The following is a 114,680-nucleotide window of genomic DNA, read 5'->3' on the forward strand; positions in this document are numbered from 1 at the left end:
TTTTGCTTCTTTCATAATAGCTTCTTTCCTTATATCTTATGATGATGAAAAAGCGCGATTCATTAAACTTCTATTTTATATCTTCGAAGGTTTGGTTAAAGTTTTCAAAAAATAAATCTGCTTCTTCTTGAAGAACGTCTTCTTCCGCATTTTCAGGCAGCGGCGGAAGCTCGTCCAGCGTTTTTAAACCGAATTGTTCAAGAAAAGTCGGCGTGGTGCCGTATAATATGGCCCGTCCCGGACCGTCAGCCCGTCCAACTTCACACAATAAAGCCTTCGCGACGAGGCTATGTAAAATCCGCTCTGATTTCACGCCTCTGATTTCTTCAATTTCTGCTCTGGTAATCGGCTGTTTATAAGAAACAATGGCCAGCACTTCTAATGAAGCTTGAGAAAGGCCCTTTGACGGCACTTCTATTAGTTTTTTCAAATACGGCGCAAAGGCTTTTTTGGTAGAGAGCATGTACGTATCTGCATATGTAATAAGTTCAATGCCCCTTGCATCCCCGCGGTATTCGTCAGCCACCTCGGCCATGATAGTATTCAGTTCAGGCTCTTCGATTTCAAGCACTGTTAACAGCTGCTTTTTTGTGAGCCCTTCATCGCCTGCCGCATAAAGAAGGGCTTCCACTATAGCTTTCCAATTCACGATATCAAGCCCCATGAATGGATTCACTCCCCGTAATGTAAATATCTGAAAAATTGTGCTCCTGTTCAATGAGAATCCGCTGATTCTTCATCAGCTCGAGAACAGCTAGAAAAGTTACAACCAAATGGTCTTTTTGCTCATACGGAAACAGCTCCATAAAGTTGATTCTCGTTCCTCTTGATTTCAGGCTGTGCACGATTTCGTTCATTCTGTCTTCGATTGGTATTTCTTGTCTGGTAATTGTTGTTTCCATCGGTTTTGTTATTTTTTTGCGTTTCAGCACTTTTTGAAAAGCCCCGATCATGTCATAGACCGTGACTGAGAGCTTTTGCTCAGACTGTTTGACTTCTTTTGCATATTCACTCAAATCACTCGGCGGTTTCGTGAACGATTTTTGTCTTTCTTCTTCCCGTTCTTTTAAATCCTTCGCCGCATCTTTATATTTTCTATACTCAATCAGCTTTTCAATCAGTTCCTCCCGCGGATCCTCTTCTTCAAGTAATTCATCTTCAAAAAGCTCCTCCTCTTGCTTCGGGAGCAGCATTCTGCTTTTAATGCTGAGCAGCGTGGCAGCCATGACCAAATACTCGCTGGCCATATCGAGCTCAAGCACACGCATCGTATGTACATATAATAAATATTGTTCAGTGATCTTCGCCACAGGGATATCATATATGTCAATTTCAAGACGATTGATTAAATGAAGCAGCAGGTCCAATGGGCCCTCAAACGTATCAATTTTCACTTGATATTCTTCCATCATCTCACCATTTTCAAGTATCACTCTCATTGCCGGATAAACTGGCTATCCTTTAGTATAAGCCACCAAAAAGCTCTCGTCCAATACTATTTCATTTCCTGTTTTGAAGCTATTTGTACTGAATATTCAAAACAATAAAGGAGTTGCGAGAAAGGCCCCTGCGGCGGTTTCCCTTTCAATTGTCGTGATAAACAAAGAATCAATCAGGGCTGAGCGTTTTTTTCTTTTATTCTTCCTATGTTACACTGAAAGCACATTAAAGGAGGAAGCGTCGTGTATCCGAAAGCTTATATTGATTATCTCGTTGAATTTCACGCAACACGGGATTATTTTGAATGCCATGAAATATTAGAAGAATATTGGAAGGAAGATCCTCCAAATCAACGAAAAATGTATTGGGTCGGCTTTATTCAGCTTGCGGTTGCTTTGTATCATCATAGAAGGCAGAATACAGCCGGTGCAAAACGACTGATGGCGAACAGCATCCGGATTCTTCAAGCCGAAAAACAAGCGGTCGAAGACTTGGGACTTGATCATAGCCGTTTACTTGAGCTTATGCAGTCGGTTTACGAACAAATCGAAATGGGATCTTCCTATAAAAGCATCATGCTGCCGATCAAAGATGAGAAGCTGGAGGAAACATGCCGCATTGTATGTCAGAAAACAGAGTACACATGGGGGCAGCCCAGCACAATCACCGACACATTTCTTATTGACAAGCACCGTTTGCGGGATCGGACTGAGGTCATCCTTGAGCGTGAAAAAGAGATAGAACGGAGAAAAAAAAGCAGAGGCTGATGACAGCCTCTGCTTAATTATTGTATGAAATGTCTTGATCCTGCTGACCTTGACAACGTTCGAAAAAGCTCTGCGTTAATTCATTCGGAACCAATATCTGCGTTTTGAATAAATGCTTTAAAGCATCCATCATCTGTTTTCCGATTCCTTGATGGCGATGAGAAGGATTCACACTGATATGCCGGATTTCAACCTCGGAATCCTTTTTTTCGACTCCGATTGCTCCGACGATATCCTCGTCCTCTTTCCAAAGAAAGAGCTGGCGGTCTGTATCCGTTTCGTAGTCCTTAATTGTCTGCTGAAGCTGCTTAAGGTCTTTTTCATTCGGCATGAACGAAAGAAGCCCCATCGCAATCTTTTCAAACGATTTTTTATAACGAATTAACATAAAAACCCCTCTATATCCAAAATGTCCAGTCTGGCTATTAACGGATACGAAAAGGTGATCCGTTTTCTCACATTATATCATTTTCGCCATATTTTTAAACTGTTTTCAACAAATTATTCAAATGAGCGGTTTAAATTTGCCATTTCTATGGCAGAAACAGCGCAATCTACACCTTTGTTGCCTGCTTTCGTGCCGGCACGCTCAATTGCCTGCTCGATGTTTTCAGTGGTGACAATGCCAAAGATGACAGGTACGCCTGTCGTGTTTGCTGCTTGCGCGATGCCTTTTGCAGCTTCATTGCAGACATAATCATAATGTGTCGTCGCACCTCTGATAACAGTGCCCAATGTGATAATCGCGTCATATTTTTTTGTTTCCGCCATTTTTTTGGCGGCAAACGGTATTTCAAATGCGCCTGGAACCCAAGCCACATCAATATCATTTGTGTCTACGCCGTGTCTGAGCAACGCATCTTCTGCACCGCTTAGCAGCTTGCTTGTAATAAAATCATTAAATCTGCCTACTACAATTCCGATTTTAAGACCTGTACCAACTAAGTTTCCTTGTATGATATTCATATGATTCCCATCCTTTTTTGTGATATTTGTGATTAGAAATGAAGCAAATGACCCAGTTTATTCATTTTCGTTTGCAAATATTTTTTATTGTGCTCTTTTGCCTCCATTTGAAGCGGCACTCTTTCTGAAATGCTGAGTCCATAGCCTTCAAGACCGGCGATTTTTCGCGGATTATTCGTCAAAAGCTTCATATTCCGCACACCGAGATCGCGTAACATTTGTGCCCCGATGCCATAGTTGCGAAGGTCCGGCAAGAATCCAAGCGCTTCATTAGCTTCTACGGTATCATAGCCTTGTTCCTGAAGCTTATAAGCTTTTAATTTATTGATTAAACCGATGCCTCGGCCTTCTTGGCGCAAATACAAGAGCACTCCCCGGCCTTCAGCGGCAATTTGCGCCAGCGCGGCGTGCAGCTGCGGGCCGCAGTCACAGCGATGAGATCCAAACACGTCACCTGTGAGACATTCTGAATGCACCCGGACCAATACCGGTTCTTCACCGAACGGCACATCTCCCATCACAAATGCGACATGCTCTTTTCCGTCTACCTCATTTGTGTATCCGTAAACCTTAAATGTGCCAAAATCAGTAGGCAGTGTGATGTCTACTTCGCGCTCAACAAGTGTTGTCAGGTTGTAACGGTATTGAATCAAATCTTTAATGGTAATCATTTTTAATTGATGCTTTTTCGCAATTTCAATGAGCTCGGGCACTCTTGCCATCGTTCCGTCTTCATTCATAATTTCACAAATGACGCCGGCTCCTTGGGATCCGCAGGCTTCAGCAAGGTCAACAGCAGCTTCTGTATGGCCCGCTCTTTTCAGGACACCCCCTTTTTTCGCAATGAGCGGAAAAATGTGCCCCGGACGCTGAAAATCAGACGGCACGGATTTGCTGTCCAGCAATGCTTGAACGGTAAAAGATCTTTCTTGAGCACTGATACCCGTTTTCGTTTTGCGGTGGTCAATGCTTACCGTAAATGCAGTATGATGAGAATCTGTATTGTGCTCAACCATTGGGTGTAGATCAAGCTTGTCCGCGATTTCCTCACTAAGCGGCGTGCAAATCAGTCCTCTTCCGTGGGTCGCCATAAAGTTAATGATTTCTGGGGTTGCATGCTCGGCAAGAGCCACAAAGTCTCCTTCATTTTCTCTGTCTTCGTCATCTACAACGATGATGACTTCACCTTTTTTTAAAGCGTCTAGTGCTTCTTCTATCGGATGAAACATGCGAATCTTCCTCTCTAAAAGCCGTTTTCGCTTAAGAAGGCTTTTGTAATGGTTTGTTGGGTCTTATTTTCATTGGCTTTATGCAAAAAACGATACATATATTTTCCGATCATATCGCACTCGATATTCACTGTAGAGCCGATTGTTTTTTCTGAGAAAATCGTTTCGCTGATGGTATGCGGTATTAAAGAAATCGTCACTGTATCTTCCGACAGGCCGAATATGGTCAAGCTCACGCCGTCCACGGTAATGGATCCCTTTAGGACCAATGTTTTTGTTAAAGACGGGTCCATCTTTAAATCATAGTAAACAGCGTTGCTTTTCTCTTCAATTCGTGCAATTTCAGCAGTTCCGTCGACATGTCCGGAGACAAAATGGCCTCCGAATCGGCCGTTTGCCGCCATCGCTCTTTCCAGATTTACTTTGCTTCCTTTTGATAATTCATTTAGTGAGGTCGCTTTGACTGTTTCAGGCATTACATCTACTGTGAATTGATTTTTTGTAAAATCGGTGACAGTCAGGCAAATGCCGTTCACCGCAATGCTGTCGCCCAGATGAACATCCTCTAGTATTTTTGAGCATTTGATTGTTAAGGCCATTGAATGCCCTGCTTTTTTCATCGATTCGATTGTGCCTGTTTCTTCTATAATTCCTGTAAACATGGTCACCATCCTACTCGTTTATCGGTTTTGCCGTTAGTTTGATATCACGGCCGATTTGGGTTATATCAGTGAATTGCAATAAGGGGACATCTTTCATTGATTGAAAACCTTCACCGGAGATTAAGCTGGGAGCATGCGTTCCTCCGATTAGTTTGGGGGCAAAATAGAAGATGATTTCTTGAAAACAGCCTTCTTGGACAAAGCTTCCGTGAACAGCAGACCCGCCTTCCACATACACAGACATAATGCCTTCTTCTGCAAGGATTTTCAGAACATCAGGAACTTGAATGTGATCTGTTTCAAACGTAAATATGTTCACTCCCAAAGCTGAAAGCCGTTTTTTCTTTTCCTCGTCTGCGCGTGCCGTTGTGAAAATCCATGTCGGCGCTTCCTGATCGCAAATCACTCGGACGTCCTCAGGAATCGAGAGTTCGGTGTCAAGGATCACCCGAACCGGCTGTTTTGCCACATTCGGCAGCCTGCAGGTTAAGCTCGGATCGTCGGCTTTCACGGTGCCAACTCCGACTAAAATGCTTTGGTGTGTTTTCCTGTATTGCTGAGCATCCTGTCTTGCAGCCTCTGACGTGATCCATTTGCTCTCGCCCGTGCTGGTGGCTGTCTTTCCATCAAGACTGGCGGCAGCTTTTAGCGTGACGTAAGGGAGGCCTGTCCTCATGAAGTGCAGGAATTTTTCATTCAGCTTCTCCGCCTGGTCTGCCAAGATGCCTTCCTTTACTTCAATACCGGCTTCTTCAATCATGTTGACTCCTCTTCCAGCCACAAGCGGATTAGGGTCTCTCATCGCCACAAACACTCTTTTGATTCCAGAGTTGATAATCAGCTCTGCACATGGCGGTGTTTTTCCGTAATGGCTGCACGGTTCGAGTGTCACGTAAATATCAGCACCCTTTGCGTGGGAGCCGGCCATATGGATGGCATGAACTTCTGCATGAGGTTCCCCATATTTTAAATGGGCGCCCATTCCGACAATTTGTCCGTCTTTTACCACAACAGCGCCGACGAGCGGATTAGAATCGGTCTGTCCTTCGCCCTGCTTCGCAAGATCTAATGCCAGCTTCATATAATACTCTTCCATTTATTTCCCTCCCCTCTTTTATTGATTTACCGTCAAAAAGCCCCGAATTTATGAAAAATCCGGGGCTTTAGGTATTTTACGCAATAAGAAATAACACTATGCATTTTTGAACCATTTGCATAGCGGCTCATCATCCTTCTCCCATCCAGACTCTCACTGTCGGCTTCAGCTTAAACTGAATCCACCGCGCGCTGATGCACACGGGTCACGGGCTCTAAAGCGCATTCGCTTTACTACCGCCGGTCGGGATTTCCACCCTGCCCCGAAGGATACAATCTTTATTTATTTGTCCTTATTGGCTATTATAGCGATCCTTCTTAAAGTACGCAATGAAATAAACTTACAATTTAAGAAAACAAAACATCACCCTTCAATCCGAAAGGTGATGTTTTGTTAATCATTCACTTTGGCAACTTTAATTAATCCGTCGATCCGCTTTGATTTGCTGAAGTATGCCTTAATCTTGTCGCCTTCTTCTATATCAGACAAATCCTGATTTAATTTTTTTCCATTGAAGATGATTTTCGTGCCGTTTTCGGCTTCTCCATGATATTCAGAGCCGTCAATTTCCGTCACTTTATATTCCTGAATGGTGTATTCCTCTTCTTCCGAGGACAAGGTTTGTCCAATTGCTGTCGGAACATCCTTCAGCTCAACACCATTTATGTACATATAACCGCCTGCAAGTAAAAGCAAAAGCACTAACAGAATGGTAATCTTGGTTTTTATTCTTCCCATTTTTAAACCTCCAGCCGATATGAATCTATTCATTCATATGAGTTATTCCACTTTTTCATGAATAAAAAACCGTCATTTCTCGTAAATTATTAATATAACGATGCATAACGAGAATATGTTTCACCTTTCTGCAATTTCTTTTCTATAGTTATACGAATTTATGTTCTGGTTTTGGGGGATGAATATAAAAAAGAAATAAAAAAAGCAGCCCCTGTTCGGAAGCTGCTCAATCCTAATTTGTTTTACGCATTTCGTTAAATGGGAAGAACACAAACTTTGACGTGCCGGCAATTTGTTTTTTCGTGAAGAGGCCAAGCCCGTTTCGGCTGTCCATTGAGTTCCGCCGATTATCCCCCATCACAAAATACTTGTCATCAGGCACTTTCACCGGGCCGAAATCATCGGTCAAATGGTCATAATTGTCCTGCTTCGCTCTCTTTTTATTAGCTGCCAAATAAGGCTCGGCCACCTTTTTCCCATTGATATAGAGCTGGTCGTTTTTCATTTCAACCGTATCTCCAGGCAGGCCGATAATCCGCTTGACATAGTGGACATCATCCCCGTTTAGCACGATGATATCCCCTCTCTTAAACTCACCTATGTACTTGACTGTCATATTGACAAATACCCTTTCATGGTCATGAAGGGTAGGCTCCATGGACTCACCATCAACGACATACGGCGCAAAAATAAAATGGCGGATGAGCAAAGCGAGAACGACAGCAATCACAATTGCTTTTGCCCATTCTAACATTGTTTTTTTCTTCGAAACATTTTCTGATTTCAACTGATTTCCTCCAATAAACAACGGTCTTCAAATTTATGTTATCACGAATCGAAAAGAAATCCTATCAGGACCATTGACATGATTTTACCCTCTATTAATCTTCATCTTCTACCCGAATCATGCCTATCTTTTTCTTGTCAATCACCAGCCCTGCATCAAATGTCGCTTGGGAAATTGGAGTCCAGCTGCTTAGTTCAACATAACCGGACTGAACAACAACATCAGCATTTGTATAATACGTAGGGACATCCGCAAAGTAATCAAAAAAATAATCGCATAATTCAGAAGCAATGGACTTGGAAGAAAGAGTGAACTCGTATGCTAAATCTTTAGATAGGATATAAGTCATGAGGTGACGGGCAGTCTGTTCATCTGCTGCATTCCATTGATCGCCAAGTTCATGATACCCATAGCGCTTTACAAAATGATTCACGTCATGAAGGGTACTGGAATGTTTACGGCAGCCTATTTCACAGGTGATATTACCGGCATCCCGTTTTGCTTTCATGATGTGTTTAAAATCATTGAAGCTCGAAAACAGGGATCAGCCTCCAAAAAACAAATCCAATATGTTGCCGGCTGTTGAGGATTCTTTATTATAAAACTCTGAATATCCGCAATTCTTGCAGTACACCACTAGAAAACGGTTATGCTGCACGTCAAACAACTTTGATAATCCCGTGCCGGTTGTGGCGATTTCTTTTTGACCAGCTTCAGTGCTTCCGCATTTTATACAGCCTTTGTTGTTCATAACGCCAAACTCCTTTTCATCACATTACGTTTGATTTTGATTTATTTTACTACAAAATACCATTTTTATGAACGATGTAACTTTAAAGTTTTCTTAATTTGACATATGAACTCCATACAAAAAATCCCATTATGCAACTTGAATTGGAAGCGAATACGCATGACTCGCTAAACAAGATGAAATGATTGAAGAATCTATCACCTTTGCACGACTTCATATAAAAGATAATTATTTTCACCAATAAGTTTACGCTTAACGCCTCTAGCACTAATACATATAAAAAATAGAATAATATGAAAGGAGACTCGATAGTGTGATTGTTTATCCTATCAATATAAACAACATTTCCGGAAACAGCGTAGTGAACGTAGGCGGCGCTTTTATGATCAGGCCATTAACTGTGTCCAAATCTGTGTCTGGTTCCGGCGGCTCGCATACGGGAATTGTCATTGAAAACAACTTTGTAAGCCAAACTAATTAACCATCAATTTACTGATCAGAACGTGACCAAAATATTTTAATTAATTTCATCATCAAGCGAAAGGCAGGGAAACACTCGCCGCATCTTCACTTCAACCTAATAATGCCTGTTTGTTTTTACCGCCTCAGCACTCGGACGGTTTTTTGGTATATTTTAGGAAAACAAAAAAAACTCCCTCGATACGAGGAAGCCTTTTGCCTGCCGATTAGCCTTCTACACGAACTTCTTTCATGACGTCGCCGTTAGACATGTTTTTCGCGAATTCAAGTCCGCTTGTTACTTTACCGAATACAGTGTGAACCCCGTTCAAATGAGGCTGTGGCTCATGAACGATGAAAAATTGGCTGCCGCCAGTATCTTTTCCTGCATGTGCCATAGAAAGCGAACCCGCTTCATGAGTGTGCGGGTTTCCTTCTGTTTCACATTTGATTGTGTATCCAGGACCGCCTGTGCCAGTTCCGTGCGGGCAGCCTCCTTGGCTGACGAAGCCCGGAATCACTCGGTGGAATGTAAGCCCGTCATAGAAACCTTCGTTCGCAAGCTTTTCAAAGTTTGCGACAGTGCCCGGTGCAGCTTCAGGGTAAAGTTCAAATTCAATTTTGTTGCCGTCTTCTAATAAAAAGTAACCTGTTTTCAATTGTATGCCTACTTTCTTTATTTTAATTTTCAAAGGAGATTATGTATGATAGGTTATAGCCTGTCTCTCCTTGTCGCGGCTATTATACCACACCTTTCGGGGGAAAACGAATCTTCCGGCTTTAGTAAAAAATAAAAATGAAACCTGAATGTCTTTATCTCCGTCTAACCTAACGGAACTGTCTTTTCATCATGATTCAGGTCCTCGCAAAGCAGCTCTATCCAGCTGCTTGTGAAATTGAAGGAGGTCAAACTGCTTTGAAAAAAATATGGATTGGAATGCTGGCAGCGGCCGTTTTGCTGCTGACGGTTCCGAAAGTCAGTCTCGCGGATGCCGCAGTTGGAGATGTCATTGTCACACTGGGTGCTGATTTGTCAGAATCTGATAAACAAAAAGTGCTTAATGAAATGAATGTCCCTGATAATGCCACAACGGTAACGGTGACCAATAAGGAAGAGCATGAATATTTAGGAAAATATATATCGAACGCTCAAATCGGATCAAGAGCGATTTCTTCATCGTCGATAACCATCGCCAAAAAAGGCTCTGGACTGAATGTTGAGACACATCATATCAGCGGCATTACAGATGAAATGTACCTAAATGCGCTGATGACAGCCGGTGTTAAAGATGCGAAGGTGTATGTGACAGCACCGTTTGAGGTATCCGGAACTGCGGCTTTAACCGGATTAATTAAGGCGTATGAAGTTTCTTCTGATGAAGCGATCTCAGAGGATGTTAAGCAAGTAGCCAACCAAGAGCTTGTCACGACATCAAAGCTTGGAGAAAAAATCGGTAACGAAAATGCGGCTGCACTGATTGCAAAAATCAAAGAAGAATTTGCTAAAAACGGTGTGCCTGACAATAAGGCTGACATTGAAAAACAAGTGGACAACGCGGCTTCTGACTTAAACGTCACACTTACAGATAGCCAAAAAGATCAGCTTGTCTCCTTATTCAATAAAATGAAAAATGTTGACATCGACTGGGGACAGGTCGGTGATCAGCTTGATAAAGCGAAAGATAAGATTACGAAATTCATAGAATCAGATGAGGGAAAAAACTTCATCCAAAAAGTTATTGATTTCTTCGTATCTATCTGGAATGCGATTGTTTCTATATTCAAATAAGAAAAGGCGCCGAGAGATTCGGCGCCTTTCTTATTGCTTTACACTCGTTTTAAAGGGCAGGTCAAGTTTGACAACATCCTCGTATGTTTCTCGCTTCACGACTAAATGGGCCTCTCCATTTTCTACAAATACAACGGCAGGTCTCGGGATTCGATTGTAATTGTTGGCCATGCTGTATCCGTATGCGCCTGTACAAAAAACGGCAAGAAGATCGCCTTCTTTTACTTCTGGCAGATCAATATCCCAAATCAGCATATCACCGCTTTCACAGCACTTTCCGGCAATCGATACGGTATTGTCATGTGCTTCTCCGATACGATTGGCTGTCGCTGCTTCATACTTAGCCTGATAAAGTGCAGGACGAATATTGTCGTTCATGCCTCCGTCTACAGCCACATACTGGCGAACGCCAGGCACTTCTTTTTGAGAGCCAACCGTATAAAGGGTTGTGCCAGCATCTCCCACGAGAGAACGCCCCGGTTCGATCCAAATTTCCGGAATGTTAAAACCGTAACGGGCAGCATTTTCTTTCACAGCATCGATAATTTTTTCAACGTATTCAGTAGCGTGAAGCGGTTGATCTTCTTCGGTATAACGGATGCCGAAACCTCCTCCGAGATTCAACACCTTGGATACAAACGAGTATGATTCTCTCCACTCATCGAGTTTTTTGAAGATTTTTTCCGCTGCTAACACAAAACCGGCCGTATCAAAAATTTGCGAGCCAATATGGCAATGGACACCCAGGAGCTGAATGTGTTCTGAGTGTAATACTTGCTCAATCGCCCGTTCAGTTTGTCCGTTATGAAGATCGAAACCAAACTTCGAATCTTCCTGGCCAGTTGTAATGTAGTCATGCGTATGCGCTTCTACTCCGGGCGTGATTCGAAGAAGAACATCGATGGAGTGTCCCGTTTCTTTACATAGGTCTTCCAAAAGCGAAATTTCATAGAAATTATCCACCACAATGCAGCCGATGCGATGCTCAAGTGCCATCCGCAGTTCTTCCCTGCTCTTGTTATTCCCATGAAAGTGAATGCGTTCTGCAGGGAAGCCCGCTGCAACAGCTGTATAAAGCTCTCCACCGGACACGACATCTAAAGAAAGTCCCTCTTCCTCAGCAAGCTGAATCATTGCAACTGATGAGAATGCTTTGCTCGCATATGCCACCTGTGCTTTCAGCCCTGCAGTAATAAATGCCTGCTTAAAGCTTTTAGCACGCTCACGTATTAAAGCCACATCATATACGTAAAGAGGTGTTCCATGTTTTTCCGCTAAATAAAGAGCGTCCACACCTCCGATTTCTAAATGCCCATGTTGATTTTGTCTGCTTGTGCCATGTAAGAACAATGTCATTCCCTCTTTCTTCGCTTATGGGTGAAAAGGACAGTTTTATGGACTGTCCCTTCATAATTAAGACATACATTATCATACTCTTCAGTCAGTTTCAATGCGATTATGAATTGGTAGGTTGTCTTAAGCGATTTCTTGGGTGAACGATACTTGGTCTTACTTTTGCGCCTGGTTTCGCTGTGCGGACCAGTACCTGCCACAGCGCCTTGCCGTTAAAGGGCATCAGCGGCCATAAGTACGGTGTTTGCAGGGATTTGATGCTGGACATGGCAATAATTAGCACTGTAAAACCGATAACAAGCCCTTTTACATGAAATAAGGCAACGAGTATCATGAGGGCAAGTCGGCTCATTTTATTTGCCAAACTCAATTCATAACTAGGCGTCGTAAAGGTTCCGATCGCTGCAAGTGAGACGTATAGAATCACCTCTGGTGAAAACAGGCCGACTTCAATGGCAATCTGTCCGATCAGCACAGCAGCAATTAATCCCATTGCTGTCGATAAAGCGGTCGGTGTGTGAATGGCGGCCATTCTGAGAAATTCGATTCCTAAGTCAGCTAAGAATATCTGCAGGATGATCGGGATATGCGTATCTTTATTTAAACCGATAAATTTCATATTCTCGGGCAGCAGGTCCGGCTGCAGCACAAAGAGAAACCAGATCGGGAGAAGTATAGTGGATGCCATGATACCGAAAAATCTCACCCATCTTAAAAAAGTACCGACTGCAGGCGCCTGTCTGTATTCTTCAGCATGCTGGACATGGTGGAACAATGTCGTCGGTGTGATAATCACACTCGGCGATGTATCAACCATGATGACGACATGGCCTTCAAGCACATGATTGGCCGCGACATCGGGTCTTTCAGTATAGCGGACGAGCGGATACGGGTTGTAGCCTTGTTTAATAATGAATTCCTCTACTGTTTTGTCAGCCATCGTTAAGCCGTCGACATCAATGGCAGCAAGTTCTTTTTCCACAATATCTACCAGATCCGGATCTGCAATATCTTCAATATAAATAATGCTCAGATCCGTTTTTGATCGCTCGCCAACCTTTGTCATCTTAATGCGAAGTCGTTCGTCTCTGATCCGCCTTCTGAGAAGAGCCGTATTGACGACGATATTTTCAACAAATCCGTCTCTGGCTCCCCTGACCACCTTTTCCGTATCAGGTTCTTCCGGATTTCTGCCCGGATAGCTTCTGACATCAATAATAAATGCGAAGCCCGTGTCTTCAACAATAACTGCGACTAATCCCGACAGCAACTGGTCAGTTGTTTCATCCAGCGTTTTTACTTTTTCGACCTGGGCGTTAAGAAGCCTGTTTTCGACAATATCGACCAGATGATCTGGATCCTCATCCCGATTGTTAATGGCAACGAGTTCTCTCATTAAATGAATGATAAAGGCCGTATCACATAATCCATTCAAATAGTAAAGCTGGATTTCTTTGTCTAAAATGGTGAGCTTGCGAATCCCTACATCGTAGCTCGTTCCCATCCCGACACGGTTTTTAAAGTATGCTTCATTTTTGTCTGGATTCCGATAAACCCGGATTTTCTCTTTCTTTTGGTCCGGCATGATACCCGCTCCTTTCTAAAATAAACTCGACCGCTTTCATGGTGATGGGCGACCCTTTTGAGATATCGTCTTTTCTGCCCATTTTGCCAATATCCCCAATACCGACAATAAGCGGGAGATCAAGTTTATCAAGGCAATAGACTGTATCTCCGTTCATTCTGTGTTCATCAAATTCCCGTTCTCCGACTTTATCTACACCGTATTCAGTTATTTCTCCATTGCGGTCAATGCTTACATCAACCCTAGTCCATTCTGCCTGATGTGTTTTTGATGCGACCGCAATCACACCGAGCACTTCAATTGACGGATGGGTTGCGACATAGGTTAGAGCGGCTTCTCCCGGACCCTCTCCTTGAAGGCCGGAGTCATCAAACATGACAAATACGGGATCATACGGTGCTGAGGTGATCAGCTTGACAAGCTCCGCGCCGCTGCGAATGGAGGGATTGCCCTTTGATTGTGATATACATCGCCCTCCCACTTTGCTTGCGGCGTATTCAATTGTTTTAGCGGCATATACATCCCCGTCTGTTACCAGTATGACCTTTCGTTTTGTCGTCATGTCGGCATTATCCTTTCGGTTTGAAAATAACAGCTACGATAAAGGCGAAGAGAATGGCGGCTGAGATACCAGCAGAGGTCAGCTCAAAAATCCCCATGCCGATTCCGATAAATCCATGTATATGCGCCTGGTGCATGGCACCGTGCAGAAGGCTGTGGCCGAAGCTGACGATCGGAACGGTGGCGCCTCCTCCGGCAAATTCAATAAATTTATCGTAAATGCCGAAACCATCTAAAATCGCGCCACTCACAACAAATGTTGTCATGACGTGGGCTGGCGTCAATTTAAAAATATCCAAGAGCAGCTGGCCAACGATACAAATGGCCCCGCCGCATACAAAAGCCAAAAGGTAGTCCATGTTAAGATGCACCTCCCGCACGCTCAAATACAACCCCGTGGGCAATGGTCGGGATGGTTTCTTTTTGCTGGATCATCGTCGGGCTTAACAGCGCTCCAGTCGCCACGACAAATACACGGTTTAATTTTCCTTCTCTCAGCTGCTTAAAAATGTGAGAGTAGGTGACAAGCGCTGAACAAGCACAGCCGCTCCCTCCGGCAAAGACCTGCTGATCCGGTGTATAAACTAAAAGCCCGCAATCATCATGTTTTGTGCCGACCGGATAGCCATCTTCTTTTAAAAGATCTTTTACGATGGGAGATCCGACGGCGGATAGGTCACCTGTCAGAATCAAATCATAGTCATCAGCTGTCCGGTTGAGATCTTTAAAGTGCTGCTTAATCGTATCTGCTGCCGCCGGAGCCATGGCGGATCCCATATCAAACGGATCTGTAATTCCTAAGTCAGAGACCTTTCCGACAGTCGCGCTTGTGATTTGGATATCACCCTGTGTCTGACTGATAACAACAGCTCCGCTTCCGGTCACAGTAGAGGTGGCGGTGTCCGGTTTTTGACCCCCGTATTCCGTCGGATAGCGAAACTGTCTTTCCGCTGTAGCATTATGACTGCTGGTGGCAGCGAGCGCTCTCTTGGCAAATCCGCCGTCAACTAAGGCTGATGCGACAGCCACTGTTTCCATTGATGTTGAACAGGCGCCAAACATACAAAGAAACGGGATGTTTAAGTGTCTTGCCACATAGTTGGCCGTTACATTTTGATTCAGCAAGTCACCTGCCAGCAATAGATCAATATCATCTTTTGTCAGATTACTTTTTTGAAGCGTTGTATTAACAGCATCTTCCATCAGCTGGCGTTCAGCCATCTCCCAGCTTTTTTGATTACAGTGCATTTCATCATAGGTTTTATCATATAAAGAGCCGAGCGGTCCGTCTTTTTCCTTCGGTCCTGCTGCTGTTCCCGCCGAGTTTACAAATAATGGATTTTCAAATACCCAGGTTTGCTTTCCTGTTAATTTCATTTTTCTTCTCCTCCTATGACATCAGTTTCTCAAAAGCAAACCGAATCATTCCGACGATGTACGCAGCCACAACACCGAAAACGATGACATTCCCCGCCAGTTTAAACATGTTTGTCGCTACTCCGAGCACGAACCCTTCGCTTTTATATTCAAGAGCCGCGCTTGCCATGCTGTTGGCAAAACCTGTGACCGGCACGGCTGAACCGGCGCCTGCAAACTGCCCGATTCTGTCATAGATGCCAAACCCGGTAAGCAAGGCTGAAATTAATATCAGTGTTGCCGCCGTTGGATTTCCCGCTGTTTTTTCATCAAAATCGAAAAAATGAATATAAAAATTTTGCAGACCTTGTCCGATCGCACAGATCAGACCGCCTACAAGAAAGGCTTTGACACAATTCCAGACGTAAGGCGGCTTAGGCTGATATGTTTTCACTTTTGATTTGTAGTTTTCTTTTATGTTTGTCATCTTGAAACCTCCTTATGAATGATCAATAAAATACAGCCAGTGAAATAAAGACCCCGCTATTTTCCCAATCACGATGGCCATTAACAAAATAATGATTTTACTTCTGAGCCCGATTCGTTTTGCTAAAATCGGCAGGACATTTAAAACCTCAGTAAGGGCAGCTGCGAGCATCCCGACAAACACACCTGCCAGCAGCCCGACCGGTACGGCAATCCATTTTGTTAAAAAAAGATGGTTCATATGAAGCGTCTCCCATCCCCCGAAAACAGCGCCAAGTATAACAGCTGCTTCATAGGCCTGAACGAATCTCATCGTTTTGGTGAGCTGCATCAGCCGCGGAATGATTCCCATTACGGTTAAAAAAGCAACGAAGCCAGCCCCCACCGTGATGCCTCCGCCGAGCCCGACAAAAATAATGAGCAATGCACTAACGATCATGCAGGTCCTTTATTGTCTCTTGATTCTCATGCATGGCCACATAGTGATCGAGATCAAGCTGATAGTTAAACATCTCAACCTCCAGCGGACTGGGCTCTTCATTAAGGCGCTTTTTAAAGATATGGTTAAAAAACACGATCATCCCCAGTCCCAAACCGATGCTGTATGGGATTTGAAGCAAGTATGGATAGTCATTCCTCTCTCCGGTTATGATTTCATATAGTGCGATATGAACATCTCCCATGCTTACATCCTCATGAAAGTTCATGATGGCAAGACACGATCCGATAAACAGAAGCAGCCAGACACCGATAAACAGAACCGTTGACATTTTCCGTTTGCGATATTGAATTTCGACAATGGTTTCTGCTCCGCCAACTGTTTGAACATCAAGTGCCGGATCTTGTAAATGAATGGCTTTGAGGACTTGTATGATATCCAGAATTACGATATTTTTATCTTTTTCGCTCACCTGATAAAGCGGCATAGCCGAAAGTTTCTTTTTCAGCTGAATCTGTCCTTCAATTTGCGCGGCATCTCCAACCGTGATGATATCTCCCGGATGGGCCAGCACCCTGTGGCGAAGTCGGATATATATACGTCGTTCCATTATTGATCACCATCTTTCGGTGGTTATATATGTAGTATGTGGTTCGATTTTGTTCTCATTCATCCGCTCGAAAAGACCATAAATTACCACGCTTTTTGCACACAAAAAAGCCAGCCTGCATGGCAGACTAGCTATCCGGATGATCCATTTGAACCTTGATCTGTTTCAATATTTTCTTTTCAAGCCTTGAAACCTGAACTTGAGAGATCCCAAGCCGCTCAGCCACCTCAGACTGCGTTTGGTCTTTATAATATCTGAGATAGACGATTAGTTTTTCCCTTTCTTCCAAATCTCTGATCGCTTCTTTCAGTGCAATTTTGTCAAACCACTTTTCTTCAGAGTTGTCAGCGATTTGATCAAGCAGGGTTATTGGATCTCCGTCATTCTCATATACCGTTTCGTGAATCGAAGACGGCGCCCTTACCGCCTCTTGAGCGAGTACGACATCTTCAGCTTCAATCTCCAAATGGCCGGCGATCTCCTGCACTGTCGGCACTCTGCCCAGTGTTTTTGAAAGCTCATCTTTCGCGCGCCGGATTTTGTTTCCGAGTTCTTTTAATGACCTTGATACCTTTACAGTTCCATCATCGCGGATAAAACGCTGAATTTCACCGATAATCATTGGTACTGCATACGTTGAAAAACGCACGTCATAGGTTAAATCAAATTTGTCAACAGATTTTAACAGCCCAATGCAGCCGATCTGGAAAAGATCATCAGGCTCATATCCTCTGTTTAAAAACCGCTGTACGACAGACCAAACAAGACGCATGTTTTTTTCTATGAGGAGGTCTCTTGCCTGCTGGTCGCCATTTTGGCTTTGTTTGATTAATTCCTTTACTTCATGGTCCTTCAGCTGAGCGTTTTTGCCGTTTTTCTTAACCTCCACATCCATAACAAATCTCCTTAATTACAAAGCGCTTTGCTTTTTGATAAGTGCTTTGTTAAGCGAATCGTTGTCCCCATCTCAGGCGATGAATCGATACTGACATCATCCATGAAATTTTCCATAATGGTAAAGCCCATTCCAGATCGCTCAAGCTCAGGCTTAGTCGTGAATAAAGGCTGGCGGGCTTCGTCAAGATCTGTAATGCCCATGCCTTCATCACGAATGGTCATATATACGACATGATCTTCCAGCGTCACTGAGATGTAAACTTTTCCGTCACAGTTCTCTTCGTATCCATGGATAATGGCATTCGTTACAGCCTCTGACACGACTGTTTTGATTTCGGTCAGTTCGTCCATAGTCGGGTCTAGCTGGGCAATAAATGAAGCAACTGTCACACGGGCGAACGATTCATTCTGGCTGAGGGCAGAAAATTCAAGATGCATTTCATTTTTCATGATGCCACCCCCAGTGTCAGCAGCGCCTTCTGCTCAGATTGTTCAAATCTGATAATTTTAAACAGGCCCGACATATCAAACAGCCGCTTCACCGCAGGGGAGATAGCGCAAACGACCATTTCCCCGCCAGTTTGCTTAATTTGCTTGTATCTTCCTAAAATGACGCCAAGCCCCGAGCTGTCCATAAAGGAAAGGTCCTCCAAGTTCAGTACGATATGGCAAATATCATCCTTCTCCAGTGATTGAGTTACTTTGTGTTTTAGGGTTTCAGCCGTATGGTGATCGAGTTCGCCTGTTAATCGAATACAAAGCACAGATTCTTTGACATGCATGTCAATTCCAAGGCTCATGCTCATTCCTCCTTGATATGATCGGATAATGAGTGTTTCGATTTCGACGGAATAAATTCCTTCACCGTGACAAAACTAGTGGTCATTCGGCATAATTACTTAAATTTTGTCCAGTCTCCCATCGTCCGCTTCAAGAATGTTAAGAAACCGGCTTTCTTCATATCTTCTTTAGCAGCAACAGGACTTTCAGCAAGCACTTCTCCATCCTTTTTCAGAACGAGTGTGCCAAGCTCCTGGCCTTTTTGAATCGGAGCACTTACATTGTCATTCATTTTGATTTCTTTTTTCACATTTTTCATATCCTCGCCTTTTTTCGTCAATATTGAAATCGGCTCAGAAGTAGTGAGTTCGATAAATGTTTGTTTTCCTTTTTTGACCTTTACTTTTGCTACTATTTCATTTCGTTTATATAAAGGATGTGTTTCGTATTGACTAAAAGCGAAATCAAGCATCTTTGTCACTTGCGCGTTTCTTTCTTTAGGTGTACTCGCCCCGAACACAACCGCAATGGCCCGCATGTTTCCTTTTTTAGCCGAAGCTGTCAGACAATATTTCGCCTCTCCTGTATAGCCCGTTTTCACGCCGTCTACACCAGGATAAAATTTAATAAGCCGATTCGTGTTGACGAGCCAAAACTTTTTATCTGTATTTTCCCGCAGGTAATCCTCATACGTGCCTGTAAATTTCGTGATTGATTCGTATTTCAATAATTCCTTAGCCATGATTGCCATGTCATAAGCAGAGCTGTAATGGCCCTCCTCGGTCAATCCGGTCGGGTTTTTAAAGGATGTGTTTTTCAAGCCCAGCTCTTTTGCTTTTTTGTTCATCTTGTTTACAAATTCTTCTTCAGAGCCGGAAATAAATTCAGCCATCGCTACGGAAGCGTCATTTCCCGAAGCGATTGCGATGCCTTTCAGCATTTCTTTGACAGTCATTTCCTCACCTGACTCGAGGAAAATTTGTGATCCGCCCATTGAAGCCGCATGCTCACTTGTACGGACCTTATCATTCATTTTGATTTTGCCTTCATCTAAAGCTTCCATAATTAAAAGCATCGTCATAATTTTCGTCATGCTTGCAGGAGCCAGTCTCTCATTGCTGTTCTTGTTGTAAAGCACTTTTCCCGTGTCACGTTCTATCAGCACCGCAGACTTCGCTTCATGAGCAAGCTCCGATGTGCCTTTTCCGTCTTGTTTTGCAAATGCAGACGGTGCAAATGTAAGCAGCATTATACCAATCAACAAAGTGGATAAAAGACGTTTCATCTCAAAAGCCCTCCATTTCATAATCTTTTTTATTTTTTCCAAGCGGGATGGTTTTATACGCCACTGATGGAAAATGTTTCGTATCTTTTTTGGGCATAAAAAAAGACAGCTGCGTCATGTCAGACACAGCTGTCTTTTGATCTTGTTATTGTTTTTATTCGTACTGAGCGACGACTGCTTTTACGAGCTGCAAGAATCCTGCTTTTACTTTTTCCGTCACTTCCATTACTTCATCATGACTTAAAGGCTGATCCAGAATTCCGGCTGCCGCGTTAGAGATGCAGGAAATGCCAAGGACACGCATTCCGGCATGATTAGCCACAATAACTTCCGGAACAGTGGACATGCCGACTGCGTCAGAGCCCATTGTTCTTAAGAAACGGACTTCTGCCGGTGTTTCGTAAGAAGGTCCTGTCACAGCGGTATACACGCCTTTTTGGATCGGAATGTTAAGGTTTTTCGCAACCTTTTCAGCCAAGCCGGATAGATCTTTGTCATAGGCTGAAGACATATCTGGAAATCTGGCGCCGAAATCGGCTTCGTTTGGCCCGATTAACGGATTTGTTCCCATAAAATTGATATGATCGGTAATGATCATTAAGTCTCCCGCACGGAATTCAGTGTTGACGCCGCCAGCGGCGTTTGTCACGATCAATGCTTCCACGCCGAGCGCTTTCATCACACGTACAGGGAAAGTGACTTTCTCCATTGAATAGCCTTCATAAAAATGAAAACGGCCCTGCATCGCAATGACGGAAGCTCCTTCAAGGGTGCCAAGCACAAGCTGGCCGGCATGTCCTTCAACAGTAGATACCGGGAATTCTGGTATGTCTTCATATTTCAGTTTGACCGGATTTTCGATTTCGTCTGCCAAAATGCCAAGACCAGATCCTAAAATAAGGCCGATCTTTGGAGATTCCGGCAGGTTTTGCTTAATAAAAGCGGCTGCGCGTTCGATTCTGTCTTTCAAGAAACAGTCCCCCTATTGTAATGAAGATAAAAAGCTTTTTCCGTATTTCGGTTTATTCACTTGGAAATTATCAGCGATCGTCGCGCCGATATCAGCAAATGTATCTGCAAGCGGCAGCATTTGCACGTTCTTATGTTTTTTGCTGTAAGCGAGAATCGGCACATACTCGCGTGTATGGTCGGTACCGTGATGAACCGGATCATTGCCGTGGTCGGCTGTAATGATTAACAGATCGTCTTCTTTCATTTTCTCAAATACTTCCGGAAGCCGCGCATCAAATTCTTCAAGCGCGCGTCCGTAGCCTTCCGGATCGCGGCGGTGTCCGAATAAGGCGTCGAAATCAACAAGGTTCGCAAAGCTCAAACCTGTAAAGTCTTCTCCCAGCGTGTCGATCACTTTGTCCATTCCGTCCATATTGGAAACTGTTCTCCGTGAAGAAGTAATGCCTTCTCCGTCATAGATATCAGAGATTTTTCCGATTGAGATCACATCTAAGCCGCTGTCTTTCAATTCGTTCATGACAGTGCGGTCAAACGGCTTAAGCGCATAGTCATGACGGTTTGGTGTCCGTTTGAATTGTCCCGGCTCTCCGACGAACGGCCGTGCGATAATGCGGCCTACCATATACTTCGGATCAAGCGTCAGCTCTCTCGCCATTTCACAAATACGGTACAGCTCCTCAAGCGGCACAACCTCTTCGTGAGCGGCAATTTGCAGAACAGAGTCAGCAGATGTGTATACAATTAAAGCCCCTGTCTCCATGTGCTCTTGGCCAAGTTCATCCAAAATCGCTGTGCCGGAAGCCGGCTTGTTTCCGATAATTTTGCGTCCAGATCTCTTTTCCAGCTCCTGAAGCAGTTCATCAGGAAAACCTTCCGGGAACACTTTAAACGGTTTATCTATATACAAGCCCATGATCTCCCAATGGCCGGTCATGGTATCTTTACCGTTAGACGCTTCTTGCATTTTTCCATAATACGCAAGCGGATGTTCTGTTTTTCCCACACCTTTGATATCTCCGATGAGACCAAGGCCGAGTTTTGCCATATTCGGCATATGTAATCCATTCATATGCTCGGCAATATGCCCGAGCGTATTGGCGCCTTCGTCATTAAAGTCAGCGGCATCGGGCGCTTCGCCGATTCCGACTGAGTCCATCACAATTAAAAACACACGATTATATTTGTATGCAGGCATCTTGAAAGCCTCCTTTTTTTCTATACGTCTATTGTATCGCTAAGAGGTCTGACAACTCAAGTATAAACCGTTTTCATTCCCGTTGACAATGCATTCGGAAATAATGAGAAACTTCAATATTTTCTGTCGTGCTAAACAAAAAAAGCCGCAGCCCCCCTCCCGGCTAGGCGCGCGGATGAAACTGCTTGTACACATCCTTCAGCCTTGTTTTCGTCACATGCGTATAAATTTGCGTCGTGGATATATCCGCATGGCCGAGCATTTCCTGCACCGCTCTAAGATCAGCCCCGTTCTCAAGCAGATGCGTCGCAAAGGAATGCCTGAGAGTATGAGGGGTCAGCTCTTTTTTGATTCCGGCTTGAAGGGCGATTTTCTTTAGGTTTTTCCAAAACCCCTGACGGCTGATTTGCTTGCCGTGATGATTTAAAAAGAGGGCGTCAGACACTTTGTTTTTCAGTAGTTTCCCCCTGGCTTTCGTCATATATTCCTCAATGGCGGAAGCGGCAGCTTCACCGATTGGCACAATCCGTTCTTTTCTTCCTTTCCCGAAGCAGCGGACAAAACCCATGGATAAATGAACGTCTGCCGTTTTCAATTCTATCATTTCACTGACTCGTATGCCTGTCGCATAAAGCAGCTCCAGCATCGCTTTATCCCGATAGCCGAAAGGGCTCGTCAGTTTAGGCGTGTCCAATAATCGCTCGACCTCATTGAGCGCGAGCACCTTCGGAAGCGCCCGTTCAGTCTTTTGTGTTTCGATATGAACGGAAGGATCCTTGTCCGTCACCTTTTCCCTGAGCAGAAATTGGTGAAAAGAGCGAATGGATGCCAAATGCCTCGCTGATGTCTTGCCGGATTTCCCCGAGTCCTTCAAGTGCTTTAAATATTGGATAATATGTATGCGGGTTACGTGATTCCAATCTGTAACATGAAGGGTTTCTGTTAAATAGAGAGAATAGCTTTTCAGGTCCCGTTCATAGGATACCACCGTGTTTTGTGAAAGCCCTCTCTCTACCATGACGTAGTGGATGAAATCCTTTATTTGATCTTTCACTCTAGATCTACTCCCCGTTTTGGTAAAAAAAGATCAACCGGTCGAACCATCCGCCTTTTTCATCCTGATCCATTTCAACAACTTTTACAGCGGAGCCTTCCGGTTTATCGTACCGATGATAGTTTTCATATTCTTGATTCACCCATATCATAGCATAATAGAACAGAGCGGTAAAACCGGTAAACAGGATGAAAACTTTCAATGCATCGAGAGCTGTTTTCAGGAATCTTCCCATGTCCTAATCGATCCTTTCCCTATGGTTCCAGTTATTTAAACCATATGCCAAATCAGAAAGGTTTTATACATAGAAACAGCAAAAAACCCTTTCCCCGTGAGAAAAGGTTCGCGCTCGGCACCGTCTATTCAGTTTCTGTTCCGTTACAGCGGTGGCAAATGCCGTGAAACGTCAATCTATGATCTTTAATCTTAAATTTCCAATCACGTTCAATGATTTCTTCCACGTCTTCCAGCAAATCTTCTTCAATTTCATCAACGGCTCCGCACTCCATGCACACCAAGTGATGATGAAAGTGAGCTGCGCCCTCTTTCCGTAGGTCGTAACGGGACACGCCGTCTCCAAAGTTAATTTTATCAACGACTTTTAATTCAGTTAATAATTCAAGCGTACGGTATACTGTTGCGAGACCGATCTCAGGAGATTTCTCTTTTACGAGGAGGTATACGTCTTCTGCGCTTAAATGGTCTTCTTCGTTTTCAAGCAGCACTCTTACTGTCGCTTCACGCTGAGGCGTAAGTTTGTAGCTGGATGAGTGCAGTTGTTTCTTAATTCGATCAATACGGTTTTCCATGTCTTTCCCTCCTACGCCGCATTCCATGACTCATTATAACAAAATACGCGCAGAGTTCCAACTATAATTATTATAAACTGATAAATAAAATGTTTTTCTTTTAATAATTATTTTAAAAAAGTCTCAATGTAAGCTTTTCCATTAACACAGGAGATAAATATGCCTCAAAGAGAGATGAGATCAGTGCTAAAAACAGAATGACCAGAAGCACGAGGGCATATTGGCCGAACCACTGAATCGGCGCATCATGCAGGCTTCGTTTAACGAACAGCTGCCTGATTAACTTTAATGAAAACGCAATTGCACATGTGCCCATAATGAGATAAGCCGGAATTAGCAGTACATTTTGCGGCAAAACGGAGACAAAGGATAAGAAAAAACCGCTGATTCCCATCTGATTGACGAGAAATCCGACAGTAAAGCCGACAACGATTCCTTTCAGAAAGATCATGATGAAAATAATCGGCATCCCAATGACGGAAATCCCCAATATCCACATCAGTCCTAAATATTTTACATTATGAAAGATACTTTGCCCAAACATATCGGATGAACTGGCCTGTTTTCCCTCCGAAAGCTGTCCGAAAAATTGGCTTAAATAGTAATATAAATCTTCTTTCTGGCTGATGGTCATGCTGTTGACAATAATCGCCCCAAAAATGACGCCCATGAAAAACAGGACTGAGACAAATATATAAAGAGAGAGATGATCTTTGACATGTCTGAGAAAGATGTCCTTATAAGAGATTTTTCGCATTCCGTTTCCTCCCGCCCGCTCTAGTGATTTGATTTAATAGATTGTATGAAAGAAACGAAAAAACATGCCCTTTTTCAAAAAGAGAAGAATGCTAGGCGGCTTTTTTGGGCACAAAAAAACCCTTATCATCAACTGATATATGATCATAAGGATTCTTGGGCTTTCTTGTATTCATCATCTCTTTTTTGCTTTTCGTCATTCTTTCATGTGTACTGAAGGATGGTGTGCTGCCTCTTGATAATAAGACGTCACGTCCGCCGTTTCTCAGCAGATGCTCCCGCTTCTTTTTCGCTCGGCTTTTTGCCATGCTAATCACTCCCTTATTGATTTTCATAACAATTATAGCAAAAAAATGAACTCATGATAAAAAAAAGCAGCACCTTGTATGCCAGGTGCTGCTTTACTTCATTTATTTCACTGCTGTAAGAGCTGCTCGCTCGACCGCAGCTGCTACCTCATGATGGACTTTTGAGTCAAGCGGCTGAGGGACCACATCGCCTTGCTTTGTGCAGGCTGCGATGGCCTCTGCTGCAGCGACAAGCATATCATGATTAATCTCCTTGCTTTTTGCGTTGAGCGCCCCTCTGAAAATACCCGGGAAGCCAAGCACATTATTAACAGAACGCCCGTCAGCTGCATATGCGGCGCCAGCCTGCAGCGCGGCCTCCGGCTCAATTTCCGGCTTCGGATTCGATAAAGCCAAAATCACCTGGCCAGAACGTACAAATGCTGGTTTAATTAACCCGGGAACTCCGGTTGTGGCAATGATAATATCGCATGTTTCCATGAGCTCCTCGATGCTGGCAGCTGCCTGTCCGCCATATTGTTCGAGACGGTTCATCGCTTCCTCAGATTTGTCTGTTCCGTATACAGCTTTTACGCCATAGGCCATAAACATCCGGCAGATAGCGACGCCTGCTGCGCCCAGACCGATTTGCCCCACCTTCGCTTCTTTCAGGTCAACACCCGCGCTCCTGCATGCCGAGATGGCAGCAGCCAGCGTCACAACAGCTGTACCGTGCTGATCATCGTGCATAACAGGGATGTTCAGCTCCTCTTTTAGGCGGTCCTCGATTTCGAAGCAATGCGGCGAGCCAATATCCTCAAGCAAGATGCCGTTAAAACCTGGTGAAATATGTTTTACCGTTTTGATGATTTCTTCAGGATCACTCGTATCAAGCAATATTGGTATGCCGCTGATACCCGCCAGCTGATCAAACAAAGCAGCCTTTCCTTCCATGACAGGCATGCCTGCCACAGAGCCGATATTCCCAAGACCGAGAATTGCCGTTCCATCCGTTACAATCGCGACAGAATTGCTGATCGTTGTATAAATAGAAGCTTTTTCGGGGTCTTTTTCGATCAGCCTGCACACGTCTGCAACACCTGGTGTATAGACACGCCCGAGCTCTGCCAGTGAGCGGATCGGCATTTTGCTTTTCATTTGGATTTTTCCGCCTTCATGTGCGGACAGGACTTCATCAGATACGGTGTGAAGCCTGATCCCTTCTCCCAGACCCTGTACAGCCGCGATCACTTCCTGAAGCTGTTCTTCATTCTCCACTTGAACGGTAATATTCCGCATTGTGTAATTGGGTCCGACTTTTACCGTCTCCACTTCACCAATATCCCCGCCCAGAAGGCCGATTGCCGTCGCTACCCTTCCTAGATTTCCGGGAACCGAAGGCGTTTCAATCATCAGTGTCCGAATCATGTGTTTCGCTATCATTCAGTGATCCTCCCCAATTAGCCTAGTTTTTCGGCTTTAGCTGTATTGTTTTTCGTATACCATATAAATTTTCCTGTATAACCATAGATAATAGCAAGACCTATTGCAACAAAACTGAGCCACATAAACGGCAGATAGGCGAAGGTAGAAACCCCTAAAATACCAGCCATGTAAATACCGTTATCAGACCAAGGGACCATACCTGAAGTTAATGTTCCCCCCACCTCTGAGTTACGGGATAGCACCCTTCTGTCTAGATTCAATCGATCATAACTGTTTTCCATAATCTTCGGTGTCAAAATAAGAGATACATACATCGCACAGCCGAAGATGTTCGCTAAAAATGCTACAATCAGCGTAGATATAGTGACGTTGCCCGGTGATGTTAATTTCTTTTCAAACATAGAGACGATCACTTTTAAGACGCCAAGCTTTTCAAGCAGCCCGCCAAATCCGAGACCAAAGATAATGACGACAAGGGAACCGAGCATTCCGACGATGCCTCCGCGATTTAACAGGCCGTTTAAGAATTCAACATCTGTTTTAATAGAGAATCCGTTGTAGGCAGTTGCAATCGCATCCGCTGGATTCATGCCTTGGAAAACAACAGCCCAGATAGCGCCAAGCAAAGCGCCAATTACGATAACCGGCATTGACGGCTTTTTCATCGCCAATAAGACGATGACGACAACAGCCGGAATCAGCATCCAAATATGAATGTCAAACGTATTTTGCAAAGAAGATTTCAAAAATTCAACTTTATCAAGGTCAATATTTTTCCCGCCGTACATAAAACCGGTAATTGTAAAGAGGATTGCTGTAATCACATACGCCGGCACAGATAAAAAGAGCATGGCTCTGACGTGGTCTAAGACATCCACTTTTGATAGTGAAGATGCCAGAACTGTGCTGTCTGAAAGAGGTGACAGCTTGTCCCCGAAATAAGCGCCTGAAAGAATAGCGCCCGCTACAAGAGGAAGCGGAAGGCCTAATCCTTCTCCAATTGCGATCATGGCAATGCCGGCAGTCCCGACTGTTCCCCATGACGTTCCTGTTGCTACAGACATAATGGAACAAATAATTAACGTTGCAAGTAAAAAGATACTAGGATGAATAAATTCTAAACCATAGTAAATCAGAGTTGGTACGATCCCTCCGGCGATCCATGTTCCAATAAGTGCTCCTACTGAAACAAGAATCAGAACAGCTTCAAGACCGTTTGATATACCATACAGAATAGCATTCTGCATATCTTTATAAGAATAACCGAGTCTGATACCGAGAATCATTGCGATAAACCAGGAAATGAAAAGCGCAAGCTGTATCGGCATGTCTAAAAAGACTGTAAACGACATGACAAGTGCTAAAAATGATCCTAGTACAATAATTATTTCGAATAGTGTTGGCAGTCTTACATCCTTCAAAAGAAGTCCCCCTTCATGTAAAAAGCTAAAACGCTTTCAATAAATAGTGCAATACACGTATACTATACTTCCTCATCCCTATGTTGTAAACAGCTTATTCATCCGATTATCCGGAGATGAATAAGCTGTATTTTGTTCAAATTTTATTTTTCTAATAGTTCTTTCCCTGCAATCCCTGGTTTTGTCATCTCGTACGGGTTTAAAATAGTATCCAATTCTTCCTCTGTCAGCACATCATGCTGCAGACAAAGATCACGGACTGATTGGCCTGTCATAATGGCTTCCCGGGCAATTCGGGCTGCCGCTTCATATCCAAGATGCGGATTGACTGCAGTGATCACACCTGCACTTTTTTCCACGTACTGTTTCAAGCGTTTTTCGTTGGCCTCGATGCCTTTTAAGCAATTGTCAGTGAACGAACGGAAGCCGTTGTTCATGATACTGATGGATTGAAGCAAATTAAAGACAAGCACGGGCTCCATCACGTTCAATTCAAGCTGGCCGGCTTCTGAAGCAAGGCAGATTGTATTATCGTTTCCAATGACCTGAAACGCAATTTGGTTGATCAGCTCCGCCATAACCGGATTGACTTTCCCCGGCATAATGGATGACCCCGGCTGACGTGCAGGCAGAGAAATTTCCGCAAGTCCGGCGCGCGGGCCTGATGCCATTAAGCGAAGATCGTTTGCGATCTTAGACATGTTCATCATGCAGACCTTTAATGCTGCTGACACCTCTGTATAAGCATCCGTATTTTGTGTGGCATCAACGAGATGATCAGCGCCGACAAGGGGAAGACCGCTGATATCCGCAAGGTGCTTCACAACCTGTTTGATATATTCAGGATCTGCGTTCAGGCCCGTACCGACAGCTGTTGCGCCCATGTTGACTTCATACAGGTGCTGGCGTGATTGCTTGATCCGTTTGATATCACGCTCCAGGACGCGGCTGTACGCTTCGAATTCCTGGCCTAGACGAATCGGAACAGCGTCTTGCAGGTGTGTCCGCCCCATTTTAATAACAGAATCAAACTCCTGTGCTTTTTGTTTGAACACACTATGCATATCTTCCATTGTTTTCAGCAGTTTTTCTAAAAGCTTCAACGTGGAAATATGAATAGCAGTTGGAAACACATCGTTGGTTGACTGTGACATATTCACATGTGTGTTTGGGCTTAAATGGATATAATCGCCCTTTTTATGTCCCATAATTTCGAGCGCCCGGTTTCCGATCACCTCATTGGCATTCATATTCATAGAAGTTCCGGCACCGCCCTGAATCGGATCGACGATAAACTGATCGTGCCATCTGCCTTCCAGAATCTCGTCAGCGGCTTGTACGATAGCTTGGCCAATTCCTTCATACAGCCGTTTCACGTCCATATTGGCAAGAGCCGCAGCTTTTTTTACGATCGCCAGCGCGTTAATCATTTCTTCATGGATCTTGTATCCCGTAATCGGAAAGTTTTCAGAAGCACGGAGCGTCTGAATTCCGTAAAAAACATCCGCTTCAATTTGTTTTTCCCCAAGGAAGTCTTTTTCCACACGGTATTCTTTTTGGCCGTTTAACATAATCTTTAACCTACTTTCTCTTTGGTGGTTATCGTTTTTGACCTTTTATAGGACAACATCATCAGCAATCGGCGTTTCCATAATTCTCTTGACGACAGCAAGATCCGAAGACTGGCCGAGTGCCCACATTAATTTTGGCACGATTGCTTCTGTGTTCATATTTCTGGATCGGATAATTAAGTCTTGGTTGACTCTGCGGCCGACTTCGTAAATGCTCATGTCTTCGCCTTCTTCCAGACATTGAGTCGTGATGACGACGACGATTCCGCTTTCGATCAGCTCATTCACTTTCGACAAAATGTCTCTGCCTTCAAACGGCACGCCTCCGCTGCCGTAACTTTCAATGACGATTCCTTTGAAGATGCTTTTTAGGGCATCAAACATTTCAGGTTTTAAGCCCGGATGCAGCTTCAGCAGACATACATCAGTGCATAGTGAAGTATCAACTTTGAAGGTGTCGTTCTCAGGTTCCGTTACTTGTTTGTTGTATTCGATCCCGTCTTCATTGATAAAAGCGATATATGGGTAATTGATGCTTTCAAATGCGTCGTAGCTTTTCGTTCTTAATTTGATCGCACGTGTTCCTTGGATGACTCTGCCGTCAAACACAACATAAACGCCGCCCACACCTTCACAGGCAAAGCGAATGGCGTCTGTGATATTTTTTTTGGCGTCCGTTTTTTGAAACGTGATTGGAATCTGCGAGCCAGTGATCACAATCGGTTTATTGGCATGCTGCAGCATATACGATAATGCGGCAGATGTATAGGCCATTGTATCTGTACCGTGAGTAATAACAAATCCGTCATAGTCATCATAATTCCCCTTAACGGCTTCTGCTATTTCCACCCAGTATTCAGGCTGCATATTGGTGCTGTCTATATTCATAAGCGACTGAGTTTCCATCGTGTAATCGTTATCAAGTTTTGATACGTAACTTAATAATTCATCAGCCTTGACCCCGGGAGCCAGCCCATTTTCCCCTTCAACTGAAGCAATCGTTCCCCCAGTTGTCAACATCAATAATTTTTTCATACCATGCACCTCTTCACTGTATCTAAAGATGGGTTGCGAGAAGATATTCGCTTTTCGCATACTTTTAATGCCATTATAGACACGGAAAATAAAATACGCAAGACATTATTATTCAATTCGCGTACACTTCCTAATACCTATATGATATAATCAGCTCAAGGTGAAAAAGGAGCGGAAGTTCATGAATCTAGATCGTTTAACTGAATTGAGAAAAAAGAAAAATTGGTCGCTTCAATATACAGCTGACCTTCTGGGTATCGCAAAAAGCACATATGCCGGCTACGAATCAGGCTACCGGCGGCCTTCACTTGAGGCGCTTGCCATGCTGGCTGACCTCTTTGACACAACCTGCGATGAACTTTTGGGCCGCGAGAAACAAAAGCAGACTGCTCCTCAGACCATTGAGTTGACCACGTGGAGCAGCCTTAACTTGACTATTTCTGTTGATGACAAGCCGCTGAGTGAAGACGAAATCATCCAGCTGATCACCTTTATCCGGACGAAGAGAAAAGTACAGGAGGAAATGAGTTAATCTTTCACTCACGGTTTAATTTTACCGTAGGTTCCTCCTCCTCCGGCTTTCAATTCCAGCTTTCCGGATCTCGCTTTTACAATTAACGCCGCGGTTTTCGGCGGGACAACGCGAGCCAAATCTTCTTCTGCCGCCTCATGAAGAACAGCCATTTCTGTTCCAAAGGCTTTTTTTAGTTTATCCAGCGTTTTCGGACCGACACCCGGAACAAATTGCAGCGGGATCTGATGAACATATCGCGGACGCGAGATGCGAACTTCAGTCTGATCACTCAATTCACGCAATCTTTCGCTAACTCCCTTTGTAAACTTGGCATTTCCGCAATTCGCGCACACCGTTTCCCCGCTCACAGCAGGTTCTCCGCATGCTTCGCAAGCCGTCTGATAATATTTTCCCAATAACGGATCCAAGCCATAATTTGCGGTAATTTTCCTGTCATCCTGCACCCTTAATGCAAGAGCAAATTCAGTAAAATCAGCTGACTGCACATATAGTTCATTATATTCTCTGCCGATTTTCCCTAACGAATGCGCATCAGAATTTGTTAAAAACGTATACTGATTCAATTCAGATAGGTGTGAAGCCATGTCTGTATCACAGCTCAGCCCAAGTTCCACCGCATCTATCATAGAGGGATCAAAAACCTCGGTTAAGCTTGATGCAACCCCTTTTCCATATAAGCTTTTATGCGGTGTAAAGATATGGGCGGGGATAAACAGTCCGCCCAATTCCTTCACTTTTTTTTGCAGATTCAAGCCCGTTTCATAAATCCGCTGTGAGCTTAAATGAATGTTTTTCAGCCGCCCTGACAGCCAGTTTGAAAACCGCTTCATTTCAGCAAGCGTTGGCATAAACACGAGGACATGGATCGGCCCGCTGCAGGCTTCATCATAAATCTCCAGCTCGCTTCCCAATAAAAGAGTCGTGTTGCGGTACCGAATCCCCCCGCCGTCAAGCTCGTGATATCTTCCGGATGAAATGCCTTCTTCTAGCTCCAAAATGACTTCCGGAGAATGGCAGTCGATAATGCCAAGAAGTTCTATCCCTTTATGCTCACTGGCTTCTATCAAAATTCGGTCCAGTGTCAGTGTCTTGGCACCTGTTATTTTGACAGCCCTTCCTGTAAAGGTCCGGCCGATATGAATGTGTAAATCCGCGTAAACCTTTTTCATTTTTGAGCTTGGAGCGCTTCTTTCAGCTGGAGATACTGAATCGCATAGGCTGTTTTAGCATCATATACGTCACGTGATTCCACCAGCTTCAGCGCCTCTTCAAGCGTCACCTCCATCACTTCAACAAACTCGTCCTCATCAAGCTCCCGTTTTTCTTCGAGAACAGAAAGCTCTTCAGCAAGAAACACGTGAACGATTTCATCAGCAAAGCCGGGCGATGTATAAAACGCAGTGATTTTTGTCAGTTTTTTCGCTGTATAACCCGTTTCCTCTTCAAGTTCCCGAAGTGCCGTATACTCCGGCTCCTCCCCTTTTTCAAGCTTTCCGGCCGGAATTTCAACGATCGTCCGCTCAAGCGGCTTGCGGAATTGTTTGACCATCATGATTTTCCCTTCATCAGTGACAGCTAATATCGCTACAGCCCCAGGGTGTTTCACAATTTCACGTTTACTCGCTTTGCCGTTTGGCAGCTCCACGTCCTCTACATATAGATCAATGACTTTACCTGAAAAGATCTGTTCTTTGGCAATTGTTTTTTCTTCTAATGATTTCATTTCTTCATCTCCCGTTCTGTCTCTATATGATGCCCCATACATTTTATCATACTAAAAAAAAGGGGGCTTCTTCATGAAAGTGCACCGCATGCCAAAAGGTGTTGTCTTAGTCGGAAAAGCATGGGAGATTCGGGCGAAGTTAAAGGAGTACGGGCGCACATTCCAATATGTGAAAGATTGGGTCTCTAAGCCGTAAAAGTTGAAACTTTAGCTCCTTTATATTACGGTCAATACAAAGCTTTAAAAAAGGAGTGTGCACATGAGAAAGCGCAAACTGGGTACATCTGATTTAGAAATAAGCGAAGCCGGACTCGGCTGTATGTCTCTTGGTACTGAAAAAAACAAAGCTTTGTCTATCTTGGATGAAGCCATCGAGCTTGGCATCAACTATTTGGACACAGCGGATTTGTATGACCGCGGACGCAACGAAGAAATCGTCGGTGAGGCGATCCAAAACAGACGACAGGATATTATTTTGGCAACGAAAGCGGGAAACCGCTGGGATGACGACAGCGAAGGCTGGTATTGGGACCCATCAAAAGCTTACATAAAAGAAGCCGTGAAAAAGAGCCTTGCACGGCTGAAAACAGATTATATTGATCTCTATCAGCTTCACGGCGGCACGATAGAGGACAACATTGATGAAACGATCGAAGCGTTTGAAGAATTAAAACAAGAAGGTGTCATCCGTTACTATGGCATTTCTTCCATTCGCCCGAATGTCATAAAAGAATATGTAAAAAAATCAAACATCGTCAGTATTATGATGCAGTTCAGCCTGTTTGACAGACGCCCCGAGGAATGGCTTCCGCTTTTAGAGGAACATCAAATCAGCATAGTCACCAGAGGTCCGGTTGCCAAAGGGCTCTTGACAGAAAAACCGCTTGAACAAGCAGCGGACAGCATCAAACAAAACGGGTACTTGTCTTATTCCTTTGAGGAATTGACAAATGCCCGCAAGGCAATAGAGGATGTTGCTTCCGATCTTTCCATGACAGAAAAGTCGCTGCAGTATCTGTTAGCACAGCCGGCTGTCGCTGCAGTGATTACAGGCGCCAGTAAGATTGAGCAGTTACGGGAAAACATTCACGCTGCAAACGCACGGCGTTTAAGCGAAGAGGAAGTCAAAGCGCTCCAATCTCATACGAAACAAGACGTTTACGAAGCTCACCGCTCATAACAGAAAACAAGCACCTGTACGGGTGCTTGTTCATATGGTTGACAAAATCCTAAAACGGTTTTCGTTTTAGGATTTTGTCATCTTTTCAGCGTGATTGAAAACCCTTGAAGTCTAGGAAGGACGAGCATTGGAGCAGACTTCCGCAGGATGCGGTGGCAGGGGCGTTTGAGCAGGACGCTCTAGCTTTTAGCCGCTGATCTTTTTTCACGTGAGCACCAATGCGCAGGACTGACAACGAATGCGAGGATTTGTCGACACGCTGAAACCAGCACCTGTACGGGTGCTGGTTTTATTTATATTGATGCCAATCCATTTGGCTTTCATCAAGGAGCTCTTCAAAGCTTTTATTTTTTTCGATCTCTTTTTTCTTTCTGAGCTGTTCTGCTTTTTCTCTTTCCTGCCTCTTTTCGTCCTCTTCCTTCAACTGACTCTTCATCTCCATAAGCTTTGCTTTGATGTCGGTTTGAAGGCCGTCTTTTAATTGATGTTTGTCAGCGGATTTTTGTTTTTTCATGTAGACTTCCCCCGTGTTTTGTTTTGAAGCCAGTTTATCACGGAGCATACAGACTGAACAAGCGGGCTCTCTTCTCAAAACTTTTTTGATCCGCGCAGCAGTGTTTAGGTATAATGATTTCAAGTGTAAATTTCCTGTATTTAGTTGAAAGGTGCTGTGACTCTTTTGAAGAAAATCCTTTTGGCCATTGGCGCTCTCTTAACCGCTGTTATCGGAATCGGAGTTGTTTTTTCGAATATCATTCTATTTATCAAGAAAAAGACAGATGAAGACATTATCAAAAGAGAGACAGACGACGGACATGATGTGTTTGAATCCTTTGAACGAATGGAGAAAACTGCTTTTGTGATACCCTCGGCTTACGGATATGATATAAAAGGATACCATGTCGCTCCGCATGACACACCAAACACCATTATCATCTGCCACGGGGTGACGATGAATATACTGAATTCTCTTAAATATATGCATTTATTTCTCAATTTCGGCTGGAATGTAGTGGTTTATGACCATCGCCGTCACGGTCAAAGCGGTGGAAAGACGACTGGCTACGGGTTTTATGAAAAGGATGATCTCAGTGAGGTTGTCAATTGGGTCAAAAACAAAACAGGTCATCGCGGATTGATCGGCATTCACGGTGAATCAATGGGAGCTGCGACCGCCCTGCTTTACGCTGGTGAACACTGTGATGATGGGGCTGATTTTTATATTGCTGATTGTCCGTTCGCACGTTTTGATGAACAGCTTGCCTATCGGCTGAAAGCGGAATACAGGCTCCCGTCTTGGCCGCTGCTCCCCATCGCCGACTTCTTTTTGAAGCTGAGAGGCGGCTATCGGGCACGCGAAGTATCTCCGCTTGCTGTCATTGATCAAATCGAAAAGCCGGTCCTCTTTATTCACAGTAAGGATGATGATTATATTCCGATTTCTTCAACCGAGCAGCTTTATGAAAAGAAACCCGGACCGAAGGCACTGTATATTGCCGAGAACGGTGAACACGCCATGTCGTATACCAAAAACCGGGACACGTATCGAAAAACGGTGCAGACGTTTTTAAACAAAATGAAGGGTTCAACAACATGCTGAAATCTTAGGCCTTGCCTCGTGTTTTTCTTTCCATAATAAAAAGCGAAAGGCCACTTCGGCTCTTTCGCTTTTCCATTTCATAAAACGTCGGTAATGCCATCCATATTTTCTCTGATCCATTCAATCGCAAGATCTATTGTTGTGAATTCTTGTGTTTCGAATGTCATTTCATCCTGCAATAGCCAAACATCTTTCTTGATAGACTCTGCTCCTCCAATTGACCAATGGAGCAAGGTATAGGGATGGTTTTGGTTTAGGAAGGATACCCAAGTTTTATTCTGTGCTGTGTTCTTCATTGACTTCAGCTTTTGTTCCACGTTTCGTGTCTCCCTACTTTACTAATATGCTCATTCTGGGGCTGAGCATTTCAGCCGGGCTTTTCAGCGCCAGTGTTTTAGCTTTTTCATTGTAATCGATCGTCATTTGATCGTCAAAAAACACTTTTTGCGACGATTGGATATAAAGCGGGATGCCGTTCGTTTCCAGCTGCTCGCACTGTCCCGTTAATTCTTCTGCCAGCCAGATTGTCGGTACACCGCTTACCGCGCAGCCGCACCCTTCTGCATCGTAACGAAGCTGGGCTTTTTTCCTTGGATTGGCGTCAAACGCCTGCTGCAGTGCTTGTTTTGCTGCATCTGTCACGTGTATGTTCATAAGGTGAGTCCCCCGTTTCCATCATTTTCGCTATTGTAGCATACAACGTTTCTATCCGCATTGTTTCCGCCTTCTCTCCACCGCTTCGCATTTTCTTCTGCAGCCTTAATCCAATCATCTTTCCCTTGTATGTACTGATTGATACTATCCGGATGCTGGGCCGCCAGTCGTTTTTTTAGATTGGCGTATTCGTTCGCTATTTCTGGATGAGCTTTGAGATAATCTCTCAATAGCAGATGCCTTTCAATAGCAGGGTTTCCCTTTTCGTACATATGGAGATGGTGAGTGCGTTTATGACCGCCCTTTTGGAAGTAACGCCTGCCCGCTACGCCATTTTCTCCTTTCGGTGTGTAGCCGATTGCCTTCATTTGTGTATCATATTGGCTCACAGCTTCAATTCTTCTTACTTCAATCAGAATATCAATGATTGGCTTTGCCGCCATGTTCGAGATCGATGTGCTTCCGATATGATGAACAGCGATGATCTCCGGTCCGAACACAAGCTTCAGCCGTTCTTTTTCTTCACTGAAAAGTTCCGCCCATTTTTCATTGTAGGGAACGACTTCAACTTTTCTTTTCGGATACAAATAAAAGACAGACAGCAAAAGACCCTCCGCCGCTTCGACGGTTTCTGCCTTTTGAAATCCCGCCTGTGTATAGAGCGACATGGCCGGTGTATTTTTCTCGGCTGTGACTACTTCGATTTTCTCAGCGTCTTTGTTTTGATCGATGACAAATTGCAGAAGTGCCCGTCCAATCCCTTTTCTGAAACCGCCGGGATGCACGACAAGCCTGCAAATGGTGAGATGATGCATGTTTTTCTCATATGAAATGACACCGATCAGTTTGCCGTCTTTCCGATATCCCGCAAACTGTTCATGGGATGCTTGAATATCCTTCGTCTTCTCTTGTAAGGCGGGGATACCGTCAAAACCGATAAGCTCCGCTTCTTTTATGTAGGCGGGCTGCTGTACGGCAATAATCTCACGCGCTGTGTTGTCTTTTTTATGCTGAAGAGATTCAATCATTTCTGTTCTCCTGAAAATAGCCGCTGTCTCTCGACCTTTGCAACGCGGACTGCATACGACGCGTACCAAACGCTCTTTCCTTTTTCTTTTGCCGCTTGATGTTCGGTGTGATGCTTCCAGCGATTAATGGCGTCCATACTGTCCCAATAGGACACCGTTATGCCCCTTCCATCCGCTTCACGAACGCTTTCGACGCCTAAAAATCCGGGCTGATCCGCCGCCAGCGATACCATCCGCTCTGCTGTTTCTCCATATCCTGTGTCACTTTCGCTTTTGACAGATGAAAAAATAACTGCATAGTAAGGAGGTTCAGGTGTTTTTGATAAGAAATCCATCATATTTCCCCCTCATATGTTTTTGACAAACAGGACCTTGTCTTGGCCCGGGCCATCGTAGTTTGCAAACACTGAGATGCCATTTAGCGTTTTGGTTCCTTTTTCAATGTCAAAGCCCAATTTTGTGTGATACGCGATTGAAACCTTATTCACCGGTGAAGTGACGCACTTGACCCGCGTGCATCCTCTTTGTTTTACCATTTCAATAAAGACATCATATAATTGTTTTCCAATTTGCATTTTTCTGAAATCAGGGTGCACACCGGAAAAATGGATGTATGCCGTTTCAGGATCCGATTGCGATTGAAACCCGATTAAAAACCCTGTCATGCTGTTATGTTCAGATGCAATAAAGCTTGTGTCCTGAAAATGCTCAAAAAATAGTCTCGGCAATTTTTCTTTCAGCGGTCGGCCGCCCCACCATTCATTCATTACAGACGTTACCATTTCATAATCTGAAGACGTGATTGTTCGAATATCCATTTACGATTTAATCTCCCTCCGTCTGGCAAAACGAATGTCAGCTCTTTTTTTCTACAATACAGAAATTATATTTTGCCTGACTGGAATTGTAAATGCCTTCTTTTCTGTATCATACGTTTCGGAGACTGCGGAGGGAACAATGTTTGATCATTTTACACATATTTCTCCCACAGTGCAGGAGGGAGAAACTTTACAGCACAATATCAAGCACCTGATCAAGTTTCAGCTTATAAAGCTGATCCTCGTCTCCTTTTACCCATACTGTTTTTTCAAACTCTTCATACCGGCAGATTTTCCCGGTACAGCGGACAATTTCACCGTCCTGAAAGCAGCTGACAGTAATATCCTGAGCAAACTCCATCGCGGCGCAAAGCGTTTGATTCATTTCCTCCAGCTTATCGGGATCAAGGATCGGCTTTTGCAGCTTCTGTTTATGGCGCTTTCTCTCAAGCAGGCTTTGTTTATGTTCTGGCAGAAACATCCTGCTCCCTTCCCACAGCAGGTTGCCTCTTTTTAAATGGTCGTTCATTTATAGTGCCCTCCTATTTTAGCCGCACGTTCAAATGCCTGGCCTGCCGCTGTCAGTGACGCCGCCCTGACGATGGCTGTGTCGCCGAACCGGTTTTTAATGCCGTCCATCACATAGCCCAGGCTCATTTTCTTTGCATCATCCTGAAATAAATTGAGCTGCCATATGTCATCAGATGAGAGCTGAGACAGATTGACCCCCAGGCGGCGGACAGGCTTCCCGTCCCAAAACGTAAGAAACAGCCGGCACACAGCCTCATATACATCCTGCGTGGAATTAGTAGGCTCCGCCAGCTTCACTTGCCGGTTGAAGCCTGTCGGCCAATCAAAATCAGTCCCCCGGCAGCTTACTGACACGGTCTGTCCCATTGCCCCGGCGTTTCGGCTTCGCCTGCACACTTCTTCACTCAGCTCCAGCAGCACGACTTTAATTTCTTTGTCAAAGTGTTCGTAGTCTCTCGGGAGCGTCATTCCATGGCCGATGGCCTTTTGCCCGTCCAGAGATGAAGTTGAAACAGGGGAATAGTCGATCCCGTTCGCCGTCATCCACAGCACGTGGCCGTTAATGCCCCATTTCTTTTTTAAAAGATCGAGCGGAAAAGCCGCGAGCCCGCCGATCGTGCTGATGCCCATTCGGTTTAAATGATGCCTCATGCGGCTCCCCACACCAAACATGCTGCCCACCGGGAGCGGCCACATTTCGATTTTCATATTTTCTTTCGTTAAGGTAAAAATACCGTTCTTATTCTTTTTGGCAAAATTGTCGCATGCGATTTTAGCCAGCGCTTTATTAGGGCCGATTCCGACCCGCGCATAAACGCCGATCTCCCGCATGATTCTGCCCTGAATGCTTTTTGCGATCTCATCCGGCGTCCCAAACAGCTTCTGGCTGCCTGTAATGTCCATGAACTGTTCATCGATGGAATACGGCTCTACAAGATCTGTATATTCCTCTAAAATGGCCGTGATTTGCAGTGATAAATCAATATACCGCTGCATACGAGGCCGGAGCACAACTGCTTCAGGGCACTTTTCCTGCGCCTCCCACAGCCGGGAAGCATTCACGACCCCCTTTTGTTTCGCCAGCGGGCAGGCGGCCAATACGACTCCTCCCCTTCTTTCAGGGTCACCCGACACAATGACGGGCCTATTTTTCAAATGTGGATTTTCCGCTTTCTCTACAGATGCATAAAACGATTGCATGTCAACGAGAAAAATCACTTTTTCTTTCATCATACACACCTCTAAAAAGAACTTATGTTCGCTTTTTCTATTATATGCGAAAATATGTTCGATTTATACTGGTAAATGATTCTTGCCTGACAGAAAATATGATCCAAGGGTTTGAGAGAAGAAAAACATTTAGTAGAATAAAAGCGGGGCATAAAGATAGGAGAGTCATAATGGAGAAATTTGTCGAGAAAATGTTGGGACAGGCACTGCGTCAATACGGCCGAAATGTTGCCGTAGATCCGTTAAGCCCGTATGAAAAACAAAGCCTGAAAGCAGCCTTGGAAGAGAGACGGAATGAAGAACCCGATGAAGAGTTGCATGCGCATATAGAAGATATCATTTATGACTATGTCACCAACCAAGGACTGTTCTCTTAAACATTGGCCAAAAGAAACAGAGACGCACAGCGCCTCGAATCGGACTGTGAGTTCTTTCAGCCGCTAATGCGGCTTTCCTTTGTAAAAACCGCCATGATAACAAACAAGAGTCTTTGTCATTATGCAGAAAGGCTTGTAAAAAAGAAAAGCCTGAGTCATACCCAGTGCCGCCTGTTCTGCCGGTCCATGCAGCACTCCGTCAGCTTGAATCAGCGGATTATCGCCTTTCATATTCAAACAGACACCATTTGCTTCCACGGTCTGCCGAATCGCTTTGAAATGCCCGGCATTCCAGCATCAATTACATCAAATAATATGCTTTCACCGCCATAAAAACATCGGATATATTATCATTTTACTCCCGAACGCCTCAACCTCAATTTCAACGATGTAAACTCCGCCAGCGACGTGCATCATCCTCAAGTAAGATATGTTTCACATTCCATATAAACAATAAAATATTTTGAATTTCCCATTGGATAAGGAAATTTTTTCATATATGATAGAAAAAAATCCTACATACAGGAGAGAATACGATTCATGAAGAAATGGAAAGATATCCACCCCATCAGCTGGACAATTATAATCGGAACTATTTTCGGCAGGATGGCAACATCAATGAGCATTCCTTTTTTAGCGATTTATTTAACAGCCGTCCAAGGCACATCAGCTTCCTATGCAGGGCTGGTTATCGCTGCAAGCTCATCAGTCGGCATCCTTGCAAGCTTTTACGGCGGATATATCTCGGACAGATTCGGCAGAAAAAACATGATGCTAGTGTCCATTTTCGGCTGGATGCTGGTATTTGCAGGATTTGCGGCGGCATCTCATCTCTGGGTGTTTTTTGTGGTAAACGCATTAAACGGACTTTGCAAATCACTATTTGAACCCGCTTCAAAGGCTTTGCTGTCTGATATGACAGAAGAAAAAACGAGACTGCTTGTTTTTAATTTACGCTATGCAGCTATAAATATCGGCGTTGTCTTCGGACCGATACTCGGCCTGTATTTCGGCTCATCGCAATCGACCACACCCTTTTTGGCGCCCGCAGTCATTTACGGACTATACGGACTCGTGCTTGTTATCCAATTTAAAAAGCATCCATCCTTATCAGGATCAGGCCAATCCCAAAATATGAGCGTGCGGGAAGCATTTATGGTGACGCAAAAGGATCTTCTTTTTACAATTGCTCTGGTCGGCATTACGCTATGCACCTTCGGCTACTCACAATTCAGTTCCACATTTCCGCAGTATATGGCGCAGAACCCCTTGTTTGGCAATGGAACGAAACTGTACGGGCTGATGCTGACATTAAACGCAATCGTTGTGCTGGCAACGCAATTTCCCATCGTCCATTTTGCAAAACGTTTTTCGCCGCTTTGCTCCTTGATGTTCGGTAATGTGATGGTGAGTATCAGCATGGCCATTTTCACCGTATCACACGGTGTTTCATCCCTTGTGCTGATTGTGGTCACATTTACAATCGGCGAAGTGCTTTTATTCTCTATGATGGATTTGTTTGTAGACCAGATTGCAAAACCCGGGTTAAAAGGCACTTATTTCGGGGCCATCGGTTTTTCACAGCTCGGAAACGTCATCGGCCCTTGGATCGGGGGTATATGTATAGACCTATTTGGCGCTGGCAGGCCGATTTTTATTTTTTCTGTTCTGAGCGGGATCACCCTGCTCGGCCTGCCATTTTTGGCGTTCGCCTATCGGCAGATGAAAATGGGAATGACAAAACACCGGCCAGGGCTGGAAAAGCCGCTTTAAATTAAAAAACGGGAGAGAACCAATCTCTCCCGCAACAATAGGGTGATGAACACGAATATAGGCAAGGGGATGTTTCAGATTTTCGTATTTATTATGTTGCCGCTGTCATCTTTGCAGCTGTTACAGGCTTCAAGTACGCGAAGAACCGAAAAGCGCAGCTGGATCGCATTGAGGAAAAGCTTAACAGCCTGTCCGAAGACCATGATTAACCGCTTGGAGCAACGAGCTCTACCTTCATCCGGTCCGGATCCTCGCAATAAACGGCATAATGCCCGTCTCCTCCGGCAAAAGGATGGCGGTCCCGGTACAACACACGATAGCCTTTTTCCATCAGTTTTTCGGTCATCTGGTCAACTTGAAGCTTGGATTCAGCATGAAAGGCGAGATGGTTCAGCCCGACCCGGCATCTGTGGTATGCCGGCTCGAGAAATGGCTCTTTCGCCTGCACAATCACAAGATAAAAATGATCTTTCTTCCAGCTAATTCCTGAGCCCCATTTTTGATACTCTTTATAGCCAAGTTCTGTTAAGAACCATCCCCAAAACCGCCGAGACGCTTCCAAATCGGAGACATACAGTTCAATATGGTGCACGATATTACACCCGCCTTACCAGCACTTCTTCCACCTTATGCCCGTCCCCCTTACGCAAAATGAGATCGGACCTGAATTTAGTCGGCAAGATATTTTCATATAAATTAGGCCGGTTGACACTCTGCCAAATCGAAGCTGCCATCTCGTCAGCCTCCTGATCAGACAAGTCTTTAAATTTATGAAAATAAGAATCGGGATTTTGAAAAGCAGTTTCCCGAAGCAGACGAAAACGCTCTAAATACCATGTGAAAATCCGGCTTTCGTCCGCGTCCACATAAATCGAAAAATCAAAGAAATCGGAGACAAAAATACGCGGATCTTCCCGGTCATCCTCCAAGGTGGGCGACTGAAGAACATTAATGCCTTCGATAATCACAATATCGGCCTGTTCTACAATCTCGAACACCCCTTCCTCGCGGTCATAGGTGAGATGGGAATACACCGGAGCCTTTACTCTGTCTTTTCCTGATTTTAAGTCATTCAAAAATTCGAGCAACGCCTTTACGTCATAGCTTTCGGGAAACCCTTTTCGTGACAGCATATTTTTCTTTTTCAGCTCGGCTGTAGGAAATAAAAAACCATCTGTCGTGATAAGGCTCACTTTAGGGCGATCCGGCAAACGCGAAAGCAGCTTCTGCAATATCCGCGCCGTCGTGCTTTTTCCGACTGCCACACTGCCGGCGATGCCAATAATAAACGGAATTTTAGCTGAATGAGGGTGCTTCAAAAAAACATTGACATGCTTATTGCGCTCGGCGGCTGACTTCACATGCAAATGAAGCAGGCGAACAAGCGGAATATAAATCGTTTCCACTTCTTCAACAGATAAATAATCATTCAGCCCTTCCACGGCTTTTGCCTCTTCTTCAGATACAGCAATCGACAAATGTCCCCCAAAACCAGACCAAGACTCACGATTGTGCTGTGTATATAAAGTATGTAAGTTAAGCTCTTTATTTTTCACTGTTTACACCTGACTCTCTGTAGGTTAAAACCCTTACAAAGATTGTAACGGAAAACCCTTTCACTGTCTGCTTATTTTTTCAGCAAATCCGCACCGATTCGATTATAAGCGGACATCTCTTCTTTTGGAACCATGCTTCCTCCCGTTCCCCAGACGACATGTACGGCATGTTCCATGTTATGCTTCTGACTATATAGCCCTCCTTCTTCTGTCGAAAAAAGCTGAATGGGCCCGAACATGCCGGCAAGAGCAGAGGGCTCTAAATATTTACTTTCAGATACAGCCAGCATATGAAGCAAGGCATAAAGCGTATTGTCCTCTACGGTATAACAGCCGCTCAGCAGCGGTTCAATCAGCTTGCCCACAAACCCTGACGGCCTTCCCACAGCAAGCCCGTCAGCAGCCGTCCGATTATCCAGACCGATATCATGGACGGAAATCTTCTCGTGGAGGCCGGAATAAAGCCCCAGCAGCATACACGGTGAATGAGTCGGTTCTCCGAAAAACACATGGACATGGTCGCCGTATAAAAGCTTCAGCCCAAATGCCACACCACCCGGCCCTCCACCGACTCCACACGGCAGATACACAAACAGCGGTGTCTCCAGACTTGGCTGTATATTCATACAGTCGAGCTGCGTTTTTAATCGGCTGGCGGCAACAGCATATCCTAAAAACAGCTGACGGGAATGTTCATCATCAATAAAATAACAAAATGGATCTTGCTCCGCCTGCCGTCTCCCTTCTTTCACCGCTTCACTATAATCTGATTCATACTCCATGACAGTGACACCCTTTTGGCGAAGGAGATCCTTTTTCCACTGCTTGGCATCAGCGGACATATGCACTGTCACGCGAAATCCGAGTGTCGCACCGATGATGCCGATACTTAATCCAAGGTTTCCTGTCGAACCGACAGCGATCGAATAGCGGGAGAAAAACGCGGCAAACCGCTCTTCCTGTAAGATGCGGTAATCATCGTTTTCCTGAAGCATTCCTTCTTGAAGCGCCAGCATTTCAGCATGCTTCAACACTTCATAAATCCCGCCCCGCGCTTTAATCGATCCTGAAATCGGAAGTTCATGGTCGCACTTTAAAAGCCATCTTCCCGGAAAGAGCTGCTGATATGCCGCTTCCAGTTTTCCCTTCATATGCTGCATTTCAAAAAGCGGAGATTCGATTATTCCTTTGGCATCTTTTGTCTCAGGAAACACCTCGGCAATGTAAGGAGCAAACCGCCGCAGCCTATTTTCCGCTCCCGCTATCTCGCTTTCCCACTCATCTGCGTGAAATAACGGGCACTCTTTCTTGCCGGAATTTGCCCAGAATACAGGCTCTGCGTCAATCAGTTTCTGAATGAACGGATCTTTGAGCAGAACATGAAGGGCTTCTTGATTGATTGACATCCAATGATTCTCCCTTCCTCTATAAAAAACTGCCTGTGGGTATGCGAACAAGCCATCTCACCACAGGCAGTTCCACCATTATTTTTTCATAAGCACGCGTCCTGCCAGCTTTTCAACGAGAGCTGGAAACAGCTGATACAGCTTGGTGCCGGCATTCATGAAACGCGGAAGATTGATCTCCCGTTTGTTCGTGAAAATAGCAGCTGTAATGTGAGCTGCCACGTCATCAGGATCAAGCATCCAGCGGCTCACATTTTTGGCGTATTCCCCGCCTTTATCAGCAATGGAAAAAAAGTCCGTCTGAATCGGTCCCGGATTGACTGTTGTCACATAAATGCCTGTTTCCGCCAGCTCCATCCGCAAAGCGTTTGAGTAGCCGAGCACGGCATGTTTTGTCGCGGAATAAAGGCTCGACTTCGGTGTTGCAATTTTCCCCGCTTGAGAAGCGATATTGATGATATGGCCCTTTTTTTGCTCAAGCATATGCGGAAGCACCGCTTTTGTACAGGCGATCAGGCCGAAGACATTCACATCAAACATCGCTTTCATATCATCCAGCGTCGAGTCTAAAACTGTTTCAAATATACCGAAGCCCGCATTGTTAATCAGTACATCAACCGAGCCGATCTGACCGCGGACACAGGCTATATCCTCTAGGCTCCCGACATCCAGAGGGAAAATCTCACACTGTCCGCTCCATTCCTCGGTTATCTTCCTTTTAATTTCTATCAAACGCTCCTCACGTCTTGCCGACAGCAGGACATGGGCTCCTTCAGCCGCGCATAAGTATGCGATTCTTTCACCGAGCCCTCCTGAAGCGCCGGTTATCCATATCCGCTTTCCTGCTATATGCTTCATCCATTTCACCTCTTCATTGTTCTAAAATATGCAGTATTTCCTTCCCAATATGACGTGATGGATTCTTCAGCCGCCAACACATCAAGATGCCCTGCCGTTTCTGACATCGTTAAAAATAAGTCCTTTTCATACACAGCAGGAAAAAGCTGCTGGCAAACCTGAAAAGCGGTCATCGGCTTTTCATCCAGCATGCGCCGTACCTCCTCCGTCCTGTTCCTCTGCTTGTCAAAACGCTTCTCTATCAGCGCCTGTACGTTGGTGATCGTCTCGCCGTGGCCGGGAAACACGATTGTTGGATCAAGTTCAGACAGCCTTCGCAATGACCGCTGATAATCAACTAAAGGCTTTGATCTTATGTCTCCCGTTTTCGGCGCTTCCAAAATCGGATTAGACGAGCTGTTGGCCAGTAGAAGATCGCCACCAAGCATTCTACCGCTTTTTTCATGGAAAAGAACAATATGCGATTCAGCATGTCCAGGCATCTCCAAAACAGTCCAGCCCCCAAGCCCATCAACGCTCATCCCTTCTCTGACTGTTTTCGTCAGGGATCTCGTACAGGAAAACGCGTACGCTGACCGAATCAGCTTTTCTGTCTTTCCCGTATCAAACGGAACGCCTAATTCAGGCAGAAGCTTTTGAAAAAAACATTTTTGCCAATCTCTAAAAGCTTGATTTCGGCTGATATAAGGTTCGTTGAACGGATGCCCAATCACTTCGATTTCATCAGAAAAGGCATCAAGCAAGCCTGCATGATCAGCATGATGGTGAGTCAGTACAACCTGCTCGATATCTGACATTTTCACATTTACAGCGGCAAGCTGCTCTTGAAGGGCTCTAACAGCCTCTTTTGTATTCGGCCCGGCATCGATAAGTGTCAGCGCATCACCTTTTACGAGATAAACGATAACATCGCCCACAGCAAAGGGTGTCGGGACGCGGATCGTAATAACATCTGCAGTTGTCATCCTTTCGCTCCTTGTCTTCATTCATTACTCATATTTTAGCTTTTTCTCAGTCTTGTGTCATTATTGCCGAATGAGAAAGTCCCTTTTTGAAAAAGCTATTGACATGAGCTTGTCCGCCATTGCATAATGAACAACAAACTAAAACGAGAACCATTGGAACGCTATGACGAGTATACAAGGCAATGGCCTAAGAGAGCGATGCCCCCGGCTGAAAGGCATTGCGGTCCGCTTGTTTGTAGAACCTGCCCTCAAGTCGCGGTTAGGAAAACCTAAACGTTTCCCTCGTTACGAGATTAGAGCTGAGCACAACTTGTGCTAATGAGGGTGGTACCGCGAACCTTTTCGTCCTTTACGTGATGAAAAGGTTTTTTGCTGTTCTGATTAAAGGAGGATATCAATGAAAAAGATAGGATTTGTCGGCGCCGGGTCCATGGCAGAAGCAATGATTAACGGTATTTTGCAAAGCGGCATCACAAAACCAGAACATATCTATATCACAAACCGCTCAAATGACGAGCGTTTGATTGAATTAAAGAAAACGTACGGCGTGTGTCCCTGCAGAGATAAAAATGAGTTTTTCACTCAAACCGATATCATCATCCTCGCTTTTAAACCGAAGGACGCAGCGGAAAGCATTGACAGCATCCGTTCGTATATCAAGGGCCAGCTTGTGATTTCAGTACTTGCAGGTCTTACCATCGAAACTATTCAGCACTATTTTGGCAGAAAGCTCGCGGTCATTCGCGTCATGCCTAATACATCTGCAGCCATCCGCAAATCAGCAACCGGATTTTCCGTAAGCGCTGAAGCAAGCCAGGAAGATATGACCGCCGCAAAAGCTTTATTGGAAACAATCGGTGATGCCACACTTGTTGAGGAACGGCATCTCGACGCTGTCACGGCAATAGCCGGCAGCGGCCCGGCCTTCGTGTACCGTTATATTGAAGCAATGGAAAAAGCGGCGCAAAAAATAGGATTGGATGAGGAAACGGCAAAGGCTCTGATTTTGCAGACAATGGCAGGGGCAACAGATATGCTCCTTCAAAGCGGCAAACAGCCCGCAAAACTGCGCAAGGAAATCACGAGTCCGAGAGGCACAACAGAGGCAGGTCTTCGCGCTTTACAGGACTCACGCTTTGAAGAAGCGATTATTCACTGTGTTGAAGAAACCGCTAAACGCAGCGCCGAGATTAAAGAGCAGTTTTCCGGTGCCGCTTTAGAGACGTAAGCCTAGACAGAAGGGACAATGCCTTCTGTCTTTTGTTTTTCCTAAATCAGCCGGCTGGCAGTTTCTGATGGTTTTAATAGCGCGGAGATCGTAAATGAAAGCAAATCGGGAAGCACTTCAAAGGAATAAGGCATATACAGCCTTTCCGTCCATTTGTGCGGGTCTTTTCCAGCCGGACCGACATTTAAAACCGGGATATATAAAGCCTGATCTTTGCCGCTTGGCAGTGAATATCCTCTATTAAAGAGCGGCATATTGCTTGTGTATGCGTCGACTTCCTGCTTTTCGAGCTGTAGATAGCTTAAGTCTGAAAGTCCCGGGAAATACTGAACCTCCTGTAACGCAATGCCGTATCTGTCAGCCGCATAATGCATAAGCTGATCAGCTGTATTCCTAATCAAGTGATCGTCCTTTGAAGAAACCGCCGGATAAAACGGCGGGCTGTAAAAAAGAACAATCAGCGGCGCATCCTCCTTACAAAGCGAAGCAAGCTCAGATACCATTTTCGTCGAAAAATCCCTGTCCCCAAGATCTCCCCTGTTGGCAAAGGCATAATTCAGAACCCGCTCTATTTCAGAGTTTCCGGCACGCTTTCTCGCACGCGCGGCCAGCTCATCAAATGTCAAAACAGAGACGTCGCGTTCCATCGGCGTAAACGACTCAAATTGCTGAAAATCCTGTGTTTTCTTCCTAATATTCGCGGTTATTTCTCTCGCCGCCTGTTCTGCGGTTTTAAGCAGCATCTGATGCAGTTCATTGGCTGAGCGTTTCATGGACAGCACATTAAATAACGTGACAGCTGTATGCGGTGTCTGAACAGAATACGCCTCTTTCAAGTCCTTTTGCATTAAGTTTACCGGCGGCGGGGTGACTTCACCTTCAACCTTCTCGCAATAATCAGAATTCAGTTCAAGCAAGCGGTTAATCTCCGATACCATTAAATTTGCGTTTATGCCTGAAAACGGCTCTCCGACATGGGTTTCAATCCCCTTGCAGAAAAATCCCGCAAGCACCTTGCCGATACTTCCTGTATAAATATATTGCTGCTGGTCGCCGGGAAATTTTTCGAACATCGGTTCAGCATTCAGACAAGCGGAAAATGAGAGATCATGCTTTTTCTCCATTTCCTTCAGTACAGGAACCGCTTCAATCATGCCTCTCGAATTCACTTCCTCGTCAGGAACCGTAATCAACAGCAGATTGCCTTCAAATTGGCCGTTCATTGCCCGCTCCAGCATCGACAGCTGAACGGCAAGCCCTGCTTTCATATCCATCGTGCCTCTTCCGAACAGCCAGTCTCCGCTTTCAGCGTCTGTTCTCACACGTTCCGGAAGCAGCTCTTTTTTCTCTAAAAAGGAGCTCAAAAGCTCAGCAGGCTTACAAGCCATATGTTTGAATTCTCCGTAATCCTCTATGTCCACGACATCAAAATGGCTCAGCAAAAGCACTGTCTTTTTGACATTCTTCTTTTTGACAAGAGCCGTAAGAAAGGATCTGCCGTCGTCCATCGGATGAAGTGTTACATCATCAGGATGTTTTTGAAAGTAAGGCTTGTCTTTCAAAATAAAATAAAGATATTCTGCAAGTGCTGCCTCTCCCTTCGAACCGGTGATGCTTTCGTATTGCACAAGAGAAGTTAAAAGGGTCAGCAATTCGTCCTTCGTCTGCCAATTCATCGATCTCCGCCCCCTCCTATGTATAAAAACGCTTCTAACTTGAAAAATAATATGATTATATATCTATTATACAGAAATGTTTGACAAAAACGGATCTTTTGAGCAGTTTATATGACGGGAAAGAAATGACTTGATATAATCAACCTCTAAAAACCTTACGGGAGGCGAAAGAAATGGCCAGAAAATTATTCACACCGATTACCATTAAAGATATGACGTTAAAAAACCGCATTGTCATGTCGCCAATGTGCATGTACTCTTCTCATGAAAAGGACGGAAAATTGACGCCGTTCCACATGGCACATTACATATCGCGCGCAATCGGCCAGGTCGGGCTGATTATTGTCGAGGCATCAGCAGTTAATCCTCAAGGACGAATCACAGACCAAGACTTAGGAATTTGGAGTGACGAGCATATTGAAGGCTTTGCCAAACTGACTGAGCAGGTTAAAGAACAAGGCTCAAAAATCGGCGTTCAGCTTGCCCATGCCGGACGTAAAGCAGAGCTTGAAGGAGATATTTTCGCTCCATCGGCGATTGCGTTTGACGAACAATCAGCAACACCTGTAGAAATGTCAGCAGAAAAAATAAAAGAAACAATCCGCGAGTTCAAACAAGCGGCTGCCCGCGCAAAAGAAGCCGGCTTTGATATGATTGAAATTCATGCGGCGCACGGATACTTAATTCACGAATTTTTATCTCCGCTTTCCAACCATCGCACAGATGAATACGGCGGCTCACCAGAAAACCGTTATCGTTTCTTAAGAGAGATCATTGATGAAGTCAAACAAGTATGGAACGGCCCTTTATTTGTCCGTGTATCTGCTTCTGACTATACAGATAAAGGCTTAGACATCGCCGATCACATCGGTTTTGCAAAATGGATGAAGGAGCAGGGTGTTGACTTAATTGACTGCAGTTCAGGCGCCCTTGTTCACGCAGACATTAACGTATTCCCCGGCTATCAAGTCAGCTTCGCTGAGAAAATCCGTGAACAGGCCGACATGGCAACTGGTGCTGTCGGCATGATTACAGACGGTTCGATGGCTGAAGAAATTCTGCAAAATGGACGTGCCGACCTCATCTTTATCGGCAGAGAGCTTTTGCGGGATCCTTTCTTTGCAAGAACAGCAGCGAAACAGCTCAATACAGAGATTCCGGCCCCTGTTCAATATGAGAGAGGCTGGTAATGCCCACAAGAGATATCCTCAAACGGATATCTCTTTTTTTATTTTTAGAGAAACGATCAGCTCAGGTTCTCCGTCTCCCTAGTAGAACCAATTAGAGGAGATGACTCCAATGAACTCAGCTTGGATGGAAAAGACATATACAATTGACGGATGTGCGTTTCATACACAACACCGGAGAGGATCAAGCGGTGTAACGATTGTCTTTGAGGCCGGCTACGGTACTTCTTCTGAGACGTGGAACCCATTAATAGCGGACATTGATGATGAATTTGGCATTTTTACATATGATCGGGCGGGAATAGGAAAAAGCGGACAAAGCAGCGCTAAACGAACAGCTGAACAAAAAGGGGAAGAATTGGAGAGTTTGCTTAAAGCAGCAGATGTAAAACCTCCTTATCTGGCTGTTTCACATTCATATGGAGCTGTCATCACCGGTTTATGGGCTTGCAAAAACAAGCGAGATATTATCGGCATGGTTCTCCTTGATCCAGCTTTAGGAGATTGTGCAAGCTGCTCCTTTATTCCTGAAGAAATGCACAATGCTGATACAAGAAAGATGATGCTTGAGGGCACACATGCAGAATTTTCAAGAAGCCTGCAGGAGCTCAAACGGAAGCAAGTCCATTTGGGAAACATGCCTCTCCTTGTGTTGTCATCGGGTGAACGGACTGAGAAATTCACCGCTGAACAAGAGTGGCTAAACATGCACAGCAGCATATTGTCTCTATCTCATCAAAGCGGCTGGATTCAAGCTAAAAACAGCTCTCACAACATCCATCATGATGAACCTCATATCGTTCATTTGGCTATTTATGATGTATGGTGTGCAGCGTGCCAGCAGGCTACTCCACTTTATCAGGCAGTCAATTAACATAAAAGAAGACCGGGTATGTACGCCCGGTCTTCTTTTCTATTATTTCGTTTCACGATGAAGGGTATATTTCTTTAAACGCGGTGAATATTTTTTCAGCTCTAAACGATCTGGATTGGTGCGTTTGTTTTTTGTTGTGATGTAATTCCGGTCTCCCGTTTCAGTGCAGGCTAAAGTAACATTGACTCTCATATTAACATCTCCTTATAAAGCGTAATGATTACGTTTTATTATACAACATAATTACAAATTGTCAAATAAGAGCTCTTTGCCTCAGCCCCGGGGGACGTTTACCTCTAAGAAATCATAAGCCGCTACGCTGTTCGGGAAAACGTCATCCGCTTCTTTCTGAAGCTCCAGAGAGGCATCTCCCTGATATCTGGCGCTGATATGGGTTAAAATGAGCTTCTTCGCCCCTGCTTCTTTCGCTGTTACGGCTGCTTGTTCCGTTGTACTGTGAAAATAATCATAAGCAAGCTTCCGATCTTCCTTAGCAAAGGTCGCTTCATGAACAAGCACATCACAATCTCTTGCAAGGTCTTTTAGCTTAGCACTTACTCTCGTATCTCCGGAAAATACCACAGCCCTTCCCTTCTTAGGAGGCTCCAGAAAATCATTCCCATTGATGATGCGCCCGTCTTCAAGCGTTACCGTTTCGCCTTTTTTAATTTTTTGATACACAGGCCCGGGCGGGATGTTCATTTCCTTTAATAAATCCGCCTTTAAGGAACCAGGCACATCTTTTTCCTGCACACGGTATCCGAAAGCTTCCACTCCATGAATAACAGATACGGCCGAGACCATAAACTGCTCGTCTTCAAACACGATTCCTTCTTCGATTTCCTTGATCATAAGCGGGTATGTCAGATGGGTTTTCGTGACGGCGAGGCTTGTTTCAATAAACGCCTTGATCCCTTTAGGTCCGTACACCGTCAGCTCGTCCTCTCCCCCTTGAAAAGAACGGCTCCCCAGAAGCCCTGGAAGTCCGTATACATGATCGCCGTGCATGTGGGTAATGAAGATTTTTTCGATTTTACGTGGTTTAATCGTGGTATGTAAAATTTGATGCTGTGTGGCTTCCCCGCAGTCAAACAGCCATACCGAACGTCTTTCTTCAAGCAATTTTAACGCCACCGACGTTACGTTTCTCGCCTTAGCGGGAATGCCGGCTCCCGTCCCTAAAAAAAGTAATTCCACATTTCCTTCCTCCTACTAGAACTAGTTACCTACAAGAATACAGGATCATGCGTAAAATGTGAATCTTGCCTCTGAAAGGAACAATCCTTTTGTTCTAGAGACATTTTTACGGTATTCTGCAAAAAAAGGGGCTGAAATGTTTGCTTTCGTTCAATTTTAGATTTAAAATGAAGAAAATATACGGGGTGTACTAAAATAAAGCTTCGAATAAAGTGAGGTACTTTTAGTGAAAACAAACCAACAACCAAAAGCAGTAATTGTCATATTCGGCGCAACGGGAGATTTAGCAAAACGAAAACTGTATCCGTCTATCCACCGTTTATATCAAAACGGACAAATCGGAGAAGAGTTTGCAGTAGTAGGAGTTGGAAGAAGACCTTGGTCTAATGAGGATCTTCGCCAAACGGTTAAAACATCCATTTCCTCATCTGCAGATAAACATATAGATGATTTCACGTCTCATTTTTACTATCACCCGTTCGACGTGACAAATCCTGGCTCTTATCAAGAGCTTAACGTATTGCTTAACCAGCTGGAAGATACATATCAAATTCCGAACAACAGAATGTTCTACTTGGCAATGGCTCCTGAATTCTTCGGGACAATTGCAAAAACATTAAAATCAGAAGGTGTGACAGCAACAACAGGCTGGTCCCGCCTTGTCATTGAAAAGCCGTTCGGCCATGATCTGCCAAGCGCACAGGCACTGAACAAAGAAATCCGCGAAGCGTTTACAGAAGATCAAATTTACAGAATCGACCATTACCTAGGCAAACAAATGGTTCAGAACATTGAAGTGATTCGATTTGCCAACGCGATTTTCGAACCGCTTTGGACGAACCGCTACATCTCAAATATTCAAATCACATCTAGCGAATCACTTGGCGTCGAAGACCGTGCGAGATATTACGAAAAATCAGGCGCCCTGCGCGACATGGTGCAAAACCATATCATGCAAATGGTTGCCCTTCTTGCAATGGAGCCGCCGATCAAATTGAACACAGAAGAAATCCGCAGCGAAAAAGTGAAGGTGCTGAGAGCACTGCGCCCTGTTGCAAAAGACGAAGTAGATGAGTATTTTGTACGCGGACAATATCAAGCCGGTGAAATTGACGGTGTGATGGTCCCTGCTTATACGGATGAAGATAATGTCGCTCCTGACTCAAATACAGAAACCTTTGTTTCAGGAAAGCTCTTGATCGACAACTTCAGATGGGCTGGTGTTCCATTCTATATCCGCACCGGAAAACGAATGAAAGAAAAGTCCACGAAAATCGTCGTTCAATTTAAGGACATTCCGATGAACCTGTACTACGGCAATGAAAACAACATGAATCCAAACTTGCTCGTGATCCATATTCAGCCTGACGAAGGCATTACGCTTTACTTAAATGCTAAAAAGCTCGGCGGAGCAGCACACGCGCAGCCAATCAAACTGGATTACTGCAGCAATTGCAATGATGAGATGAACACCCCTGAAGCATACGAAAAGTTAATTCATGACTGTCTTCTTGGAGATGCAACAAACTTTGCACACTGGGATGAAGTTGCCCTGTCTTGGAGCTTTGTCGACTCCATTTCTGAAACATGGGCAGCAAACAAAACCTTATCTCCTAACTATGAGTCAGGCTCTATGGGACCGAAAGAATCAGATGATCTTTTGGCGAAAGACGGCTTGCATTGGTGGAATATATAATAGAGAAAAAGCCGAAAATGCTCAAAAGCATTTTCGGCTTTTTTTGCAGCTGTCAAGACTATTCCTTAAGACGCAAATTCAATAACAAAAAACCCCGAAGCCCTAAGGCGCTTCGGGGTTCACTATTACTTCATCCATTCAGTATGGAAGATACCTTCTTTATCTGTACGCTCATAAGTATGAGCGCCAAAGTAGTCACGCTGCGCTTGAATTAAGTTTGCAGGGAGTACAGCTGTGCGGTAGCTGTCATAGTAAGCTAATGCGCTTGAGAATGATGGCACCGGCACACCTTGGGCAACAGCAAGTGAAATCACTTGGCGAAGCGCTCCTTGGTAGCTTTCTACAATATTTTTGAAGTAGCTGTCAAGAAGCAGGTTGTCGAGCTCAGGTTCGCGATCGTAAGCTTCTTTGATCTTCTGAAGGAATGCCGCGCGGATGATGCAGCCCCCGCGGAAGATCATAGCAATTTCGCCATATTTCAGATCCCAGTTATATTCTTCAGAAGCAGCTTTCATTTGGGCAAATCCTTGCGCGTACGAACAGATTTTACTCATAAACAGCGCTTTTCTGACCGCTTCAATCAGCTCTTCTTTATTTTCTGTAACAGGCTTCACTTCCGGTCCTGAAAGAAGGCCGCTCGCTTTCACACGCTCTTCCTTCATCGCTGAGATAAAGCGCGCGAATACAGATTCAGTAATAATCGGAAGCGGAACGCCTAAGTCAAGCGCGCTTTGGCTTGTCCATTTTCCTGTTCCTTTTTGGCCTGCTTTATCAAGTATGACATCAACAAGAGGTTTGCCTGTCTCTTCGTCTTTTTTCGTGAAGATGTCAGCTGTAATCTCAATCAGGTAGCTGTCAAGCTCACCTTTATTCCATTCAGCGAAAACTTCATGGAGCTCATCAGCTGAGAGGCCAAGCACCTGTCTCAGAATGAAGTAAGATTCAGAGATCAGCTGCATATCTCCGTATTCAATCCCGTTGTGCACCATTTTCACATAATGGCCGGCACCGTCTGGACCGATATATGTCGTACAAGGTTCTCCGTCAACTTTTGCAGAAATCGCTTCAAGAATCGGCTTCACAAGCTCATGTGCTTCTTTTTGTCCGCCTGGCATGATAGAAGGCCCTTTAAGTGCTCCTTCTTCACCGCCGGAAACGCCTGTTCCGATAAAATGAATGCCGCTTTCTGCAAGTTCTTTGTTACGGCGCTGTGTATCTTTATAGTATGTATTACCGCCGTCAATTAAAATATCATCCTTTTCTAAATGAGGAAGAAGAGATTGAATTGTCGCATCTGTTGCAGTTCCCGCTTTCACCATTAATAAGATTTTACGCGGTGTTTCCAAGGATTGAACAAATTCTTCAATGCTGTATGTGCCAACAACATTTTTTTCTTTTGCCTCCTGCAAAAACTCCTCCGTTTTACTGCTTGATCTGTTGTAAACAGAAACAGAAAATCCCCGGCTCTCGATATTTAAAGCCAGATTCTTACCCATGACCGCAAGTCCGATAACTCCGATTTGTTGTTTTGACATATTCTAACGTCCCTTCTGCAAACGTTTAATCATTTTAAAATTTAAATTAAAATAAAATGATATTTATAATAAAGAAATTACCATACTTTCACCCTTTTTTTCAAGCTATTCACCTTTTCTTTTCATCCTGAAAAAAATCTTTATTAAAGCTTGTTCCCTTCGTTTTGCTCTCCTCCTTTTTTATCCTTGCCCCTTTTCTGATCAGCTTGGATCCGTACCTATCATTCAGCTTTTCCATCATCTGCTGAATGGGCTCATCCTTCGCATCTTCATTAAAACTGAACAAATCGAGCTGCTTATAGGCCTGTTCTTTTTCTACTAAATCCGTTCCGGTAATACCAAGCAGCCTGACAGGATTTTTATTCCAGTGTTTAAAAAAGAGGTGCTCCGCTTCTTTCATTATTTCACTTTTTTGATCGATCGGATTTTTCAGCGTGATGCTTCTCGTGATGGTTTTCCAATCTGCATATCTAATCATAATAAAAAGCTTCGAAGCCATGACTTCCTTTCGCTGTAAGCGATCACTCACGGAAGCGGAAAGCTTTCTGAAAACGCCTAACAGCTCTTCTTCATCACTGGAATCGTGTGAAAGTGTCGATGAGTTGCCGACACTTTTAAATTCGTAAATGCGTTCCGGGTCAACCGGCGCATGGTGAATGCCGTTTGCTTTCTGTTTAAGACGCGGGCCGTTGATGCCAAGCAGGCGTTTCAGCGAGTGTTCATCAGCTGCAGCTAACTCTCCAATCGTATGAATGCCGAGTCCCTTCAGCTTTTCCGCTGTCTTTTTGCCGACTCCGTGCATCTCTCCAACAGGAAGCGGCCAAAGGATATCAGGCACTTGTCTCTTTCTTAAAATCGTGATGCCAAGCGGTTTTTTCATATCAGACCCCATCTTAGCGAGAAATTTATTCGGCGCGATCCCTATGCTTGACGGAAGCAGCAGCTCTTTTTGCAGCCTGCTTTGGATTTCTTTTGCCGTCTCCAGAGCGCGGCTGCTGTATGGTGTATCGGTCATATCCATATAGCCTTCGTCAATGGAGACAGGCTCCACCAGGTCAGTATATTCACGGAGGATGTTAAACATCGCTCTTGAAGAGTTTCTATAGCGGTCAAAGTTCGGCGGAAGAACGATTAGCTCAGGACAATTGCGCTTCGCTTCCCAAACCGGCATCGTTGTTTTAACGCCGCGCGCTCTTGCTTCGTAGCTGCATGTCACCACGATGCCCTTTCGCTCCTTTACATTTCCGGCAACTGCGACCGGCTTCCCCCGGAGAGCCGGATCATATGCCATTTCCACCGATGCATAGAAGCTATTCATATCAATATGGAAAATAATTCGGCCCTTTCCCTGCATAAATAAATCTCCTTTTCGTTCATTAGACAACGGCTTGTACATATAGTAAAATGAAGGTATTGAATGGATGTGATGACAATGTTTGTGGAATCGATAAATGACGTTTTATTCTTAGTCGATTTTTTCACAATTATTCTTCCGGCTCTGACTGCAATTGGGATTGCGTTTCTTTTACGAGAATGCCGTGCCGGCGAGCAATGGAAATCAAAACGAACAGACGAACATCAGACGGTCTTTCAAATAAACCGAACAGACTTTCTCATTATTATATATCATCGCATTACAACTTGGATACGTAAAGTCTTCCGCATGAATTCGCCTGTGAACGATGATGAAGACGCCAGTTCCCTTCTTTTATAAACCGCATTTATAAAAAGGAGGAGAACAAATTGTTAAAAACATATCAAAAACTTTTGGCTGTAGGTATCTTTTTGATCGTATTATGCTCGGGCAATGCAGCGTTTGCGGCGACTAATCAGGTGGGAGGCCTCAGCAACGTCGGTTTTTTCCACGACTATTTAATCGAACCGTTTTCCGCTCTGCTTAAAGGTGTTGCCGGACTGTTTCACGGAGAATACGGACTGTCTATTATTCTCGTAACCATTATTGTGCGTGTGGTTGTACTGCCTTTGTTTGTCAATCAGTTTAAAAAACAGCGTTTGTTCCAAGAGAAAATGGCGGTTATTAAACCCCAGGTTGACAGCATTCAGGACAAATTGAAAAAGACGAAGGACCCAGAACAGCAAAAAGAACTGCAAACGAAAATGATGAAGCTGTATCAGGAGCACAATATCAATCCGCTTGCCATGGGATGTCTCCCAATGCTGATTCAGTTCCCTATTTTGATTGGGTTTTATTACGCGATTCGCTCTACACCTGAAATTGCGTCACACTCGTTTTTATGGTTCAGTTTAGGACAATCTGACATTCTCGTGTCTCTTAGTGCGGGAGCTATGTACTTTATTCAGGCCTATGTTGCTCAAAAACTGAGCGCAAAATATTCCGCTGTTCCGCAAAACCCGGCAGCTCAGCAATCAGCCAAACTGATGGTGTTCATCTTCCCTGTGATGATGACGATTTTCTCGCTTAATGTTCCTGCAGCCCTTCCGCTGTACTGGTTCACAAGCGGGCTGTTCCTAACAGTGCAAAACATCGTCCTTCAGATGACACACCATAAAACTAAAAAAGCAGCTGCTCTTACTGAGCCGGTGAAATAAAAAGCAGTTTCATATTTGTTGATATTATCCCCTTTAAGTAAGTGGACCGGAGAAGCAGAGTCCTACTTACTTAAAGGGGTATTTTTATGAAAAAATCTAAAAAACGTATATAAAAAAAGGCAACAAATCAACTGAGCTAAACCTCGTCAATGTCCAATAAATGGAGCAGAATCAACCATGATTGAGGAGTTTTCATATCATTATATATGTAAAAAGCTTTGCAAAATGTAGAATCAGATATACTAAAAGGAAAGATCAGACTCGTGTGACAATTGACAATGTTTATTAGAGAATACATTAATCTAGCGTATCTAATTAAAATCCACAACCAACTAATTCAGTTTCAACCAATTAAGATAATCGTCTAATAAATCAATTTAAGCATAATGAAAATCAATACAATTGAAGAAATATTCAAAAAAAGGATGTAAGTGAATTCCTTTAGACAGTGACCGAGAATTTCTTTCACCTTACATTAATCCAATAAGTTATGGAAATTACACCGCGAAACAAAACACGTCAGAATACATACTTTAGCCTACCACCTGCATTTTTAACTTTTATAACAACGTATTAATTTTTTAAGAAAGGCTTCTTCTGTAAAACTTAACAATCTACTTCCCTTCTCCTTATACATTTTTAGTAATCTACTTTTACGGAATTAAGTCTATAACTATTAAGGTATCTATGGTCTATCCAATGAATATGCTAATGATAAAGAAAGCTTTGATTAGAAAATAGGTACTGATAAGCAAAAAAACGATTGATAAAGAAAGTCTTTTTTTGTTTTTTATTTCTTGAACTAATTTAAATATGAAAAATATAGCCAAAAAGAAAGTTATAATATAGTCAATATTTTGTAAGAGTACTGCCATAATTTATCCCTCACTTAATTGTTGCCCTTAAATATAGAGCAAGAAGCAAATATTAATGTCATTCCAAAGTTGATTTTTTGATTTAAAATCTTATATATTCGTTATTATTTATTAATAATAAATCCAAGGCAATCATTGCAAATGATACAAGCCCCTTAAAGAAACCAATCGCGAGATGAAACCTATAGAACCTATTAAAATCTGTCATTTTAATTAAAAAGGAAATTTGGCATAAGATCGCACTGTAAGGGGACCTATAACAACTAAATATGGATTATAAGTGTCTACTTGTGTTTTCTCTATCAGCTTCGTTAAAAAAGATGGAAACCGGGAATACCTTTACTCATATCTAAATGAAAGGAGCATATACGTGACGGAACGCTTTCAACAAAAAAATATGTCTGTGCCTGAGGGAATGTGGATCATGAGACAAACATGGAATGATGTCTTATTTGCCCACTGGCCTGTTGATGCTTCTAACCTTCGGGCTAGGATTCCGCCGGTTTTAGAGTTAGATACATATAACGGACAAGTTTGGATCAGCATGCTTCTCTTTATGCTCACGAACTTGAGGGCGCGTTTTCTCCCTGCCATTCCCGGTGCGCGTGCGTTTCCTGAGCTTAACCTCCGCACCTATGTCACATATAAAGGCAAACCCGGCATTTATTTTTTCAGCTTAGATGCTGATCATCGGCTGGCGGTCCTGGGCGCTCGCACGTTCTTTCATTTACCTTATTTTTACGCGGATATGAAAGCTGAAAAAATGGTGATGGCATTGACTATCTCTGCAAGCGGAGAGGCGACGGAGAAGCAGCATTCCGCGCCGCATACCGGCCCATTTCAGCTCCTTTTACAGCGGAAGAGGATGCTCTCGATTATTGGCTGACGGAACGATACAGACTCTACACCACTTATCGCAACAAGCTCTATTACGAAGACATTCATCATCATCCTTGGCTGTTACAAAATGCCGAAGCCAAGTTTTCAGTCAATACGATAGCTGAAGCTCACGACATTTCATTGCCAGAGTCAGACCCTTTGCTTCATTTCGCTAAAAAACAGGACGTGTTATTTTGGCCGCTTAGGCAATGGCGCTGAATGCAAGAAAAAACCCGATGCGGGCAAGCGCACTCGGGTTTTCCTTTTTTATTTCGCCGCCTCTTCAATAATGGCAACAACCATTTCCGCGGTTTTAACGAGTTCTTCAATCGGCATTTTTTCATTTTTTGTATGAATTTGCTCATAACCGACAGCAAGGTTGACCGTCGGAATGCCATGACCTGCAATCACGTTCGCGTCGCTTCCGCCGCCGCTTGTTTGCAGCTCGCTCGGGCGCCCGATTTTAGCTGCCGCTTTCTTCGCAATTTCAACAACTTGGTCGCCGTCTTGATATTTGAAGCCCGGATACATCACTTCAATTTCGACTTCCGCGCGTCCGCCCATATCAGCAGCGACCGCTTCAAAAGCAGCTTTCATTTTTTGAACCTGACCTTCCATTTTCTCAGGAACTAAAGAACGTGCTTCCGCAAGAATATGGACTTCATCGCACACAATATTTGTTTGTGTGCCGCCTTCAAACCGGCCGATGTTTGCTGTTGTTTCTTTGTCGATGCGGCCCAATGGCATTTTTGAAATGGCTTTGCTAGCGATTGTGATGGCAGAAACGCCTTTTTCAGGTTCAACCCCGGCATGTGCGGTTTTCCCGTAAATTACCGCTCTTACCTTCGCCTGTGTCGGCGCGGCCACAATGATATTCCCGACTTTTCCGTCTGAGTCAAGGGCATAGCCGTAGGATGCCGTGATCATAGAACGGTCAAGCGCCTTCGCTCCGATCAGGCCTGATTCCTCACCTACTGTGATGATGAATTCAATCGTGCCGTGCTCAATGTTTTCTTCTTTCAGTACTTTAATCGCTTCAAACATTGCAGCCAGCCCCGCTTTATCATCAGCGCCTAAAATTGTAGTGCCGTCTGTTTTGACATAGCCTTCTTCAACAACCGGTTTTACGCCGTTTCCGGGCACAACTGTGTCCATATGAGATGTAAAATAGATCGTATCTGCTTGTTTTGTCCCTTTTAATGTGCAGATCAGGTTTCCGGCTCCATGACCAGTGATATCCATTGTATCGTCTTCTTTTACATCCACACCTAAATCAGAAAATTTTTGTTTCAGCACTTTGCAAATTTCTGCTTCGTGTTTTGTTTCTGAGTCAATTTGGACAAGCTCTAAAAATTCTTCCAGCAGGCGTTTTTCATTCACCATTTGTAAGTCCCTCCATATTAAAGCGGTATGTTACCGTGCTTTTTTTTCGGCCTCTCTTCTGTCTTATGTGCAAGCATGTAAAAGGCTTGAATCAGCCTTTTCCTAGATTCTTCAGGCAAAATGATGTCATCGACCATTCCGCAGGCCGCCGCTTTGTACGGGCCGGCGTTTTGCTTTTTGTATTCAGCCGTTTTTTCACGTTTTGTCTTTTCCGGGTCTGCCGAAGTTTTTATGTCCTTTTCATACAAAATCGATGCCGCGCCTTCTGAACCCATCACTGCGATTTCAGCATTCGGCCACGCAAACACAAGGTCCGCTCCGATTGCTTTGCTGTTCATGGCCACATAGGCGCCGCCGTACGCTTTTCTGATAATGAGCGTGACTTTTGGGACGGTCGCTTCTGCATAGGCATACAATAATTTTGCGCCGTGCCTGATAATTCCGTTATGCTCCTGCTGAATACCAGGAAGAAATCCCGGCACATCCTCGACAGTTAACAGTGGTATATCAAATGCGTCACAAAAACGGATGAACCTTGCCGCTTTATCAGCAGCGTCAATCGTCAGGCTGCCCGCCAGATGCTTCGGCTGGCTCGCAACGATGCCGATTGTTTTTTCACACAGCCTTGCAAACCCGATGACAATGTTTTTCGCAAAAAACGGCTGAATTTCAAAAAAAGACTGCCGATCTGCCAGCTCTTTAATCACCGTCCGCACATCGTACGGCTTTGTCGTGTCAGCGGGCACGAGACGGTTTAATAACGGCCTTGAGACCTCTTTCTCTGGCTGCGGCACTGTTGTCTGGCCCTTCAGCGGCAAATAAGACAGCAGTTTTTTCACCCCTGTCAGAACCTCCTTCTCCGTATGTCCGGAAAAGTGGGCGTTCCCGCTGACGGCATTATGTATCCCCGCTCCGCCTAAGCTCTCCGCATCTACCTGTTCTCCTGTCACTTTTTCAATCACCTTTGGCCCGGTAATAAACATCCGGCCGGTCTGTTCAGCCATAAAGATAAAATCTGTGAGGGCCGGAGAGTATACAGCGCCTCCAGCACACGGCCCTAAAATAACCGATATTTGCGGAATGACTCCTGAATATAAGACGTTTCGGTAAAATATGTGACCGTATCCATCTAATGATACCACACCCTCTTGAATTCTCGCACCACCTGAGTCATTCAGCCCGATAATCGGCGCCTTATTTTTTGCTGCCAGATCCATCAGAGCGCAGATTTTTTTGGCATGGGTTTCGCCGAGCGCCCCGCCGAACACTGTGAAGTCCTGCGCAAATACATATACAGAGCGGCCGTCAATTGTGCCGTATCCTGTTACGACCCCATCGCCTAAAATGCGCTGTTCTCTTGTTAGCGCTTGGCTTTCCATGAAGGGATGCAGCTCGATAAAGCTGCCCTGATCAAGAAGAAATGTGATCCTTTCACGAGCGGTGAGCTTTCCCTTTTGCCGCTGCTGGGCCAGTTTTTCATGTCCTCCGCCTTGTTCTGCCTGCCTGCGCCTCGTGTATAAATGATCAATGTGCTCATTCATGTTCATTGGTTTCTCCTTTCGGCTCGCAAAGCTCTACAAGAACGCCGTTTGTTTCCCGCGGTGAAAGAAAGGCGATCCATTTCCCGTTTGCTCCCTGTCTTGGATACCTGTCGATCAATTGAACTTGCCGGTCAGACAATGCTTGCAGCTGTTCAGATAAGCTGGTGCATAAAAATGCAACATGATGCAGCCCCTGCCCTTTCTTCTCCAAAAAGAAACGGACGGGGCTGTCAGATGTCAGCGGCTCAATCAGCTCCAGTTTGACGCTTCCCGCTTGAAAAAAAGCAACATTCACCTTTTGCTCTTCAACCGTTTCTTGATGAAGAAACGCAAGCCCCAATACGTCTTCATAAAAGCTTCTCGCTTCTTCTATCGAAAAAACGGCTATCCCGATATGGTCAAGCCTGTTCATTTTCATCCCTGCTTTCCGCCAATAGATATTACTTGTCCGCCCCCTCAAAACACGCTAAAATATAGACAGATTGTCTAAGGAGTGAAATCATGTCTCAAAAACTGATGAAAAGCGTTTTGATCGTGATTTTGGGAGTTTTTATTCTTTCAACTGTACTCTCAGGAATCGTCATGTTCTTATAATGATAAAAAAGCAGGCAGCCTTATTGAATGGGAACATCCTGCTTTTTTATCAGAGCTTTATGTTCAATGGCAATCTCTTCAAAAGAGCGGGAGTCGTCCGTAATCAACACTCTCGTACCCACCGGAATCGTTTGAAACAGATGAACGACTTCATCGTTATGCATACGTATACAGCCATTAGACACAAATTTCCCTACCGATTCATCCCGGTTTGTCCCATGAATTCCGTAAATCCGCCCGTCTGTCCCTTTCGCGTCAAATCCGATCCATCTTGCTCCAAGCGGATTGTCAGGAGATCCCCCTTCAATATTTTTCTTTCTGTAGTAAGGATTCGCCGCTTTTACTGTTATCGAAAATTCTCCTTCAGGCGTTAAATCGTCTGTTTTTCCGGTCGCCACGCTGTACACGCCTTCTACTTTGTTGTCGATGATGACAGCGAGTTCGTTTGTTCTCTTGTTGACAATGACATACGGATCACCCGGCAGCGGATTGTCGCCGAGCGGCCAAATCGGTGACATCATCATGATAAAAATCGAACATAAGAAAAAACGCATAAGCTCCTCCTTTTTCATTAGGTTGACCAATGAAGGAAGAGCTCATGCGAATCATGCGAGTGATTTTTGCGCTTTTATTCCTTTAAAATAACTTTTAATCACTAAATATTGTTCCATTTCCCCGAGAAGATGGAAGAGAGCGGCTCTCGCTTCAAATTCCTCTCTTGTCGCCGGAAGCGGCATCTCCTCAAATTCTTTTCTCATATCGGCAAGCCTTTTCAGAAATTTGTACGCCGTATTTCCCGGGTGTATCGCTTCCCGCAAATCGTGAATAAATGCTGCGATCATTTTTCCCTGATCTACCGTAATGGAGATAGAAGTCACTTTAGGGAGAAGGCGTTCGATAATTTCAAATTGCTTTTCTCTCATTTTAAAATAATGATAATGCAAATTTTCGTAGCGCAGAATGTGGTTTTGCACATCTCGGTATGCCAGGTTTTTAGCTTCCGTGATAAGCTGATGCGTTTCCGGAATTTCTTTTCCAGTCCAATCTTGCTCACCAGTTAACAAATACCGCTCTATTTCTGCGAAAATGACGGCAAAGTTATCCTCTATCTTTTTGCGATAGGCAATCAGCTTCCGGTCAAGGCTCGGCATATACAAGTTCATCAAAAGAGCGACGCCGATACCAACCGTAATCAATTGAACTTCATTCCAAATGAAAGCAAGCGTTATGCCGCCCGACATATACAGATGAAGAATAATAACGGAACTTGTGACGATTCCCTCATTAATTTTTAACAGGACCGTTATCGGGATGAATATCAAAAGGAGCGCTCCGATAACAAACGGGTGATAGCCAATCAGCTCGAAAAAGAGATAAGAAAAAAGAATTGCCAAACAGCATGCCGCAAAGCGGGCCCACGATGCCTGAAGCGACCGTTTTTGTGTGATTTGAATGCACAAAATGGTGATGATTCCTGCTGATGCGAAGTTTTGCAAATGCAATAGCTGGCTTAAATAAATAGCCAAAGCTGTTCCAAGCGCTGTCTTTATTGTGCGGTAACCAATTTTAAACATGTCGGACTCCATTTCTATTTGTTTCTTCAATAAAAAAGAAGAAGCGATAAAGCCTTCTTCTTTTTTCTATATTCTATAATATTTTTTCTAAAAAGTCCTGCGCTCTTTTGGATTTTGGCGATAGAAAAAATTCTTTCGGATTGCCGTCCTCGACAATCATTCCCTGATCCATAAACAGCACGCGGTCTGCCACTTCTTTTGCGAAGCCCATTTCATGCGTGACAATCACCATGGTCATACCGGTTTCAACCAGCTCTTTCATCACCTGGAGCACTTCTTTGACCATCTCCGGATCAAGTGCAGAGGTCGGTTCGTCAAACAGCATGATGTCCGGATTCATCGCAAGAGCCCGGGCGATGGCGACACGCTGTTTTTGCCCGCCTGATAACCGGTTTGGATAGTCATTTCGCTTTTCAAACAAACCGACTTTGCGGAGCAGCTCTTCGGCTTTTTCCTGCGCAGCCTGTTTTGATTCTTTTTTGACATTGACAGGCGCGTACATAATATTTTCGAGAACTGTTTTGTGCGGAAAGAGATGAAAATGCTGAAAAACCATCCCGATGTTTTCCCGGACCTTTAATGTGTTGGTTTTCTGCTTCGTGATCTCTTTGTCTTTGATTGTAATGGTACCGCCGTTGGGTTTTTCCAACAGGTTTAAACAGCGAAGGAACGTTGATTTGCCTGAGCCTGAAGGGCCGATCACGGCAACAACCTCACCTTCAGTGATTGTTGTTGAAATGTCTTTTAGTACTTCATGTTTCCCAAATGATTTTGACAGCTGTTCAACCTTAATCATTGGATTTCAGCTTCCTTTCTACAGCCTTGCCGATAAACGTTAAAATCAGGACAAGCACATAATAAATCAATCCGGCGATAATGAGCGGCTCAAGGTAATTGTACGTGGCGGCGCCAGCTTGATATGCGCGTCTCATAACATCACCAAGCCCGATAACAGTGACGATCGCCGATTCTTTTGTTAATGTAATTAATTCATTCAAAATTGCAGGTGATATATTTTTAAAAGCCTGCGGCAACAGGAGATCCTTCATCATTTTGCCGTACGGAACCCCCAGTGCGACAGCCGCTTCTCTTTGGCCTTTATCAATGGCGTTGATTCCGGCTCTGATAATTTCCGATACATAAGCGGCGGAATTCAATGACAATGCGACAACTGCTGCCCAAAACTGGTCAATTTGAAATCCGAGCAGCTGAGGAAGCCCGAAATAGACAATCATAAGCTGCAGCACTAAAGGCGTGCCGCGGAACACTGATGTGTAAAAATCAGCGATCCAGACAAGCGGGCGGAACGTGCTGATCTTGCATAAGCTTAGCACAATACCGAGTATAAGTCCGATAATGGCTGATACAACGACAATTTTCAAAGTAATTGCCAAACCTTCTAATATAAAAGGAATTTGGGGGATCGTTGCTGAAAAATCCAAATTCATAGTCTTTGTCTCCTTTTCTTACAGGAAAAAAGATTTCCTATTCAATAAAAAGGCTCAACGAAAAAGTTGAGCCGCTTTTCTTACTTCTGGCCAGTGAACCATTTTTTCTTCAATTTCTCAAGTTCTCCGTTATCTTCCATTTCCTTGAGCGCTTTATTGAATTTGTCTGTCAGTTCACTGTCCTTTCTGAAAGCAATCGCTGAACCGGCTTCCTCCGCTTTGGCATCAGGAATCACGAAGCCTTGCAGGTCGTCGTTTGACTCGAAATACCCTTCTGCTACCATGTCTTCGATAATCGCGGCATCGAAGCGGTCAGATTTAATTTCTTGCACCAAATCAGAAATTCTGTTGCGGTCTTCTGTTTTAAAACCATATTCCGGAGAAAGCTCTTTCCCCTTCTCTTCTTGAATAGAGCCAAGCTGAACGCCGACTGTTTTTCCTTTCAGGTCTTTCAGAGATGTAATGCCGCTGTCTTTTTTGCTGACAATCATATGGTTCGCTGTGTAGTACACATCGGAAAAATCAACTTGTTTTTTACGATCAGGCGTCGGAGTCATTCCTGACAGAACCAGATCCACCTGTTTTGATTTCAGCGCTGTGATTAAGCTGTTGAAATCCATATCCTGCACTTCAATTTCGTAGCCCGTCTTCTTCGCCAGCGCTTTTGCCAAATCTACATCAAAGCCGACAATTTGATCGCCTTCTTTATATTCAAACGGTTTGTAATCCGCCGAAGTTCCCATAATTAATTTTTTCTTGCCGCCTTCTGCACCTGAATTGCTTGAGCCGCAAGCGGATAGTGCTAAAGTGATGCAGGCAGCTACAAGTAATAAGAGCCATTTTTTCATGATCCATTTCCCCCATATTCATTACTTTTAGTGTATTTGAATATTTATTCGTTAATTTGTATTTTAAACAGTTTCTTATTTTTATGCAATAGTATTTTTAAAAATTATCTTTAAGCTTATTTTTCCAACGATATCTTTTTGTTATTACTTAAGGAAAATAGATTCACTGTACAATCTAATTGAATAATCCCTTAATAATTATTCATATCTTCAGGGCATTTTATGCATAAAAAAACCCGAGCCACTTAGGCACCCGGGTTGTTCGTCTTATACTTCTTCACAATATTCTTCAAAGGCTTCTTGCAGCTTTGCCACAACTGCCATCGGCTCATGGCCTTCAATTTCATGGCGCTCGACCATTTTCATGATTTTTCCGTCTTTCAAAATCGCAAAGGATGGGGAAGATGGCGGATATCCTTCAAAATAGTCACGCGCTCGCGCTGTCGCTTCTTTATCCTGTCCGGCAAAGACGGTAACGAGGTGATCAGGTCTTTTATCATAGTGAACGGAATGGTATGCGGCCGGTCTTGCAATTCCTCCGGCACATCCGCACACAGAGTTTACCATGACTAAAGTCGTTCCTTTTTTCGCAAGTGTCTCATCCACCTCTTCAGCTGTTTTCAGCTCAGTGTATCCGGCAGCTGTAATTTCTTGTCTCGCTTGGCGGACAATATCATTCATAAATAAATTAAAGTCCATGTTCAATGAAGACCTCTCCTTTTTTATCATCTGTTCTTATCATAGCAAGGAAACGTCTATATCGGCAAATGACATTGCTTGGCCGTACACTTTTTTCTATTAGTTTACAGCTTACAGAAAAAGGGGATGATATAACCAGATGTAAAATAAAGGAGCAGTTTTGTATGAGCCATCGGAAAGCATTATTGATTCATAACGGAAATGCCGGCAACAAACATACAGAAAAAGCATTAGGGGCTGTGGTGCCGGTCTTATCACAACATTTAGATGAGGTGATCATTAGACAAACAAAGAATAACGATGATGCGTTTCATTTTTGCCAATCCATTGATGGTTCTGTCGACACCGTCTTTATTCTCGGCGGCGACGGCACAGTCCATCAATGCATTAACGGCATCAGCGCTTTAGAAAGAAAACCCGCTGTCGGAATTTTGCCCGGCGGCACGTGCAATGACTTTTCAAGAGTGCTGGGCATCCCTCAAAATCTCGCAAAAGCGGCGGAAGCACTTCTGTCAGGAACAAAAACGAGCGTAGATGTATGTCAAATGAACGAGCATTATTTTTTAAATTTCTGGGGGATCGGCCTGATTACAGAAACGTCGAATCAAATCAACGAAACGGCTAAAGCATTATTTGGAAAAATCAGCTATTTTACAAGTGCATTAAAAACCGTCTCATCTGCTGAATCGTTCCCGATGACATTAAGAATTGATGGAAAAGAAATGAAAGAAGAAGCCGTTATGCTGCTTGTGATGAACGGACAATACATTGGAACGAACCGAATTCCCCTGCCGAATGCCAGTATAGAAGACGGCTTACTCGATATCCTCATTTGCCGCAGCACCAATCTCTCCGCATTGCGGGAGCTGATGAGCATGGAACAGGGCACAATTGACCGGTTTGCCGGAGAGCTGTCCTATATCCAAGCCTCCCGGATCGAAATTGAAACAGACACCTCCCAAAAGGCGGATACAGATGGAGAAATCTATACTCATACGCCCGCAGTGATTCAAGTCCTACCGCAGCACATTGAAATGCTTGTCCCGTGCAGTGAATAAGGATCGGAACACTGTTAGAAAGATGATGTAAATCCGTTGACTCTCCCCTAAGAGGAGGCCTTACAGTATAGGAGATACACTTTCGAAAAAGGGGAAGTCACATGAAGAAACAAAATATGACCTTAACGATATTATTAACTAATTTATTTATTGCTTTTTTGGGGATCGGGCTGGTGATTCCGGTAACGCCTACCATTATGAATGAATTGCATTTATCGGGAACCGCGGTCGGCTATATGGTTGCGTGCTTCGCTGTTACACAGCTTATTGTTTCACCAATAGGCGGGCGATGGGTTGACCGCTTCGGACGTAAAATCATGATCGTGATCGGTCTGTTTTTCTTTAGCGTTTCGGAGTTTTTATTCGGCATCGGAAAAACAGTTGATATGTTATTTATCTCCCGGATGCTTGGCGGGATCAGCGCCGCCTTCATTATGCCCGGGGTCACGGCTTTTATCGCAGATATCACAACCATTAAAACACGGCCGAAAGCGCTTGGTTATATGTCAGCCGCTATTTCAACAGGCTTTATCATCGGCCCAGGTATCGGGGGATTTTTAGCGGAAATTCATTCCCGTCTGCCTTTTTTCTTTGCGGCAGCCTTTGCATTGTTAGCAGCCATTTTATCAATGCTCACGCTGCGCGAGCCGGAACGAAACCATGAAAATCAGGACATAAAAGGGCAGAAGACGGGCTTCAAACGGATTTTTGCCCCCATGTATTTCATTGCTTTTCTCATCATTTTGATTTCGTCTTTTGGCTTAGCGTCATTTGAATCGTTATTTGCGTTATTCGTTGATCATAAATTTGGATTTACGGCCAGCGACATTGCCATTATGATTACAGGAGGTGCGATTGTAGGCGCCATTACGCAAGTTGTCTTATTCGACCGTTTTACAAGGTGGTTTGGCGAAATCCATTTGATTCGGTATAGCTTAATCATCTCAACGAGTCTGGTTTTCTTGCTGACAATCGTGAATTCTTATTTTTCGATTCTGCTGGTTACTGTCACCGTATTTGTCGGATTTGACCTCATGAGACCGGCGGTAACGACTTATCTGTCAAAGATTGCGGGAAATGAACAGGGATTTGCCGGCGGTATGAACTCAATGTTTACAAGTATCGGCAATGTATTCGGACCTATTATCGGCGGAATGCTGTTCGATATTGATGTAAACTATCCATTCTACTTTGCAACGATAACTTTAGCCATAGGCATTGCGCTGACCATTGCTTGGAAAGCGCCTGCACATATTAAAGCCAGCACGTGATAAAAAGCGTATTCTTTGTATACTGCAAAGAGTGCGCTTTTTCATTATACTGATCATAGAAGGAGTGATGGCATGAAGGAATCGTATTACTCAATTGGAGAAGTATCAAAACTGGCAAACGTGTCGATTAAAGCGCTCCGTTATTACGATAAAATTGATTTATTTAAACCCGCCTATGTCGACCCGGATACAAGCTACCGCTATTATACGGATTCCCAGCTTTATCATCTGGATCTCATCAAATCATTGAAATATATCGGCACACCTTTAGAAGAGATGAAAAAGGCACAAGACTTAGAGATGGAAGAACTGTTTGCTTTTTATACAGAGCAGGAGAAGCAAATCAGGGAGAAATTGGAGTTTTTATCAGCATTGGAAGAAACCATTTCACTGGTGAAAAAGCGGATGAAACGGCAGATAGAATACCCTGCGCTCGGGGAGGTGTTTGTTTTAGATGAAGAAGAAACACGCATCATTCAGACAGAGGCAGAGGGAGTCGGACCTGAAAACGTGCTCAACGCCTCCTACAGCAAATTAAAAACATTTATCGAATCAGCAGATGGATTTGCGAACAATAGCTACGGTGCCACTTTCTCGTTTCTCCCGTACACCAGTATTGATGAAATGACTTACCGCCATATCTTTACGCCTGTATTGACGAATAAACAAATATCCGCCGTTACGCCGGATATGGAAATCACAACGATCCCTAAAGGCAGATATGTTTGCATCGCGTATCATTTTTCACCTGAGCATTATTTTCTCAACTTACAGAAGCTTATCAAGTATATCATAGACCGCCAATTAACAGTTGCCAGTGATGTTTACGAGTTAATCATACCGATTCATTACTCGCCGAAAAAACAAGAGGAATACCGGGTCGAAATGAAAATCAGAATTGCTGAGTCATGATGCATAAAAAAAGAGCATTTTTTGAAGTTATGTATCAAAAAATGCTCTTTCTGCTTATTAGTAAACAGATGTTTTCTCGTCAATCGATTCTAAAATTTGTTTTACTCGTCCGAGGAATCGTCCGCACACAAGGCCGTCAAGCACTCTGTGATCCAAGGACAGGCACAGATTGACCATGTCTCTGACAGCAATCATGCCATGATCCATGACAACCGGGCGATTGACGATGGATTCCACTTGAAGAATCGCAGCTTGAGGGTAATTGATGATACCCATCGACTGAACAGATCCGAACGAACCTGTATTGTTGACGGTAAACGTCCCTCCCTGCATGTCATCTGCTGAGAGTTTCCCCTCTCTCACTTTTTTAGCAAGGCCGTTAATTTCTCTCGCAATGCCTTTAATTGTCTTTTCATCAGCGTTTTTAATCACCGGAACAAATAAAGAATCCTCTGTGGCAACAGCGATTGAAATATTGATATCTTTTTTCTGAATGATTTTGTCTCCCGCCCACATGCTATTCATTTGCGGGAATTCTTTTAACGCCTGGGCGACCGCTTTTACAAAAAAGGCGAAGAACGTTATATTAAAGCCTTCTGTCTGCTTGAATGAATCTTTTATACTGTTGCGATATGCCACCATATTTGTGACGTCGACTTCCATCATCGTCCAAGCATGCGGAATTTCTGTTTTGCTGCGTTTCATATTGGAAGCAATTGCTTTTCTTACAGCTGTGACAGGGATTTCTTTATCTCCCGATGCAGACGCAGGATATGAAATCTCGTCCTTCGGCTCTGTTTTTGGTGCAGACTCTGCTGCAGGAGCTGCTGTTGTCGGCTCCTCAGGCCGCTTTTGCACACCGCCTGTTTCAATAATGCGCTGAATATCTTTTCGCGTAATGCGTCCGCCCGCACCTGATCCTGTCACTTGATCAAGATCAATGCCGTGCTCTCCGGCCAAACGGAGTACAGCTGGCGAGTACCGCTTTTTATTGGGCTGACTGTCTGCTTCGGAGCGGCTTTCTGCGGCAGGCGTCTCAGCTGCTGCTGACGCCTCTGGCTGCTCTTGTTTTTGTTGAGACGGATTCCCGCCTTCTGTTTCGATTTTGCAGATCATTTCTCCGACTTGCAGGGTCTGGCCTTCTTCTCCCACAAGCTCTGTTATCGTACCGGTAAAAGAAGATGGAACCTCTGCATTGACCTTATCTGTCATGACTTCCGCTATCGGATCGTATTTGTTCACTTTATCACCGGGGGCAATTAGCCATTTGCTGATCGTCCCTTCCGTCACGCTTTCTCCAAGCTGCGGCATCGTCATTTGTTCAATTGCCATGATTGTGTCCTCCTTACGTCTTTAAAACTCCGCTAACTCTTTCATCGCCGCTTCCACTTTATCAGGGTTGAGCATAAAGTATTTTTCCATTGTCGGCGCATAAGGCATAGCCGGAATATCAGGACCCGCAAGCCGTTTAATCGGCGCGTCTAAGTCGAAGAGACAATGCTCAGATATAATTGCGGCCACCTCACTCATGATGCTGCCTTCTTTTGTATCTTCTGTAACCAAAAGCACCTTACCGGTTTTGGATGCGGCTTCGATGATTGCTTCTTTATCAAGCGGATAAACCGTTCTTAAATCTACTACATGCACTGAAATTCCATCTTTTTCGAGACGCTCTGCAGCCTGTAACGCGAAGTGGACACACAGGCCATATGTGATCACTGTGATGTCATCGCCTTCCCGTTTGACATCAGCCTTGCCGATTGGCAGGACATAATCGTCTGCCGGAACCTCACCTTTTATCAGGCGGTACGCGCGTTTGTGCTCAAAAAACAGCACCGGATCTTCATCACGAACCGCGGCTTTTAAAAGTCCTTTCGCGTCATATGGCGTTGATGGCATGACAATTTTCAGTCCGGGCTGATTGGCAAAAATCGCTTCGACTGATTGAGAATGATAAAGGGCCCCGTGCACGCCTCCGCCGTATGGCGCTCTGACGACAATCGGACAGCTCCAGTCATTGTTGCTGCGGTAGCGGATTTTAGCCGCTTCAGAAATAATTTGGTTGATCGCCGGCATAATAAAATCAGCAAACTGCATTTCCGCAATTGGTCTCATCCCGTACATAGCCGCTCCGATACCGACTCCGGCAATCGCGGATTCAGCAAGCGGCGTATCCATAACACGCTCTTCGCCAAATTGTTCGTATAGGCCGGCGGTCGCTTTAAATACACCGCCTTTTCTCCCTACATCTTCCCCAAGGACAAAAACGCGAGGATCTCGTTCCATTTCTTCTTTCATCGCCAAATTGATTGCATCAATATATGACATTACTGACATTTGTTCTTCCTCCCTACTTCGCATACACATAATCAAGCGCTGACTCAGGAGCTGCATAAGGGGCGTTCTCCGCTTCATCCGTCGCTTCGTTTATGATGGCCATCATTTCATCCAGCATGGTTTGTTCTGTCTCATCGGACAGCAGGCCTGTTTCCTTTAAGTAAGCTTGATAAGTAAGCAGGGGATCGCTTTTTTTCGCTTCCTCTACTTCTTCACGGCCTCTGTAGCTGCTGTCATCGTCATCACTGGAATGTGGTGTAAGGCGGTAAGAAATTGTTTCAATTAATGTCGGGCCTTCTCCTCTGCGAGCCCGTTCGCGTGCTTCTTTGACCGCTTGATAAACTTCCAGGGGATCATTTCCATTCACGGTTACGCCAGGCATTCCATAGCCTACGGCACGGTCGGAAATGTTCTCACATGCGACTTGCTTATCGTAAGGCACAGAGATTGCGTATTTGTTATTTTCACACATGAAAATAACCGGCAGCTTATGGACAGCGGCAAAGTTTGCCCCTTCATGGAAATCGCCTTGATTTGAAGAGCCTTCACCAAATGTAACAAAGGCCGCAACATCCTTTTTCTCCATACGCCCCGCAAGCGCAATGCCGACCGCGTGCGGCACTTGTGTTGTAACTGGAGACGATCCTGTCACGATCCGGTTTTCCTTTTGGCCGAAATGTCCCGGCATTTGGCGCCCTCCTGAATTCGGATCTGCTGCTTTGGCAAACCCGGACATCATTAAGTCTTTTGCTGTCATGCCAAATGCGAGCACAACACCCATGTCTCTGTAGTACGGCAGTACATAATCCATTTCACGGTCAAGAGCAAAAGCCGCCCCTACCTGCGCTGCTTCCTGTCCTTGGCAAGAGATTACGAATGGAATTTTTCCAGAACGGTTTAACAGCCACATTCTTTCATCGATTTTTCTTGCTAACAGCATGGTTCTATACATATCAACGGCTTCCTGATCAGTCAGCCCTAGTGCTTGATGTCGGTTTGTACTCATTCAAGCCCCTCCTTTATGCTTTTAAAAATGAATGGCTTTGCCGTCTGCGGCAAGCGCTGCTTCTCCAATCGCTTCAGAAAGCGTCGGATGCGGGTGAATTGTTTGCCCGACCTCCCACGGCGTTGCGTCCAGCACTTTGGCAAGACCTGCTTCTGAAATCATGTCGGTGACGTGCGGGCCGATCATATGCACGCCGAGAATATCTTCCGTGTCACGATCCGCTACGATTTTTACAAATCCATCGCTTTCTCCGTATACAAGCGCTTTTCCAATTGCCATAAATGGGAACTTGCCGATCTTGACATTATGCCCGTTCGCCTTCGCTTCTTCTTCCGTTAAACCCACACTGGCAGCTTCAGGGCTTGAGTAGATGCACTTCGGTACAAGCGTTGGATCAAGCGGATGCGGATTGAGTCCAGCAATATGCTCAACAGCAATGATTCCTTCATGCGATGCGACGTGAGCTAATTGAAGACCTCCGATTACGTCCCCGATTGCATAAATATGAGATTCCTTCGTTTGGCAGCTTTCATTGACTGAAATAACACCATTTTCAGTGACAATATCAGTATTTTCAATGCCGATGCCTTCGATATTTGCCTGTCTGCCAATGGAAACAAGCATTTTTTCAGCAGAGTAAGTGACGGTTTCTCCGTCTTTTTCCGCTTGTATGCTGATGTCATCCGCCGTTTTTGTCATTGTGTCAGGCAGCACTTTTGCCCCTGTGACGAACTGAATGCCTTTTTTCTTAAGAAGACTTTCCATTTCTTTTGAAATGTCTGGATCTTCAGTCGGCAATATGCGATCCGCATATTCAATAACCGCTACCTCCACACCAAAATCATGAAGCATAGACGCCCATTCGATACCGATCACGCCGCCGCCGACGATGATGATCGATTTTGGCAGCTCCTCCATTTGGAGCGCCTCATCCGATGTCAATACAGACTTTCCGTCCGCTTCCAAACCCGGAAGCATTCTCGGTTTTGATCCTGTTGCAATGATGACTTGTTTCGGAATCAGCATGTCATTTTCTTCGCCATTTCCCCGCTCAACAGAAATCGTTCCCGGCAGCGGAGAGAAAATTGACGGTCCGAGGATACGGCCATATCCGTTGAACACGTCGATTTTTCCTTTTTTCATTAAATGATTCACACCGGCCGCCAGCTTATCAACAACAGCTTGCTTGCGCCGCTGCACTTTTTCAAAGTTGAGGGACACGCCTGCCGTTTCTACTCCGAATTGATCGGATTCACGAGCTGTCCGGTATACCTCTGCGCTTCTAAGCAGCGCTTTACTCGGGATACAGCCTTTATGCAGACATGTTCCCCCGAGTTTTTCCTTTTCCACAACGGCTGTCTTTAAGCCAAGCTGAGCGGCTCTAATCGCCGCAACATAACCGCCGGTACCGCCGCCCAAAATGACTACGTCATACTCAGTTGCCATGGTGACTCACTCCTGTCTGTCTATTCAATACGATATTGTTTGGATTGCTCTTCGCCCAGCAATACCCTGAGCGCCCCTTGGGCAAGAGACTGCAGTTCATTTTCTCCCGGATAGACTAAAACGTCTGAAATCCAATCTATGTATGAGCTGATACTGGAAACAAAGCTTTTGCCGTATGCCAAGCCGCCCGTCAGCACAATCGCTTCCACTTCACCTTTTAATGCCGCGCTGGCTGCCCCGATTTCCTTCGCTACCTGATACGCCATGGCATCAAAAATGAAGCGGGCTTTTTCATCGCCCCCCTGAATCATCTGTTCCACTTTTACTGCGTCATTCGTACCGAGATAGCCCAAAAGCCCGCCAGTGCCCACCAGTTTTTTCATGATTTCTTCTTTTGTATACTGTCCTGAATAACATAAATCGACGAGATCTCCCGCAGGCACTGTTCCTGCACGTTCAGGGCTGAATGGCCCCTCTCCGTGAAGGCCGTTATTGACATCGACCACCCGCCCGCGGTCATGGACGCCTATTGTAATACCGCCGCCCATATGGGTAACAATCATTTTCATGTTCTCATATCGTTTGCCGAGAGAGGCTGCCGCCTTACGGGCGACAGCTTTTTGATTTAACGCATGAAAAATGCTTTTCCGTTCAATCTCAGGCATGCCTGAGATTTTTGCGAGCACTGACATTTCATCTACGACAACAGGATCGACGATATATGAAGGGATATTCAGCCCGTCAGCGATTTCCCGCGCGATAATGCCGCCTAGATTCGAAGCATGCTGGCCGGCGTAGCCGCTTTTCAAGTCCTCAATCATGTCATCATTCACTTCATACGTTCCGCCTTCAATAGGCCGAAGAAGACCGCCTCTGGCGCAGACTGCATCAAACTTTGAAATATTGATTCCCTGTTCATGAAGCGTTTCAAGAATATGTTTTTTGCGAAATTCATACTGATCAATAATATGGTCAAATCGCTGCAGCTCTTCTATGTTGTGTCTCAATGTTTTTTCGAAAATGCCTCGTTCGCTATGAAAAACACCGATTTTCGTTGAAGTTGAGCCTGGATTAATAGTGAGAATGCGTTTTTCATCATGTAACACTTTCATAACCTCCAGATCAATTTCTTAACGTCTGCTTAATACACTATGGCCGTTTTGCAAAAACTGGCTTCTTGAACGGCGCATGCGTTCAATCCGTTCTTCTGCCAAGCGGTCAGCCGCTAAATACGTCGGAATGTCATCACGCTGAGAAATTTCAAGTACACGCTCAATATTGCCGTAAATGCCTTCAACTTTCTTCAATGCGCGTTCTGCATTATAGCCGTAAAGCTCATCTGCCACGTTGATGACGCCGCCCGCGTTAATGACATAATCCGGCGCGTAAACGATGCCCATTTCGTGAATTTGATCGCCATGGCGTGTTTCTTTTAATTGGTTGTTGGCCGCGCCCGCGATGACTTTCGCCTTCAGCTGTTTAATGGTGTCGTCGTTGATTGTCGCACCGAGTGCACACGGCGCATAAATATCGCAGTCTTGTGAATAAATCTCATCCGGATCAACTGCACGGGCGCCAAAATCTGCAACTGCGCGCTGTACTGATTGTTTATTGATATCGGTCACGATTAAGTTTGCCCCTTCCTCATGAAGGTGGCGGCATAGGTTATAGGCTACGTTCCCTACACCCTGTACAGCGATGGTTTTTCCTTCGAGAGAGTCAGTACCGAAAGCAGCTTTAGCAGCAGCTTTCATACCTCTGTACACGCCGTAAGCCGTAACTGGGGATGGATTTCCTGAAGATCCGAAAGCAGGAGAAATCCCTGTGACATAGTCTGTTTCATCATGAATGATGTCCATATCCTCAACCGTTGTGCCCACATCTTCAGCTGTAATATACCTGCCGTTCAAACCTTGAATATAACGGCCAAACGCGCGGAACATTTCCTCATTTTTATCTTTGCGAGGATCACCGATAATCACTGTTTTTCCGCCGCCAAGGTTTAAGCCTGCCGCCGCGTTTTTATAGGTCATGCCTCTTGCCAGCCTGAGCGCGTCTTCAATCGCCGCTTCTTCATTTTCATACGTCCACATTCTCGTTCCGCCAAGTGCCGGACCGAGCGTTGTATCATGAATCGCGATAATCGCTTTTAAGCCGGATTGTTCATCTTGGCAAAATACCAATTGTTCGTAATCGTATTTCTCCATATATTTAAAAAGTTCCATGTTCGTTCCTCCTAATGTGTGTATTCTTCTGATGCGCATATCGCGAGCGCAATGGAATACAGTTTATTTTCAGCGGAGTCCGCTCTGCTCGTTAAGGCAATCGGCGCTTTTGCCCCCGTAATGACAGCCGCCACGCTGGCCTTCGCAAAATAAATCAGTGATTTATATAAAATATTGCCGGCCTCAATTGTTGGGACGAGAAGGATATCAGCGCTGCCCGCTACGTCTCCCGAAATCTTTTTCTGAGCAGCGGCAATTTGCGAGACTGCGTTATCCAAAGCAAACGGCCCATCAACAATACAGCCTTTAATCTGGCCTCTTTTGCACATTTGAGCAAGAGCAGCTGCATTTACTGTCGCTTCCATTTTCGGGTTTACCGTTTCGACCGCTGCCAGAGCAGCTGCTTTTGGCATATTGTTCCCTACTGCACGGGCCACATGAACGGCATTTTGCAAAATCTGCTGAAGCTCTTCAAGTGAAGGAGCAATATTCATTGCCGAATCTGTCACAAACATCAGCCTGTCAAAGTCCGGTATATCAAACACAGCCACGTGGGAAAGGACATTGGATAGCCGAAGCCCCTCCTGTCTGTTCAATACCGCTTTAAGCAAAACAGAAGTCGGCACATTTCCTTTCATTAACACGTCCGCTGTTTTATGATGCACAGCACGAACCGCTAATTTTGCCGATTCCTCAGGCGTATCGGCATGAACGATTTCCACTTGATCCCCTTGAATAGATGATGTCAGATCGTTCAGTTTTTTGCTGTTGCCCACTAACAAAAAACGGGCAGATAGGTGCTCGGCTGCCAGCTTTACAGCCCGGATCACTTCCTCATCCTCAGCATGAGCAACCGCAATAGTCTTGTTTTTGTACATCGACGCTTTACCGATCAAATCTTTCAGCTTCATCTGTTACCACCCTTCTTGTTTCGACTCCGCCTTTTATTATGCAAGTTCCATGCCAGCTCCTCAGCGTACTGTCATACCAGATGTATTGAAAAAATCGTGCAGATGTTTGCGTTTTTTCTGCAAATTATTGCATGCCTTCATTTGCAAGTCCATATTTATCCATTTTGTAATATAAATTCCGTATGCTGACTCCGAGGGCTTTCGCTGTTTTTGTCCGGTTATAATGATGCTTCTCGAGCGTTTGCTGGATCAAATGCGCTTCAAATTTTTCTACTGCAACAGACAGCTTCTCGCCTTCAATATTCGGAAAATCAAAGCCTGCACCCTGTTCTGGGTCACTTTCTTTTTGTTCAACTTCGAATACAGGCAAGTGATCTTTTTCGATCCATTCCATATGCGGATTCAGAAAAATCATGGCTCGTCCTAGGACATTTTCCAATTCGCGGACATTCCCCGGCCAATGATAAGCGGATAAAACACGCAAAGCTTGCTGCGAGAGACCCTTTACATTCCTGCCGTAATCCCGGTTAATCTTTTGGATAAGCCTGATGCTTAGTGCCTCAATATCTTCCAGCCGCTGCCGCAATGGCGGGATGGAGATGGGGTAGCGGTTGATCCGGTAATACAAGTCTTCACGGAACGCACCATCCGCCATCGCCTTTTCGATATTTACATTTGTCGCCGCGATCACTCTGACGTTGACAGGGATCGCCTTCGTACCGCCCACTCTGACGATTTCCTTTTCTTGAAGGACGCGGAGCAATTTCGCCTGCATATTTTGTGTGAGTTCACCGATTTCATCTAAGAAAATACTGCCGTTATTGGCTTCTTCAAATAAACCCTTTTTACCGCCACGCTTCGCTCCTGAAAACGCACCATCCTCATAACCGAACAATTCTGATTCGAGCAGGTTTTCAGAAAGGGCAGCACAATTCACCCGAATAAATTTATTGTACTTCCGGTCGCTTTCGTTATGGATGGCATGGGCGAACAGTTCTTTTCCTGTTCCTGATTCCCCGCGCAGCAAAATGGTTGCCGGCGTTTTCGCCCCGAGCTTGGCCTGCTCAAGCGCAACCAGCATTTGCTCACTTTTGCCGATAATGTCGTCAAAAGTGTATTTCGCCTCAAGTGTGCGAATGATTTGTCTGGCCCGGTTAAGCTCCGCTGTCAGCATTTTAATTTCGGTCACGTCGTGAATCACACCGACGCTGCCTTTCAAAATCCCGTCTACAATCACCGGCGCTACATTGACGATGACCTCTTTTTCATTCGGGCCGACCTTCATTCTGACACCGCGGACAGGGCGTCTCGTTTCAAGCACCTTTAAATGCATGCTTTCACCTTCAGAAATATCAGTGTTGGCAGGCTTGCCGATGACTTCTTTTTCGGAGAGCCCTGTCATTTTCGTATACGCTTTATTAATCAGGAGTCCGATGCCGTTTTCATCAACGACAGAAATCGCCTCATCGGAGGATTGAATAATCGCCTCCAGCATCGTACGGACCTGCTTTAAGTTTGTCACTTCCTCTGCCAGCTCAACAGCATCGGTGATATCTTTAAACACACAAAGCGCCCCGAGCAAACGTCCGCCATCATCAATAATCGGCAGCCTCGTCGTCACAATTTGCAAATGATCGCCTAAAAGCTGCTTCTGGTTGTATTCAGGCACTCTTGTTTTTAAAATCCGCGGCAACTTCGTGCTCGGAATGACTTCTTTTATCGGGCGTCCGATGACTTCCTCGCGTTTTTTCCCGACCATTTTTTCGGCCATATGGTTAAAGAGAATGATTTCTTCATTGATATCAATAAAAATCATCCCGTCATGGGTAGAATTAAAAATTCGGTCGTGTTTGTATGTTTGCTCTTTCAGCATTTGAATCAGGTGCTGCTTTTCTTCCATCAGCTGAAAAACGATGTACGCCATTTTTCCCGGCATAATAATGGTCTCTTCATGCTTTTCTTGAAGGAGTTCGTCAAACACGGCTTGATCGCCGGTGGTATGAATGACGATATCCGGTTTTAGTTGTATGTAAGGTTTCCAATCAGATGAAACGGCAATCCCATACTGTTCTGCTTCTTTCAATCCCGGCGCCTCGGGGTCTTTGTCAACTACGGCAATGACCTCTATGATGGCTGTTTTGATCAGAATATGTAATAACGCCGTTCCCCTTTTGCCGGCACCTACAATCAGTACCTTTTGCATCCCGCTACCCCTTTGTATGAAAAAATTTGCACACCTATTTATTCCGTTGCAACAATTTGCACAACCCTATGTTACCACGTTTTCTTCTCTTGACAAAATATTTTTCCCGCTGGACAATAAAGAAAATGAAGATAAAGGGGTTTTCTGAGGATGAGCCGACTTCTTGCGCTTTTGATATTAGTCGTCCCCGGCGCCATATCCGCTTTAGGCATTAAACTGATGAGAGATACACTTTTCGGTCATAGTGTAAAGCCATTTGCAGCTCTGTGGCTCCAAGGTTTGTCAGGGTTCATCTTTTTTGCGTTCGGCCTTTATGTGCTGGCAGGGTTCGTTTTATACAGGGACAGAAAACGCCATCAAGTCAGCCCGCGATTCAGAAAACGATAGCTGCAAAAAAGCCGGAGAACACTCCGGCTTTTTTTGACCGCACTATTCATCAGGCAAAACGGTCTTGGCAATCGTTTTATCTAACGTTTCATAGTCATAATAAGAAATCGTCTCGTACAGTTCTTTTCGTGTCTGCATATGATGAAGCCCTTCTTTTTGTGAGCCGCGCTCCTTAATCAAATCAAATAGCCGTGCATAAGCTTTTGCCGCCGCTCGAAGCGATGTGACAGGATATATCACCATGTGAAACCCCATAGCTTCGAATTCATCGGCACGATAATACGGCGTTTTCCCAAATTCGGTCATATTCGCAAGGAGAGGAACGGAAATGCGTTCAGCAAACTGGCGGAATTCGTTCTCCGTCTGAAGCGCTTCCGGAAAAATCGCGTCCGCTCCAGCCTCAATGTAAGCCGCTGAGCGCTTCACCGCGGCGTCAAGCCCTTCCTGCGCCCTGGCATCAGTACGGGCAACAACGACAAGGGAGGGCGCCGCTTGTTTGATCGCTTTTATTTTTTGCGCCATTTCCTTTATCGAGACAAGCTGTTTGCCATTTAAATGCCCGCATTTTTTCGGAAGCTGCTGGTCTTCTATTTGAACGGCGGCTACCCTGGCTTCAAGCATCTCACGGGCGGTTCGGGCGGCATTTAACACACCGCCGAATCCCGTATCTATATCAACAAGAAGAGGCAGATCAGCTGCACGCACAAGATCCTTGGCTCGATCAGCCATTTCTGTTGACGTGATGATCCCTAAATCAGGGAGCCCCCTGCTGGCTGTATATGCCGCACCAGACAAATAAACAGCAGAAAAACCGGCCTCTTTCGCAAGCAAGGCGGCCATCCCGTCATGAGCGCCGGGAATCTGCAAAATGTCCGGCGCTGACATCAGCTTGCGGAAACGAACGGCAAGCTCTTCTTGTGACGATTGCTTATTAACGATCCACGACATGACGTAAGTCCTCCTTTTACATGCAAAACATATCTATGAATTCATTTACACGCATCGTTTGTAATGTCTCATAGCTGGTACAGCGCTTATAAATGTGTTTTTGCTGTTTATCAGAGAAATGGGTTTTAAGATTTGCAGAAAACTTTTCCAGCAGCTTCGGCACTGCCTCGTCTCTTCGAAAACGATGGCCGAGTGGAAATTCACATTCCACCATTTCCGTGCTCGTTCCGTCTTTAAAATGAACTTGAACTGCATTTGAAATGGAACGCTTGTCGGGTTTCAGATAATCCACGGTATATGTTTTATTTTCAGTCACTTCCATTTTATCCCGAAGTTTATCTATTCTCGGATCACTCGCTGTTTCAGCCTCATAATGCTGCGCGGTGATATCACCAAAAAGCAATCCGATTGCTGCGATGTATTGGAGGCAGTGATCACGATCTGCCGGATTGTGAAGCGGGCCTTTTTTATCAATGATTCGGATAGCGGATTCATGCGTTCTGATGACAACACGGTCAATCTCATCAATCCGGCCCTTTATCTGCGGATGAAGAATGACGGCGCACTCTGCCGCTGTCTGAGCATGAAATTCCGCAGGATAGGACACTTTAAATAACACATTTTCCATGACATAAGCGTCGAGCGGGCGGGCGAGTTTAATCTCTTGTTTATTGAATAAAACGTCTTGGAAGCCCCACCCCGGTGCGCTCAAAGCTGTCGGATAGCCCATTTCCCCTTTTAGCGCCATCAACGCCAAATGAACTCCTCTGCTCGTTGCGTCTCCTGCCGCCCACGATTTGCGCGAACCGGTATTCGGTGAATGCCGGTATGTCCTCAAGGCTGCATTGTCAATCCATGCATTTGAAAGCGCATTTTTGATTTCTTCTCTTCCGCCGCCCAAGAGCTTTGCTGCAACAGCAGCTGTAGCGACTTTGACAAACAGCACATGATCAAGGCCAACTCGGTTTAAGCTGTTTTCTAAAGCAAGCACACCTTGAATTTCATGTGCTTTGATCATCATTTCAAGTACGTCGCGTACCGTTAAAGGTTCGTTCCCTTCAGACAGCCTTACTCTTGATACATAATCAGCAGCCGCAAGGATTCCTCCCAAATTATCGGACGGATGCCCCCACTCCGCCGCCAGCCACGTATCGTTGTAATCGAGCCAGCGAATCATGCAGCCGATATTAAACGCCGCTCTCACAGGATCGAGAACATATGACGTTCCCGGAACTTTGCTCCCATTCGGCACAGTCGTTCCGGGAACAATCGGGCCGAGCAGCTTGGTGCATTCAGGATACCGGAGTGCCAAAATCCCGCAGCCCAGCGTATCCAGCAGCACATGCCCCGCTGTTGTAAATGCCTCGGAGCTTGTAATCTCTTTCTCTAGCACATAGTCTGTGATTTCTTCAATGACATGATCCGTTTTCAGCATTCTACCAGTTCCTTTCATGATTTAAGATTCGGCCTGATACCGAGGGCCCAAATAACTGACACGTGGACGAAAGAGACGGTTATTGGAATGCTGTTCGATCACGTGGGCGCATAAACCGGATGTTCTCGCACTGAAAAAGACAGGCGTATACAAAGGTATCGGTATGCCGAGCATCCAATACACCGGGGCAGCGTAGTAATCCAAATTCGGGTAAAGCCCTTTTTCCTTCTCCATCAGCCGCTCGCCGGCTTCACACATCTCATATAAACGATGGTCGCCGGCTTTATCGCATAATTGCTGCAGCGCCTCTTTCATCATGAGTGCTCTCGGGTCCATTTTTTTCATATACACTCGGTGGCCGAACCCCATAATTTTTTCTTTTCTTTGCAGTTTTGATTGCAGAAGCTGCTCAAAATCGGACGGTGTTTTCGCCTCCAAAAGCATATACATCACTGCTTCGTTTGCTCCTCCGTGAAGATTCCCTTTCAGAGAGGCTACAGCTCCTGTCAAAGCGCCATAAAGATCTGAATGTGTAGAAGCGATGACTCTGGCGGTAAAGGTTGAATTCGGCATTTCATGTTCACTGTACAGGATGAGGGACCGGTCAAAAATGCGTTCTTCCAGTGAGGACGGCAATTTCCCAGTCATTATATATAAGAAATTCGCACTGTAGGATAGGCTTTTAAGCGCAAGAATCGGCTCTTTCTTATTGATGATCCTATAGCTGGCAGCAGTGAGGACAGGCATTTTCCCCAGAAGCTGATAGGCGCGTTCTTTGTTTGCGGAAGGAGAACGATCATCAATTTGCCGGTCATAGCCGGCAAGAGCAGACAGTCCGGTCCGCAGACTATCCATCGGATGAGTGTGCTCAGGGAGCAGTTCAAGGAGACGGAGATGATCTGCCGGCAGGTCTGATGCGCTGTTTATGTTTCTTTCCAGCGTTTCCGTTTCACTTTCTTCCGGCAGCCTGCCCTCCAGCAATAAATGGATAAGCTCCAGATAGCTTTTTGTTTTAGAAAGATCGATTAAATCATAGCCTCGTATCAAAATCTGGCTGGACTGCGTGTCAAGATAAGAAATTTGAGTTTCTGCCGCAACCACACCGTCCAAACCCGGAGAATAATGCTTTTTCTCCTGCATATCCTCAACCTCCGTTTTGCGTTTTTGTCGATCGGATTTAACCAAGCAGATGCTTGGAAATAATCAGTCTTTGAATCTCGTTCGTTCCTTCATAGATTTGCGTCACCTTTGCATCGCGAAGCAGCCGCTCAACCGGGTAATCCTTCATATAGCCATATCCCCCGTAAATTTGGACGGCGTCTAACGCCGCCATCACCGCGGAATCGGAAGCAAATTGTTTAGCCATAGATGCTTCTTTTCCACAGGACAAACCGCGGTTATGAAGGTCTGCGGCGTGGTAGACAAGATGCCTTGCCGCCTCTGCCCTTGTCGCCATATCAGCCAGCTTAAATGATATACCTTGATTGGCTGCGATAGGCCTTCCAAATTGCACCCGCTGCTTCGCGTAAGCAACGGCATGTTCAAGAGCCGCCTCTGCAATACCGAGCGCCTGTGCCGCAATGCCGATGCGGCCGACATTTAAATTCGCCATGGCAATGGTAAAGCCATCACCCTCTTTGCCAAGCAAATTTTCTTCAGGCACTTCTGCATTGTCAAAAATCAGTTCCGTAGTATTGGAGCCATAGAGCCCCAGTTTTCTTTCTTTTTTTCCAACGGTAAAACCGGGGGTGTTTTTTTCAACGATAAAAGCGGAAATCCCGTGCCTGCCTTGATCCGGAGCTGTTAAAGCAAAAGTGATATAGACATCGGCGGCTCCGCCGTTCGTAATAAATATTTTTGATCCATTTAATAGGTATGTGCCGTTCTTTTTGATGGCTGTAGTGCGGAGGCTTCCTGCATCCGACCCTGAGTGAGGCTCCGTCAGTGCAAATGCGCCCAAATGGTCTCCTGAAGCAAGCTTCGGGATATATTTACTCTTCTGTTTTTCGTTTCCGAAGTAAAAAATAGGATTGGTGCCGACCGAGGTATGAACGGAAAGAATGACACCGACAGCCGCGCTGATTTTAGAAATCTCATGAATTGCCAAAATATAAGAAACAACATCCGCCCCAGCGCCGCCGTATCGTTCCGGCAACGGTATTCCCATCAGGCCGTGTTCACCCATTTTTTTGATCAGCTGAAACGGAAATTCGTCCGTTTCCTCCATGATTTTCGCAGCGGGAGCAATTTCTTTTCGGGCAAAATCACGCACCATTTTTCGCATCATGACTTGCTCTTGGGTTTCATTCAACTCGCCACCCCCGGATGAAATGAACTTCAGAAAGTCCTCTCCACATATTGATAAAAGCCGCGTCCGCTCTTTTTGCCAAGCCAGCCCGCTTTGACGTATTTGCGAAGCAGCGGACAAGGACGATACTTGGAATCGCCAAGGCCGGAATGAAGAACTTCCATAATCGATAAACACGTATCAAGCCCGATAAAATCCGCTAGTCTAAGCGGTCCCATGGGATGATTCATACCCAGCTTCATCACCTCGTCTATTGCCTCGGGCTTCGCCACCCCCTCATACACGCAATAGATGGCTTCATTAATCATCGGAAGAAGCACGCGGTTGGAAACAAACCCCGGAAAATCATTGACTTCTACCGGTGTTTTCCCCATCTTTTCCGCTAATCCCATAACATCTAAGGCCGTTTCCTCTGATGTAGCCAAGCCGCGAATCACTTCAACCAGCTTCATCACAGGGACAGGATTCATAAAATGCATGCCAATGACTCGTTCAGGGCGGTTTGTCACAGCAGCGATTTCTGTAATAGGCAAGGAAGATGTATTACTGGCCAAAATCGTATGAGGCGGACATATACGGTCAAATGTGTTAAACACCGCTGTTTTCGCGGCCATATTCTCTGCAATAGCTTCAATCACAATGTCCGCATGCTTTGCCTCCTCAAGCGTTTGAGAGAGTGAAATGCGGCTGATCACACTATTCACTTCAGCTTCGGTCTTTCTTCCCTTCTCAGCATCACGGATCAGATGTTTCGTCAACCGTTTCAATCCTGCCTCCGCAGCCTCCGGATTCACATCGTACATCCGCACATAAAAACCTGCGCCAGCAGCTGTTTGAGCAATTCCGGTTCCCATCTGTCCTGCGCCGACTACCATGATTTGTTTGATTTCCATTCAGATCCCCTTTTCCGTCATGTTTTAATGAACCCGTACTAAGACAGCGTCCCCCTGAGCCGCACCGCTGCAAATGGCGGCAACGCCCAGTCCCCCTCCCCGGCGCTTTAATTCATAAACAAGCGTCATGAGAATTCTTGCTCCGCTTGCACCGATCGGGTGGCCGAGCGCGATCGCACCGCCATTCACATTTACTTTTTCAAGATCGAAACCGACGATTTTTTCACATGTCAAAACAACAGAAGCAAACGCTTCATTTACTTCAAACAAGTCAATATCTTGAATGGTTAAACCGTTCTTTTTCAACAGCTTGTTGATTGCAAATCCCGGTGCTGCCGCCAGCTCGTGCGCTTGCATTCCCATCGTCGAAAAACCAAGAATGGTAGCCAGAGGCGGTGTGCCAAGTTCAGCAGCTTTGTCATCAGACATCAGCACAAACGCGCCAGCTCCGTCATTGACCCCGGGAGCATTGCCGGCTGTGACAGAACCGCCACTTGTATAAATCGGTGAAAGTTTCGCAAGTTGATCCAGACTTGTGTCAAGGCGAATCGCTTCATCTTTGTCAACAATGTTTGTTTTACCTTTTCGTCCGATCCAGCTGACGGGAACGATTTCATCTTGAAACTTTCCTTCATCAGCAGCCTTAGCTGCCCGCGCATGACTTCTTAGCGCCCATTCATCCTGCTCCCCGCGTGAGATCCCATATTCCTTGGCTGCCGTATTTCCGTGAACGGCCATATGCACCTCGTCAAACGCGCACGTTAACCCGTCATAAACCATTAAGTCCCTAAGCTCACCGTCTCCCATCCGCGCTCCCCAACGCCCGGCGGGAACGGCATACGGAATATTGCTCATGCTTTCCATTCCCCCGGCCACAAGAATGTCCGCATCTTGCGCACGAATCATTTGATCACATAACGTGACAGCACGCAGCCCGGATGCGCAGACTTTATTCAGCGTTTCTGACGGCACACGCCAAGGCATTCCAGCCAGACGGGAAGCTTGACGGGAAGGTATCTGTCCAGAGCCAGCTTGGACAACCATGCCCATAACAGTACCTTCAACCTCGTCTCCAGAGACTCCAGCGCGATGCAACGCCTCCTTCATCGCAATGCCTCCAAGCTCCGCAGCTTTCACCTCTTTCAACGCTCCGCCGAACTTGCCAAATGGTGTTCTTGCGGCACTTACAATGACTGTTTTCCTCATGGTTTCACCTCATTCAGAAGATAGACAGCGCTTACAATTTCTAGTTGTCTTCTATGAATGTATGCTTTGTAACGGGCTTGAATGAATGAAAAAAGAAGGCTGTGCCAACAGCCTCCTTCTAAAACAACTATTTATTTTTCAGCAATGCCAAAGCCTTTGCAGGAAAATCGGTGAAAATGCCGTCCGCCCCCGCTTCAAAGAGACACTTCATATCTTCCGGCCGATTGACTGTATACGGCCTTACCTTGATCGAACTGTTCCTCATTTTTTTCAGTACTTCATCCGCGGTCCCCGGGCTGTTCAGCTTAGGGTGATAGCCGGAAGCCGGAATCGATGTGATATACCGGTCAGCCTGATAAAGCACATCTGAAGTCAACACCGCCCGTTCAATATGGGGAGCGAGCCGTCCGCATAACGCCAAGCTTTCATGGTTAAATGTGGACAGGATCACTCTTTCCTCTATTTTGAATCGCTTCACTGACTCCAGCAACTTTTCTTCCATGCCTTCATATCGGATCACACTGTTTTTTAATTCAATGTTAATGAGAAAATCCTTTTTTTCCGCCCACGAGAGAACGTCTTCTAGCAGCGGCACTTGGACATCACTGTATGTTCGACCGTGACCAGCAGCCGCATTCGCAGTCTTTATCACATCATACGCTGTATCCTTTACGAATCCTTTGAGCGATGTCGTCCGGTCAAGCCTTTCATCATGGATCACAACAATACGTCCGTCTTTTGCCAGCTGCACATCAAGCTCTATCCCATCCGCTCCGGCTTCAATTCCTTTTTCAAATGCTAGCATTGTATTTTCGGGAAATTGGCCAGATGCCCCCCGATGGGCAAAAATGTTTGTCATCGTTTCACCTCAAGCCCTAAAGTTTCCTGTTTTCTCCATTATACTGTTTTTAGTGCTTCCACTCTAGGATTAAGGCTGTATCATAATCTACTATTCGTAATAAGAATCAATGCCATTGACAGTCTCATCCGCGGCCTTTTGCTGATATTTCGCGAAAACCATTTTAAAGAATATTTCTTTACATAAGTTAAAGCCATGAAAAATTCGTTCTCCTCTGGCTGCTGCGGTCTTTACTTAAACCTTCAAGGACCCCGAAAAGGAGCGGAGAAAATACCTCGCTGTAACTCAAGATATTCAGCCGGTAAAGCAGATCAATTGCATTAATTTTTATATATAGGCTAGAATATTTGCGAATCCAAACGAAAGAAGATGATCAAATGAACCCTAAGTATAAACCGCTGTTTGAACCATTTACGTTTAAAAGCGGCGTTACAATCGACAACCGGATCACAGTAGCACCAATGACTCATTACGCTTCTAATGAAGACGGTACGATATCTGAAACAGAGCTTGACTACATCATCCCCCGCTCAAAAGAGATGGGAATGGTGATTACAGCCTGCGCAAACGTCACACCGGACGGAAAAGCATTTCCCGGGCAGCCGGCCATCCATGATGACTCTAACATTCCAGGTTTAAAAAAATTAGCGCAAGCCATTCAGGCGCAAGGTGCTAAAGCCGTTGTGCAAATTCACCACGGCGGCATCGAATGCCCGTCTGAGCTCGTTCCGCAACAAGATGTCGTAGCGCCAAGTGACGTATTTGATAACGGCAAGCAAATTGCCCGCGCTTTAACAGAAGAAGAAACGGAAAATATCGTAAAGGCATTTGGAGAAGCGACAAGACGCGCCATTGAAGCCGGCTTTGACGGTGTCGAAATTCACGGCGCGAACGGATACTTGATCCAGCAGTTTTATTCTCCGAAAACCAATCAGCGCACAGACCGCTGGGGAGGAAGCGATGAAAAACGATTAGCCTTCCCGCTTGCTATTGTCGATGAAGTGAAAAAAGCTGTTGCAGAACATGCGAAGGGCGCGTTCTTAGTGGGCTACCGCTTGTCTCCGGAAGAGCCTGAGACACCAGGATTAACAATGACTGAAACCTTTACACTTGTTGATGCTTTAGGGGATAAAGAATTGGATTACCTCCATATCTCACTGATGGACGTGAACTCAAATGCGCGCCGCGGTGCAGATCCGGATCGCACACGCATGGACTTATTGAATGAACGTGTCGGAAACAAAGTGCCGCTGATCGCCGTCGGTTCCATTCATTCCGCAGATGACGCGCTGGCCGTGATCGAAAGCGGCATTCCGCTAGTCGCAATGGGACGCGAAATTTTAGTTGACCCTGACTGGACTGTGAAAGTAAAAGAAGGCCGGGAAAAACAAATCGAAACCGTAATCAAAGGCACAGATAAAGAAAAATATCATTTACCTGAACCGCTATGGCAAGCCATTGTGAACACGCCTGGCTGGGTGCCTTATAAAGATTAATGTGTTGAGACTGCCGAAACGATTTGGCAGTCTTTTTTCAACTTTAAATAAATAGTTTATGTAAACATCTAAACAGCAAGGGTAGGAGCTCGCCAGCCGCTTCGGAAAGCAAATTCAGAAGAAGGCCGTCACACTTTCTTGCTTTTTTCTTTTTCATCGCACGTCTCCTTTATTCATAAATGCTTCTTCACTTACGATTCGACAGGAGAAAGGGTTTCAATTTGATTCTGATTGCTTGGCTTTGATTCTCCAACAGATGAAATCGTGCTGTACACGAGATAAGGTCAATCAGAGCGCCTGATTCTGTAATGAAGTTCGAGTTAACATAAAACCCAAGGGGAAATGCCGCCATCAACAGTCCATACATGTCAAACACATGTATCACTACACCCAAAGCTCCTTCATATTAATATGTATCCCCAAAACAAAAACGCCTTCTATTTATCAGCGCGAACCAATAAATAAAAGACGTTTGATTTAATCATCGCTTGATATACTCATGCTTAAGAAGCCTTATGTTCTAATCTCAGCTTATCCGCAACCATCGCAATGAATTCGCTGTTGGTAGGCTTAGCTTTTGTCATGCTGACTGTATAACCGAACAGCGAGGAAATGGAATCAATGTTTCCTCTGCTCCATGCGACTTCAATCGCGTGGCGGATTGCTCTTTCTACACGGCTAGCGGTTGTGTTGAATTTTTTGGCGATGTCCGGATAGAGAACTTTTGTAATGCTGCCGAGCAATTCGATGTCATTGTATACCATTGAGATGGCTTCGCGCAGATAGAGATACCCTTTAATATGCGCTGGGACGCCGATTTCATGGATAATGCTTGTAATGCTCGCGTCGAGATTTTTCTTCTTTGGTTCAGGCTGGCTGCTGCGTATAATGCTGCTTTGCGATGATGGCGCGCGATGCGTCACGCTGCTTGCATTCCCGCTGACCTGGCGGATATGTCCGACCGTTGTCGTTCCGATAAGTTTTCGTCAATTCAGCGCCAATTCATCGCTATGTTCTTACGCCAATTCATCGCATTAGGAGGACGTCAAAAATGGCGAAAAATCAACGAAATTCTGAACGCAGTCTAATCTTTAAAACTCGCAAAACTACCGGAAGACAGCGCGCGTTTAATCTCTCGGAATCTATTAACGGTTATATAGAAGATAAGCGTTTAGCTAAGCGCTCTGAGCGAACGATTCGAACGTATAACCAAACGCTCCGCCACTTCGAAAAGTTTTGCGCAGATAGAGGGCTTACCGGAAACGAACCCGATTGCGTAAAAGAATACGTAAAGTTTTTATCGTTTGAGAAAACGAAATGGGACGACCATCCTACGAGTCAGCGGTCGCAGCAAGAAATCGGCGTATCTTCGCGATCAGTTAATAACGTTATACGAAATCTACGTATCTTTTATAATTGGGCACAAAAAGAATACGGCATTTTTGACGAATCACCTGCGCTCAAAGTCGAATATCAAAAAGAGGCCGAGCAAACTTTCGAAGTATTTACGGACGAGGATGTAACGAAATTATTATCTACGCCAAATAAGCGCACATATACCGGCTTTCGTGACTACGTAATGATGTTAATTCTCGTAGATACGGGTGTGCGAATAGGAGAATTAACGCACACGAAGATTGCGGACATCGACCTCGTATATAGACAGATAAATTTACGCGCAGAAATTACGAAGGCCAAACGCTCGCGAACGCTTCCTCTTTCGAAAACCACAGCGGACGCGATTTCCGAGCTCATCGAATATGTCAACGTCCAAGATGATGACGATTACGTATTTCTAACGCAATTCGGTGAACGGTACTACGGCGATACATTTTCGAAGATGCTTAAAAAATACGGAAAGAAAGCCGGCATTAAAGACGCACGCGTTAGTCCGCACACATTCCGTCATTACTTCGCGGTGAAGTTCCTATTAAACGGAGGTGATCCGTTTGCCTTAATGAAGATTCTCGGTCATACCGATATGGCTATGACTAGAAGATACGTAAACTATTTAAATAGCAACGTTAAAGAAATGCATGATAAGGCATCGCCTGTGACTGCGTTAATGGATAAAGGAAATAACCGCAAACGTGGGCCGAAGATGTTTAAATAAGGACGGATTAACTCCGTCTTTTTCTTATTTACGCAAAATAACCCACAGTTGCTCATCGCAATTTGCGACGACCTATTCAAACGCCTTCCTAAACCGCTCCATAAGCGATCCGCCACGATTTAAGCGCGCCTTAACCGTCCAAGCCGCCTTCCTAAACCCAGCGTATAGGTAATCGTCGAAACGCTTAATTTCGTGCGATTTCGCTTTCATAATCGTTGCGTGCCACGCTTCAACGAAAGGCGCCGCATGATCTTCGAGTCTGATCGTTCTATCCACGCTTGCCTTAGCGCGAAGCAAGATTCCGTAGTATTTATAAATTTTATCTGCGTCAAAGTAGCGAGCCATTGCGTTATAGATTTCGCTAGGCAACGCGCCCTTTAACGCTTCAGCCGGAACCGCCGCCGTATCTAATACGTTATTTTGGTTTTTAGAACGCTTAATTAAATCCGATGGTTCGTTTTCTGTTTTCGACGCTTCAGTCGTTGGCTCCGTTGGCTTCTCGGCTTGTCCGCGATTGGACATTGTCGACTGGTCATCCTCGGACAGAAGCGTGTCCTTCGGATTAAGATCAGCGCCTCCAACCGGCAGAATCACGATTATATTAGCGCCTTTTCCTCCGTTTATCTTACGCGTCGTAGCGACCTTCTTTACGATGCTCAAAGCCGCCAATTTATTCAGTACCCGTCGCGCCGTCTTAACGGATTTCTCGATCAGGCCCGCCAGCGTTTCCGCTTTAAGATGCGCCGCGCCGCTAAACTTAACCGCGTACCGTGCGATCATCTTAAGCGCCTGGCGATCCGTATCGTTAAGCTCGTAAGTATTGCGCTTGATATGTTCGTAAACAGCTTCGTTAAGTTGAGCCGTCGAGTCGAACGTTTGATGCTCCGCTAAGTAATGCATAACAATACCTCCATAACGTGATGTCGTTATGATGAGTATAATTAACGTTATAACGTTATGTCAACATTTTTATTTACTTAATGTACACATAACGTTATAATTGGGTTATCAGTAGAGGGAGGCGGTCATCTTGCAACTTTACGTTAAACTTGATGAAATTTTAAGGGAGCGCGGATGGAGTGGGAAAACGTTGGCGCAGGAATCTGGCGTTAGCGAGAACAGAATAAGCGAAATTAGAGGCAACCAAAGGACCACAATTAATCGCGAGCATGTTGCTAAAATCATGAAGGCATTGGATATTAAAGACATGAACGAATTATTCGAGATCCGAGATTAGAGGGGGAATAAAGGTGTTTAAAGGGGAAGCCGTATTTAAAGGAGAAGTTGATGTAAAGCACTTATTTAAAAAAGGAGAAAATAGTGACGTTCTAGCTGTGGTTTTCTCTGGATTCAGTACAGAAGGAAAGCCACCCTTATACAACTACATAAGAACGTTAGAAGGCTTTACTTGTAACGCTTTATTTATTTTAGATGATTTTGGATGTCGTGGGAGTTACTATCTATGTAAACAAAGAGACTTCTCTATTGAACGATCAGTTATTTCTTTAATCAATAAAATAGCTGAAGAAAATGGTATTAAAAAGATCATTTCATGCGGATCAAGTAAAGGCGGATATGCCTCGCTGTATTACGCTGTCAAATACGACTTTGATGTAGCTATATGTGGATCTCCTCAATATTATTTAGGGAATTATCTTATTAGCACAAAAAACCAGTCTCTGAACGAGGTGGCAAAATTTATGTCTGGTGGCTGTACTCAAGACGACAAGCACTTTTTAAATAAACTACTCCGAGATATCATACTCAACTCCAAAAATACCCCTGAGATTTATATACATCTAGGCGAGGGAGAAATACACTACACTCATCACGTTAAACCAATGATTGAAGATCTGAAATCTTCCGGAAGGGATTACACGTTGGATTTAAGATCATATAGTTCTCATGCAGATGTCGCGAAATTTTTCCCTGAATTTTTAAGAAAAAATATGGCTGATAAACTTAATAGCCCCTACGTTGTATTTGAGGACCAAGCAAACTCAGGTATAACCAAAGGCGACTCTTACATGTTTCGAGTTAATAGGGATCGTGAAGGCGATATATACGCATGGTATATCTATAAAGACGGAGAAATAATAGAACGAAGAATGTACGAAGATGCACGAGAGACTTTAGTGAATTTTTATGATACGGGTGAATATATAGTGAAAGCATTTGTCCGAAATAAAGATAAACGGAAAACTTCATTAAAAAGTATTCCTATTAAAGTAAAAGAAACCCCATCCAATTAAGGATGGGGTTTTATTATTCTACAATTCCTTTTCGAGCTTTCATATGCCTAATGTTATTATCAATTTCGTTTAAATGGCCCAATTCAGTTTCCTTGTACTGCACAATCCTAGAAAGTCCAAGTAAAACGCTTCCGAAGAAAGCGCATGAAAGCAAGGAGACAAGCGCATAAACCCACCGTAAAGGATGAGACTCTTCGTATGTATAACCCTCCGTCAAACCCGGTTCATACGTTTTCATCCCTAAACCTAGATATACGAAGGTAATAACTCCAACTGCCAGTATCGCGAAACCTACGTACTTAATAAAATTAACCATCCTTTTTACCTCCGTTGTATATTAGTTAAATTATACTATCCGTCCAACTTTTACCGCAATACAATTATGTACGCGAGCACCTACGTTATCATACGTAAGCACTCGCAAAAAAGTTTCGTTATTATTTCGTTGTACCTTCGCGCTTGGCTCCGAGTTCGAAAAGCCCTGTCGCTGCTAATCCCGCAAAGCCGCCGGCCCATAGCCGCAGTACTAGATCGAGGTCTGTAAACGGGTATGCAACCGCACCCAATCCGATACCGATTGCGAAGCTGAGCGCCGGGACCACATTAGTCGGAAGTTTAATCGTTTTCTTTACGAGCTGAACAAGCGCCGTTAGAATAGGCGCCAGTACAGTCGCGAAAATTAATACGTCTTGCATGTTATCGTCTCCCTTTTCGTTATTATAATTTCGCAGCGAGTTTCGCTTTCGTCTTAGGTCCGTAGATGCCGTCGACCACCAAGCCGTTCATCAACTGGAATCGTTTGACCGCGTTAGCCGTTTTCGGTCCGTAATAACCGTCGATGCCGTTATTCTTTGCGCCTTTGTCCGGATAGAAATAGCACGCAGCTAAGGCCGTTTGAACTTGCGTAACTTTCGCACCCTTCGTTAGGGGTTTCGTTACTTTGATGATGCCGCCAGGTAACGGATAGGACTTCGATTTTTTCGGAGCCGCTACGCTTGGTTTACTCGCCTTTTTACCGAAAGTGTCCGTACCATAGCCGCGATAGTTAAACTGAAGATGCGGTTTATCCACAAATCCAGACCAATCACCGCCCCATTCGAAACCTAGTTTCTTAGCGTACGTAACCGCCTTCTTAACGTCGGCAGATCCGTAGCCGTTCCATAGCGTTGCCTTACCGTTAACAGGTACGAAATCAAGCGCCTGACCAACAAGGTGATACGACTTCATTGTCTGCGAAGCACCTTTCGCAACATTGGCGCGTTGCTGCGCTTCTGTACGAATCGTTTCGTAGATCAACAAGTCGATCTTATTCGCGACCAGATAATCGTACCACTTCAGTGCTGCAGCCTTTGAGTTATCCGCCAACTTCGCAATGTTATCTCTGTTTCGCTTATCATACGTAGGTATCCATGCCATTTTACCGTCTCCCTTTTGGTTTAAATTTTCGGATATAAAAAAAGCCCGCCGGGACTCTCACCTGACGGGCGTGCTTCGGTTACTCTCTACCGCGAAATTTCTCTTCAAGTCGATCAATCTTATCGATGATAACGTCGTACTTATCGCTGAACTTATCGAGCAGATCCTGCAGCCGTGATTCGCGTTCGCGGTTCGACTTCATTACGTATATTAGAAGCCACGTAAAAAGGACCGCGAAGGGTCCTTGCGTTAAAAAGTATTTGATTACGTCTAATTCGCCCAATTTGGCGCCCTCCTATCCGTTTAGCCATACGCGAGTTGTTCTTATCATCGTCGATCTTCCGGACCAACCCGACTTAAATTTAAGGTAAAAGTTTCTTGCTTTATACGTAGGAACGCCAAGGTCGACTTGTATTTGCGCATAATTCGTCTTTCCTTTCTCGGTCGGTATAGATACCTCAGACACTACCGATTCCGCGCCGTCGTCTACGTCAAATTCCGAAAGTCTGACGTAGGTGTTGAGTGGATCAGTTGTACCCGTATAAGGTATACGAGCTGCGACCGTTAAGTTCAAGAATCGCGCGTCGTGAGAGATGTATAGAACCTCCGCATTTGTATACGAGGCCGATTCCGATTGATAATAGCTTCCGGTGAATTCGACAACCGCCGGGTCATAGAACGGTTTCTCTTGAACCGCTAAGTTAAATGCAAACATTCCATTATTCACAAGAACCGCACCGTCCGGACGCTCTATCGAAACGGCCCCCTTCGCGACATATAGGCCGCTGGAATCCAGACGCACGAATTTATTACGATCGGCGGCGTTAATCGCGATCAAGTAGTTTCCGTCCCAGTAAAAAAGATCACCGTTTCCGATGATCTGGATATTGTTCGTTTTAATTTGTCCGGCTGTCAAAACGCTCGTCACAACACCATCCGCCGTGATCGCTTCTTTAAACGTCTTGCCTCCGTCTGTTGTGACGCCTAATCCGCTAGACCTTAACGCTACGAAACGGTTAGGATCGTTTGGATCTCGCGCAATGATCCCCATACCTTCCGGATATTCCAACTGCGTCAACGAATTATTAAGCGCTTCAGTCGCCCGCTGCACCGCTTCGTCATAAACGTTATATCGGAGCTTACCCGAATTTTCATCGTATATCTTATCGAGCAATTGCTTCGAATAAGAAATGACGGATTTTGCGAATGTTTTCAACGTCGAGGCAAGCGTTACTTTCGGTGCTCTGTTTGACTCCGGATACTCTTCGATCTCCATTACGCGAAGGTTAAGACTAACGTCCAGAGGTTCGTAGATCGTTGGCACCGTATCGCCAAGTCCCGGTTTAGCTACCGCATAACCTGCGTTCTTCAATTCAACGAAGTCTAGTTCGATCGTGATTTCCGGCTTATCTTGAAGCTTCGCTTTTAAATAACGTTCGAGAGTTGATTTGTTTGTTATCGTTTCATTCGAATAGATGGGTGCGTGCCGAATACCATAAACACCCGCAAGAGGCGACGTGTATTCCGCAGTTACTACCGGATTTCCCTCCTTATCTTTCTTTCCCTCACCGCGAATATATGTCGATAAGTTCGAGCTGTCGACCGTCTTCCTAAATGTTTTGACATTGTGGTTGAATCGGAACTGAAAGTCGGGCGAGTTTCCGATCTTTTTGTAAATTCGTATGTCCCGTCCGACTATTTCGTACTCAGCCTCGAATTGATCAAGCGCCTTTTTAAATAACGCCAGGCAGTTATCATTTCCGAAATCCTTAAATTCTTCCGTATCGAACGCGTCTATAATACTAAACGTCCATCCAGTGTCGCGGAAAATAAAATCGAATATAACGTTGATCGAGTGGCTCCCGTCGGTCAACGTATCATATCGGAAGCCCTCGTCGATAAGATCGAAAAATATATGCGGAGCCGTGACGGATTTAACTGGCGTGACTCCGACTAGTTGCTCGACACATTGCTTGATGCGATAATCGATTCCGTTGTACGTGAGGACGGATTCCTCTTCGACAAGATCGAAAGCATGTGCATTGTATTCCGTTTTTGGTACTAAAAAAGACAGTGAAATATCGCCGTTCACTGTCCGTTTTATTGCTAGGTTTGTATAGCCGGTCAGCACTTCGGAAGACCCGGTTATATTCTTTATTTTCATGCGGTGTCCTCCTCGTAGACTTCTCCGGTAATTGCTGCGTATTGTTCGCGGCTGATTTTCGCAAGTGTAACGTACTTGGCGACTTGCTCCTTCGTGTATTTTCCGTTCGTATAAAGAATCCGGATGTTCTTAAACCACCAATCCGGATCACTTTGATCCGCGAGGTAAAGAAGTAAATCGGCATTTTGCGAAAGCGCGACCGAGCCGGAAGAATCAGGCGTAAGTTTGCTTAATTTACCGGTTAAGTCTTGCACTTGCGCGTACAGCTCCTGCGTCGCCTTGATTAACGGTCCGATTAATTCTTCGTAACGCATTCCGTAAATAAATCCGCTCGTTTCATTTCCATCTTCGTCATATTCCGGCGTCTTAGAGATCGGCGCAAAGTCATCGGTAGATATGCCGAGATTGTTTGCAACCTCTTCGACTTCCTGCGCGATTAGGCCGTGGTGAGTTCGTCCGGAATGGCCGTCTTTGTACTTATAAGATACCGGATGAAGCTTCTCGATGAATGAAAGGCCGAGTGTTTCGTCCTGAATATCCTGCTTATAATTTCGATCGGATGTCGAGATAGTGCCGGATGCCACGAATATACTCGCCCATCTAAGAGCGCTGATACCTATCGATTCTTTGTTATCTATTTTAGGGTTTAAGAAACCTAGAATTTCTTTGTTTTTAGTTTTCCACCCATCAATTTGATCGACAGGCCACGTTCCGTCTAGATACTTATTTTCGATAATTTCGCAAGTAGGGGTGTCAATAGTCGAGTCAGTGGGTGTATCTAACCGAATTCCTCGTCCAATATTAATAAATCTATTTCGTACGATTGCAATTCTGTTAGTGTTTGGATGTGCATATACTCCGTAATTGGCATTCCCGGAACCATTGAACACATTGTTTTTGACCTCAACACCGCACACGTATGCTTCAATACGTACAGGTTTTGCTGAACTTCCTGCCATGTTATTTACAAGGTTGTTAGATATTTCGACGCCGGTTTCACCAGTGTATAGGTTCGATGAATTTCGTGATATATAGAAGCCTTGGTTTACGTTTGTGATTGTGTTGTTCGAAAAATACGCTCCGATCCATTTAAACTGCTGATCCTCATTAGCACCATCAATAACTCTTATTCCATCTTTAAAACCGGAAATCGTATTTCCATCTACGATACAATCCCGAGCCCAACCTTCAAATAGCGCTATCCCCTGGCTAGACGAATCAGAAGCTCCAGTGAGTGTATTACCTCTGATAATCGAAGATCTTGTTCGGATTGAAATCCCATTTAGTCGGCATTCAGTAAAAATATTCCCATTAACACTTACTTTGTAAGTTCCTCCGTGGCTTGTCATCGGATTCTGAGTCGATCCTTTAGAACCACAAAGATTTACGTAACAGTTAAGTGAAGGCGTCTCCCCTGACTTGTATGTGATATCAAACGGTTGGGTGCCGTTTTCTGCGTATGACTGAAAGAACCCACAATCCTGGGACGATACAGCTTTAAACGCATTACGGAGATACATTTCGGTCGGCTCCGTGGTAGTGGCGTAATATATACGACTGCCGCTATCGCCACAGGCAAGTGAATTTTCAAAAGTAATAAACGCCCCATCAGATACACTATAAGCCGTATTATTTCTCGTATAACAGTGGTTGGCGTACTTAATGCTGATGAACCGCGAAGCAGTACCGGTAAAATTAAGACCGTCAATGATGACGTTTTCGATCGGCGTGACTTTCTGAATTGTTGTCGTTGCCCGCGCAGTCGAAGCCGTTTCGTTTGCGCTGTCGATACGGTAATCCGGAAATAAAAGCCCCGCTGCGGTTTCGAAAGAAGTCGTTGACGTTACAGACTTAACACGCATATACTCGCCGAAATAGCATCCCGGCGCTTCCGGCGTTGCGTACCCCAATCGCCAGTTATCGCCTGCATCAGAAGACAAAGCGTCTCGCTGCGATTTAATTCGGACCAAGTCGCCAACCTTAAGTCCGTGCTCTACTGTCGTTTCAATAACCGTGCTGCCCATCGTTAGATTAGCCGCGATTGGAATTTCCTCACCGATAGAACCTTCGACGACGATTCCGTACCCGCCCGTAACTTCAATTTTCGCAGCAGGGTCGCCTGTGATGCGGATATTACTTTTCGCGTAAATAGGCGCTGATAGCGTAACATCCTTCGAAATATGAACGTTTCCTAGCCCGTTCTGCGCTGCGTATTCAATCGCTTTGTTAATGGCAGCCGAATCCGTGTCGCCTTCTGCTTTGAAATCTAGCGCGTTAAGACTAATCGATTGAACCGAAGATTTAGCCGACATAACTTCGATCTGGTTAGCGTCAATGCGTTCCTTTAGCGTTGTATATTCTTTTCCGCTGTAGTCGACGCGAGCCTGCGCGGTTTCTGGATCGATGGAGCCTTCGAGCACTACGCCGTTAAATTGGTCCTGAACATTGCTTGCGACTCGTTCGGCTTCGCCTGCAGTAGTTAACGCCGTTTCAGCGTTAACCTTTGCGGACTTTGCTTCGGAAAGGGCTTCATCCATTTGCGCTCTTGATGTCGAGACGTCTCCGTTCATAGCCCGGAAATTTTCGTTAATAGTGTTGCGAAACTCGCGGTCTAATGGCGACTTAACATCTTTAATGTTCGCCATGTATCCGCCTCCCTTCGTGTCTATAAATAATAAAAACGAAAGTCAAAAGAGACTTCCGCTATTTCTTCTCCGGTTACTTGTATGTTGTTCCAGCCCGGCGCTAACGTGATGAGCCCGTAGTTTGTTTTATCAGTCAAGGATGTCGTGCTTCTCACCGTCCGTGTACCGTCTATAACGATCGGCAAAGTCGTATTCATACTTCCGCTATACGTCCACTGATCCTTCGTCGTTGCGTTATACAAGCCGATGGAAACTTTCGATATGTTTTTCTTCGACTTAATCGTAATCTTTAATGGTTTATTTCGCGGATCTACAGTAGCGTCGCCTGCGTTATAAATATGGAATGCTTTCGCTGTATGAACGTATTGGTAATCTTCCGCAGACAACCCATTACCGAATCCCCACAAATTTATGTCTGTCGTCAAGTTCGAAAGGGACGAACCGACTGACTCAGCGTAAGGACTGGCGCTTATAAACGATAGCTGAAACTCTCCGGTCGCCCCAAGCTGTTCGGCACTCCACCCACTGGATACTTCGACGAGCCATCTGCGCCAAGGTTCCGCATCAGAAATCAGATAGTATTCGTCCCTCGACATTAAAACGCGAAATAATTTACTGAGAAGTAGCGCATAATCGTAGTCATCAACCGCACTGAACACACATAGTGCGGATATTTCACGAGGCCCCCACGTCTTTCCCATGCGGATATAGCCGTCGCCATTATCGAGCCTTTCAGAATCGATACTCGGATCGGGGGAGGAAATAGTGAAGCTCCGAACCAAAACGTTAAAGTCCGAAGCCATATCGTACACCGTACCGTCCTTATATACGATTTTAAAATTATGCAGAACCTTCATCCCTTCACCCCCATACTTCGCATCTCATTCTTTAGATCGCCCGTCATTTTCTGATTAACATATGGATATGTCGCAGAAGCAATCGACTCTCCATCGACTCGGACGTCCACTTTGCGGTTCTGTCTTACGCCCTGATCAATTGAACGCAATATACCGATGACCTCGCTTGATAATCCCGAGTTACCGCTCAGAGCCGCTGTATGCCCTGCATCGATCATGCGCATTAAGTTTGCTTGCTGCGCCTCGGTCAGAACCATTTCGTTACGGAGTGCCCGAATATCAACTTCGTGACTCATCGGTCGGTCTGCGAATTTAGACGCAAGACCTCCGGTATGCAGTTTGTTGATCTGACCGCGTCCGATAATGCCGCCGGTGTGATACGCAACTTCTCGACCTCCGCTACCGTGCGTTTTCTTAAACGTCTTGGCGCTCTCTTCGATCTCGGTTCCGTCGGCGCTGTAGGTTACGTGAATCTTTTTGTCGATGCGTCTTGCTAACTTTTCGTTCATCGTTTCGGCTTCGGCCGCAATCTCTTGGACGCGCCCCTTCGCTTTTTGCAATTTGGCGATCTCGCTATCGATTGCGTCTAATGACTTTCGATACTCTTGCTTCTTCTTGTCGGCGGCTGACGTGTTATTTACGAGGTTAGCTCTGGCGTCTTTTAATCTCGCGATCTCACTATTAATAACCTTGACTCCTTCGCCTTTCTTCGCGTTTAATCCAACCTGCCGAAGCTCAAGATCGACCATTTTCTGCTTTACAACATCAAGTTTTCCGATCTCTTCGTTAACTTTGTTGAGCTCGGTATTCTTCGCAGTGATCTTAGAAAGTGTCGTATCTAATTGACCGCGGAGTGTTAATAAAGTACCTTTTTGGACGCCTAGCACAGTTTCTAACGACTCGACCTCTTTAGCATTGCCGGCTAGTTTAGCATCCCGAAGCTTTTGCTCCGTTGCTTCTACGATCGCGACTTGGTTCGCAACCTCACCCTCACTTTTACTCCGTTGCTTGGATAATTCGTTTATCTCGCTTTGAAGTTGTTTCTGTTTTTCTAAGTTCTTATCATAGCCCTTTTCCGCGAGGTTCTTTTGCTTCTCTAGCTCTAAGCGCAACTCTTCCGCCTTCTCCTCGTTCAATGCTTTGAGGGCGTCTGTATTCTTTGCGACTGCGTTGCCTTGCCCGCTAATTGCCGCTTCAGTATCCGGTGATTTCTTAATTACCTCGTCGTTTAATTGGAGGAACCGATCGAACTCGCTATTTGTAAGCCCCGATTTCTCGCGAAGCCCCGCCTGCTCGTCTTTCATCCGTTTAATCGAATCTGCATTCGTCTCGGTCTTAATCCGATCGTTCAAGTCGAGGTAATGCGCAAGTTCATCCGCAGTGAGCTTCGTTTTCGCCTGAAGCTTATCGAATTCGGTTATCAACCCGTTAAGTGAATCGATTTCTTTCTGTTTCGCGTTGGCTGCTTCGAGACTGACCGTATTCATTTCGTCATATCCGGCTTTAACACCGACTAAAAGACCACCAAGGATCGAAAGCCCCGTTATAATCCACCCGGCAGGTCCCATCGCAACAAACAATCCGCGTAATGCTATGCCGAGTTTGACCGCCGACGACGCTACCAGTGCGATCGCCGCAGCCGTACCCGCCATTTCGAGACCGGTCGTAATAATGCCCGGATTTAACTTGTTAAGGAAATCGAGTATCTGCGTACCCGTATCGACAATTTTTCGGAAAGCAGGTAAGAACTCGTTACCGATTTTGATGCCGAGTCCATCCAGAGCCGACTTAAACGTTTCGAACGACCCTTTGAGGTTATCCATCTGCGTCTTGGCTACGCGATCAGCCGTACCGCCCGAATTCTTAAGCTCGCTGGAAAAGTCGCGCAATCCTTTCTCGCCTACTTTAAGCAAGGTAACGAATCCGGAAGCCGCCTCAGTTCCGACTAGCTGCGCCGCGGTAGCCGTCTTTTGTGCGTCGGACATTCCTTCTAAGTTTTTCGAAATATATCCGATCAGTTCCGGCAGTGGTTTAAGGTTGCCGTTTGCATCGTCTAATTCGAGATTGTATTTCTTAACCGCCTTAGCCGTCTGTCCTACCGGATTAGACAAGTGTAATAGCGTTGCTCTAAGCGCCGTACCGGCCATCGATCCTTGAATACCCGCGTCAGACATCTTCGCAACAGCTGCGGCCGTGTCTTCCATCGAAAAGCCGAGTCCGGAAGCTACCGGGGCCACATATTTCATGGCATCCCCGAGCTGTCCGAGATCCGTGTTCGCTGAAGTCATCGTTTTAACTAAGACGTCCACCGCATGTCCGGACTCTTCCGCTTTAATGCCGAAGCCCGTCATGATGTTCGATACGATATCCGCAGACCGTCCGAGGCTTTCGTTTGACGCAGACGCCAAGTTCAGAACCGCCGGCAACGATCCGATCTGGTCCTTTACGCTAAAGCCCGCCATCGCAAGGTACTGAAGCCCATCCGCAGCCTCGACCGCCGTGAACTTAGTTTCCGCGCCCATTTTAGACGCAATGTTTTTCAGGTCTTCGAATTCCTGTCCGGTCGCGCCGCTTATCGCTTTAACGTTCGACATGGCCGCTTCGAAATCAGCCGCCTTTTTGACGGATGCGCCGATGCTCGCAGCGACCGCGCCTCCGACCGCAAGCGACGCTTTTTGTACGAGGCCCATTTGCTTCGACACGTTTTCGGATGAACGTCCCATTTGCGTCATTTCGTCCCTGGCGCGTCTGGCTCCGTTACTAAAATCCTGCGATTCTAGGACAAGTCTAGCGCGTATTTCTCCGACTGTTGTACCGGACATCTAATTACCTCCTTTCCGAAAACTTCCTTGCCATGCGCGTAACTTCTCGAACGCCTCTCGATCGAATTTAACTTCGTTTCGTATTCCTGCCGAATTTGTGAGCGACTGCATTAGCGACTTGTAAGCTTCGTCTTCACTTGCTCGATTATTAGTCGCGAGCAGAATCCTGATGTCCTCAATGCGTCTGAGTGCGTTACTTTTCGTTTTAGCGCGAATAAATTTAGGAATGTCGATCATGTAAAAGTCGTTTTCGATAGCGTGTTGCGTAACGCCTAAGTGCGTCGCTGCTTCAATTAGATAGTCATCAATCGTATAAGGATCGCCTTCTTCGTTTACTTTTCGTGTTTCGGAAGAAGGCTCATTACGTTTTTTACTTGCGAATCTAGTCGATTCTTTTTGATAGTTAACGCAAGATATTCGATTAACTCGTCAGTTCCTACTTCTTCGTGGATATACTCGGAATCAACTCCGCTAAGCATGGCGACAATAGCGACAATCTCATCTAAAGCGATATCAACTGCGCTCAAAAGGTAGGAATAAAAATCGGTTTTCGGCGCGCTAAGCACCTGTAAAACAAGGCCAGGAATTTTGTCGGCGGTCGCAAAAAGCTGCTTCCATTTAGCAGGCGTAAGCTTCGCGACCTGAACCGTATGCTTACCTAAATTAACGGCTTCGGGGTCTTGTTTCTTCGGGAAAAGATTCATACATACGCTCCTTTCAATAAAATGAAAAAGACACCGCAGTAAAGCGATGCCTTTAAGGTTATACCGTTTCCGTAGAAGTTCCGGCTGTTTCGTCTCCCATAATAAACAAGTCGCCATCGCCCATCGTATCCGGATATCCGGTAAACGTGAGGTTCGCGATCCGTTCGTTATCAGAGTCGTATGTGTATTCAATATCCGTAGATGCGCCAGCTAGAGGAATCGTGATCCAGTCGTTCGCTGTTGCTTGCGGGTCCGTAGGTTTAATTACGAGCTTTTTAGCGCCGGCGAGTAAGTCGTGCCCTGCTTTCCCGCTAACAACGAGCTTTTGTTTTGTTCCGTCAGACACGAATTTACTATTCGGGATTGCCTGATGTAATTTCTCTAAGTCATATAACGCAAAAGGTACGGTACACTCACACGTTCCACCTTTTGTCCGTGAAGCAACAACGGAATCACCATATTGGTCTACCGTGGTATCCTGTTTTGACATCTGCGATTTAAATACGATACCGCCTTTTGTGATATCGAATACCGCCATGTCAGCACCTTCCCCGTACTCTACGATCGCAGGGCCGATAGGAACATTAATCGTTTTAATTCCGGCCATTCATTCTCCTCCTTATTTTCGCAATAAAAAAGCGCCCGCTTAAGGGCGCACTACACAGTCAAAATTTAATGAGTATTGAGGTCGATCATTATCGTCGTAACCTATGAATATAGGCTCCGAATTTGATGCGCGAATAACGACAACCGAACTATCTCCGATGAAGACTTCGCGAAGGTTCGTTAACGAATCGTACAATTGATACGCCCGTTCTTCGCACTCTGCGTCGCCCCGCGCCTTGCCTCGTAAAAGAATTTGAAAGGACGGTTGTTTTTTGCCGGTCCACTGAGACGGGGGAAACCCGCCCGTGAAACGAATATAAGCGCATTCATCCTGTGCTTCACGCGGAAATCCGTTCGCGAAATAAACGCCATCAACCCGCGACTCAACAAACGATATTAATTCGGATATTCTCAACGCTTATCTCAGCTCCCTTCTAACCGCGTTAGCAACGTTATTGATATACTTCTGCGACTCGCCTTTTAACGGACGCTCTAGATACTTATTACCTACCTCGTATCCGTCCGTTCCGCCAGCGTTTGCGGATGTCGGACCAAGTTTATAATCGGCCTCATGCGTCCAGATCGCATAGTTGAATCCTTTGTCGACGGCCCGAAACGATACTTCACCGACCAAACTGTTCCGCCTCAGCGTTACCTTCTTTTTCATCCCCCGACGGAGCGTCGCTTTATCGATCGGAGCGATGTTCTGCGCAATTCTAGCAAGGTCATCCGTGTTGTCTTCCATTGCCGTTATTGCCGCCCGCTCAACGGCTGTCTCTCGATTATTAAGCAGCGATGTAAATTCGCTTGTATTAAACGTCAGCCTCATACGACTACCTCGGTCAATATCGGCTTCCCACCGACATTCCTTCGTACATTTATCTCCTTCGGCTTCCGCTCAATCGTCTCTCCGAGTTCATTAGTAAACGATAGTAAGTCGGAATATCGGACATTTGCGAGTTTATCAATTAAGATTCTCGCAGTAGCGACGACCTCTTCGTTCTTGACTACGCCCGACGACCTTGAGTTAGCGATAGAAGATCCCTCATCAACACGGCATTTTAAGAAGAATGTTTCCGTTGATTTTGGATTTCCCCACACGTCTAATTCTTTGGACGCCCTGTAAACGGTCACTGTCTGACGCATTGGAATAATCGCCAATTACATCACCGTCCACTTAACTATTCTGCCGCCGAGTTGTACGCCGTTAGCTTCGCCGATTAAATCGAGAGTCTTCTTCGGGATCAATGATTCGTCATCGACGCGCAGAGTGTCTTTGAAATTAAACGACCCGACTCCGGTTATTGAAAACCCTGCGATCCCCTGCTTATTTAGACGATTTGTATCGTTGTACGCAATCGCAAGTACGTTCGCAAACTCAAACACGGCGTTATCCGGAATGATGTATTCGGGATATTTACGGGCCAGCACGTCTTCAGCAACGTTTAAAATCCGCTGCTTCTTCTCGTTTTCGTAATCGTTCCAGTCTTCGTTATCGATCGTGAATCCATTGATATATTCGTTAGCACTTTCGACACTTAACGTCATAAGCACCGCCCTCCCTTATCACTTTGCGGAGGACTTACGCGGCTGCTTTTTCGGCGCAGGTTTTGATTCCTCCGGCTCTTCCTCGTTGAGTTCGACACACGTAACCCAACGCGGGCACAATTCATTCAGTTGCTTTATTACGTCCGGGTCTTCAGTTTTATAAATGCCTTTGAAGTCGAAAGTAATGTCTTTATCTCCGCTTACTGAATAAAACGGAGAAGCTTTATATATTGCTACCATTAAGAACCAGACCCTTCTAATGCATTAAGGCGAGCGATAATGTCGTCATATTGCTCTTTTGTACCGAACCCATCAGCGCCTTTTGTACCAGTATCACCCTTATCTCCTTTCGGACCTTGGGGGCCAGGATCGCCTTTATCACCTTTAGGTCCTACAAGTCCGCCTTCTTGCATGTCTTTGATGATGTCACCAAGCTTCACATCGTTTGCTGCCGGCATACTTTCATTCAATCTTCTCTTCTGTTCATCTGAAATAGCCAATTCGCTCCCCCTTTCTATAAATAAAAAGACGGGCATAAGCCCGCCGTATTATGAGACAGTAGTAGAAATGTTTTCAAGAATAGCGATCTTCTCATTCGCGTTTTTAACCTTGATGCCGTACTCACCACGAATCTGACGAGCGACGAAATCGGCTCCGTTTACACTTGCATCTGTGTCATATACAGATCTACCATTTAACGGGTGCAGGGACAGAATATTACGGTCAAATAATGCGACTTTATCTTTCGGGAAGTTTGGATCAACGATGACAGTCGCCACACCGCCACCAACCATATCGGAGACAAACGTACTAATGCGGTGACCTGTTGTAGCATCCGTTCTTTCTGTACGGATAGTATCAGTCGCCATTTTAGAAATCTGACGCGCTCCTGCTGTATTTGTGAGGATAGTATTCGCCGATCCGCCCCGCAAATAGACTTTCTCCATAAGGTTATTAATATCTTTCGCAGTTACTTCTTTACCCGCCAAGTTGGATTTTGCCGCATTCTTCAAATTAGCGAAGTGCAAAAGTCCGCCAGTCATACGTGGTCTGCCGTCAATTCTACGTCCATAAATCAACCAGTCGTTAAACTCCCGCGCCATTTCTTTAAGGCGTAATTGGACCTGATAGTCTAACTCGCTGGATACGTTGTAGGTACGTACTGCTTGTTGCGTGTTAGATACGGCAGCGTAACGTTCAATAATCTGCGTAAAGTTATAGTCAACATAGCGGTCGTGACCTTCGTCAATACCAACCCCGGCACCTTCAGGTTGAGGGCGAGATACAATACGCAGTTCGGCTCCCGCTACAATCTCTTCTTGAGTCGTACCGTCGAAGCCTCGAACAACGGTCAACACATCGCCAGCAATCTCAGTGACTTTTAGATATTCTTCCTTGAAAACTACGATTGCGTCTTTGCGGAACTTCTCTCCGTCGCCATCTGAAACGGTAATTTTTCCGTCGGCAGCAACTTCCTTAACTGTTGCAAGATTCGAATTCAGTCGGTCAGACATCCATTCGAACTTAGTTTGGTATAGAGCCTCGCCGTTTAGACCGATAAGGCCAAGCAACGTAGGTTCGTCCTGAATAATTAGGTCAATGCCTTCATCTAACTGACGTACCTGATCTTTAAAATCGTAACTTGTTAACATTTATTTTCCCCCTACTTCTTTAATAGTGATTTAAGTTTGTTTGAAAGCTCAATTACCTTCGAAAAATTCTTTTCTTTCTTCGCTTCATTCAGTTGCGCCTCTAGCGTCTTGATTTCGCCCCCATCCGCATCTCCTGCTCCGTTTGTTGATTGACCAATCGACTTCAAAGTTTGTTTCTTCGCAACCAAGAACGGTTTATTGTCAACGAGACCTTTAACAACGTCTTCCACACCGACAACCTTCCCGTCTTCGACTTTTACCGCGGATAAGTCAGCAAGACGCAAAGCATCGTCGATGTAGGCGATGTCGTGGCTCGTAGCAACCTTAATAAATTCGTTCGCCACTTTTTCGCGTTCAGTAGCAGCCTTTAATTCTTCGATCTGCTTCATGTAGGCGGCTTCTGCTTCGGACTTTTCGCCGAGCTGCTTCGTAAGTTTTTCGAGTTCGGTCATCTCAGCCTCTTCGCGCTCTTTCTGCGCCTTCTCAAGATCACCAAGCTTCGCCTTCATCTCGTCATAGTCAGCGTATTTGTTTTTAACACGGCCTTTTTCGCGAGCAATTACAGCGTTGAACTCTTCTTGCGTCATAGTCACCGTCGGTGTTTCAGGTTTATTTTCCGGCACCTCAGCCGTAGTTTGATCGGTAACGTCGCCTATCTGCGTATCTTTTAATTCTTCGCTCATAAAGTCCCTCCACCGTTTAAAGCCCGTCGGCTGTTGGATAATTCAACCGTTTCTTTTAACGTCATAACGTTCGGACAAAATAAAAAAGCGCCCTGAGCGCTTAAAACGGATTTCGTATCGTTGAGAATACGTGCCTGCAACGCGGATGGAATATCTCTCCGGTTGCTTTTAACTCGTCATATGTCGGGTAATTGCCGGGCGCATCCGCAGTCAACTTAATGATCTGACCCTCGTGCAGGCGGCATAAATCTTTCGCTCCGTGTGATGATATCTTCGCGTAATATGCGCCTCGACTTACCGCCTCGTTCGTGTGAGCCTCTCGGTACGTCTCCATCATCTTTGTGCGGACAACCATATCTGCATACACTTCAGGCCGCCATCGATTACCTCTTGCGTCAATAATGCCAGTGTTTACCGATGATTGTAGAGCTTTTCGAACCGATTCCGCTATACTTCGCCTTCCGTTTGTTCCGGTGGCCATATTAATCCGCATCGAATCTGAAACGGCCTTTCTTACGGCAGCGCGCGTCTTCCTATCAACGTTCTGCGTTACCGCTAACAAATCGGCTTGTGTATCCGCTACTGCAGCCGCAACCATGTATTCATTTACGTCGCTGAAAGCGACAATCTTTTCCGCTTCCTTGACGGTCTTCGCGACATCAAGCGCAACTAATGCGTGAACAATACCGTCAGTGGCCGCCCTCGGTACGTTCTTCTTAACCCATGCGGAAGATCTTTCGTCTAGTTCGCTAAGGATCTCGCTGATTGATTTCAGTGTCGCTAACGCATTAGCTCTGCGGAAGTTATCGAGATCAATCCGGTCGAGCTCAGATAAAATATCTCTAACCGCAGTCTGATAATACCCCGCTAGTTGCTCCGTTTGATGATCGTAATGAGGTTCAGGAATGCGCGCCATTAATTATCGACCTCAACGATCGTTTCGCTGTCTTTTGGCGGGTCCTTTTGCAGTTCTTCCTTGTTGAATATCGACCCGTCTACGAAGCCACTTGCCGCTTTCTCATCCTCTTCAATCCGGCGAATAATTTCGTCAGCTTTTTCGTCATCAACATCGTCTTGTTGCTTAATAGCCCCGCGAACGTCAATCGTAGGTTTACCACCGGTCCGAATTTCCATGATTTCGGCGATCTCCTTTTCATTCTTCGGAAGACCGTCGCTCCAAATTGCGCGCGGATAAACCGCTTCTTTAACATCTAAAACGCCGACCGCTTTTTCGAGTAACATGCACGTCCAAAGGGCGTCCCTTACTGCGCGGTCATAGTGAGCACGTATACGTTTTACTTTCGAGAGAATCGGCATGAATCGAGCTTTAATAGCTGCACCGTCTGTGTGTGACGTACCCGTGCCGCCCGAGTTATCGCCGGAAATAGTTGTCCCGAATAACCATTGTGGAGTCTCCGCCATTTGAAAGACGTTACTGAAGAGGACGTCAAGTTCTTTGAACGCTGCGTCGAGTTGCGCTTGCCAAACCATATAGCCCGGAGTCGGATCGTCTTTGGTTACCGGGATGTATTTTCCTCCGAACTGTACAGAGTTTCCGGCGCTTTCTAAATTGGGACCGTATGCTGTCGGATCGCTATGCTTCCATAGGATATAATCGATCTGCACAAGGCGATCATTAATCGCAGCTAACGTAGTTTCGATTTTTTCTAAGCCGCCAATACCGAAGTAACTATCATCGATAGATTTGTAAGGCGCGTGGAAGACCGGTATGTGAGGAAGGAATGTTTCTTCGTGATCCACTTCGCGTCCTGTCGGCACTTCCTCACCGATAGTGAATACGCTAATCGGCGCACTTCCTGAAATATCGACGCCGTTTTGGTAAAGTCTATAACGCGTATAGAAGATGTGTCCTGGAATGTGGCGCTCTACGTTTAAGAAAGGCACTTCCGTTTGTTCCGTTTCGACCCACTCCACCTGCGCTATATTAATTGCTTTGATATTTTTTACGTTTCCTGCCGAAAACTCAGGGAAAACGCAATTGGCGTTAACATGCTCAACGATGGCCTCCATTTTCGCGCCATCCGGAACCCCTAGTCCCATCGCAAGAAGCTCAGAATAATCTTGTCGATAGCCAAAGCGAACCTTAATCCACGCGTCACCACGATACCCATTTGACATGGCGCTTTCGTGAAGTAGCTGGTTAAGATCGTTTTCTTCTACGTATCGGTTGAGTGCTTTTTGCTCTTTGCTAGTGTCCGATAACCCGCTCTCGAAATGAACCGGTTCTCCTACCAGCAGATCCGCCGGCTTAGTTACCAAAATGTCCGCGAGATTAATTGCGATATAAAGCTTCTCAAGCTGTTTCGAGTGTGGCGAATCTTTTAAAATATCCGTAGCTCTCTCGTATACGTCTCGGTGTCGACCTTCGAAAAGCTTACGCATACGCTTATATTTTGCTAACCGCTCGATTGAGTCATCGGGAGGAAATTGCGCACCTTCTCGGATGATACTGTACGTTTTCTTTACCGTATACTCATCCGAAGGTTGGTCGTGCTGCTTGAATACGTTGAAAAACCCCACCGCTATTCCTCCTCTCCCAGAATGTCGTCTAACTCATCGATTTCCTTCTCAAGATCCTCGTTACTACGAGATCCGCTATCCGTCTCAGTTGTCGTCACTTGGCGGTCAGTTAATAGACCATGACGACGCATAAACAAGTCGATAGCTTTAACCGACGGCTGCGGTCCTTTAATTAATCGCAAAAGTTGCCCGTACACTTCGGATCTATGTCCGGACAACATATCGTCAGCCAGTAGGTTCATATATTCGATGAACGTCGGATTTTGAAACCGCCAACGATAAAGCGTCATCCTGCTTACGCCTATTTCTTCAGCAAGCTCTGCCTGACTACGTTTAGCGCCCTCTTCCGGAGATACTTCGTTACTCGCTACGACTTGCGCAGCCTTCCGCTGTTGCAGCGTTAATTTCGCCTCTAGCTCCTTCATTCGCGACATCTTATCGCCTCCTTTCTACAGCCATCCCGGCTTCGATACTAAGCGCGTTTTCGGACGGAACACTGATTCCAACGCCTGTTGTAGCGCGTCAAGTGAATCTACGTAGTCGCCGAAAGGGTATTGCGCCATCTGATCGAGAAGCATCGTATGTCTGTCGTTTAATATAAGCGTTTTGTTGTGGAGCATCGGCTCCATCGACTGAATACGTTCGTCCTTCGAAGATTTATGCGACTTCACATCGTTAACGCGACAAGTGTATAAGCCTTCTTGCCGAACGCGCTCTTGTAGTTGCCGATAATATTCGTGCTGCGCGTTGATCGTCTCCACGTTGAAAGAACGGTGTTTATATTGCTTTATTTTCTTAATGATGATATCGATATACACATGAGCCGGCTCTTTCGACGCATACTCGTCCAAAACGAAAATGTAACCGGTGGGTTCGTGCTTTCCGAGCGTGATGACCGAGTTATAACAAGACCGTGCGTTCTTCCCTTGCGCAATGTCCCACGCGCCTACAATCAGAAGATCCTTAATCGGTATTTTCAACTCGTTATAAACGACATACGCTGTCCCGTTCTCGTGGTAATAATGGTAATAAGCATAGTTTTCCGGGAAGAAAAACTGCTCGTCTTCACTGAACGCTAAGTTTCGGAATTCCGAGTTATAGGCGCGCGTCCCCATGTTTACTTTCTCGTGCATAAGATCGCGATATGTCCATCGC

The 114,680-nt window shown here is 45.1% G+C and carries 124 protein-coding genes, 6 pseudogenes and 1 riboswitch (2 of these 131 only partly in view); of the genes and pseudogenes, 25 read left to right on the forward strand and 105 right to left on the reverse strand.

The features are described 5' to 3' along the window. The 3 genes in view from V6D41_RS00630 to scpA are tightly spaced (at most 55 nt apart) and all read right to left on the reverse strand, a layout consistent with a single transcriptional unit that may run on beyond the window. On the reverse strand, positions 1–15 hold the start of the coding sequence (locus V6D41_RS00630; protein ID WP_148961448.1) for a YpuI family protein. Its footprint begins 525 nt before the window's first position; the window shows 15 of its 540 coding nt (coding positions 1–15); the start codon lies at positions 13–15; its stop codon lies off the left edge, out of view. Positions 16–70: 55 nt separating this feature from the next. Beyond that, entirely contained in the window at positions 71–664 is a 594-nt protein-coding gene (gene scpB, locus V6D41_RS00635) for an SMC-Scp complex subunit ScpB (protein WP_333516945.1), read from the reverse strand. Next, positions 654–1,409: a segregation/condensation protein A gene (gene scpA / locus V6D41_RS00640; RefSeq protein WP_148961446.1), complete on the reverse strand. Its 756-nt coding sequence runs from the start codon at positions 1,407–1,409 to the stop codon at positions 654–656. Before scpA ends, scpB begins: the two co-directional genes overlap by 11 nt. Positions 1,410–1,682: 273 nt before the next feature. On the opposite strand from scpA, the gene V6D41_RS00645 reads away from it, so the two are divergent. Then, positions 1,683–2,207: a DUF309 domain-containing protein gene (locus V6D41_RS00645; protein WP_333516946.1), complete on the forward strand. Its 525-nt coding sequence runs from the start codon at positions 1,683–1,685 to the stop codon at positions 2,205–2,207. Positions 2,208–2,220: 13 nt separating this feature from the next. Here V6D41_RS00645 and ribT read toward each other — a convergent pair whose 3' ends face one another. The 9 genes from ribT to V6D41_RS00690 all read right to left on the reverse strand — a co-directional run bounded on the left by ribT (position 2,221) and on the right by V6D41_RS00690 (position 8,436). Beyond that, positions 2,221–2,595, reverse strand: a complete 375-nt coding sequence (gene ribT, locus V6D41_RS00650; protein WP_148961444.1) for a GNAT family N-acetyltransferase RibT — start codon at positions 2,593–2,595, stop codon at positions 2,221–2,223. A 113-nt stretch (positions 2,596–2,708) separates the two neighbouring features. Continuing rightward, entirely contained in the window at positions 2,709–3,173 is a 465-nt protein-coding gene (gene ribH / locus V6D41_RS00655; RefSeq protein ID WP_003223915.1) for a 6,7-dimethyl-8-ribityllumazine synthase, read from the reverse strand. 32 nt (positions 3,174–3,205) lie between these two features. Beyond that, positions 3,206–4,402 carry a bifunctional 3,4-dihydroxy-2-butanone-4-phosphate synthase/GTP cyclohydrolase II gene (locus V6D41_RS00660; protein ID WP_333516947.1) on the reverse strand — a complete coding sequence of 399 codons (1,197 nt, stop codon included), beginning with the start codon at positions 4,400–4,402 and terminating at the stop codon, positions 3,206–3,208. Positions 4,403–4,416: 14 nt separating this feature from the next. Beyond that, a complete protein-coding gene (ribE, locus tag V6D41_RS00665) occupies positions 4,417–5,064 on the reverse strand; it encodes a riboflavin synthase subunit alpha (protein WP_333516948.1) in 648 nt (215 codons plus the stop codon). 10 nt (positions 5,065–5,074) lie between these two features. Continuing rightward, positions 5,075–6,160 carry a bifunctional diaminohydroxyphosphoribosylaminopyrimidine deaminase/5-amino-6-(5-phosphoribosylamino)uracil reductase RibD gene (gene ribD / locus V6D41_RS00670; protein WP_333516949.1) on the reverse strand — a complete coding sequence of 362 codons (1,086 nt, stop codon included), beginning with the start codon at positions 6,158–6,160 and terminating at the stop codon, positions 5,075–5,077. 129 nt (positions 6,161–6,289) lie between these two features. Beyond that, positions 6,290–6,434: riboswitch (FMN riboswitch) on the reverse strand. 119 nt (positions 6,435–6,553) lie between these two features. Then, on the reverse strand, positions 6,554–6,898 hold the full coding sequence (locus V6D41_RS00675; RefSeq protein WP_087990589.1) for a hypothetical protein: 345 nt from the start codon (positions 6,896–6,898) through the stop codon (positions 6,554–6,556). Between the two features lie 232 nt (positions 6,899–7,130). Then, on the reverse strand, positions 7,131–7,685 hold the full coding sequence (gene sipS / locus V6D41_RS00680) for a signal peptidase I sipS (RefSeq protein ID WP_333516950.1): 555 nt from the start codon (positions 7,683–7,685) through the stop codon (positions 7,131–7,133). 94 nt (positions 7,686–7,779) lie between these two features. Continuing rightward, positions 7,780–8,193, reverse strand: coding sequence for a hypothetical protein (locus V6D41_RS00685; protein ID WP_333516951.1), 414 nt, complete (start codon positions 8,191–8,193; stop codon positions 7,780–7,782). A gap of 36 nt (positions 8,194–8,229) precedes the next feature. Then, the gene (locus V6D41_RS00690; RefSeq protein ID WP_003223929.1) at positions 8,230–8,436 is read right to left on the reverse strand and encodes a zinc ribbon domain-containing protein; all 207 of its coding nucleotides are present in this window, start codon (positions 8,434–8,436) and stop codon (positions 8,230–8,232) included. A 313-nt stretch (positions 8,437–8,749) separates the two neighbouring features. Between V6D41_RS00690 and V6D41_RS00695 the strand changes: the two are divergent. Further along, positions 8,750–8,957 (forward strand): annotated as a pseudogene (locus tag V6D41_RS00695) (spore germination protein). Between the two features lie 165 nt (positions 8,958–9,122). Here V6D41_RS00695 and V6D41_RS00700 read toward each other — a convergent pair. Beyond that, positions 9,123–9,554: a peptidylprolyl isomerase gene (locus V6D41_RS00700; RefSeq protein ID WP_087990809.1), complete on the reverse strand. Its 432-nt coding sequence runs from the start codon at positions 9,552–9,554 to the stop codon at positions 9,123–9,125. A gap of 257 nt (positions 9,555–9,811) precedes the next feature. Here V6D41_RS00700 and V6D41_RS00705 point away from each other — a divergent pair, with 257 nt between their 5' ends. Continuing rightward, positions 9,812–10,684, forward strand: coding sequence for a DUF1002 domain-containing protein (locus tag V6D41_RS00705; RefSeq protein ID WP_148961438.1), 873 nt, complete (start codon positions 9,812–9,814; stop codon positions 10,682–10,684). A gap of 30 nt (positions 10,685–10,714) precedes the next feature. Here V6D41_RS00705 and lysA read toward each other — a convergent pair whose 3' ends face one another. The 23 genes from lysA to ansA form a co-directional block, all read right to left on the reverse strand. Beyond that, positions 10,715–12,034 (reverse strand): diaminopimelate decarboxylase, encoded by a 1,320-nt coding sequence (gene lysA / locus V6D41_RS00710; protein ID WP_333517413.1) that lies wholly within the window; start codon positions 12,032–12,034, stop codon positions 10,715–10,717. Positions 12,035–12,140: 106 nt separating this feature from the next. Then, positions 12,141–13,622 (reverse strand): spore germination protein, encoded by a 1,482-nt coding sequence (locus tag V6D41_RS00715; RefSeq protein ID WP_333516952.1) that lies wholly within the window; start codon positions 13,620–13,622, stop codon positions 12,141–12,143. Next, a complete protein-coding gene (gene spoVAEA, locus V6D41_RS00720) occupies positions 13,567–14,184 on the reverse strand; it encodes a stage V sporulation protein SpoVABEA (RefSeq protein ID WP_087990596.1) in 618 nt (205 codons plus the stop codon). Before spoVAEA ends, V6D41_RS00715 begins: the two co-directional genes overlap by 56 nt. A gap of 7 nt (positions 14,185–14,191) precedes the next feature. Beyond that, entirely contained in the window at positions 14,192–14,542 is a 351-nt protein-coding gene (spoVAE, locus tag V6D41_RS00725; RefSeq protein WP_333516953.1) for a stage V sporulation protein AE, read from the reverse strand. A 1-nt stretch (position 14,543) separates the two neighbouring features. Next, positions 14,544–15,560: a stage V sporulation protein AD gene (spoVAD, locus tag V6D41_RS00730; RefSeq protein WP_148961945.1), complete on the reverse strand. Its 1,017-nt coding sequence runs from the start codon at positions 15,558–15,560 to the stop codon at positions 14,544–14,546. A gap of 13 nt (positions 15,561–15,573) precedes the next feature. Continuing rightward, a complete protein-coding gene (gene spoVAC / locus V6D41_RS00735; RefSeq protein ID WP_148961946.1) occupies positions 15,574–16,026 on the reverse strand; it encodes a stage V sporulation protein AC in 453 nt (150 codons plus the stop codon). Positions 16,027–16,038: 12 nt separating this feature from the next. After that, complete coding sequence (gene spoVAB / locus V6D41_RS00740; protein ID WP_148961947.1) at positions 16,039–16,464, reverse strand: stage V sporulation protein SpoVAB; 426 nt, start codon at positions 16,462–16,464, stop codon at positions 16,039–16,041. Beyond that, positions 16,454–17,074 (reverse strand): stage V sporulation protein SpoVAA, encoded by a 621-nt coding sequence (gene spoVAA / locus V6D41_RS00745; protein WP_333516954.1) that lies wholly within the window; start codon positions 17,072–17,074, stop codon positions 16,454–16,456. The genes spoVAB and spoVAA overlap by 11 nt, the downstream gene beginning before the upstream one ends. Positions 17,075–17,201: 127 nt before the next feature. Beyond that, positions 17,202–17,969, reverse strand: a complete 768-nt coding sequence (gene sigF / locus V6D41_RS00750) for an RNA polymerase sporulation sigma factor SigF (RefSeq protein WP_087990601.1) — start codon at positions 17,967–17,969, stop codon at positions 17,202–17,204. Positions 17,970–17,980: 11 nt separating this feature from the next. Continuing rightward, the gene (spoIIAB, locus tag V6D41_RS00755; RefSeq protein ID WP_087990602.1) at positions 17,981–18,421 is read right to left on the reverse strand and encodes an anti-sigma F factor; all 441 of its coding nucleotides are present in this window, start codon (positions 18,419–18,421) and stop codon (positions 17,981–17,983) included. After that, on the reverse strand, positions 18,418–18,771 hold the full coding sequence (gene spoIIAA, locus V6D41_RS00760) for an anti-sigma F factor antagonist (protein ID WP_087990603.1): 354 nt from the start codon (positions 18,769–18,771) through the stop codon (positions 18,418–18,420). The genes spoIIAB and spoIIAA overlap by 4 nt, the downstream gene beginning before the upstream one ends. Positions 18,772–18,866: 95 nt before the next feature. After that, positions 18,867–20,036, reverse strand: coding sequence for a D-alanyl-D-alanine carboxypeptidase DacF (gene dacF / locus V6D41_RS00765; RefSeq protein ID WP_333516955.1), 1,170 nt, complete (start codon positions 20,034–20,036; stop codon positions 18,867–18,869). Positions 20,037–20,190: 154 nt separating this feature from the next. Beyond that, a complete protein-coding gene (locus tag V6D41_RS00770) occupies positions 20,191–21,006 on the reverse strand; it encodes a purine nucleoside phosphorylase I, inosine and guanosine-specific (protein ID WP_333516956.1) in 816 nt (271 codons plus the stop codon). Between the two features lie 12 nt (positions 21,007–21,018). After that, positions 21,019–22,203 (reverse strand): phosphopentomutase, encoded by a 1,185-nt coding sequence (gene deoB / locus V6D41_RS00775; protein ID WP_333516957.1) that lies wholly within the window; start codon positions 22,201–22,203, stop codon positions 21,019–21,021. A gap of 163 nt (positions 22,204–22,366) precedes the next feature. Beyond that, on the reverse strand, positions 22,367–23,257 hold the full coding sequence (gene xerD / locus V6D41_RS00780) for a site-specific tyrosine recombinase XerD (RefSeq protein WP_333516958.1): 891 nt from the start codon (positions 23,255–23,257) through the stop codon (positions 22,367–22,369). Positions 23,258–23,264: 7 nt separating this feature from the next. Then, positions 23,265–23,492, reverse strand: a complete 228-nt coding sequence (locus V6D41_RS00785) for a YqzK family protein (RefSeq protein ID WP_003223970.1) — start codon at positions 23,490–23,492, stop codon at positions 23,265–23,267. Positions 23,493–23,616: 124 nt separating this feature from the next. Next, on the reverse strand, positions 23,617–24,066 hold the full coding sequence (fur, locus tag V6D41_RS00790; protein WP_010328189.1) for a ferric iron uptake transcriptional regulator: 450 nt from the start codon (positions 24,064–24,066) through the stop codon (positions 23,617–23,619). Between the two features lie 112 nt (positions 24,067–24,178). Continuing rightward, entirely contained in the window at positions 24,179–24,823 is a 645-nt protein-coding gene (gene spoIIM, locus V6D41_RS00795; RefSeq protein WP_333516959.1) for a stage II sporulation protein M, read from the reverse strand. A 91-nt stretch (positions 24,824–24,914) separates the two neighbouring features. Beyond that, entirely contained in the window at positions 24,915–25,130 is a 216-nt protein-coding gene (locus V6D41_RS00800) for a hypothetical protein (RefSeq protein WP_333516960.1), read from the reverse strand. A gap of 102 nt (positions 25,131–25,232) precedes the next feature. After that, positions 25,233–26,552 carry an NAD-dependent malic enzyme gene (locus V6D41_RS00805; RefSeq protein WP_087990610.1) on the reverse strand — a complete coding sequence of 440 codons (1,320 nt, stop codon included), beginning with the start codon at positions 26,550–26,552 and terminating at the stop codon, positions 25,233–25,235. A 17-nt stretch (positions 26,553–26,569) separates the two neighbouring features. Next, positions 26,570–27,976 (reverse strand): malate-H+/Na+-lactate antiporter MleN, encoded by a 1,407-nt coding sequence (gene mleN / locus V6D41_RS00810; RefSeq protein WP_148961956.1) that lies wholly within the window; start codon positions 27,974–27,976, stop codon positions 26,570–26,572. Positions 27,977–28,119: 143 nt separating this feature from the next. Continuing rightward, on the reverse strand, positions 28,120–29,547 hold the full coding sequence (aspA, locus tag V6D41_RS00815) for an aspartate ammonia-lyase (RefSeq protein ID WP_148961957.1): 1,428 nt from the start codon (positions 29,545–29,547) through the stop codon (positions 28,120–28,122). Between the two features lie 45 nt (positions 29,548–29,592). Next, positions 29,593–30,582, reverse strand: coding sequence for an asparaginase (ansA, locus tag V6D41_RS00820; RefSeq protein WP_148961958.1), 990 nt, complete (start codon positions 30,580–30,582; stop codon positions 29,593–29,595). 181 nt (positions 30,583–30,763) lie between these two features. On the opposite strand from ansA, the gene V6D41_RS00825 reads away from it, so the two are divergent. Next, complete coding sequence (locus tag V6D41_RS00825; protein WP_148961959.1) at positions 30,764–31,114, forward strand: helix-turn-helix domain-containing protein; 351 nt, start codon at positions 30,764–30,766, stop codon at positions 31,112–31,114. Positions 31,115–31,122: 8 nt separating this feature from the next. Here the strand turns inward: V6D41_RS00825 and V6D41_RS00830 are convergent, their stop codons facing one another. Next, positions 31,123–32,286 (reverse strand): TIGR00375 family protein, encoded by a 1,164-nt coding sequence (locus tag V6D41_RS00830; protein WP_333516961.1) that lies wholly within the window; start codon positions 32,284–32,286, stop codon positions 31,123–31,125. Beyond that, positions 32,283–32,840 (reverse strand): ADP-ribose pyrophosphatase, encoded by a 558-nt coding sequence (gene nudF, locus V6D41_RS00835; protein WP_333516962.1) that lies wholly within the window; start codon positions 32,838–32,840, stop codon positions 32,283–32,285. The genes V6D41_RS00830 and nudF overlap by 4 nt, the downstream gene beginning before the upstream one ends. Positions 32,841–32,913: 73 nt before the next feature. Here nudF and mciZ point away from each other — a divergent pair, with 73 nt between their 5' ends. Next, positions 32,914–33,036 carry a Z-ring formation inhibitor MciZ gene (mciZ, locus tag V6D41_RS00840; RefSeq protein ID WP_014114281.1) on the forward strand — a complete coding sequence of 41 codons (123 nt, stop codon included), beginning with the start codon at positions 32,914–32,916 and terminating at the stop codon, positions 33,034–33,036. Positions 33,037–33,099: 63 nt separating this feature from the next. Next, positions 33,100–34,020, forward strand: coding sequence for an aldo/keto reductase (locus tag V6D41_RS00845; RefSeq protein ID WP_333516963.1), 921 nt, complete (start codon positions 33,100–33,102; stop codon positions 34,018–34,020). A 289-nt stretch (positions 34,021–34,309) separates the two neighbouring features. Here V6D41_RS00845 and V6D41_RS00850 read toward each other — a convergent pair whose 3' ends face one another. Next, positions 34,310–34,534: a YqkE family protein gene (locus V6D41_RS00850; RefSeq protein ID WP_087990810.1), complete on the reverse strand. Its 225-nt coding sequence runs from the start codon at positions 34,532–34,534 to the stop codon at positions 34,310–34,312. Between the two features lie 165 nt (positions 34,535–34,699). Here V6D41_RS00850 and V6D41_RS00855 point away from each other — a divergent pair, with 165 nt between their 5' ends. Further along, entirely contained in the window at positions 34,700–35,620 is a 921-nt protein-coding gene (locus V6D41_RS00855; protein ID WP_333516964.1) for an alpha/beta hydrolase, read from the forward strand. Between the two features lie 77 nt (positions 35,621–35,697). Here the strand turns inward: V6D41_RS00855 and V6D41_RS00860 are convergent, their stop codons facing one another. The 7 genes and pseudogenes from V6D41_RS00860 to V6D41_RS00890 all read right to left on the reverse strand — a co-directional run bounded on the left by V6D41_RS00860 (position 35,698) and on the right by V6D41_RS00890 (position 39,884). Then, a complete protein-coding gene (locus V6D41_RS00860; RefSeq protein ID WP_003236767.1) occupies positions 35,698–35,937 on the reverse strand; it encodes a YqkC family protein in 240 nt (79 codons plus the stop codon). A gap of 13 nt (positions 35,938–35,950) precedes the next feature. After that, positions 35,951–36,274, reverse strand: a complete 324-nt coding sequence (locus V6D41_RS00865) for an iron-sulfur cluster biosynthesis family protein (RefSeq protein WP_087990619.1) — start codon at positions 36,272–36,274, stop codon at positions 35,951–35,953. Continuing rightward, the gene (locus tag V6D41_RS00870) at positions 36,271–37,302 is read right to left on the reverse strand and encodes a bifunctional GNAT family N-acetyltransferase/GrpB family protein (RefSeq protein WP_333516965.1); all 1,032 of its coding nucleotides are present in this window, start codon (positions 37,300–37,302) and stop codon (positions 36,271–36,273) included. The genes V6D41_RS00865 and V6D41_RS00870 overlap by 4 nt, the downstream gene beginning before the upstream one ends. Continuing rightward, positions 37,295–37,640 (reverse strand): annotated as a pseudogene (locus tag V6D41_RS00875) (antibiotic biosynthesis monooxygenase family protein). Before V6D41_RS00875 ends, V6D41_RS00870 begins: the two are co-directional and overlap by 8 nt. A 9-nt stretch (positions 37,641–37,649) precedes the next feature. Next, entirely contained in the window at positions 37,650–38,120 is a 471-nt protein-coding gene (locus V6D41_RS00880; RefSeq protein WP_087990621.1) for a GNAT family N-acetyltransferase, read from the reverse strand. Between the two features lie 190 nt (positions 38,121–38,310). After that, positions 38,311–38,649 carry a YolD-like family protein gene (locus tag V6D41_RS00885; protein ID WP_087990622.1) on the reverse strand — a complete coding sequence of 113 codons (339 nt, stop codon included), beginning with the start codon at positions 38,647–38,649 and terminating at the stop codon, positions 38,311–38,313. Beyond that, a complete protein-coding gene (locus V6D41_RS00890) occupies positions 38,646–39,884 on the reverse strand; it encodes a DNA polymerase IV (RefSeq protein ID WP_333516966.1) in 1,239 nt (412 codons plus the stop codon). The genes V6D41_RS00885 and V6D41_RS00890 overlap by 4 nt, the downstream gene beginning before the upstream one ends. Before the next feature lie 167 nt (positions 39,885–40,051). On the opposite strand from V6D41_RS00890, the gene V6D41_RS00895 reads away from it, so the two are divergent. Further along, complete coding sequence (locus tag V6D41_RS00895) at positions 40,052–40,258, forward strand: YqzH family protein (RefSeq protein WP_333516967.1); 207 nt, start codon at positions 40,052–40,054, stop codon at positions 40,256–40,258. Between the two features lie 540 nt (positions 40,259–40,798). Further along, on the forward strand, positions 40,799–42,031 hold the full coding sequence (locus V6D41_RS00900; protein WP_333516968.1) for an MDR family MFS transporter: 1,233 nt from the start codon (positions 40,799–40,801) through the stop codon (positions 42,029–42,031). A 205-nt stretch (positions 42,032–42,236) separates the two neighbouring features. Here V6D41_RS00900 and V6D41_RS00905 read toward each other — a convergent pair whose 3' ends face one another. The 5 genes from V6D41_RS00905 to V6D41_RS00925 form a co-directional block, all read right to left on the reverse strand. Beyond that, positions 42,237–42,623: a VOC family protein gene (locus V6D41_RS00905; protein WP_333516969.1), complete on the reverse strand. Its 387-nt coding sequence runs from the start codon at positions 42,621–42,623 to the stop codon at positions 42,237–42,239. A 4-nt stretch (positions 42,624–42,627) separates the two neighbouring features. Further along, a complete protein-coding gene (coaA, locus tag V6D41_RS00910) occupies positions 42,628–43,587 on the reverse strand; it encodes a type I pantothenate kinase (protein WP_087990627.1) in 960 nt (319 codons plus the stop codon). Positions 43,588–43,658: 71 nt separating this feature from the next. Next, positions 43,659–44,993: a D-serine ammonia-lyase gene (gene dsdA, locus V6D41_RS00915; RefSeq protein WP_333516970.1), complete on the reverse strand. Its 1,335-nt coding sequence runs from the start codon at positions 44,991–44,993 to the stop codon at positions 43,659–43,661. A 78-nt stretch (positions 44,994–45,071) separates the two neighbouring features. Further along, the gene (locus tag V6D41_RS00920; RefSeq protein ID WP_333516971.1) at positions 45,072–45,851 is read right to left on the reverse strand and encodes an SDR family oxidoreductase; all 780 of its coding nucleotides are present in this window, start codon (positions 45,849–45,851) and stop codon (positions 45,072–45,074) included. 5 nt (positions 45,852–45,856) lie between these two features. Next, positions 45,857–46,816: an MBL fold metallo-hydrolase gene (locus V6D41_RS00925; protein WP_333516972.1), complete on the reverse strand. Its 960-nt coding sequence runs from the start codon at positions 46,814–46,816 to the stop codon at positions 45,857–45,859. A gap of 397 nt (positions 46,817–47,213) precedes the next feature. Between V6D41_RS00925 and proC the strand changes: the two genes are divergently transcribed. Next, positions 47,214–48,044, forward strand: coding sequence for a pyrroline-5-carboxylate reductase (gene proC, locus V6D41_RS00930; protein WP_333516973.1), 831 nt, complete (start codon positions 47,214–47,216; stop codon positions 48,042–48,044). Positions 48,045–48,085: 41 nt separating this feature from the next. Here proC and V6D41_RS00935 read toward each other — a convergent pair whose 3' ends face one another. Then, positions 48,086–49,720 (reverse strand): M20/M25/M40 family metallo-hydrolase, encoded by a 1,635-nt coding sequence (locus V6D41_RS00935; protein ID WP_333516974.1) that lies wholly within the window; start codon positions 49,718–49,720, stop codon positions 48,086–48,088. A gap of 173 nt (positions 49,721–49,893) precedes the next feature. Here V6D41_RS00935 and namA point away from each other — a divergent pair, with 173 nt between their 5' ends. Both namA and V6D41_RS00945 read left to right on the forward strand, forming a co-directional pair. After that, complete coding sequence (gene namA / locus V6D41_RS00940) at positions 49,894–50,910, forward strand: NADPH dehydrogenase NamA (RefSeq protein WP_333516975.1); 1,017 nt, start codon at positions 49,894–49,896, stop codon at positions 50,908–50,910. A gap of 109 nt (positions 50,911–51,019) precedes the next feature. Then, positions 51,020–51,781 (forward strand): alpha/beta fold hydrolase, encoded by a 762-nt coding sequence (locus V6D41_RS00945; protein ID WP_333516554.1) that lies wholly within the window; start codon positions 51,020–51,022, stop codon positions 51,779–51,781. Positions 51,782–51,823: 42 nt separating this feature from the next. Here the strand turns inward: V6D41_RS00945 and rpmG are convergent, their stop codons facing one another. After that, the gene (gene rpmG / locus V6D41_RS00950; protein ID WP_003226511.1) at positions 51,824–51,973 is read right to left on the reverse strand and encodes a 50S ribosomal protein L33; all 150 of its coding nucleotides are present in this window, start codon (positions 51,971–51,973) and stop codon (positions 51,824–51,826) included. A gap of 81 nt (positions 51,974–52,054) precedes the next feature. Next, positions 52,055–52,978 carry a ribonuclease Z gene (gene rnz / locus V6D41_RS00955; protein WP_333516976.1) on the reverse strand — a complete coding sequence of 308 codons (924 nt, stop codon included), beginning with the start codon at positions 52,976–52,978 and terminating at the stop codon, positions 52,055–52,057. A 226-nt stretch (positions 52,979–53,204) separates the two neighbouring features. On the opposite strand from rnz, the gene zwf reads away from it, so the two are divergent. Continuing rightward, positions 53,205–54,674: a glucose-6-phosphate dehydrogenase gene (zwf, locus tag V6D41_RS00960; RefSeq protein WP_333516977.1), complete on the forward strand. Its 1,470-nt coding sequence runs from the start codon at positions 53,205–53,207 to the stop codon at positions 54,672–54,674. Between the two features lie 125 nt (positions 54,675–54,799). On the opposite strand, the gene gndA is transcribed toward zwf, so the two are convergent. Beyond that, positions 54,800–56,209, reverse strand: coding sequence for an NADP-dependent phosphogluconate dehydrogenase (gndA, locus tag V6D41_RS00965; protein ID WP_148961980.1), 1,410 nt, complete (start codon positions 56,207–56,209; stop codon positions 54,800–54,802). A 109-nt stretch (positions 56,210–56,318) separates the two neighbouring features. Further along, the gene (locus tag V6D41_RS00970; protein WP_333516978.1) at positions 56,319–57,563 is read right to left on the reverse strand and encodes a DNA polymerase IV; all 1,245 of its coding nucleotides are present in this window, start codon (positions 57,561–57,563) and stop codon (positions 56,319–56,321) included. A gap of 72 nt (positions 57,564–57,635) precedes the next feature. Between V6D41_RS00970 and mifM the strand changes: the two genes are divergently transcribed. From mifM to V6D41_RS00985, 3 genes and pseudogenes are all read left to right on the forward strand, one after another. Then, positions 57,636–57,923, forward strand: coding sequence for a membrane protein insertion/folding monitor MifM (gene mifM / locus V6D41_RS00975; RefSeq protein WP_075746683.1), 288 nt, complete (start codon positions 57,636–57,638; stop codon positions 57,921–57,923). 29 nt (positions 57,924–57,952) lie between these two features. Then, the gene (locus tag V6D41_RS00980; RefSeq protein ID WP_333516979.1) at positions 57,953–58,780 is read left to right on the forward strand and encodes a membrane protein insertase YidC; all 828 of its coding nucleotides are present in this window, start codon (positions 57,953–57,955) and stop codon (positions 58,778–58,780) included. A gap of 1,245 nt (positions 58,781–60,025) precedes the next feature. Continuing rightward, a pseudogene (locus V6D41_RS00985) lies at positions 60,026–60,753 on the forward strand (YqjF family protein). Between the two features lie 48 nt (positions 60,754–60,801). Here the strand turns inward: V6D41_RS00985 and V6D41_RS00990 are convergent. Genes V6D41_RS00990 through mce form a run of 3 tightly spaced genes read right to left on the reverse strand, consistent with a single transcriptional unit; the run spans position 60,802 to position 63,870 of the window. Further along, entirely contained in the window at positions 60,802–61,917 is a 1,116-nt protein-coding gene (locus tag V6D41_RS00990) for a tripeptidase T (RefSeq protein WP_333516980.1), read from the reverse strand. A gap of 17 nt (positions 61,918–61,934) precedes the next feature. After that, positions 61,935–63,458 (reverse strand): acyl-CoA carboxylase subunit beta, encoded by a 1,524-nt coding sequence (locus V6D41_RS00995; protein ID WP_333517414.1) that lies wholly within the window; start codon positions 63,456–63,458, stop codon positions 61,935–61,937. Then, the gene (mce, locus tag V6D41_RS01000; RefSeq protein ID WP_333516981.1) at positions 63,451–63,870 is read right to left on the reverse strand and encodes a methylmalonyl-CoA epimerase; all 420 of its coding nucleotides are present in this window, start codon (positions 63,868–63,870) and stop codon (positions 63,451–63,453) included. Before mce ends, V6D41_RS00995 begins: the two co-directional genes overlap by 8 nt. 89 nt (positions 63,871–63,959) lie before the next feature. Here mce and prli42 point away from each other — a divergent pair, with 89 nt between their 5' ends. Beyond that, positions 63,960–64,052 carry a stressosome-associated protein Prli42 gene (prli42, locus tag V6D41_RS01005; RefSeq protein ID WP_003226489.1) on the forward strand — a complete coding sequence of 31 codons (93 nt, stop codon included), beginning with the start codon at positions 63,960–63,962 and terminating at the stop codon, positions 64,050–64,052. Positions 64,053–64,072: 20 nt separating this feature from the next. Here prli42 and V6D41_RS01010 read toward each other — a convergent pair whose 3' ends face one another. From V6D41_RS01010 to brxB, 6 genes are all read right to left on the reverse strand, one after another. Beyond that, positions 64,073–64,606, reverse strand: coding sequence for a L,D-transpeptidase (locus V6D41_RS01010; protein ID WP_333516982.1), 534 nt, complete (start codon positions 64,604–64,606; stop codon positions 64,073–64,075). Positions 64,607–64,657: 51 nt separating this feature from the next. Next, positions 64,658–65,626, reverse strand: a complete 969-nt coding sequence (locus V6D41_RS01015) for an aromatic acid exporter family protein (RefSeq protein WP_333516983.1) — start codon at positions 65,624–65,626, stop codon at positions 64,658–64,660. 73 nt (positions 65,627–65,699) lie between these two features. After that, the gene (gene artR, locus V6D41_RS01020; RefSeq protein WP_333516984.1) at positions 65,700–66,422 is read right to left on the reverse strand and encodes an arginine ABC transporter ATP-binding protein ArtR; all 723 of its coding nucleotides are present in this window, start codon (positions 66,420–66,422) and stop codon (positions 65,700–65,702) included. Beyond that, positions 66,415–67,074 carry an arginine ABC transporter permease ArtQ gene (artQ, locus tag V6D41_RS01025; protein WP_087990644.1) on the reverse strand — a complete coding sequence of 220 codons (660 nt, stop codon included), beginning with the start codon at positions 67,072–67,074 and terminating at the stop codon, positions 66,415–66,417. The genes artR and artQ overlap by 8 nt, the downstream gene beginning before the upstream one ends. A gap of 80 nt (positions 67,075–67,154) precedes the next feature. Beyond that, positions 67,155–67,922 carry an arginine ABC transporter substrate-binding protein ArtP gene (gene artP / locus V6D41_RS01030; protein WP_333516985.1) on the reverse strand — a complete coding sequence of 256 codons (768 nt, stop codon included), beginning with the start codon at positions 67,920–67,922 and terminating at the stop codon, positions 67,155–67,157. Positions 67,923–68,189: 267 nt separating this feature from the next. Then, complete coding sequence (gene brxB / locus V6D41_RS01035; RefSeq protein ID WP_087990646.1) at positions 68,190–68,627, reverse strand: bacilliredoxin BrxB; 438 nt, start codon at positions 68,625–68,627, stop codon at positions 68,190–68,192. A gap of 158 nt (positions 68,628–68,785) precedes the next feature. On the opposite strand from brxB, the gene V6D41_RS01040 reads away from it, so the two are divergent. From V6D41_RS01040 to bmrR, 3 genes are all read left to right on the forward strand, one after another. Then, a complete protein-coding gene (locus V6D41_RS01040) occupies positions 68,786–69,679 on the forward strand; it encodes a YegS/Rv2252/BmrU family lipid kinase (protein ID WP_333516986.1) in 894 nt (297 codons plus the stop codon). Positions 69,680–69,780: 101 nt separating this feature from the next. Further along, a complete protein-coding gene (gene bmr, locus V6D41_RS01045) occupies positions 69,781–70,950 on the forward strand; it encodes a multidrug efflux MFS transporter Bmr (RefSeq protein ID WP_333516987.1) in 1,170 nt (389 codons plus the stop codon). Between the two features lie 72 nt (positions 70,951–71,022). Next, positions 71,023–71,862, forward strand: a complete 840-nt coding sequence (bmrR, locus tag V6D41_RS01050) for a multidrug efflux transcriptional regulator BmrR (RefSeq protein ID WP_333516988.1) — start codon at positions 71,023–71,025, stop codon at positions 71,860–71,862. 57 nt (positions 71,863–71,919) lie between these two features. Here the strand turns inward: bmrR and V6D41_RS01055 are convergent, their stop codons facing one another. The 8 genes from V6D41_RS01055 to V6D41_RS01090 form a co-directional block, all read right to left on the reverse strand. Then, positions 71,920–73,194, reverse strand: coding sequence for a dihydrolipoamide acetyltransferase family protein (locus V6D41_RS01055; protein WP_333516989.1), 1,275 nt, complete (start codon positions 73,192–73,194; stop codon positions 71,920–71,922). A gap of 21 nt (positions 73,195–73,215) precedes the next feature. After that, complete coding sequence (gene bfmBAB / locus V6D41_RS01060; RefSeq protein ID WP_333516990.1) at positions 73,216–74,199, reverse strand: 3-methyl-2-oxobutanoate dehydrogenase subunit beta; 984 nt, start codon at positions 74,197–74,199, stop codon at positions 73,216–73,218. A 13-nt stretch (positions 74,200–74,212) separates the two neighbouring features. Continuing rightward, entirely contained in the window at positions 74,213–75,205 is a 993-nt protein-coding gene (gene bfmBAA / locus V6D41_RS01065) for a 3-methyl-2-oxobutanoate dehydrogenase subunit alpha (protein WP_010328314.1), read from the reverse strand. 21 nt (positions 75,206–75,226) lie between these two features. Further along, positions 75,227–76,651: a dihydrolipoyl dehydrogenase gene (gene lpdA / locus V6D41_RS01070; RefSeq protein ID WP_333516991.1), complete on the reverse strand. Its 1,425-nt coding sequence runs from the start codon at positions 76,649–76,651 to the stop codon at positions 75,227–75,229. A gap of 20 nt (positions 76,652–76,671) precedes the next feature. Next, on the reverse strand, positions 76,672–77,763 hold the full coding sequence (gene buk, locus V6D41_RS01075) for a butyrate kinase (RefSeq protein WP_148962000.1): 1,092 nt from the start codon (positions 77,761–77,763) through the stop codon (positions 76,672–76,674). Positions 77,764–77,781: 18 nt separating this feature from the next. Then, the gene (gene bcd, locus V6D41_RS01080; RefSeq protein ID WP_333516992.1) at positions 77,782–78,876 is read right to left on the reverse strand and encodes a branched-chain amino acid dehydrogenase; all 1,095 of its coding nucleotides are present in this window, start codon (positions 78,874–78,876) and stop codon (positions 77,782–77,784) included. An 11-nt stretch (positions 78,877–78,887) separates the two neighbouring features. Then, positions 78,888–79,787, reverse strand: a complete 900-nt coding sequence (yqiS, locus tag V6D41_RS01085) for a phosphate butyryltransferase (RefSeq protein WP_333516993.1) — start codon at positions 79,785–79,787, stop codon at positions 78,888–78,890. A 124-nt stretch (positions 79,788–79,911) separates the two neighbouring features. Next, positions 79,912–81,990, reverse strand: coding sequence for a sigma 54-interacting transcriptional regulator (locus V6D41_RS01090; RefSeq protein ID WP_333516994.1), 2,079 nt, complete (start codon positions 81,988–81,990; stop codon positions 79,912–79,914). 150 nt (positions 81,991–82,140) lie between these two features. Here V6D41_RS01090 and V6D41_RS01095 point away from each other — a divergent pair, with 150 nt between their 5' ends. Then, positions 82,141–82,377 (forward strand): DUF2627 domain-containing protein, encoded by a 237-nt coding sequence (locus V6D41_RS01095; RefSeq protein ID WP_087990657.1) that lies wholly within the window; start codon positions 82,141–82,143, stop codon positions 82,375–82,377. A gap of 42 nt (positions 82,378–82,419) precedes the next feature. Here V6D41_RS01095 and prpB read toward each other — a convergent pair whose 3' ends face one another. The 7 genes from prpB to V6D41_RS01130 all read right to left on the reverse strand — a co-directional run bounded on the left by prpB (position 82,420) and on the right by V6D41_RS01130 (position 90,026). After that, the gene (gene prpB, locus V6D41_RS01100) at positions 82,420–83,325 is read right to left on the reverse strand and encodes a methylisocitrate lyase (RefSeq protein ID WP_148962005.1); all 906 of its coding nucleotides are present in this window, start codon (positions 83,323–83,325) and stop codon (positions 82,420–82,422) included. A 16-nt stretch (positions 83,326–83,341) separates the two neighbouring features. Beyond that, complete coding sequence (locus V6D41_RS01105; RefSeq protein WP_333516995.1) at positions 83,342–84,760, reverse strand: bifunctional 2-methylcitrate dehydratase/aconitate hydratase; 1,419 nt, start codon at positions 84,758–84,760, stop codon at positions 83,342–83,344. A 21-nt stretch (positions 84,761–84,781) separates the two neighbouring features. Further along, a complete protein-coding gene (gene mmgD, locus V6D41_RS01110; protein WP_333516996.1) occupies positions 84,782–85,900 on the reverse strand; it encodes a citrate synthase in 1,119 nt (372 codons plus the stop codon). 37 nt (positions 85,901–85,937) lie between these two features. Further along, positions 85,938–87,071, reverse strand: coding sequence for an acyl-CoA dehydrogenase (locus tag V6D41_RS01115; RefSeq protein ID WP_333516997.1), 1,134 nt, complete (start codon positions 87,069–87,071; stop codon positions 85,938–85,940). 26 nt (positions 87,072–87,097) lie between these two features. Next, entirely contained in the window at positions 87,098–87,961 is an 864-nt protein-coding gene (locus V6D41_RS01120) for a 3-hydroxybutyryl-CoA dehydrogenase (protein ID WP_333516998.1), read from the reverse strand. 24 nt (positions 87,962–87,985) lie between these two features. Beyond that, the gene (locus V6D41_RS01125) at positions 87,986–89,167 is read right to left on the reverse strand and encodes an acetyl-CoA C-acetyltransferase (protein WP_333516999.1); all 1,182 of its coding nucleotides are present in this window, start codon (positions 89,165–89,167) and stop codon (positions 87,986–87,988) included. A gap of 127 nt (positions 89,168–89,294) precedes the next feature. Continuing rightward, positions 89,295–90,026, reverse strand: coding sequence for a glycerophosphodiester phosphodiesterase (locus V6D41_RS01130; protein ID WP_333517000.1), 732 nt, complete (start codon positions 90,024–90,026; stop codon positions 89,295–89,297). 377 nt (positions 90,027–90,403) lie between these two features. Between V6D41_RS01130 and V6D41_RS01135 the strand changes: the two genes are divergently transcribed. Continuing rightward, complete coding sequence (locus V6D41_RS01135) at positions 90,404–91,522, forward strand: NADH-dependent flavin oxidoreductase (protein WP_333517001.1); 1,119 nt, start codon at positions 90,404–90,406, stop codon at positions 91,520–91,522. 503 nt (positions 91,523–92,025) lie between these two features. On the opposite strand, the pseudogene spo0A reads toward V6D41_RS01135, so the two are convergent. Then, a pseudogene (spo0A, locus tag V6D41_RS01140) lies at positions 92,026–92,484 on the reverse strand (sporulation transcription factor Spo0A); the annotation flags it as partial. A gap of 89 nt (positions 92,485–92,573) precedes the next feature. Here spo0A and V6D41_RS01145 point away from each other — a divergent pair. Continuing rightward, a complete protein-coding gene (locus V6D41_RS01145) occupies positions 92,574–93,635 on the forward strand; it encodes a tyrosine-type recombinase/integrase (protein ID WP_333517002.1) in 1,062 nt (353 codons plus the stop codon). 72 nt (positions 93,636–93,707) lie between these two features. On the opposite strand, the gene V6D41_RS01150 is transcribed toward V6D41_RS01145, so the two are convergent. Further along, a complete protein-coding gene (locus V6D41_RS01150) occupies positions 93,708–94,535 on the reverse strand; it encodes a helix-turn-helix domain-containing protein (protein WP_333517003.1) in 828 nt (275 codons plus the stop codon). A gap of 130 nt (positions 94,536–94,665) precedes the next feature. On the opposite strand from V6D41_RS01150, the gene V6D41_RS01155 reads away from it, so the two are divergent. Beyond that, positions 94,666–94,872, forward strand: a complete 207-nt coding sequence (locus V6D41_RS01155; protein WP_333517004.1) for a helix-turn-helix domain-containing protein — start codon at positions 94,666–94,668, stop codon at positions 94,870–94,872. 13 nt (positions 94,873–94,885) lie between these two features. Continuing rightward, a complete protein-coding gene (locus V6D41_RS01160) occupies positions 94,886–95,887 on the forward strand; it encodes a Two component regulator three Y domain-containing protein (protein ID WP_333517005.1) in 1,002 nt (333 codons plus the stop codon). 13 nt (positions 95,888–95,900) lie between these two features. On the opposite strand, the gene V6D41_RS01165 is transcribed toward V6D41_RS01160, so the two are convergent. The 23 genes and pseudogenes from V6D41_RS01165 to V6D41_RS01270 all read right to left on the reverse strand — a co-directional run. Continuing rightward, a complete protein-coding gene (locus tag V6D41_RS01165) occupies positions 95,901–96,203 on the reverse strand; it encodes a hypothetical protein (RefSeq protein ID WP_333517006.1) in 303 nt (100 codons plus the stop codon). Between the two features lie 121 nt (positions 96,204–96,324). Beyond that, positions 96,325–96,582, reverse strand: a complete 258-nt coding sequence (locus V6D41_RS01170) for a holin (protein WP_333517007.1) — start codon at positions 96,580–96,582, stop codon at positions 96,325–96,327. Positions 96,583–96,604: 22 nt separating this feature from the next. After that, positions 96,605–96,859 (reverse strand): annotated as a pseudogene (locus tag V6D41_RS21485) (peptidoglycan-binding domain-containing protein); the annotation flags it as partial. Between the two features lie 90 nt (positions 96,860–96,949). Continuing rightward, a pseudogene (locus tag V6D41_RS21490) lies at positions 96,950–97,303 on the reverse strand (M15 family metallopeptidase); the annotation flags it as partial. Positions 97,304–97,382: 79 nt separating this feature from the next. Then, positions 97,383–97,586 (reverse strand): BhlA/UviB family holin-like peptide, encoded by a 204-nt coding sequence (locus V6D41_RS01180; protein WP_033881227.1) that lies wholly within the window; start codon positions 97,584–97,586, stop codon positions 97,383–97,385. Between the two features lie 12 nt (positions 97,587–97,598). Further along, the gene (locus V6D41_RS01185) at positions 97,599–99,467 is read right to left on the reverse strand and encodes a phage tail protein (RefSeq protein ID WP_333517009.1); all 1,869 of its coding nucleotides are present in this window, start codon (positions 99,465–99,467) and stop codon (positions 97,599–97,601) included. Continuing rightward, entirely contained in the window at positions 99,464–102,112 is a 2,649-nt protein-coding gene (locus tag V6D41_RS01190; protein ID WP_333517010.1) for an XkdX family protein, read from the reverse strand. Before V6D41_RS01190 ends, V6D41_RS01185 begins: the two co-directional genes overlap by 4 nt. Before the next feature lie 20 nt (positions 102,113–102,132). Then, positions 102,133–102,969 (reverse strand): phage tail family protein, encoded by an 837-nt coding sequence (locus tag V6D41_RS01195; RefSeq protein ID WP_333517011.1) that lies wholly within the window; start codon positions 102,967–102,969, stop codon positions 102,133–102,135. Next, positions 102,966–105,791: a phage tail tape measure protein gene (locus V6D41_RS01200; RefSeq protein WP_333517012.1), complete on the reverse strand. Its 2,826-nt coding sequence runs from the start codon at positions 105,789–105,791 to the stop codon at positions 102,966–102,968. The genes V6D41_RS01195 and V6D41_RS01200 overlap by 4 nt, the downstream gene beginning before the upstream one ends. A gap of 332 nt (positions 105,792–106,123) precedes the next feature. After that, positions 106,124–106,495, reverse strand: a complete 372-nt coding sequence (locus V6D41_RS01205) for a hypothetical protein (protein WP_333517013.1) — start codon at positions 106,493–106,495, stop codon at positions 106,124–106,126. Positions 106,496–106,553: 58 nt separating this feature from the next. Further along, the gene (locus V6D41_RS01210) at positions 106,554–107,102 is read right to left on the reverse strand and encodes a hypothetical protein (protein ID WP_333517014.1); all 549 of its coding nucleotides are present in this window, start codon (positions 107,100–107,102) and stop codon (positions 106,554–106,556) included. 39 nt (positions 107,103–107,141) lie between these two features. Continuing rightward, positions 107,142–107,516, reverse strand: a complete 375-nt coding sequence (locus tag V6D41_RS01215; RefSeq protein WP_333517015.1) for a minor capsid protein — start codon at positions 107,514–107,516, stop codon at positions 107,142–107,144. A 3-nt stretch (positions 107,517–107,519) separates the two neighbouring features. After that, positions 107,520–107,930, reverse strand: a complete 411-nt coding sequence (locus V6D41_RS01220; protein ID WP_333517016.1) for a hypothetical protein — start codon at positions 107,928–107,930, stop codon at positions 107,520–107,522. Further along, a complete protein-coding gene (locus tag V6D41_RS01225; protein WP_333517017.1) occupies positions 107,927–108,247 on the reverse strand; it encodes a hypothetical protein in 321 nt (106 codons plus the stop codon). Before V6D41_RS01225 ends, V6D41_RS01220 begins: the two co-directional genes overlap by 4 nt. A gap of 15 nt (positions 108,248–108,262) precedes the next feature. Then, positions 108,263–108,649: a hypothetical protein gene (locus V6D41_RS01230; RefSeq protein WP_333517018.1), complete on the reverse strand. Its 387-nt coding sequence runs from the start codon at positions 108,647–108,649 to the stop codon at positions 108,263–108,265. Between the two features lie 18 nt (positions 108,650–108,667). Further along, positions 108,668–108,889, reverse strand: a complete 222-nt coding sequence (locus tag V6D41_RS01235) for a hypothetical protein (RefSeq protein ID WP_333517019.1) — start codon at positions 108,887–108,889, stop codon at positions 108,668–108,670. Continuing rightward, entirely contained in the window at positions 108,889–109,149 is a 261-nt protein-coding gene (locus V6D41_RS01240) for a hypothetical protein (protein ID WP_333517020.1), read from the reverse strand. Before V6D41_RS01240 ends, V6D41_RS01235 begins: the two co-directional genes overlap by 1 nt. A gap of 48 nt (positions 109,150–109,197) precedes the next feature. Continuing rightward, on the reverse strand, positions 109,198–110,301 hold the full coding sequence (locus V6D41_RS01245) for an SU10 major capsid protein (protein ID WP_333517021.1): 1,104 nt from the start codon (positions 110,299–110,301) through the stop codon (positions 109,198–109,200). An 11-nt stretch (positions 110,302–110,312) separates the two neighbouring features. Next, positions 110,313–110,984, reverse strand: a complete 672-nt coding sequence (locus V6D41_RS01250; protein ID WP_333517022.1) for a phage scaffolding protein — start codon at positions 110,982–110,984, stop codon at positions 110,313–110,315. Between the two features lie 100 nt (positions 110,985–111,084). After that, positions 111,085–111,900: a phage minor capsid protein gene (locus V6D41_RS01255; RefSeq protein ID WP_333517023.1), complete on the reverse strand. Its 816-nt coding sequence runs from the start codon at positions 111,898–111,900 to the stop codon at positions 111,085–111,087. Further along, a complete protein-coding gene (locus tag V6D41_RS01260) occupies positions 111,900–113,525 on the reverse strand; it encodes a phage portal protein (protein ID WP_333517024.1) in 1,626 nt (541 codons plus the stop codon). The genes V6D41_RS01255 and V6D41_RS01260 overlap by 1 nt, the downstream gene beginning before the upstream one ends. 2 nt (positions 113,526–113,527) lie before the next feature. Beyond that, positions 113,528–113,959, reverse strand: coding sequence for a phBC6A51 family helix-turn-helix protein (locus V6D41_RS01265; RefSeq protein WP_333517025.1), 432 nt, complete (start codon positions 113,957–113,959; stop codon positions 113,528–113,530). Between the two features lie 15 nt (positions 113,960–113,974). Further along, a protein-coding gene (locus V6D41_RS01270) for a hypothetical protein (protein ID WP_333517026.1) crosses the window boundary here: on the reverse strand, positions 113,975–114,680 show its 3' end. The gene runs 1,049 nt beyond the window's last position; the window shows 706 of its 1,755 coding nt (coding positions 1,050–1,755); the start codon falls outside the window, past its right edge; the stop codon is at positions 113,975–113,977.

This window comes from Bacillus sp. 0102A, from assembly GCF_036765155.1.
Taxonomy (GTDB): Bacteria; Bacillota; Bacilli; order Bacillales; family Bacillaceae; genus Bacillus; species Bacillus subtilis_G.

Bases quoted from the DNA above. Each gene is read 5' to 3' on its own strand.
- V6D41_RS01015 (WP_333516983.1), bottom strand. From the start codon at position 65,626: ATGTTTAAAATTGGTTACCGCACAATAAAGACAGCGCTTGGAACAGCT.
- proC (WP_333516973.1), top strand. From the start codon at position 47,214: ATGAAAAAGATAGGATTTGTCGGCGCCGGGTCCATGGCAGAAGCAATG.
- artQ (WP_087990644.1), bottom strand. From the start codon at position 67,074: ATGAATTTGGATTTTTCAGCAACGATCCCCCAAATTCCTTTTATATTA.
- V6D41_RS00990 (WP_333516980.1), bottom strand. From the start codon at position 61,917: ATGGTGAATGAAAAACGCCTGCTGGAAGAATTTTTAGAGCTTGTCCAA.
- dacF (WP_333516955.1), bottom strand. From the start codon at position 20,036: ATGAAACGTCTTTTATCCACTTTGTTGATTGGTATAATGCTGCTTACA.
- lpdA (WP_333516991.1), bottom strand. From the start codon at position 76,651: ATGGCAACTGAGTATGACGTAGTCATTTTGGGCGGCGGTACCGGCGGT.
- yqiS (WP_333516993.1), bottom strand. From the start codon at position 79,787: ATGAAGCTGAAAGATTTGATCGGTAAAGCGTCGATGTACAAAAACAAG.
- V6D41_RS01125 (WP_333516999.1), bottom strand. From the start codon at position 89,167: ATGAGGAAAACAGTCATTGTAAGTGCCGCAAGAACACCATTTGGCAAG.
- V6D41_RS01105 (WP_333516995.1), bottom strand. From the start codon at position 84,760: ATGCTGAAAACGGATCATGTCATTGAAGAAATCACAGACTATGTGCTA.
- V6D41_RS00945 (WP_333516554.1), top strand. From the start codon at position 51,020: ATGAACTCAGCTTGGATGGAAAAGACATATACAATTGACGGATGTGCG.
- V6D41_RS00690 (WP_003223929.1), bottom strand. From the start codon at position 8,436: ATGAACAACAAAGGCTGTATAAAATGCGGAAGCACTGAAGCTGGTCAA.
- V6D41_RS00800 (WP_333516960.1), bottom strand. From the start codon at position 25,130: ATGGCAAAAAGCCGAGCGAAAAAGAAGCGGGAGCATCTGCTGAGAAAC.
- V6D41_RS01210 (WP_333517014.1), bottom strand. From the start codon at position 107,102: ATGGCCGGAATTAAAACGATTAATGTTCCTATCGGCCCTGCGATCGTA.
- V6D41_RS00900 (WP_333516968.1), top strand. From the start codon at position 40,799: ATGAAGAAATGGAAAGATATCCACCCCATCAGCTGGACAATTATAATC.
- spoIIAB (WP_087990602.1), bottom strand. From the start codon at position 18,421: ATGAAAAATGAAATGCATCTTGAATTTTCTGCCCTCAGCCAGAATGAA.
- V6D41_RS00845 (WP_333516963.1), top strand. From the start codon at position 33,100: ATGAGAAAGCGCAAACTGGGTACATCTGATTTAGAAATAAGCGAAGCC.
- spoIIM (WP_333516959.1), bottom strand. From the start codon at position 24,823: ATGCGAAAAATCTCTTATAAGGACATCTTTCTCAGACATGTCAAAGAT.
- spoVAE (WP_333516953.1), bottom strand. From the start codon at position 14,542: ATGGACTACCTTTTGGCTTTTGTATGCGGCGGGGCCATTTGTATCGTT.
- V6D41_RS01230 (WP_333517018.1), bottom strand. From the start codon at position 108,649: ATGACGTTAAGTGTCGAAAGTGCTAACGAATATATCAATGGATTCACG.
- aspA (WP_148961957.1), bottom strand. From the start codon at position 29,547: ATGTTAAACGGCCAAAAAGAATACCGTGTGGAAAAAGACTTCCTTGGG.
- V6D41_RS00785 (WP_003223970.1), bottom strand. From the start codon at position 23,492: ATGGGAAGATTCCTGAAAACAGCTCTCGATGCATTGAAAGTTTTCATC.
- V6D41_RS00825 (WP_148961959.1), top strand. From the start codon at position 30,764: ATGAATCTAGATCGTTTAACTGAATTGAGAAAAAAGAAAAATTGGTCG.
- sigF (WP_087990601.1), bottom strand. From the start codon at position 17,969: ATGGATGTGGAGGTTAAGAAAAACGGCAAAAACGCTCAGCTGAAGGAC.
- V6D41_RS01130 (WP_333517000.1), bottom strand. From the start codon at position 90,026: ATGACAAACATTTTTGCCCATCGGGGGGCATCTGGCCAATTTCCCGAA.
- V6D41_RS01225 (WP_333517017.1), bottom strand. From the start codon at position 108,247: ATGCGTCAGACAGTGACCGTTTACAGGGCGTCCAAAGAATTAGACGTG.
- V6D41_RS01010 (WP_333516982.1), bottom strand. From the start codon at position 64,606: ATGCGTTTTTTCTTATGTTCGATTTTTATCATGATGATGTCACCGATT.
- V6D41_RS00885 (WP_087990622.1), bottom strand. From the start codon at position 38,649: ATGAACGACCATTTAAAAAGAGGCAACCTGCTGTGGGAAGGGAGCAGG.
- dsdA (WP_333516970.1), bottom strand. From the start codon at position 44,993: ATGTCAATCAATCAAGAAGCCCTTCATGTTCTGCTCAAAGATCCGTTC.
- V6D41_RS01195 (WP_333517011.1), bottom strand. From the start codon at position 102,969: ATGAAGGTTCTGCATAATTTTAAAATCGTATATAAGGACGGTACGGTG.
- V6D41_RS00715 (WP_333516952.1), bottom strand. From the start codon at position 13,622: ATGCCGGACCAAAAGAAAGAGAAAATCCGGGTTTATCGGAATCCAGAC.
- prpB (WP_148962005.1), bottom strand. From the start codon at position 83,325: ATGTCGTGGATCGTTAATAAGCAATCGTCACAAGAAGAGCTTGCCGTT.
- V6D41_RS01200 (WP_333517012.1), bottom strand. From the start codon at position 105,791: ATGTCCGGTACAACAGTCGGAGAAATACGCGCTAGACTTGTCCTAGAA.
- spoVAB (WP_148961947.1), bottom strand. From the start codon at position 16,464: ATGATCGTTAGTGCATTGCTCATTATTTTTGTCGGGCTCGGCGGAGGC.
- V6D41_RS01235 (WP_333517019.1), bottom strand. From the start codon at position 108,889: ATGGTAGCAATATATAAAGCTTCTCCGTTTTATTCAGTAAGCGGAGAT.
- deoB (WP_333516957.1), bottom strand. From the start codon at position 22,203: ATGCCTGCATACAAATATAATCGTGTGTTTTTAATTGTGATGGACTCA.
- scpB (WP_333516945.1), bottom strand. From the start codon at position 664: ATGGGGCTTGATATCGTGAATTGGAAAGCTATAGTGGAAGCCCTTCTT.
- V6D41_RS00830 (WP_333516961.1), bottom strand. From the start codon at position 32,286: ATGAAAAAGGTTTACGCGGATTTACACATTCATATCGGCCGGACCTTT.
- V6D41_RS01040 (WP_333516986.1), top strand. From the start codon at position 68,786: ATGAGCCATCGGAAAGCATTATTGATTCATAACGGAAATGCCGGCAAC.
- V6D41_RS01170 (WP_333517007.1), bottom strand. From the start codon at position 96,582: ATGCAAGACGTATTAATTTTCGCGACTGTACTGGCGCCTATTCTAACG.
- spoVAA (WP_333516954.1), bottom strand. From the start codon at position 17,074: ATGGAACGACGTATATATATCCGACTTCGCCACAGGGTGCTGGCCCAT.
- gndA (WP_148961980.1), bottom strand. From the start codon at position 56,209: ATGTCAAAACAACAAATCGGAGTTATCGGACTTGCGGTCATGGGTAAG.
- mce (WP_333516981.1), bottom strand. From the start codon at position 63,870: ATGAACAGGCTTGACCATATCGGGATAGCCGTTTTTTCGATAGAAGAA.
- V6D41_RS00675 (WP_087990589.1), bottom strand. From the start codon at position 6,898: ATGGGAAGAATAAAAACCAAGATTACCATTCTGTTAGTGCTTTTGCTT.
- scpA (WP_148961446.1), bottom strand. From the start codon at position 1,409: ATGGAAGAATATCAAGTGAAAATTGATACGTTTGAGGGCCCATTGGAC.
- V6D41_RS01220 (WP_333517016.1), bottom strand. From the start codon at position 107,930: ATGAGGCTGACGTTTAATACAAGCGAATTTACATCGCTGCTTAATAAT.
- V6D41_RS00890 (WP_333516966.1), bottom strand. From the start codon at position 39,884: ATGATGAAAGAAAAAGTGATTTTTCTCGTTGACATGCAATCGTTTTAT.
- V6D41_RS00870 (WP_333516965.1), bottom strand. From the start codon at position 37,302: ATGATTGAATCTCTTCAGCATAAAAAAGACAACACAGCGCGTGAGATT.
- mmgD (WP_333516996.1), bottom strand. From the start codon at position 85,900: ATGCAGGAGAAAAAGCATTATTCTCCGGGTTTGGACGGTGTGGTTGCG.
- mifM (WP_075746683.1), top strand. From the start codon at position 57,636: ATGACAATGTTTGTGGAATCGATAAATGACGTTTTATTCTTAGTCGAT.
- artR (WP_333516984.1), bottom strand. From the start codon at position 66,422: ATGATTAAGGTTGAACAGCTGTCAAAATCATTTGGGAAACATGAAGTA.
- rpmG (WP_003226511.1), bottom strand. From the start codon at position 51,973: ATGAGAGTCAATGTTACTTTAGCCTGCACTGAAACGGGAGACCGGAAT.
- V6D41_RS00925 (WP_333516972.1), bottom strand. From the start codon at position 46,816: ATGACAACTGCAGATGTTATTACGATCCGCGTCCCGACACCCTTTGCT.
- V6D41_RS01095 (WP_087990657.1), top strand. From the start codon at position 82,141: ATGAGCCGACTTCTTGCGCTTTTGATATTAGTCGTCCCCGGCGCCATA.
- prli42 (WP_003226489.1), top strand. From the start codon at position 63,960: ATGTCTCAAAAACTGATGAAAAGCGTTTTGATCGTGATTTTGGGAGTT.
- V6D41_RS01255 (WP_333517023.1), bottom strand. From the start codon at position 111,900: ATGGCGCGCATTCCTGAACCTCATTACGATCATCAAACGGAGCAACTA.
- artP (WP_333516985.1), bottom strand. From the start codon at position 67,922: ATGAAAAAATGGCTCTTATTACTTGTAGCTGCCTGCATCACTTTAGCA.
- V6D41_RS00995 (WP_333517414.1), bottom strand. From the start codon at position 63,458: ATGAATGAGCACATTGATCATTTATACACGAGGCGCAGGCAGGCAGAA.
- V6D41_RS00880 (WP_087990621.1), bottom strand. From the start codon at position 38,120: ATGGATATTCGAACAATCACGTCTTCAGATTATGAAATGGTAACGTCT.
- V6D41_RS01205 (WP_333517013.1), bottom strand. From the start codon at position 106,495: ATGAATCTTTTCCCGAAGAAACAAGACCCCGAAGCCGTTAATTTAGGT.
- V6D41_RS00850 (WP_087990810.1), bottom strand. From the start codon at position 34,534: ATGAAAAAACAAAAATCCGCTGACAAACATCAATTAAAAGACGGCCTT.
- ribH (WP_003223915.1), bottom strand. From the start codon at position 3,173: ATGAATATCATACAAGGAAACTTAGTTGGTACAGGTCTTAAAATCGGA.
- spoVAC (WP_148961946.1), bottom strand. From the start codon at position 16,026: ATGACAAACATAAAAGAAAACTACAAATCAAAAGTGAAAACATATCAG.
- bmr (WP_333516987.1), top strand. From the start codon at position 69,781: ATGAAGAAACAAAATATGACCTTAACGATATTATTAACTAATTTATTT.
- ansA (WP_148961958.1), bottom strand. From the start codon at position 30,582: ATGAAAAAATTATTGATGTTGACAACTGGGGGAACGATTGCTTCAGTT.
- V6D41_RS00895 (WP_333516967.1), top strand. From the start codon at position 40,052: ATGGAGAAATTTGTCGAGAAAATGTTGGGACAGGCACTGCGTCAATAC.
- bfmBAA (WP_010328314.1), bottom strand. From the start codon at position 75,205: ATGAGTACAAACCGACATCAAGCACTAGGGCTGACTGATCAGGAAGCC.
- V6D41_RS01265 (WP_333517025.1), bottom strand. From the start codon at position 113,959: ATGTCGCGAATGAAGGAGCTAGAGGCGAAATTAACGCTGCAACAGCGG.
- V6D41_RS00920 (WP_333516971.1), bottom strand. From the start codon at position 45,851: ATGAAGCATATAGCAGGAAAGCGGATATGGATAACCGGCGCTTCAGGA.
- nudF (WP_333516962.1), bottom strand. From the start codon at position 32,840: ATGAAATCATTAGAAGAAAAAACAATTGCCAAAGAACAGATCTTTTCA.
- spoVAD (WP_148961945.1), bottom strand. From the start codon at position 15,560: ATGAAATTAACAGGAAAGCAAACCTGGGTATTTGAAAATCCATTATTT.
- spoIIAA (WP_087990603.1), bottom strand. From the start codon at position 18,771: ATGAGCCTTGGAATTGACATGCATGTCAAAGAATCTGTGCTTTGTATT.
- bcd (WP_333516992.1), bottom strand. From the start codon at position 78,876: ATGGAACTTTTTAAATATATGGAGAAATACGATTACGAACAATTGGTA.
- V6D41_RS00935 (WP_333516974.1), bottom strand. From the start codon at position 49,720: ATGAATTGGCAGACGAAGGACGAATTGCTGACCCTTTTAACTTCTCTT.
- V6D41_RS00685 (WP_333516951.1), bottom strand. From the start codon at position 8,193: ATGAAAGCAAAACGGGATGCCGGTAATATCACCTGTGAAATAGGCTGC.
- V6D41_RS01250 (WP_333517022.1), bottom strand. From the start codon at position 110,984: ATGAGCGAAGAATTAAAAGATACGCAGATAGGCGACGTTACCGATCAA.
- V6D41_RS01145 (WP_333517002.1), top strand. From the start codon at position 92,574: ATGGCGAAAAATCAACGAAATTCTGAACGCAGTCTAATCTTTAAAACT.
- V6D41_RS01055 (WP_333516989.1), bottom strand. From the start codon at position 73,194: ATGGCAATTGAACAAATGACGATGCCGCAGCTTGGAGAAAGCGTGACG.
- V6D41_RS01135 (WP_333517001.1), top strand. From the start codon at position 90,404: ATGAACCCTAAGTATAAACCGCTGTTTGAACCATTTACGTTTAAAAGC.
- V6D41_RS01120 (WP_333516998.1), bottom strand. From the start codon at position 87,961: ATGGAAATCAAACAAATCATGGTAGTCGGCGCAGGACAGATGGGAACC.
- V6D41_RS01165 (WP_333517006.1), bottom strand. From the start codon at position 96,203: ATGGTTAATTTTATTAAGTACGTAGGTTTCGCGATACTGGCAGTTGGA.
- V6D41_RS00805 (WP_087990610.1), bottom strand. From the start codon at position 26,552: ATGATAGCGAAACACATGATTCGGACACTGATGATTGAAACGCCTTCG.
- namA (WP_333516975.1), top strand. From the start codon at position 49,894: ATGGCCAGAAAATTATTCACACCGATTACCATTAAAGATATGACGTTA.
- V6D41_RS01150 (WP_333517003.1), bottom strand. From the start codon at position 94,535: ATGCATTACTTAGCGGAGCATCAAACGTTCGACTCGACGGCTCAACTT.
- V6D41_RS01190 (WP_333517010.1), bottom strand. From the start codon at position 102,112: ATGGCGAACATTAAAGATGTTAAGTCGCCATTAGACCGCGAGTTTCGC.
- ribE (WP_333516948.1), bottom strand. From the start codon at position 5,064: ATGTTTACAGGAATTATAGAAGAAACAGGCACAATCGAATCGATGAAA.
- fur (WP_010328189.1), bottom strand. From the start codon at position 24,066: ATGGAAAACCGTATTGATCGAATTAAGAAACAACTGCACTCATCCAGC.
- mciZ (WP_014114281.1), top strand. From the start codon at position 32,914: ATGAAAGTGCACCGCATGCCAAAAGGTGTTGTCTTAGTCGGAAAAGCA.
- V6D41_RS00865 (WP_087990619.1), bottom strand. From the start codon at position 36,274: ATGAACATACACGTGACAGATGCAGCAAAACAAGCACTGCAGCAGGCG.
- V6D41_RS01245 (WP_333517021.1), bottom strand. From the start codon at position 110,301: ATGTTAACAAGTTACGATTTTAAAGATCAGGTACGTCAGTTAGATGAA.
- bmrR (WP_333516988.1), top strand. From the start codon at position 71,023: ATGAAGGAATCGTATTACTCAATTGGAGAAGTATCAAAACTGGCAAAC.
- V6D41_RS00970 (WP_333516978.1), bottom strand. From the start codon at position 57,563: ATGCAGGGAAAGGGCCGAATTATTTTCCATATTGATATGAATAGCTTC.
- V6D41_RS01090 (WP_333516994.1), bottom strand. From the start codon at position 81,990: ATGCAAAAGGTACTGATTGTAGGTGCCGGCAAAAGGGGAACGGCGTTA.
- ribD (WP_333516949.1), bottom strand. From the start codon at position 6,160: ATGGAAGAGTATTATATGAAGCTGGCATTAGATCTTGCGAAGCAGGGC.
- bfmBAB (WP_333516990.1), bottom strand. From the start codon at position 74,199: ATGTCAGTAATGTCATATATTGATGCAATCAATTTGGCGATGAAAGAA.
- spoVAEA (WP_087990596.1), bottom strand. From the start codon at position 14,184: ATGACGACAAAACGAAAGGTCATACTGGTAACAGACGGGGATGTATAT.
- ribT (WP_148961444.1), bottom strand. From the start codon at position 2,595: ATGTTAATTCGTTATAAAAAATCGTTTGAAAAGATTGCGATGGGGCTT.
- V6D41_RS00660 (WP_333516947.1), bottom strand. From the start codon at position 4,402: ATGTTTCATCCGATAGAAGAAGCACTAGACGCTTTAAAAAAAGGTGAA.
- V6D41_RS01185 (WP_333517009.1), bottom strand. From the start codon at position 99,467: ATGAAAATAAAGAATATAACCGGGTCTTCCGAAGTGCTGACCGGCTAT.
- buk (WP_148962000.1), bottom strand. From the start codon at position 77,763: ATGAAAGTGTTACATGATGAAAAACGCATTCTCACTATTAATCCAGGC.